We start from the raw sequence: 114,534 nt of genomic DNA, 5'->3' as shown, positions 1-114,534 counted from the left end.
CCCACGTGCGCGTCCACGACCCCGAAGCCCTCGCCAACGCCCGCCTGGTGCACCCCGAACTCGCCTACGCCGCGACCGTCCACGACGTCTGCGACGGCGCCGACATCGTGCTGCACCTGACCGAATGGGACCTGTACCGCGGCCTCGACCCGCGCACCCTGGTCCGCCTGGTCCACGCCCCGATCGTCGTCGACGCCCGCAACACCCTCGACCCGGTCGAATGGCGTGCCGCCGGCTGGACCGTCCGCGCGCTCGGCCGCCAAGCCGCACTCGGCACCCCTGACGCGAACGGAACCGCCGCCGAGCCCGAGGTGTCCGGCAACCCCGTGTTCCGGATCGCCGCCACCGGCCTCGACGACGACGGCGACTTCGGCCCCTTCGGCTTCCGGCACACCGGTCCGCAGCTCCTCGCCGAGATCGAACCCGATGGCTACCGCATCGGCCGCCCCGACGCCGCCGTTCCGGAAGACCGCCGGCAACCGCCGATCGCACCGAGCGAATACTGACCCGCCCCCGGGTGCCGGAGCCCGGCCGTCACTTCTTGACGGCCGGGTTCGACACGCCGATCACCGGCGGCACCGCCAGCGGCTTCCCGTAGTAGTCGACCAGCACCGACGGAGCCACCCCGAGCGCCTTCAGATCGACGCCCTTGCCGTCCACGGCCGGACAGATCGGAACCATCACACCCGCGTCGTTCGGCCCCGACACCACCGGCGCCGGCCCGCCCGCGAGACACGGGTCCACGGCCAAACCCGTCGCCCGGCCGTTCAACAGCTCCTGCTTGTCCGCCGACCGCCACGCATCCAACGCGTCCAACGTGTTCCCGCCCCACGACACCAGGCCGGTCGACGACGTGCCCGTGAAGTAGTTGTTGCCCTGCATCGCCACCGCGTCCGGGCCGTACCCCACATCGGAGACCACCGCCGGCGCGGTCCCGTCCGTGATCAGGATGTTGTTGCGGATCGACGTCCCCGCAAGGCCCTTCCGCAGCCGCAACGCCGGCGCGGGCTGCGCACCCTCGGACGTCATGACGACGGTGTTCTGGTAGATCTGCAGGTCGTGCACCGCCGTGCCGTGCGCCTCGATCCCGGCGTCCCACGGCAACTTCCGCGCATCGTTGCTGCTGATGTTGAACCGCACGATGTCACCGGTCTGCGCCGTGTTGCCGCGGCTCGTGTAGACGAGGAACCCGGGGCCGTCGTTCTGGAACGACAGGTTGTACTGCATCGTCGACGCGGACACGTTCACGTCCATCCCGAACCCGCCGCCGTCGACGTTCGACCCGGTGTGGTTGCGGTAGGACGTGTTGTGCTCGATCAGCATGCCCGTCGAGTCGTACGTCCAGATCCCCTCCGGCCCGAACAGCGAATCCGCCGACGCGTGCGTCCCGTTGTCGTGCGCCGACGACGAACGGATCACCCCGCCGCGCACGCTGCCCAGCACGATCCCGTCACCGGTGTGCCGGTCGCGTGCCGTCGGGTCGCCCGCGCTGTCGTACACCTCGACGCCGGTCACGACCACCTGCTCGTTGCTGTACGCGGGCGCGGCGTCGTCGTACGGCATCCCGTACGTCACCAGCCCCGCCTCGTGATTGCCGTGCAGCACACTGTTCGTCACCTGCACGTCGCGGAAGCCCGACGTCGTCGTCGAGCCCGCCGACACGGCCGTCTTGAAGCTCGACACGTCGACGTGCTGCACCACCGCGTGCTCCAGCTTCACCGCACCCGGCAGATCGGTGAAGAAGCTGATGCCGGTCTGCGACGCGTACGCCGCCGGGTCGCCGACCAGCACGAGGTCGCGGATCACCACACCCGCGGTGTTGTAGACGGAGATCCCGTCCGTCCCGGCGGCGGCGATCGTCGCCCGGCCGCCTTTGCCGTACGACGCCACCACCGTCGGCAGCGTCGGATTGCCCGCCTCGCCCGGCCCCAGCGACAGCGTCCCGGTGAACCGGTCGCCGCCCCGCAGCAGCAGCCAGTCGCCCGCCTTGTACTTGGCCTGGTCGGCCCGCGCCAGCGTTTTCCACGCGTTCTTCGACGACGTGCCGCTGTTCGCGTCGTCGCCGCTCGCACTGACGTAATAGGTGTGCCCCCCCGACGAGTTCTTCGGCGCCGCCGAACCCGAGTTGTGCGGAAGATCCGAACACGCCCCCGTCCCCACCAGCACGCCCGCCGCCACGGCGGCACACCACGCGATCAGACCGCGCCGCCGCCTGCGCGGCCCGCTCGGGTGCCGGCGGTGCGCGGATCCGGATGCGGGCGCGGAGGCGGCCATGGTCAGCTCCTGGGCGCGACGGGGACGGGGATGCGGCTGCGGAACCAGTCGGCGGTCCGCCGCAGCCCGTCGTCGAGCGGAACGCGCGGCGCCCAACCGAGGCGGTCCCGGGCCCGGTCGACGACCGGACGGCGCCGCACGGGGTCGTCGACGGGCAGCGGCGCGTACCGGATCGGCGACGCGGAGCCGGTGACGTCGAGCACGAGCTGCGCCAGCTCGGCGACCGTGCGCTCGTTGGGGTTGCCGAGATTGACCGGCCCGGGCTCGGCGGAGTCGAGCATCGCCACCAGGCCCGCGACCAAGTCGTCGACGTAGCAGAAACTGCGGGTCTGCGAACCGTCGCCGTACACGGTCAACGGCGTGCCGGAAAGCGCCTGGGTGAGGAAGGTGGAGACCACGCGACCGTCGTCGGGGCGCATCCGGGGCCCGTACGTGTTGAAGATCCGGACGATGCCGACGTCCGTGCCGAGAGTGCGGCGGTAGGTGCTGGCGACGGCCTCGGCGTAGCGCTTGCCCTCGTCGTACATGCTCCGCGGCCCGATCGGGTTGACGTGGCCCCAGTAGTCCTCGGCCTGCGGATGGATCTCCGGGTCGCCGTACACCTCGCTGGTGGACGCGAGGACGAACCGCGCCCCGTGCCGGTGCGCGACCCGCAGCCCGTTCTCGGTGCCGTGGCTGCCCGCCGCGAGCGTCTCCAACGGCAGCCGCTGGTAGTCGGGCGGGGAAGCCGGACACGCCAAGTCGGCGACGGCGTCGAGCGGTTCGGTGAAGTCGAAGTGGTCGGTGACGTCGGCGGGGACGAACCGGAAACGCGGAGAACCACGCAGGTGGGCGATGTTCGCCTCGTTGCCGGTGCACAAGTTGTCGACACACACCACCTCGTCGCCGCGTGCGATGAGCACGTCGCACAGATGGGATCCGAGAAAGCCGCCGCCGCCCATGACGAGAACGCGCATGACGTCACCTGGTCGTGTCGCTGTACCGGGCGTGCCGAAAAGACGCCCTTGTTACCAGGGCACACCCGCGGGGCGTGTCGCGCGACTCGGGCACCGCCTACTTGATGCCGACGACCATGCCCTCCGGCCCGTACAGCGGCATCGCGGACGTGCTGCGGAAACCCGTTTCGGTGAGCCAGCGGCGGCAGTCGGCCGCGGTGAAGTCGAAGCCGCCGGGTGTCTCGACGAGCATGTTGAGGCTCATCAGCAGGCCGAATGCGTTCGTGCGGCGGGCGTCGTCGACGAGGGACTCGTACACGATCACCGCGCCGCCTTCGGGCAGCGCGTCGTGCGCCTTGGCGAGCAGCTTGAGCTTCGTGTCCCGGTCCCAGTCGTGCAGGATGTGCCCGAACACCAGGACGTCGGCCGACGGCAGCGGGTCGTGCAGGAAATCACCGGGCACGAACCGCACCCGGTCGGAGATCCGGGCCGCCTTGGTGAACTCCTCGAACGGGCCGCCGACCGGCGGAAGGTCGAACCCGACGCCGGTCAGGTGCGGGAACACCGTCAGCAGGTGCCCGAGCAGGGAGCCCTCCCCGCTGCCGATGTCCGCGACGGACTTGTACCGGTCCCACGGAAACTTCTCCCCGAGCGCGGGGAGCAGCGACCGGGTGAGCCCCGTCATCGCCTGCAGGAACATGCGCAGCCGCACCGGGTCGGCATACCGGGCGTCGAACGCGGGGGTATCGCGGTCGCGGATCTCGTTCTGCGGTCGGCCGGTGCGCAGACCGTCGGTGAGGCGGCCCCAGAAGCCGTACAGCCGCGCGTTCGCCATGGCGAGGAAGCCGCCGAGGTAGCCCGGCGATCCGGGCACCAGGAAACGGGCGGTCTCCGGCGTGTTCGCGTACCGGCCGTCCTCGCCGTCGCCGTCCCGGGCGAGCAGCCCGAGCGCGACCAGGGCGTCGAGGAAGTCGCGAGCCGCCCGCGGATGCAGGCCGATGCGGTCCCGCAGCTCGGCCGCCGTCCGCGGCCCCTCGGACAAGGCGGGGTACAGTCCCAGCTCCACCGCGCTCAACAACGCCTTCGCGGGCCAGAAACCCATGCCGATTTCCATGATCCGGTCGGCGGTGACGGGGCCGCCGCGAGCGGAGGAGGGGGCGGACGGGTCGGCTGCCGGGTCCGGGCCGGGGGTGGCGTGGCGCTCCTGCGGCGGCGTGGGACCGGGTGTGCCGTGCTGCTCGGGCGGGGGCTCGGCGGCGGATTCGGATGCGGACACCGGACTCCCTGGGGCGCGGCCGACGGACCGCCCCAGAATCCCGCGCCCGGCGGAACCGACCCGGTCGGCGCCGCACCCGCATCAACCGATCGGATGACCCGCGATGCGCCGATCGGTTCCGCACCCGACCCGAACGGCCGACCGGAGGCCCGCCGTCGCGGGCGGAAGCTGGAAGCCGGCGGAGCCGTCCGCACGGAACCCGCTGCGCGACGAGCCCGGGGGGATCGGGCACGCGGATCCGGGCGGAGCGGACCGGGACAGGCGAAAGGAGCGGGCAGTGGGCGACCAGCGCGATCGAATCGAGCGGCCCGGGGGTTGCACGCCTGACGACGGACAGGAGCCGCCGGCTGCCGCCCAGGGCCCGCAGGTCGCGGGCTCGTCGGGTCTGCCGGGCTCCGTACCTCACCGGGCACACGCGCGGCGGGCGGCGGGCTCCTCGACATCGCCTGGCTCCGCACCCCACAGGGCGGACCTGCCAAAGGCGGTCGACTCGTCGTCTGCGCCCGGCTCCACTCCGCGTCGTGGGGGCCGTCGTGCCGTGCTCGGCGCTGTCGGGCTGGCCGTCGCCGGGCTGCTGCTGAGCGCCTGTGCGTCGGACGGCGGTGGCTCCGCCGCCGCGCCCGCCACCCCGACCGCGCCGCGTCCCGTGGACGCCGCGGCGCCGACACCCGACGTCTCCGCCCCGGCAGCCCCGGCCCCCGGGGATCCCTCGCCCGGCAGCCCCGCCGCACCCCCGGCCGTCCCCACCCCCGACGGCGAGACCCTCCTTGTCGCCGACTTCGGCGGCAAGACCGTCACCTTTGTCGATCCGGCCCGCGGCGGGCTCGGGTCCGTCGAGGTCGGTACCGCGCCGTACGGCATCGCGCTCGGCTCCGACGGGCGCGCGTGGGTGGCCACCGCGGAAGGTGTCGCGATCGTCGACACCAAGCAGCGCGTCCTGCTCGGCCGCATCCCCTACACCGTCGACACCGGCCGCCCGACCTACGGCGAATACCGCGGCGGCGGCATGGGCATCGCGATCTCCCCGGACGGCTCGCGGGTCTACGTCGGCGTCAACGTCCCCGGCAAGGACGGCGTCCTCCAGGTCGTCGACACCGCCAGGCGGACCGTCGTCGGCTCGGTGCCGACCGGGCGGCGGCCGTTCGACGTCGTCGTCGCCCGAGACGGCTCCGAGGCGTACAGCGTCGACCACGACGCGTACACGGTCACCGCGGTGCGCGCCGACACCCTGTCCGCCCGCCGCATGACCGTCGCCCCCTACGGCACCAAGGGCGGCCTCGGCGGCTGGCTCAAGCCGCACTACGCCGAGGTGCGCGAGGACGGGCGCCTCGTCCTCCCGTTCGAAGGCGAACGCCTGGCCGTCCTCGATCCGCGCACCGGCGACGTCGCCGTGGAACGCATGACGGCGAGCACCCACCAGCACGGCACCGCGCTCACCCCCGACGGCCGGCTCCTCGTCGTCGGCACCGGCAGCGACGGCACCGTGCACGGGCCCGCCTCGCTGACCGTCCGCGACCCGGCCGACGGCGAACGCGTCATCCGCCTCCAAGGCGCCCACGAGGACGTCACCTCGAGCCGCGACGGCAAGACCGCCTACGTCACCGGCGGCTTCACCCGCGACGGTTCCTGGGACGGCATCACGGTCGTCGACCTGACCAGCGGCGACACCCGCCGCCTCCCGGTCGGCGACCGGCCGCTGGGCGTCGTCGTCTTGCCTTAGGGGTGCGAATATCCACCGGACAGGACCCCCTCCGGCCCCTCGTCCCCGAGGCGTGATCCGTGGGACAGTGCCCGGCACACCGCGCCGCACCGCACTGCACCGCGGCGCGGGGGCGGCGGTGTTGCCCCCGCGCCGCTGCCCCCGCACCGTTTCCGGAAGTCCGGTCAGCGCACGGTGTAGTGCGCCATGTCCGGGCCCTTCGTCCAGTTCCAGTAGTCGACGAGGCGCCACGGGCTGGCCGTGTAGATGTCGCCCGCGGCGTTCTTGAACCACGAGTGCTTGATCGCGGGGGAGGACCACACCATCGTCTTGATTTCCGCCAACTGGCGTTCGGTGTACGCCTCTTGGGCTTCCTCGGTGGGCTCCATCGCCCGGTGTCCGTCGGACACCAGCTTGTCCACGCACGCCATCACGTAGCGCATCTGGCATTCCGACTGGAAGATCAGGCTGCCGCCGTGCGCGAGCCCGGTGCCGGGGCCGTACAGGCAGAAGAAGTTCGGGAAGTTCTTCACCGTGATGCCCAGATACGCCGTCGGCTCGTCGCCCCACTGCTCGGACAGCACCGCGCCGTCGCGGCCGACGATCCGCATCGGCCACAGGAACCGGTTGGCCTGGAAGCCCGTCGCGTACACGATGACGTCGGCCTCGTAGCGTGCCCCGGACTCGGTCACCACCGCGTCCTTCTCGATCCGGGCGATGCCCTCGCGCACCAGGTCGACGTTGTCGCGCTTGAGGGCGCGCAGCCAGCTCCCGTTGTCCTGGAGCGTGCGCTTGCCCGTCGCCGGATAGTCCGGCACCACCTTCGCCAGCAGCTCCTCGTCGTCGCCGACCTGGCTCTTGATCCAGTCGGTGAAGAACACCCGGGTCTGGTCGTTGCGCGCGCTCACGGCGCGGTCCTGGTGCGGCCACTCGGGGTCGATCCGGCCGCTCATCAGAGCACCGTCGCTGCCCGGCCAGAAGATCATGAAGCGGTACCAGCGGCCGTAGAACGGCAGGTGCCGCATCGCCCACTGCACGCCCGGTCCCGTCTTGCTGTGGTAGGCCGCGTTGGGGAACATCCACTGCGCGGTCCGCTGGAACACCGTCAGCCGCTCGACGTCCGGTGCCAGCGTCGGCGCTATCTGGAAGCCGCTCGCGCCCGCGCCGATCTGCACGACCTTCTTGCCGCGGTAGTCGACGTCGTGGTCCCACCGCGCCGAGTGGAACGACGGTCCCGCGAACTCGTCCATGCCGTCGATCTCCGGCAGCTTCGGCCGGTTCAGCATGCCGACCGCGGAGATCACCGCCCGCGCGGTCAGCGTCTCGGTCGCGCCGCCCGTGCACACCGCGACCCGCCACACCGCGGCGGCCTCGTCCCACTCCGCCGACAGCACCTCGGTGTTCCACCGCACGTGCTTGTCGACGCCGTGACGCTCCATCACGCCCTGGAAGTAGGCCTGGAGTTCCGGCTGCCGGGCGTAGAACTCGGTCCACTGGTCGACGGGTTCGAAGCTGTAGCAGTAGAAGTGGTTGCCGACGTCCACCCGCGCGCCCGGGTAGGTGTTCTCGTACCAGGTCCCGCCCACGCCCGCGTTCTTCTCCACGATCGTGAACGGAATGCCGGCCTCCTTGAGCCGGATACCCGCCAGCAGACCGGACTGGCCGCAGCCGATGACCAGCACCGGGAAGTCCGCGCACACATCCTGCTCGGCGCGGACCGAGCCGCGGCGCGCGTCGACCCCGTCGAGTTCCATCTCCTCGAACAGCATCGGCACGTATTCCTGCGGAATCTCCTCGCAGGCGACCCAGTTCATCATCTCGTGGAGCAGCTCCGGACCGGGCTGCGCGGGCAACTCGCAGCCGCCGTCGCGGTACGCCTTGATGGCCTCCAAGGCCATTCGGCGCACCTCGGCCTTCTCCTCTTCGGGCATGAAGCCCTGCACTTCGTTGAGCACCAGCATGCGCGGCTTGATCGGGCCGCGGATGTAGGACGGGTCCCCGGTGAGATGGACGAGCGACAGCATCAGCGCCGGGATACTGACGTCTTCGAGCGCGGCGGCGATCGCCGCATCGTCGTCGGCGAACGGTGAACCTGCGTGCGGATTACGGGCGTTCATGGCAGTCCTGTTCCGGGCGCGGGGCTGAGGGATGGGGCTGAGCGACGGGGGCTGGGGGATGGGGCCGGGGGATGGGGCCGAGGGGCAGGGGTGCGGCACCGGCTTGGCTCAGCACAGGCCGCGGGTGATGTGGTCGGCGACGAACCGGCGTACCTGCTCCGGGTCGTCGGGGTCGAAACTGCGGGCGGGCACGAGCACGAGCGAGATGACCGCGCGCACGATCCATTCCGCGGCCTGCGCGGTGTCCAGATCGGCACGCACTTCGCCGCGGTCGCGGGCGTGTTCCACGAGCGGCGACCAGAAGCGCAGCCAGGCGTCGAACACCAGGCCGCCCAGCAGCCGCACCGCGGCGTCCTCCGACTCGCCGTCGCGCTCCGCCAATCCGAGCGCGTACGCCTGCGGAGAGCGGGCGTGCACGCGCACCGCCGCCTCGCCCGCCTGCGCGGCGAGGGTGGCGTGCGCGCGGATATGCGGGGCGATCGCGGCGACGTGCCCGGCGGCATTGCGGGCGAGGACACCGTGGATGAGGTCGTCGCGGTCGGCGAAGTGCACATAGACGGTGCGCCGCGACACGCCCGCTTCGCGCGCGACGTCGTCCATCGTGACCCGTCGCAGCCCGCGCCGCCGCACCTGCGCGGTGGCGGCGGCGAGGATGCGTTCCCGGGTGCCGACGGGCGCGTCGGACCGCGGGTGCGGCAAGGTGCCGGGCATGGGGCCGACCGCTACTGCCCGCCGGCCGCCGTGACGCCGCCGTCCACGGTCAGCGGCACGCCGGAAATGAACGAGGCCTCGTTGCTGAGCAGGAACCGCACCGCGCGGGCGATGTCCTCCGGCTGCGCCAAGCGCCGCATCGGCGTGCGGGCCTCGAGGCGCTCGCGGTAGCCGTCGATGGTCAGCGGCATGGCCATCATCGGCGTTTCGACATATCCCGGGCACACCGCGTTGACGCGGATGCCTTCCGGGCCGAACCGGTGCGCGAGCGACCGGACGAGGCCGAGGAGGCCGTGCTTCGACGCCACGTACGACGGGATCGAACCCTCGCCGATGAGCGCCTCGATCGACGCGATGCCGACGATCGCCGCGCCGGGGCCGGACGCGCGGAGCGCGGGCAGCAGCGCCTGGACAGCGTCGACCTGGGCGCGCAGGTTGACGGTGAGGACGGTGTCCCACGTGTCGGTGCCGAGCGCGTCGGTCTGGTCCGGGCGGACCATGCCCGCGGAGTGCACGAGGCCGCCCACGGTGCCCAGTGCCTCGACGGCCTCGCCGGCGGCGCGGGCGAGGGCGTCGCGGTCGGCGACGTCGACGGCGGCATGGTGGGTGGTGACCCCGTAGCGCTTGGCGCATTCGGCGGCGACCTCCGCGGCCGCGTCCCCGGCGACGTCCCACAGCGACACGGGGCGGCCGACTTCGGCGAGCGCGAGGGCCGTGGCGCGGCCGATGCCGGAGGCGCCGCCGGTGACGACGACGCCGGTGCCCGGCGCGCCGAGCTTGTCGAGCGCGTCCTTGCTGGTGCCGGTGCTCATGTGTACCCCTCCCCGTGGCGGGCCCGAGGGCGCGCCGCTTGGTCGCGTCGGGGTTCACAGATACATGGGGTGTGTGCATATGTAAACGGGGACCGGTGTGCATTTCCGGAGGGCTGTCCGGGGCGGGAGATACTGGCGGGATCTGTCGCATGTCCCTTCAGGAGGAACCGTGGAACCGCGCGTCGTGGACAACCCGGAGCAGTCGCGATTCGAGATCTACGCGGGGGAGTCCGCGGCGGAGCTGGCCGGCTTCGCCGAGTACCACCTGCACGGCGTGGAGATCGCGTTCATCCACACCGAGATCGATCCGCGGTTCGGCGGCCAAGGCCTCGGCGGCAAGCTCGCGCAGGCGGCGCTGGACGAGGTGCGGGCGCGTGGGCTGCGGGTGCTGCCGTACTGCCCGTTCATCCGCGGATGGATCCGCAAGCACCCCGAGTACGTGGACCTGGTGCCGATGGAGCACCGCGAGAAGTTCGAGCTGTAGGCCGGGCCGCAGTCCCGCCACAACCTCGCCGCAGTCCCGCCGCAGCCCCGCTGCGGCCGTGACGGCTCCTTCCGACGCCGTCCGGATGCCCTCCGACCAGGGCGTTCGGGCGGCGTCGGCGTTTTGGTTGAACTTTCAACGAGAGCGCGCTATCGTCGTACTCGCAAGGTTGAAGATTCAACAAACAAGATCGCTCCCCCGATCGCCCCCACCGAAGGACACCGCCATGGGCCTCTTCTCCCGCTCCCGCAAGAACGACGACACCGCCACCGCGGTCACGGCCGTCGCCGAGGCGCCCGCCTCGCTGCAGGACCTGTCCCACCTGTCCGGCAACTACGTCATCGACACGGTGCACTCGGAGATCGGCTTCTCCGTCCGGCACGCGATGGTCACCAACGTCCGCGGCGCCTTCACCGAGTACGAAGGCCTCCTCAAGCTGGACGGCGCCGACCCGGCGGCGTCGAGCGCCGAGATCGCCATCAAGGTCGCCAGCATCGACACCAAGCAGGCCCAGCGCGACGAGCACCTGCGCACCGGCGACTTCTTCGCCGTCGAGGCGCACCCGGAGATCACCTTCCGCAGCACGTCCGCGCAGCGCCGCGGCGACGACACGTTCCGCCTGGTCGGCGACCTGACCATCAAGGGCGTCACCAAGCCGGTCGTCCTCGACCTGACCTACACCGGCAGCGCCAAGGACGCCTACGGCGTCGACCGCGTCGGCTTCGAAGGCGGCACCACGATCGACCGCACCGAGTGGGGCCTCACCTACAACGCCGCACTGGAGACCGGCGGCGTGCTGATCGGCGAGAAGGTCAAGCTCAACTTCGACATCTCCGCGGTCAAGGCGGCCTGAGGCCACCCCGCACCCTCGCAAGGCCGGACACCCTGATGCCCGGGTCCGACGGGAAGACCCCGCCGGCCCGGGCAGGGGCGTTTCCGTCGCACGGAACGCAAGCCCACGGCCTCGGAAAGACGGGCAGGGCCGCGGTTGTCGGCTGCCGTGCCGTGGTTCGCCACTACGGCCATGCGTTTGCGCTTCCCCATTGGTCCAGGACCGCGTCGAGGTCCGTCAGCCGGTCGAGGCCCTGGACCGCGCGGGTCATGCGCGGGTTGCGCTCGAGGAGTTCGCGGTGCCGGTGCAGGAACGCCCAATATCCACCGGTGAACGGGCATGCGTGCGGTCCCAGGCGTTCCGTCGGCCGGAAGGCGCATGACCCGCACAAGTCGCTCATGCGGTGCACGTACGCGCCGCCCGAGGTGTACGGCTTCGTCGTCATCCGGCCGCCGTCGGCGTATTGGGACATCCCGACCACGTTGGGGACCATCACCCAGTCGTAGCCGTCGACGAACAGCCGGTGGAACCAGTCCGTGACCGCCGCGGGATCCCAGCCGCGCTGCAGCGCATGGCTGCCGAGGATCATCAGGCGTGGAATGTGGTGGGTCCAACCCGTGTCGCGGACCTGGCCCAGGACGGACCTCAGGCAGTTTGCCTCGACGGCATCGGCGTCCGCCTCGCGGAACCACCGAGGCAGCGGCGCGGTGTGCGCGAGCACATTGCTTGCGCGGTACCGCTCACCGAAGTGCCAGTAGAGCTGCCACACGTACTCGCGCCAGCCCGCGATCTGCCGGATGAAGCCTTCGACGCTGTTCAACGGGGCGTCGCCGCGGCGCCACGCCGCTTCGGCGGCCTCGACGCACTCGGCCGGGTCGAGCAGTCCCAGGTTCAGCGGAGCCGACAACAGGCTGTGGCTCATGACGGGGTCGGCCGACAAAATGGCGTCCTCGTAGGTGCCGAAATTCGGCAGTCGGTCGGCGACGAACCGTTTCAGTGCCGCGCGGGCCTCACGGCGGGACGCAGGGAACAGCCGCGGTCCGTCACGTCCCACGAAGGCCACGTCTCCGGCGCGTTCCCACGCGTCCAGGTCGTGGCGCACCTCGTCGTCGACGGCGTCCTCGCGGGGGTGGTACGGGGGAGGCACATCCAACTCGCGCACGCCGCGCGGCGGGGAAGCGCGGTTGTCGTGGTCGAAGTTCCATCGACCGCCGGCCGGTTCCGCCCCGTCCATCAGCAGCCCGTGCCCGCGCCGCACCCAGCGGTAGAAGTCCTCTTGGCGCCAATGCCGTTCGCCTCGGTCGCCGACCCACGTACCGAACGCGTCCCGCGTGACCAGGAAGCCACGTGCGGGCAGCACCGTGACCTGGTCGAGCGAGCGTACAAACCGCATCGCGGCATGCGAAGTGGGATGGTGCACCGTCACCTTCGCCTTGCCCACGGCTCTGTCGAGCCCGTCGCGGTACGTATCCGCGCGGACGTACGTCACACGGTCTCCGAGCTCCGCCGCACGCCGCCGCATCGCGGACAGGATCAGGTGGGCTTTCGCCCGGTGGAAGGTGCGGCGCCGGAACACCGAGCGGGCCTCGATCATCACCACGGGCGCGTCCCGGTGCGGGCCGCCGTCCCCGGGGGCGAGGAAGTGAGGACCCAGTTGATCGCCGAACAACCAGTGCGCGTTGGCCATGACGCCCCATGGTGTCCCGCGATCGCCGTCGCAGCGCCCACCCGACTCAAACCCCACCCGAACGGACGCACGATTGGCTTCTTTGGGTGCCGACGGGCCGCTCCGCGCCCGGGCGACCACCCGATCGCCCTGATGCCGAACCGTCGGGGGCGGGTGCAGCCGGGTGCATCCCTGCCCGGCGGCCTCCGATTCCTGCCAGGGGTTCGCTCGCACGAGGAGATGTCTCCTAATCTGCGTGCTGCGGGGCTGCGCGCATTCCCGTAGGTTGCGGTGCCGTGGCCGAGCGGCCCATGGCGATCGGCGTGGGCGAGGTCCCTCCCACGTCGACTGATGGAGACGGAGCGGACCTGCTCCCATCCGTCCGCGGGTTCGAATCCCGTCGGCACCGCAGCCGACCCGGACCCGGGCCGGCACACGGAAGTACTCCGCCAGGCCATGTCCGCAGCAGGTGAGCCAGAACCGGAACCGGTGGACACACCCCTGGAAAAAAGGGCGCGAAGTGGGATTCTTCTACACGGACGCGGAGGCGGCCTCACTGCACGAACACGCGGGGCGGATCGTCGCGGCTGATCCCGCGCGTGCGCAGCGCGGCCGCTTGAACAGCAACGTCGCGGTGCCCGACCCGAAAAGCGGCAAGGAGGTCAACGACCGCACCCCCGTGCCGATGGGAAAACGCCGCCCCATGGTCTGGCGCACGTACCGAGAGCAGGACATCCACGCCGCGGTGGACGCGGCCGGACTCGGCTCCTTCACGGCGACCTACCTGTACGCGCACCCGGAAGGCCTGTTCTCCCTCCAGGAACGCTCGGGAGCCGACCCCCTCCCGCGGTCCGGGCAGCCCTTCGCTCCCCATCTGCCACGCGAATTCGCCGAGTTCTGCCGGCGTATGGACGACGTGGAACTGCCCGGCGGGCGAGACGCGGTGGTGCCGCTCGCCTCGGACAGCATCGCGCATCTACGCACGTACTCCCCGAGCTACTCGGGCCGGCAGCACGCGCCGCGGACCAGCGCCGACTACGCCCACCTCATGGCCTGCGAGCTGGAAGCGGACGTCCACCTGATGCTGGGCCGCGACAACAACCTGGCGAGACTCGTCGGTGTTTCGGCGGAACTCGCCGACCACGCGCGCGGGTACCTGACAGACCTGCCCGATTACCCTCTGAAGCCGACTCACCCTGACATGCACAGCGACAATCTCGGGGTGCGCAACGGCCACTTGTTCGTCTACGACCTCGAGTTGGTCGGCTATCACGACCGGCGCCACGCCGTCGCCTACGCCGCGTTGAACTCAAGGACGACGGAGTTCCACAAAGCCGCGACGGCCGAGGTCGTCAAAACGGTTCCGCGCCCCGACCGGGAGGGCTTCGTCGAAGGACTGCGCGCCTGGCATTGCTTCGCCACCCTCCAGAGCACGGCGACCCGGGTCAACCGCGCCGAGGAGGCGGTGCGGGGGGCGGCGCTGACCGGTGGAGACGTGGAGCGGACGTTGAATCGGTTTGCCCCGTGGCTGGCGGACCGCGTCAACACCGCGGCGCCGTTGTGGAATTCGGCGCGTACGGTCGATGTGACCGAGGTCCGGGCCGCCCTGGCCGAGACTGCCCGACTGCAGGAAGAGCGCCGGCTGTCCCGCGAGGCCGGGCCGCCCGTCGGCACCGCGGCCATCGGGATGGGGGGACCGGTCAGCCGCCGGACACCGCAGTGCCGCGACAACGCGCGGCCCGTCCTCCCCGCCGAGCCTGCCGCTCCGCTCCGACCACGCAGCGCGGACCACGACCGGCGCTGCGCGCGGGAACCGTGACCCCCTGCGCAGATCCGGGCGCGGGTCGCGGCGGCGTTGCGGCGGGTCAAGGCCGCCTGCGGCGGCACCGCACCATCGCAAGGCCGGACACGCTGGTGCCCGGGTCCGACGGGAAGATCCCGCCGGCCCGGGCAGGGGCGTTTCCGTGCGGCGTGCCAGGGCCTGTCGAGGCCCGCGGCGGGCTACCGCGCCCCGGTGGGGTCTAGTACCCCAGGTCCTTCTGCTCGGTGATGAGCCGGCCCGCGATGGAGAGGTTTCCGTCGGAGTCGAGCACGCCGATGATCTTCTTCGTCGAGCCGTGGTACGTCGTGAAGTAGATCTTGTCCGCTTCCTGGCTGGACGAGTTGTTCGAGTTCACCGACAGCTCGATGCTCAGCGGCGAGCTGAGCACCATGTCCTTCTTGCCGGGCGCGCCCGGGTAGACCTGGTTCTGCCGCAACGAGATGCGCGCGTGGGTGTCGCCCTCGTCCCAGTCCGTCGCCACTCCGAGGTCGATGTCGGCCATCAGGCTTCCTCTCCGGGCTCTCGGCGAGCCCTCACGAAAACTGCAGGGAAACTGCATGGAAGAAGTGCATGGAGAAGTGCAAGGCGAAGTGCGTGGAGAAGTGTGCGGCCGGGGCTTCGACTCGCCGCCCAACCGCTTGGGAACCCTACGGCGGCCGGTTCGCGCGGCGGAACAAAAAACCAAAAGATCATCGATTGCGGCCGGGAATGGCTCATTCACGGCGAAGCGGATCGCGCGCGGGCCGAAATAACGCCCGAACTCCCTTGTTGTGCCGCTAAGTTGCCGGATGGCTACGGTACGGAGCGGGTTCGCCGGCGCCGGAGGCGGCCGGCGATGCAGGCGAGGCTGACCGCGTGGCCGGCGAGGGCACAGCCGAGCAGGTACGTCGCGACGGTGTGATCGGGGCCGCCGTCGGGCCGCCCCCCTCGTGCCGGGCGAATTCCGCGTCGGCGTCCACGAGCCAGGCGAGGAAGAGCAGCAGCGGGATGGCCCAGACCGGCACAAGCGCCGCGGCAGTCGGCAGCGTCACCGACCGCCGCGGCCCGTGCCGTCATCCTCGTGTCCCGCACCCGGTGGCTCCGCCGCTGCGTCCGACTCCGTGGAATCCCACCGCAGTTCCCGCACCCCGTTGGTCGTCGTGCGCCCAGCGTGCCGCTGCCGCCGCCGCGCGCGGATCCGTGCGGCTACTCAGCCGGGCCGAGTGCCGTGACGGGGATTTCCCGGCTCAGGTCCGGAACCGCCACGCCGCGTGCGCCTCCCGGGCGGCGATCTGCGCCCGTCGTTCCTCCGGGGTCAGGCGCGGGGAGTCGGGGAGTTCGCGGACCAGGTCGGCGGCCGCGACCACGCGCGCCACCGGCTCCGGGCGGTTGTCCGCCCACGCGCACCGGAAGGTCAGCATGCCTTCCGAACGCCCGCCGGTGTCCAGCCAGTTCGCCACCCCCGGATCGTCCGCGGCCAGCACGACCCGGAACAGCCCGTCCGGATCCAGCGCGATCTGCCGGTGGTTGAGCCCGCCCGTCGCGTGGATCGACTCCACCGGTTCGAACCAGCCCAGCCGGTACAGCTGGTACGACCAGTAGCGGGCGATGGGAGCCTCGCTCTCCACCACCAGCGCCTCGCCCGGCTGCAGGTTGTAGAAGCAGAACGCGTACACCAGCCCCTTGAGCCCCTTCGGCTCGTTCCGCGGCTGGATGAACGTGTTGTCCTCGCCGCGGCCGCGCGCCGCCCGCTGGTACTCGTTCCAGTACTCGACCGAACCGGTGAACTGCGACGCCGCCTCGCCCAGCCCGTCCGCGATCGCGGCAGGGGAGAGGCGCTCGACCGGGGCCGGAACGTCGAGCCTTTCGATGGTGAACACGGCCGGCTCGGCCTCGTGCCAGTCGTAGTAGTACTCCCGGATGTTCACCATCCGCGCACCGTCCGGGATCGGCACCCAGCGCACCGCCGGGTCGGCCGGCTCCGGCCCGCCCACCAGGATCTCGAACGCGTCGCCCGGGCCGATGCCCAGGTCGGTCGCGGTCACCTCGGCGAGCGTCCCGTACTTCTCCTGATGCATGTTCCCGATGCGCAACGCCATCAGGAACTCTTCGCAGGAGTGCATGTTCCCGCGGATGCGGTAGGCGCCCGCCGCATCGATCCGCGCATGCTTGTACAGGTTGTCGACGTTCGGCCCGCCCCACTGCGTGAACAGGTCGTTCTGCCGCATGAACCGCGGATCCCGCGGATCCGCATGCCCCACACCCCAAGTCAGCCAGCATGCCGCCTGCTGCGCCAGGTGGCGGAAGCCCTCGGCGCGGTCCTCGGGCGCGGCCGTGGGGAAGTCGTCCGCGAGGATGCGGTCGCCCGCGGCGCGCAGCGCGTCGCAGAACGCGTTCCAGGCGTCGTGGTCCGGGCGTTCGGTCATGAGTCCTCCACTCTCGTCGGCCTTGCCTGCCGGCGTACGGTCACTGCGTGGCGCGCGGCACGGCGAAATGCGTGCGGTAGCGGTCGAACCGGGCGTCGGCACGGGCCCGGTCGAGGCCGAGGTCGTCGAACGAATAGCTGTGCACGCCGTGCTTGTCCTTCGGACGTCCGGCCAGATACGTGCGCATCCGCTCCTCGGCGGCAGGTGCGAGGGTCATGCCGAGGCCCTCGTAGATCGCCCGGACGGTGTCGAGGGGCGCACGCAGGAAGTCGGCGTACTGCCCGTGCACAATCGCGGTGCTCTGCCCGCTCGCGTCGAAGTCGACGAGCCGGTCCAAGTCGCCCGTATACAAGTCCTCGTGGTACGTGCCGATGGCCGCGAAGTCGACGTCGTCGCTGTGCACCCAACGCAGCGTGGCAATAAGGCTGCTGACCGAGCCGAGCACCGTGATCGGATCACGGTGCGTGACTGCGATCCGCGCGTCGGGGTACGTGCGCAGCAGATCCGGCAGCGTGTGCAGGTGTGCCGGACTCTTCAGCACCCAGCGCCGCCCCCGCGGGAAGCCGCGCTGCAGGATCTGCAGCACGGTCTTGTGGTACTCGTAGGCCGGACCCATGTCGCAACCCAGCAGCCACGCCGTGTAGTTCGGCACGTGATAGCGCGCCGGGAACTCCTGCGAGCGGAACGCGAACGACTGCGCGGACAGGCACTCCTTCGGCAGGCGCGCCCCGTACACGTGGATGGCGTCCAAGGCCCCCGACACCCGGTCGAACACCCGCAGCTCCGCGTCCGCGACCGCGATTCGCGGATCCGCGGCGAACACCTCGGGATCGGGCGACGGCGGCGGCACGGGCAGCAGCAGCTCCCAGCCCTCCGGCACCCGGTGCGCGGGGTCCTGGGCGAGCAGCGCGTGCAGGATCGACGTGCCGGTGCGCGGCGCGCCGACCACGAACAGCGGCTCCTCGATCCGCTCGTCCCGCACCCCCGGATCGCGCTTGACGTACTCGGCGACCAGCAGGCGCTGCCGCAGCAGCCGCAGGAGGTACCGGTGCGTCTGCCAGCGCCCGACCCGGGTCAGCCGTGCGTGGGCTTCCAGGTCGGCGATCAGCAGGTCGAGCGGTTCCAGGAAGTCGTCGGCGCCGAAATCGGCGAGCCCGGTCTGCACACGTGCCTGGTCGAGCAGCGTGTCCCGGCGGAACGGCGCGACGGCGTCCTCGACCAGCGGGTCGACCCGCCCGTCGTTGACCGTGCGCACCCAGTCGGGCCGCGGCGGGAGGCCGCTCGCGGTCATGCGGGCGCCCCGGCGGCGGTGATCTTCGGCATTGCTTCCCCTTTCGCCATGGACACGCTAATACCTTCTTTATAAGTTTCTTCACGAGAAGGAAATAGGGAGGTTGCATGAACGGCGCACACGAGCCCGCCGGCGCGGGCATCCGCGGCCATGTCGTCATCGTGACCGGCGCGTCCCGCGGCATCGGCCGCGGCCTCGCCCGGCACCTCGGGCAGCAGGGCGCGCGGCTGGCCGTCACCGGACGCAAACCGGAACGGCTCGCCGCGCTGTCGGCCGAGCTGGACCAGCTGGGCATCGAGCACCTGGCCGTGCCCGGGAACGTCGCCGACCGCGAAGCCGCCGTCGACCTCGCCCGGCAGGTCCACGAACGCTTCGGACGCATCGACGGCCTTGTCGCCAACGCGCAGTCGTTCCGGCCGGTCATGCCGCTGGAAGACGTCCGCGAGTCCGACATGGACCTGCTCTTCGACACCGGCCCCAAAGGGACACTGTGGGCGATGCAGGCGGTGTTCCCGTACATGAAGGAAGCCGGGCGCGGGCGGATCGTCACCATGGGGTCCGCCGTCGGCATGAGCGGCGGCGCCGGCTACGGCCCGTACAGCGCGTCCAAGGAAGCCGTCCGGTCGCTGACCCGCACCGCGGGGCGCGAGTGGGGCCAGTACGGGATCACCGTGAACTGCGTCTGCCCGGCCTCCGCCGCCCACCGCATGCCCCCGGCCGACGACCCGGAACGGCGCGCGGTGTTCGACGCGATGTACGCCCAGCACCCGATGCGCCGCGACGGAGACCCGGAGCGGGACATCGCACCGCCGGTGCTGTTCCTGCTGTCGGACGCCGCGCAGTACATCACCGGCGAGACCTTCATGGTCGACGGCGGCGGACAGATGCGGGCGTGACCACACCCCCGGCGGACCAGCCCCAGCGCGACACGACCCACGGAAGGCGGCACCCATGACCGACCCCCTCGGCCTCGCCGGCAAAACGGCCATCGTCACCGGTGCCGGATCCGGCATAGGCCGCGCCACCGCCCTGCGCCTCGCCCGCGGTGGCGTCCGGCTCGTCCTCGGCGACCTGCGGCCCGAACGCACCGCCGCCGTCGCCGCCGAGATCCGCGCCGCGGGCGGCGAAGCCGTCACCCACGACGGCGACGTCGCCGAAGACGCCTACATCCGCGCCCTCGTCGCCACCACCGTCGACACCTACGGACGCGTCGACGTCCTCCACAACAACGCCGCTTTCTCCATCGCCGGACGCGTCGGCGACATCACCGACGACGAATGGCGCACCCAGCAGCGCGTCGTCCTCGACAGCGTCTTCTACGGCATCCGCGCCGTCCTCCCGCACATGATCGCCCAAGGCGGCGGCTCCATCGTCACCACCTCATCCGGCGCCGGCGTCGGCGGCGAATACCGCCTCGGCGCCTACGCCGCCCACAAAGCCGCGGTGATCAACCTCACCCAGACCGTCGCCATGGAGTACGCCGAAGAAGGCATCCGCTGCAACGCCATCACCCCCGGTCCGACCGCCACCGAACCCATGCTCGCCTGGCTCGAAAACGTCCCCGGCGGCCCCGAACAGTTCGGCCGCGGCGCTCTCCTGCGCCGGATGAGCCGCCCCGAGGAAGTCGCCGAAATGGTCGCCTGGCTGGCCTCCGACGCCGCCTCCCTGATCTCCGGCGTCGTCCTCCAAGGCAACTACCGCGTGTCCTCGCCACGCCCGTGACCCGCACTTCCCACCCGGCCGCACCGCCGGCGAGCCCTATCCTCGTCCCGGGCACCCGCCCCACCGACACGCACGACCGGCACAACCAGCGGAGGAACACGTGGGCGACGGCGCGGAACCCGGAACCCCGGCGGCGCAGCCGTCCGCCGACTACGCGGACGCCGTCGTCGCCGCCTGGTCCGACGTGCTGCCGGACGTGAGCGCCGCCTCCATCGGCTTCGTCGTCCGCCTCCACCAGGCGATGATCGCGATGGAGGAGTTCGACCGGCGCAGCATCGGCGCCCTCGACCTCACCGCACCCGAGTACATGGTCCTCGCCGCCCTCGCGGCCCGCCCCGACACCACCGGCCTCACCCTGCGGCAACTCCAGCCGCTCGTCATGTACTCCTCCGGCGGCATGACCCACTGCGTCGACCGCCTGGAGAAGAAGGCACTCGTCGAACGCCGCGCCAACCCCGGCGACCGGCGCTCGGTCCTCGTCTGCCTCACCGACCACGGCCGCGAACGCGCCCGCGAAGCGATGCGCACCCGCATCGCCGCGCTCGACGAACTTCTCCAACCCCTCGGCGACACCGACCGCGCCACCGTCGACCGCGGCCTCCGCCTCCTCGGCGCCACCTTCCACCAATGGAACCCGGCCCCCACCCCCGAACCCCCGCGCCGCCGCCGCACCGCCAAATAGCCGGGGGGAGCGCCGCCTGTGCCTTCGCGGGCGGCGCCGGAGAGGCGAGGCGCGTGCGGCGGGCAAGGCAAGCAAGGCAGACGAACCGGATGAAGCAGATGAAGCAGATGAAGCGGGCGAGGGGCGTCTACTCGGACGACGCCTCCGACGCCCGCGCCCGCTTCCGCCGCCACGCCGCGATCCGCCGCCCCACCTCGACCAGCAGCGTGACCGCGAACGCCGCGGCAATCCCCGCGAGCACCGCCTTCAGCGGATCGTCCTTGAACGCCGCCCCGCCCCAATACCCCAGCAGCGCCGCGTACGCCGCCCACGAAAAGCCCGCAATCGCCGCGTAGAAACGGAACTTCGGCCACGGATAGTCGACCGTGCCCGCCGTCAACGACACCGCGGTACGCCCGCCCGGGATGTACCGCGCGACGATGATGATGACCCCGCCGTAGTCCCGCAGCCACCCCTCGGCACGCTCCCGCGCCTTCTTCCCCCGCTCCCCGCTCAGCAGATGCTTCGTCGCGAACGGCTCCGCCCAACGCCCCAGCGCATAAACGGTGTTGTCGCCGAGCCACGCCCCCAGCCCGCCCAGCGCGATCAGCAGGAACAGGTTCGGCGAGAACCCCGTCGCCGTCGCGAATACCCCGCACGCGATCAGCGACGTCTCGCTCGGCACGATCGGAATGATCGCGTCCAGATACGCGAACGTGAACACGATCAGATACGCCCACGGCGAGTTCGCCGCCGTCAGCACCGGATCGAACCATGCCTCCACGCCGCGCCCTCCCCACGTTGCCGTCCCGGCCCCGGATCCGAACCACCCGGAGACAGCACTCCTTACCCGCCGCCGCGCCCCGCGAAGCCGACCGGGTGTCCGAGCCCCGCCGCCCACCCCGCGACAGCCCCTCCGCACTGCGCCGATCCGGTGCCTTCGCACGCCCCCGACCTGCGGGTGATGACGAAGCGTGACCGTTCGACAGGCGCAGCGTGACGACCGGTGCCACAGTGAAAAGGAGTCCAGTCCTGGATTCGTCAAGGAGGAATGCCATCATGGCCAAGCCCAAGGCCAAGCCGCACACGCAGAAGAGCGCGCTCATCGCGAACGACGCCCGTGCGCGCCAGGAAGACCGCAACACCGCCGACCGCGCGCAGGACCGCCAGGACCGCGCGCAGGACCGCGACCGCGACCACGACCGCGACCAGAACGCCGCGGCCACGCTCGTCGCCGACCGGCAGCAGGAGAACAACCGCGACCGGCAGGACCGCCGTCCCGCCAACCGCGACCAGCAGCAGCGTCCGCGCGGCGACTCCGGCCCCCGCGGCCGCAGCTCGCGCTGACACCCGCGGCACACCGCCGAGCCGGACCCGTCCGGCTCGGCGGCACCCGCACCCACCCGGCCCCGGACCCCGTGACTACGGCGGTCCGGGGCCGGGTAGGCGTTGGGGAGGGGTTGTGTCGGATTCCGTGCCGACGTCCCACCCGGCTCGGGGGAGTGATCCCGACCGAACGGTGACTGCGATGACGACCCACGAACGCGCCGTCGAGGTGACGGCGTCCCCGGACGACATCTTCCACCTGCTGTCCGACCCGCTGAATTTGCCCGCGTACGTCGACTTCGTGGAAGACGCCGCGCCTGCCGGCCCGGACACCGTGCGCATCACCACCACCGACCTCGGCGGCGCGAAGCGCACCGGCCTGCTCCGCGCGGTGCCGGACCGCGAGCTGATGCACGTGCTGTGGGAACTCGACAGTCCGCGCTGCCACGGCCAGATCGTCGTCGCCCCCGGGCCCGACGCCGACGGCTGGAACACGTGCATCGTGCGGGCCATGCTCGACGACGAGAACGCGTGGGGCGACGACCCCGACATCCGGCACGTCCGCGGCCCCTTCGAACTCGGCGGCATGCCCGGCCACGAAGGCCTCGCCCTCGGCGAGGTCGGCGTCGGACGCACTGGCCCCGTCGACCCGAAGACCGAGCAACTCCTCGGCCCCGACGAGGTGTTGGAACGGGCGCTGGCCGGACTCCGGGACCGGGTCGCGGTGGCGCGCGGGAAGGTCAAGGCGCACCACTGACGACGCCGGGCCCGGGCCCCGGTTCGGGTCTTACGACGGCTTCGGGTCCTACGACAGGCCCGAGCCGATCGCGACGAAACCGCAGATGAGCACGAAGAGGATCACCAGCAGCGGGAACACGAACCGCAGGTACTGGTTGTAGCCGACCTTCGCCAGCGCGATACCGCCCATGATCACCGCGGTCGTCGGCACCCAGAGGTTCATCCAGCCCGACGCCGCCTGCCACGCCGTCACGACGAGCGCACGGGGCACGTCGGCGAAGTCCGCGAGCGGCGCGAGGATCGGCATGGCGAGCGTGGCGTGCCCGGACGTCGACGGGATGAGGAACGCCAGCGGCAGGTTCACCACGAAGATCATGATCCCGAACACCGCCGACGACGTGCCGGACACGGCACCCTCCATCGAGTGCAGGACCGTGTCCGTGACCTTCGCGTTGTTCATGATCACGGTCACGCCGCGCGCCAGCATGATGATCAGCGCGGGCGAGATGAAGTCGCCCGCCCCCTGGATCAGCGTCGAGGACAGCTTCTCCTCGCCCAGCCCCGCCAGCAGGCCGACCAGCACCGCCGCGACGATGAACAGCGCGGACAGCTCCGAGAACGACCAGTCCAGCTCCCAGACGTACGCCACCGCATTCGCGTCCCCGGTCAGCACCTGCGCCCACGGGATGATCGCGAAGATCATGAAGGCGAAGGTGAGTGTCACCGCCACCAGCACGATCTTGTGGGTGCGCGTCAGCTCCTCCGGCTCGGTGGTCGCGGCCTCGGCGGCCTGCTCGCGGTCCCCGGGGAGGAAGCCGACCAGCGAACGGGACGGATCGGCTTTGACGCGGACCGCGTACCGGACGACGTACGCGATCGTGACCGCCGTGAGCACGACGAGCATCACGAGGCGCAGCACGATGCCGTCGCCGAGCGAGATGTCGGCCGCCGACGACGCGACGCCGGTGGCGAACGGGTTGACCGTCGAACACATGACGCCGACGCCCGCACCCAGGATGATGGTGCCGGTCGCGACCATGCGGTCGTAGCCGAGCGCGAGCATGAGCGGGATGATCAGGCCGTAGAACCCCAGCGTCTCCTCGGCGAAGCCCTCGACGGAGCCGAGTACCGAGAACACCGTCATGATCGCGATGATGAGGACCGCGCCGCGGGTGCGCAGCCGGTGCGCGAGACGGGCGATACCGCGGTCCAGGGCGCCGGTGGCGAAGACCACCGTGATGAACGCGCCGATCGCGATGACGAACAGGAACACGCCCGCGGCGCCGTACAGGTCGCCGGCGTTGTCGGGCGCGACTTGGCCGGTGTCGGCGTCCCGGATGCCGTAGAGGCCGTTGACCGGGGACAGGAACAGGTCGTTCAGCCGCTGGATGAAATCCTCGGGGCTCGGCGTGTGGTGGTAGCTGCCCTGGACGGGCTTGCCGTCCTCGCCGCGCTGGTACTCGCCGGACGGGATCGCGAACGACAGTGCCCACACGGCGATCGTCACGATGGCGAGGACGGTCAGCGCGCTCGGGAAGCGGAAACCGCGCTTGCCCTCGTCCTTCTTGCCGGTGTCGTCCTTCTCGGGCGGTTCGCCGTCGTGGCCGCCTTGGGTCGGGGAATCTGTGGCGTGCTCGGAACTCATGTGAGGGTGATCGGGAAACGCGGCGGCACGGTGTACGGCATTCGGCGGAGATCACCCGAACGGCGGCAGCGATCGGCGGGGCGCGGGGCGTCGGGCGATTAGGTTGGGGGCGGGGCAGGACGCCGGGGGAGCGGCCTTCGGCGTCGCCCGGCGGAAGGAACGCGGACATGGCCTGGGAAGGCGAGTACGAACCGAATCCGCACAATTGGGTCGCCGATCACGTGGCCCGCTACGAGGAGAGCAACGGGAACAAGGGCCGCACGATGAACGGCCGTCCCGTCGTCATCCTCACCACGCGCGGCGCCAAGAGCGGCAAGATCCGCAAGGTGCCGCTGATGCGCGTCAGCGACGGCACGCGCTATGCGGCCGTCGCCTCGCTCGGAGGTGCTCCGAACCACCCGGTCTGGTACTACAACTTGGTCGCTCACCCGGACGAAGTCCGGCTGCAGGACGGGCCGGTGGTCAAGGAGTACCGGGCCCGGCTGGCGGAGGGGGCCGAGCGGGAGGAGTGGTGGGACCGGGCTGTGGAGGCGTACCACGAGTACGCGGATTATCAGAAGAAGACGGACCGGGTGATCCCGCTGTTCGTGCTGGAACCCGTGGACTGACTCTGCTTCCTCTGCTTCCTCTGCTTCTTTCGCACGTCGGGTACGCCGAAGCCCGGCGGCGGCCGTCGGGGGGAAGGGACGCCGCCGGGGGTCTGCGGTCGGCTACTTGGCGTTGAGGGAGGCGACGCCGGCCTGGGCGAACTGCTCGTCCTGGTCGCCGCTGGGGGCGCCGGCGACGCCGATGGCCGCGATCGGGCCGCCCTTGGCGGTGACCGGGGCGCCGCCGCCGAGGAACAGGGTGCCGGGGATGTCCTTCAGGGTCGGGTTCTGCTGGAGGCGCTGGACCAGGGTGGAGGTCGGGGCGTTCCAGGAGACGGCGGTGAAGGCCTTCTTCTGCGCGGCGTCGTAGGACTGCGGGCCGGCGCCGTCGCCGCGGAGGGTGACGATGGTGTTGCCGTTGCGGTCCACGACCGCGACCGACACGCGCTGGTTCGCCTTCTTCGCGGCGTCCAGGGTCGCCTGCGCGGCCTTGGACGCGGCGTCGATCGTCAGGTGATCCGTCTGGAACGTGTCCGGGGTCTTCACATCGGCCTTCGCCGCCGCCGCGGCCGGCTGCGCGGGCTTGCCGCTGTCGGGCGCGGCGGCGGCCACGGCACCGAAGGCACCGGCGCCGACGGCGACGAGGGCGGCGGAGCCGGTGACGATGCGGGCACGCGTGGACAGCGTCTTCATGGTCATCTCCGGGAGAATCGGGCCGCGACCGGGCCACGGCCGACGGCACAGCGAGGAATCGGGGGCGGTGGGCGCGGGCCCTTCCGGGGCTTGCTCCGCGTTTCCGCCGTGCCTCCATCCTGGGTGCGGAACCGGGCCCTGCCGGTCCCCGGAGTGGATGGCTCCGCGCGGCATGATGGATGAACCCCGTATCAACCGATCGGTCGATGGCGGCGCCGGAAACCCGGGTTAGACATCGAGGATGCACGTGGAACAGCAGCGCCCGGCTCTTGGTTCGGCCTTCGCCCCGGCCCGCACCGGGGAGCCCGGGACCGCATTGGTGGACGCCGTCATGTCGGCGTCGTTCGTCGTCTTGCTGGTGGCCGCGATGACGCGGTTCCTGATCCGGCACCCCGGGGCGCCGGACACGCCGTTCGTCATCGCGCTGACGGCGGCGCTCGCGGTGGGCTACGTGCTGCGGCCGCCCGGACCGGCCGTGGGACCGGCACCGCGCTGGACGAAGGTGTGGCTCGCGCTGTTCACCGCCGCGTGGGCGGCGCTCGTGGTCATCGCCCCGAGCTTCGCGTGGAGCGCGGTGCCGATCGTGTACACGGCGCTGCGGCTGCTGGGGGAGCGGGCGGCGCTGACGCTCGTCGCGCTGCTGACCGTGTTCGTGGTCGTGGCGCAGGTGCGGATCAGTGGTGACGATCCGCTGCTGATCCTCGGGCCGCCCGCCGTGGCGGCGTTGGCGTCGTCGGTGTTCGTCTACATGCAGCGGCAGTCGGAGCGGCAGCGGGGGCTGATCGAGGACTTGATCGCCACCCGCGAGGGCCTGGCCGCGAGCGAGCGGCGGGCCGGGACGCTGGAGGAGCGGCAGCGGCTGTCCATGGAAATCCACGACACGCTGGCGCAGGGCTTGTCGAGCCAGCAGATGCTGCTGCAGGCGGCGGAACGGGTGTGGGACGTCGACCCGGGGGCGGCCCGCGGGCACGTCGCGACGGCATCGGGCATCGCGGAACGGAACCTGGCCGAGGCACGGCGGTTCGTCCACGACCTGGCACCGGCGGACCTCGCCGACGGGGGAAGCCTCGAGCAGGCGCTGCGGCTGGTGGCCGAACGCACGACCGAGCAGGGCGTCGTGACACGGTTCCGGACGGACGGGGCGCGGATGATGCTGCCGGCGCGCGTCGAGGCGGCGTTGCTGCGGGTGGCGCAGGGCGCGGTGGCGAACGTACTGGAGCACGCGGGGGCTTCGGAGGCGACGGTGACGCTGACGTACCTCGGCGGCGACGTCGTGCTGGACATCGCGGACAACGGCCGCGGGTTCGACCCGGAGGCGGTGGGGGAGACCCCGGAGGTGGCGGACAGCCGGCGGGGCCACGGGCTTCCGGCGATGGAGGCGCGGCTGCGGCAGTTGGACGGGAGGCTGACGGTGGAATCGGCGGTGGGGGACGGAACGGTGGTCTCGGCGTGGGTGCGGGTGGTGGAGGGGCCGTGATCTGACGCCGCAACATTTGCCCGAACTCACCTTGACCTCACGTCATCCCACCCTCACCCTCACCCGCGCCACACCCTCACTCACGCCCACACCCCCCAGCCCTGCCGCCCGCCGAGGAGCCCGACATGACCAGCCCCGCCACCCCTGCCGACGAATCGGCCGTCCGCGTGCTGCTCTGCGACGACCACACCGTGGTCCGCGCAGGGCTCCTCGCCCTGCTCTCCAGCGCCCCCGGCATCGCCGTCGTCGGGGAAGCGGCGACCGGCGAGGAAGCCCTGGCCGCGGCCGCGAAGCTGCACCCCGACGTCGTCCTCATGGACCTGCACCTCGGCGCGGGCATGGACGGCATCGAAGCAACCCGCCGCCTCATCGCCGACGTTCCGGGCACCCGCGTCCTCGTCCTCACCACTTACGACACGGATGCCGACGTCACCCGCGCCATCGAAGCGGGGGCAACGGGCTACCTCCTGAAGGCCGAACGCCCGGAAGAACTCTTCGCCGCCATCCGCGCCGCCGCAGAGGGCCGCCCTGCCCTGTCCGCGCCGGTGGCCAGCCGCGTCATGCAGCACATGCGCAGCCCCAAAGCCACGCTCACGGACCGGGAGACCGACATCCTCGGCCAACTCGCCCGCGGCCTCGGCAACCGCGAAATCGCCAAGGCCTTGTTCATCAGCGAAGCCACCGTCAAAACCCACCTGGTCCGCATCTACGACAAACTCGGCGTCGACACCCGCGCCGGCGCCGTCGCCGTCGCGAAGGAACAACGCCTGCTGCCGTAGCCCCGACCTGGGGCCGGCGGGTCAGTCGGCCCAGTCCAGCAGGTGGTAGGTGTCGAGTACCACGCCGACAGGCTCCGGAAGGTGCAGCGGCTTGCCGAACGGCCGCGTCACGATGGTGGCGTAGATCCCGTCGTCGGGCTCGCTGTGCACCAGCATTTCGTGGCGCTTGCGGTCGATCAGCAGGTACACCGGGATGCGGACTTCCGCATACGCCCGGGGCTTGTCGGCACGGTCTCGCGCCTCGGTGTCCCAGTCGTTCGAGGTGACCTCCACGACCATGAGCGCGGGACTGGCGTCCGCCCACTCGCCGGCATGGCGAAAGCTCCCCAGCGGGGCGAGAGTGCCGTCAGGCCGGGCGCGGCCGTTGCGGTACGTCTCGACCACCAACCCGCGCTCGGGGTAAAGCCAACGATCGCGGCCCTCCAAGGCGAAGAACTGCATGAGCCAACGCACGATTTCTTCGTGCTCGCCGTCGGGCAACGCCTTCTCCCCCAACTTGCCCCCGATGAACTCGAGGTGCGTCCACTCGGCGGCAAGCTTCGCCATTTGCTCGAACGTTTCGACGGGCATGCCCGTCTCGGCAACGGCGGTCACCGGCGGCCTCCGTTTCTGCGGCTTCTCCGACGTCATCTCTCCATGATTGCCGTCACCCGCACCGAGAGCCATGACCACGGCCGTCCCGTGGCGGCATCGGAAAGTTAGCCGTCGTGACAGTGGCGCGGTGGTCGGATCGTGCACGTTCACCCGTCAGTGAGCGTCAATTTGAAGTTGACGCGGGTGGGGCGTCAACTTACGATTGACGCATGAGTCCACTCGACATCAATCTCGCGGATCTGATTGCCCATCTCGACGAGGAACTGCCGGATGCCGACGAGCTTTCGCGTATCAGTGAGGCGCGGCTTCGGGCGCAGACGTTGGCCGATCTCGGTGACCAGCTCATCGACCACTACGTCAGCAAGGCCAAGCGGAACGGCGCGTCGTGGACCGAGATCGGCGACGCCATCGGGGTGTCCAAGCAGGCCGCGCAGCAGCGCCATGCGCCGAACCCGTTCGCGGGCTTCACCGACCTGAGCCGGCACAGCATCGTGCTGGCGCAGGAGGCCGCGCGCACGTACAAGCACGCGTTCATCGACACCGAGCACATGCTGCTCGGTGTGCTCGGCGAGACGCGGGGGCTGGCGTACGAGGTGCTGGTGGCGAAGGCCGGGTCCGAGCAACGTGTGCGCGACGCGGTGCGGGACGTGATGCCGCCGGCCGGGGAGAAGGCCCTGCGCGGGCACATCGCCTTCCGGTCGGAGAGCAAGGATGCCATCGAGCAGGCGCGTCGGGCGTCGGCCGACCTCGGCCACGACTGGGTCGGTACGGAACACCTGCTGCTGGGGCTGGTCCGCGTCGAGGACAGCCCCGCGGCGCAGATCCTGCGCAGCCTCGGCTTCACCTCGGAAAGCCTGCACGAGACCGTGAAGGCCGAGATCGCGAAGCGGATGAACGGGTGAGGAAGGCATAGCGATCGCTCCGGCGCAATGCCGATCCGGCTGGGGGCGGTGCACGGTGGCCGCCCCATGGGGCGTGTGAAAACCGTGGGTCGCGCCGACGGGAGGACGCCGACGCGTGTTCAAGGTCGAGGCCGCCTGGCGAACGCGGCCTCACCCGGGTGGCCTAACCCCGCAGCTCCTTGACTCGCCGCGGCGGGAGCATGGGCCTTGTGACGGATATCAGGGCCGCGGTGGAGGTGTTGCTGGGGGATCCCGGGGCGGAAGTCGGGGCGGAGCCGCGGGATGCGGGGGAGGCGGCCGAGGCGGTCCGGTTGTTGGACGCGGGGCTGCGGGGCGGGCCCGCGGCGATGCGGGTCGCGGTGGAACGTACCCAGGAGACGGCGGACAGTCTGTCGGCCGATCGGCTGCAGGTGTTCTCGGAGTTGGTGCAGAACGCCGACGATGCGGGGGCGCGGGGGATTCGGTTCGACGTTCGGGAACGCGAACTGGTCGTGACGCACGACGGGCGTCCGGTGCGGCTCGGCGACCTTCTGTTGCTGGCGCTGCCGGGGCTGAGCGGGAAGAGCGGGGACCCGGACAGTACTGGCCGGTTCGGGATCGGACTGGCCACCTTGCGGGCGCTGTCGCGGGTGTGGGAACTGCATTGCGGGCACTACCACGTGCGGTTCGACGGCATCGGGATGAGGGCGGCCGACGCCTACGCCGACGATGGCGGGACTGTTTTCCGAATTCCTTTGGCGGAAAGCGAAATCTGCGAGAGCGAAGTCGCTGCCTGGTTCGCCGGGTGGGACGACGGGGCGTTGCTGTTCCTTCGGAACCTGCGGGAGGTGCGGGTCGACGTAGGCGGTCGGCTGCTCCGCAGGTTGGGGTTGCGCTGGTCGTCGGGGGAATCGTGCGTCCGGATGCGGGTCGGGGGAGTCGACGCCGCGGTGCGGATGCGCCGGGCGGAAGGGGAGAAGGCCGCGTGGCGGGTGTTCGATACGGAACTTCCCTGTCCGGAAGGCGCATTGCGGCGGCACAAGGCGGCGGGGGCGCGGGTCCCCGTTGCGATCGCCTTGCCCACGGAGGCGGGCGTGGCCGGGGTCGTCCATGCGGGGCTGCCGATGGCGGCCTTGGATGTGCCGGTACGCGTCCACACCCAGTTCGATCCGCTGGTCAGCCGAAAGGACTTCGTGGACAGCGCGTGGAACTCGGCGATGGTGGAACGGGTTGCCGATCTGTGGGCCGCGGCGCTCCCGGGCATGCTGGGCGGCGACGCTCCGACGGCGTGGCATCTCGTACCGCGAGACCGCCCAGCGTCCCCACAGCCGAGCACCGCAACGCCTGGGGACAGGACGACCGGCACAACAGCACCCCGCAGCACACTCCTGGCCGAACGCCTCCGCGCCGCGCTCGTCGCGCGGGCGCGCGGCGAGGTCGCCGACCGGCTGCGCCTCGCCTGCCCCGACGGGACACGCCGCGGCTTGACGGAACTGGCCGTGGAGGAAAGGCGGTTGGAGGGTGTCTTGGACGATCGGCTGCTCGCCCGGCAGGGTGGCAGGGAAGCGCTCTTTCCGCGGGCTTCGCGTGATCGGGGCGGTCGGTGGCGGCGTGTCCTGGCCGATTGGCGGGCCGCGGGGGAGGTGCGGCTCCCGGGCGAAGTGACGGTGGTGGACGCCCTCCCGCTGCTGGTGGAGGAGGCCGACGGCGATACCGGAGGAGACGGCCTCGACGCCCCCGCCGCGATCCGCCTGGCTGCTGCCGCTCTGCAAGCGGGGCTTGAGGAACGTCTGCTCTGCCTGCCGTGGGTACGGGCCGCCGATGGACGGCGTTATGTGCCACCGGTGCCTGGCTCCGGCCACGTGTTCGTGCACGGTGCGGCAGGCGACCGGGGGCCCGCGGGGCTGCTGGGGATGGCGCTCGTGCTCGACCCCGCGTTCGCGGCCGAGTCGGCCGCCTCGCGTACCGTCGTCGATTGGCTGGTCGATCGCGATTGTGTGATCGACGGGGACGGGGTCACCGCGGTGGTAGAGCGCGTGGCGTGTGTCGGCGACGCCGGCCGCGTCTTCGTCGCAGATGACGACCAACTCACTCACATGCAAAGCATGTTCGCGGCCATCGGTGAGGCCGGGCGGCGCCACGTCGGTCCCCGGGTCGGCCGAGCCCTGCGGTTCCGCGACCATACGGGTCAGCCGATGCCTCCGGGCACGCTGTACCTGCCCGAGGAACTGGATCCGGCGGGTATCGACGGCTTCGCCGCCGCTGCCGCCGACACCCCCGGACTGCACCGGCTGCACCCCGACTACGCCGCGGTCCTCCCGGCCAGCACCGACGGGCTGAGCCGCGCCGCGTTCCTCCGCGCGCTCGGCGCGGCCGACGCGCCCCGCCTGGTGCGCCCTGGCGGCGACGGCAAAACGTATGCCACCGATCGGTACCCGGGGCCGGGTCTCCCCGCCGATGCCCCCGGCACACCCCAAGCCCGCACCCGGGCACTCGGCCGCTTGGGGGCCGACCACACGCTCGACGACCGGGACAGCCCGGACGCCGTCGCCGTCGCCACGGCGATCGCCGCAGAGCCCGACCCGGAACGCCAACGTGCCCGCGCCGCCAAGCTCGTGCATGCCCTGGCCCGCGCCGCCGGGCGTGCCGGGGGCGGCCGCCGCGGCGCCGCGGGCGGGCTGCTCGGCGTCGACGCGGCCTACGGCTACTACGGCTGGCAGCGCAAAGGCCGCGTCCCTCCGCTGTGGATCTGGCGGCTCAGGGAGATCGCCTGGCTGCCCCGCGCCGACGGCGGCCTGACCCGGCCCGACGCCGGCCACCTGCCCACAGCCGCGTCGCGGGCCCTCTACGGCGCCGACGATCCCGGCTACCTGCACCCCGACGTCGTCAACGCCTTCGACCACCGCGAAGGACGCGGCGAACTCGCTTCCGCACTGGGCCTCACCGGTGACCCCGATGTCCCGACACTCGTCGACCGGCTGCGCGAACTCCGCGGTCGTACACCGGAGAACAGCCCCGCATCCGATGCGGTCACCGGCGACGCCGTGGCCGTGTACCGGGCGTTCGCCGCGCTGCTCGCCGACGGTGGGACGGAGGCCGCCCGGGCGGTGCGCGCCGGGTTCCCGAGCCGGGAGGCCTTGGTGCTCACCGACGCGGGCTGGCGCACCAAGGGTGCGGTACGCCAAGGCCCGTCGATCCTCGGCGGCTACCGCACCTTCGTCTTCCCCGAACCCACCCTGCGACCGCTGTGGGACGCACTCGGCATCCGTGCCCCCGACGCCGCCGAACTCGCCGAGGTCCTCGGCGACGTCGCCCGATGCCGGACGCACGGTCCGGAACTGCGGCTCGGCGTCACCCTGGAGGCGCTGCGGCACCTGGCCGCCCTTGTTGCGGAGTCCAAAGCCGCCGATGAATTCGCGGATGCGCTAAGCAAATTACCGCTCTACACCGGCGACGGCTGGACGACGCAGCGCCCCGTCTACGCCGTCGACAACCGGTACGTCGCCGAGCAACTCGCCGACACCGCAAGGGTCTGGCAACCGGGTGGCGATCTCGACCAATTCGCCGCGCTGCTGGAACCGTTGGGCGTCACCCGCGTGGACGTGCTCGGGGCGCCCGTGCACGGCGTCCGGCGGGCCCGCGGCGACGTGCGGCTGACGGCCGTTTACCGGGCCGCCGTCGTCCGGCTGCACGATCTGCTGGTCCGCGACGCGCCCGGTGCCGCCTCCGCCTGCCGGGACTGGGCGTGGCTCGAGTCGCTCACCGTCCGCGTCGCGCCCGGCCTCGGCATCGAACCGGGGCCGCCGGGGGTGGTCGCCGCCGTCGAGGCGCATGTCGACCCCGCTTCCGGCGTCCTGTACGTGGCTTCGGCCGCGGCCCTCTCCACTGCCCGCGGCGGGGGACAAGCCATTGCCGCCTGCTTCGACCGCGACCGGACCCGCATCGGACACGCCTGGCGCGACGTCTGGGAGAACCCGACCGCACCCGCGGCCCGCCTCGCCTCGGCCGGGCAACGCGACGCGGCCGCGGCCCGCCGGCTCGACCGACTCGTCCGGGCCCGGGAGAACGCAGGTGCGCGGATGCGCGAGGCCGAGCCGGGGGAGACCGCCGAATCCGGCGCCGACGGTCGGCCCGACAGCGCCGTCGACACCGCAACCGAACCCGACCGAAGCCCGAGCCTCACTCCGTCGCCACCCCGCAGGCTCATCGACGTCCGCACGCTCCCGGCCCCGACCACCATCGCTCCACAGCCCGGCAGCCACGCCAACGCGCACCCGCCGACAGCGGAAGCGTCCCCGCACGGCCAGGAAAGGCCCCCGGGTGAACCCCCGTCCCTCCCGCACCCGCACCCCGGCGGCTTCCCCCCGCCTCGCCGGCGCACCGGTGCCCCCGCCTATACCGCGCAGGAGCGCGAGACCGTCGCCTGGCAGTTGCTGCGCATCGTCCTGCGCCGCGACGGCCTCGAACTCCACGACCACCGCACGCAGCCCGGACTCGGCGCCGACGCCGTCGACACCACCGGGCACTTCTACGAGATCAAAGCGCACGGCGGCCCCGAACCCCGCGACGTCGCCCTCACCCTCGCCGAGTACGAACGCGCCCTCGCCGACGGCGACCGCTTCTCCCTCGTGGTCGCCGCCAACCTGGAGGAAGGCGCCGGCGAACCCCGGCTCCGCATCATCCGCGACCCGCTCCGCCATCTCCGCGTGGAACGCACCCAACTGATCCGCGTCACCGGACTGACCGACACCGGGGACGTCGCCGTCGTCCACGAATGGCGCACCCCATGGGCCGCACCCGCCGGTCCGCCGCCGCCGACCGGCACCGCCTCCGCCGCCCAACCGTGACCGCGACGGCCGACCACGCAAACTTGACTCCGCGGTGCTAAGCGCGCAGATTAACCCCCGTGACGGACCAGGACGACGACCAGGGCCACGACCGGGACCACGACCACGAACACGGACGCGAGGAGAAGGGGCGAACCCCACGCCTCGCCACCGGCTTCGCCGACGCCGATCGGAGCGCCGGATTGCTGCTCTGGCAGGTCACGAACCGCTGGCAGGCGGCACAGCGGGCCGCGCTCAAGCCGTACGACCTCACCCACGTGCAGTTCGTGCTCCTCGCGTCGCTGACCTGGCTGCAGTCCGACGGGCCCGTCACGCAGCGGAATCTCGCCGACCACGCGGCGACCGACCCGATGATGACGTCGCAGGTCCTGCGCGTCCTGGAGAGCCGCGGCCTGATCGTCCGCGAACCGCATCCGCACGACCGCCGGGCCCGAGCCCTCGCCGCCACGCCCGACGGCCGAGCGCTCGCCAACCGGGCGATCGTCGCGGTCGAGGCGTGCGACGCGGACTTCTTCGGGGCGCTCGGCGAGGACGTCCCGGCGTTCGCGACCGCGCTACTCCGGCTCCGGAACGCCGCCGACCAAGGACTCCGCGACGCCTGACTCCGCCAACCGGGAATCCGCACCCCGGGGCTCCGTGACCCGGGCCTCGGCGACTACGGAATCGACAACCGGAGAGCCGATGACCGGCGACTCGGCGGCCCCGACCGACAGACGATCGCGCAGCGTTCCCGCCGCGTACTCCTCATAGCCGAACACCCCGGCGAGGACCAGCACCAGCGCCGGCAGCTCGGCCTGCGCCGCGCCCTCGGTGCCCAGCGGGATCGCGAGCAGCACCAGCAGGACGCCGCACGTGCGCGGCAGCAGCGGCTGCCGGCCCACCGTGCGCCGGATCGCCAGATTCGCCGCCAGGAACAGTGCGACGCCGCCCGCCAAGGCGACGGCCTGTGCGGTACCGAGCGCGTCCGTCGGGTGTGCCACCGCCGACTTGGCGCCGGTGGCCGCCAACAGCACGCCGAGCAGCAGCAGATAGTGGCCGAAGTTGTAGATCCGTACGCCCAGGTGATTGCGCCGCGCGTCGTCCAGCCCCGTCATGAATTCCGCGGCGGCTTCGTCGTCGTCGTGGCCGAAGTACGCCCACCACAGCCCGAAGCACACCACCAGGCACAGCAGCGCCGCGGACAGCAGCGGGAACGACAAGTGCGCGTTGCCCGCCCCGACGCCGATCGCGATCACCGACTCGCCGAACGCGACGATCACCACCAGCCCGTGCCGCTCCACGAAATGCCGCGGCTCGATGCGGAACGTCGGCAGGTTCACCAGATACGGATTGGCGAACGTCCACGCGAACGCCGCCACCCACAGCGCCAGCTGCGCCGACGCCGACAGGTAGCCGCCGACCAGGATCAGCCCCGCGCCCGCCAGGTTGAACACGCCCATCCGGGCGACCGAACCCGCCGGTACGCCGGTGGCCGCGAACATGCCCGTGTGCAGGAGCACGACCACCAGATAGGCCCAGCCGAACGCCCACCCGTCGCCTTCGAACGCGTGCGGCACGGTCAAGGCGATCACCAGGAACGCCCCCATGCCCAGCAGATGCAGTCCGCGCCGCGAATGCGTCTTGGGCGGCATGGCGTTCGCCAGCCATATGAATGCGTCGTACATCCACCAGATGATCGCGAGCATGACGACCACCCGCGTCATTCCGCCGGGTGTCAGATGGTGGGCCAAGCTGTCGGTCAACTGGGTGACCGTGAAGACGAAGACCAGGTCGAAGAACAATTCCAGCGGGGTCACCCGCAACTCGTCGGCGCGGTCGGCGGCGCTCTCGGTACTCATGGCCGAGGATTATCGGGCGTCCGCGTGACTGCCGGGCACATTGTCCGCGGACGGCGCCGCAAACGCCGCAAACCCGTGCGGACTGCGGTCAGCTGTCGGGATTCGCGTGTTTCGCGGCCTCTTCCGCGAATTCGTCGAACGTCGCGACGAGTACTGCGCGGCGGCCTTCCTTGAAGCCTTCTTTCGGGCCCAGGTCGTCGATCGTCGCGTCCCACACCCGCAGGTAGGTTTCCTTCCAGGCCGCGGCGACCTCGGGGGAGGGCAGAACCGTGCCGACGTGGTCCTGGCGGGCGATCATCGTGAGCAGTTCGAGGTTGCACGGCACCGCGGCGCCCCAGTACTCGTCCGGCTCCAATTCCACCGGATCGCCTGCCATCGCCGCCTCGACCTCGTCGAGAAGGCGCCGCATCACTTCCCCCAGATGGTCCGCCGCGGTGTCACCATCGAAATTGCCACGGCCCCACACGCCCACGAGGTGTCCTTCCGGTATCCGTGCCCGCACCCGTTCGGGTCCGCTCGCATGCGTACCGGAAGGGATCCGCCTACCTTGGCGGACATGGCAACGGAAGGAAAGCCCGCGATGTCGAACGACGAGCCCTACGAGGACCCCACCCTGGACGCGTCCGAGTCGCTGGTCTCCGACGACCTTGCCAAAGACCCGCTCGACCCGGGCGTCATTCCGCCCGACCGCTACACCGCCGCGGAAAAGTACGGCACCACGGCCGAAGAAGCCGCCCAGGGCGAATCCCTCGACATGCTCCTCGCCGAGGAAGAACCCGACACCGGCCCCGGCGGCGCCGGCGAGACCGACGACGACCCGGTGATAGACGACCGCTGGCCGCACGGCCCCGGCCCGCGCACCGGCCGCCTCACCCTGGACACCGCCGAGGAGGGCTCCGGCGACGCGGTGGCCGACGACGTCGGCATCGACGCGGGCGCGGCGACCGCCGAGGAAGCCGCGATGCACGTGGAAGAGGACGAGCTGCCGTTCGAATAGCGCCGAGGGCGTTTCGCGGGCGTGGGAAATCGGAGCCGGCGCCGGGGCGGCGCGCGTGGATGCCGCCCCGGCCGGCGTTTCGGCGGTCGCGGGGCTTGTCGGCCCTTGCCGCGCCGCGGCCGCGCTGCGTCAGGCGCGCGGCGGCGGCCAGCCCTCGACCAGGCCCAAGTCCTTGCACACCTTTTGGGCGCGGACGATCTCCCCGCAGTACTGGTCCGCGTCGGGCGACGAGGCCAGCCAACCGATGACCGCGCCCGGAACCTCCGCCGGGGCGCTGCGGAAGTGCGCCTCCAGGTGCTTGGCCGAGCCGCGGGCCTTCTGGGCCTCCGTGACGATGTGCCCCGGGTCCACGTTGTAGGCGCGCAGCCCCTGACCGAAGTACTCGGCGTGCAGCACGCCCGCGACCCGGGCGAACGCGGCCTTCGACGCCGCATACGCGACACCCCAGCCGCCCGCGCCCGCCGGACCGGGCGGGTTCATCGACGCGGACCCCGACGTCATGTTGATGACGTACGACCGCTCCTGCTCCAGCAGGTGCGGGACCAGGCGCTGCAACAGCACGATCTGGTGCAGGTAGTTGCCCGTCAGCATGTTCTGTGCGGCCTCGAGCGGCAGGTCCAGGAACCGGTCCATGGCGCCCGGGCCCTGGTAGATCGCGTTGTTGAACAGCACGTCGACCCGGCCCCACGCGTCCAGGGCCGCATCGCACGCGGCCAGGATCGACTCGCGGGACATCAGGTCCATCCGCAGCGGCAGCGCGCGGCGGCCGAGTGCCTCCACCTCGCGCGCGGTCGTCTCCAGACTGCCCGGCACCGTCACGGTGGCCTGCTCGCCCGACGACGTGGTCGGGCCGGTGCGGCCTTCGCCCTCGTGCAGGGTGCGGGCGGTCAGGACGATGTCGTAGCCGGCGCGGGCCAATGCGAGAGCGCCGCAGCGGCCGATACCGCGGCTGGCGCCGGTGACGAAGGCGACGGGATTTGCGGCGGGTCGGTTCATGATCGGACCATCGCAGAAATCCTTGACATTATCAAGCTATGCGGCGGGGCGCGTGGTCTGCCACACGCCGTGCGGGCGCGGGTGCCGGTGACCGGTGCCGTTCCCGGTGTCAGGACGCCGCGTCAGTGCCGGGACGCCGCGATCAGTTCCTCCGCCCGGCCGCGCGCCGCGGCCGCCTCCGCGGCCCGGCCCATCCGGTCCGCCAGGCGGGCGCGCGTGAACCAGTTGTACGGGCTGTCCGGGCGCACGCCCAGCCGCTCGCTCACCAGCGTGCGGGCCAAGTCGTCGCGCCCCGCCCGCAGCGCCGCCTCGACGAGCGTCTTCTGGACCGCGTCGCGCTGGGCGTGGCTGCCGCCGAAGGTGTTCAGACGCGAGCGGATCGGCAGGAGCAGGTCGACCGTCTGGTCGTACCGGCCTTTGACGAAAGCGATCAGCGCGTGGCCGACCGGGACGCCGACCTCTTCCGTCATCGCGTGGTTCGCGACGCCGGGATGCGGTGTCGCCAGCCACAACACCCGGTCGCGTACCAGCTGTTCGGCCTCCGCGAAGCGGCCCGCGCCGAGGTAGGCCATGATCGCGTGCACGTCGTTGAACGCGTAGAACGGCCCGTCGTGGCGCGCCGCCCACGCGTCGGCGAGCGCGCCCCATCGGTCGGGCTGCTCGTCGCGAGCGAGCAGAAGACGCCACAACAGTGCCGAGGCGTCGAGGAGTTCCATCGCCAAGCCCTCGGACTCCGCGGTGTGGACGGACGCGTCGTAGATGGCCAAGGCCCGGTCGGTGTCACCGGCCTCGAGGGCGAACAGTGCGTAGTGCCACCAGTTGTGCACCGACAGGAAGTTGCCCGCCGACCAGGCGTCGGTGCGGGCGTCGAGGAATGCGGTGCCCTCGCCGAAGCGGCCCTGCATTTCATACGTGTGCACGACCGCGTGCACGGCCCACACGTCCTCGGCATTGCGTTCGACCGCGGACACGCCGACTTCCATCGATCGGTCGTAGTGCCCGGCTTCCTCCAGCCCGAACGCGTACATGCCCAGCAGCGGCCCGAAATGCGGATCCGCCGGGTCCCACGCGGACATGACGCCGCCGACCCGGTCCCGTAGCCGGGCCGCGTCCCCGGTCAGGAAATCGGCCTGGTGCCCGACGAACACCGCGAGTGTGTCCCGCGGATGGGCGACCACCAGGTCGCCGAGCAGCCGCCTGGCCCGGTGGATGTCCCCGTCGAGCCACGCGCTCGCCGCGTCGACGTGCACCCGCTCGCGCGGCTCGGCGGCCGCCCGGTCGAAGTCCGCGCGGAAGCGGGCGAACCGCTCGCGTGCGTCGGCGGCGTCGCGTTCCTCCGTCGCCATCACACTCAAATAGGCGGAGAAGGCGTGCGCGATCGGCGACCCGGGCGCCGCGGCGAGCGCGTCCCGCACCGCCGGGGCCACCGCGGGCCGGAAGAACAGCAGCGAGTCGACCGCTTGTTCGAGATGAGCGGCGGCCTCCTCGCCGGTAGCGGTCAACGCCAGGCCGTGCCGGTCCGCAGTCATCCCCGGGGCTCCCATCCGTCCGCACGTCTGCCGGAAACCAACCCCCCGATTGAACCGCTTCGCAGCACGCCAGAGCGGCAGGACTCGGCCGAACGGGGGAAAGAACCGGCAACCCGCCACCGGCGTTTCTTACCGCATCCTGACGGCCGGTCACCTAGCGTCATCGTGTGCCTCATGCGACCTCCGGCGGGCCCAGACCCGTCTCCTTGGTGCGACCGCCCGGTCGGCGCGCGCCGCACCCGGCGGCAGGCCCGGCGCGACGCGGCCCGCGGCTCTCAGGCGCTTCTCATGCGCCGGGCGTTCGCTGTCTCCCACGACCCAAGCGATGCAACGTGAGGTGAGGTACCCCGATGTCCCTGGCGCTTCCCCGGCTACGGACGGCACCGCAGCACGAAACCGCCACCGGAACATCCGCCGGACGGCCCGGACCGGCCCACCATCCGCCGGAGTCCGCACGGCCGGCCCTGCGCGGCACCCGGCGGCGTACCGTCGCGGCCCTGCTCGGATGTGCGGCGGTCGCCGCGTACACCGGCCTGCGCATGCCCAGCGGCTGGACGGCGACCCTCCAAGCGGTGTCCCTGCAGGACGGGTTCCACCGCCGGTTCCTGATCGGCAGCCTGCTGCATCCGATCGCGTCCCGAACCGGCTACCCGTACCTGCTGTTCGCCGCCGTGTCGTTCGCGGTCCTCGCGGGACTCGTCGCGGTGCTGGTGTGCGCGGCGGCGACCACGCGGCATCCCGCGCGGCGCTACCTGGTCATGGCGTTCCTCCTGCTGCCGACCGGCGGCTACCTGTTCCACGAGGTCGGCTACTTCGACCAGGTGCTGTACCTGCTGCTGTTCGGCGCGCTGTGGCTCCTCGCCCGCGGACGCGTCCACGCCGCCGGACTCGTCGTCGCGGCCGCGACGACCGTGCACGAGATCACCGTACTGACCGTGCTGCCATTGTTTTTGCTCGCTGCCGCCCGTACGCTCCCGCCCCGCCGCGCCCTCACCGCGGTCCTCCCGGCGACCGTCGCCGGGCTCGTCGTGCTGCTCGTTCCGGCGTCCTCCGCGGGCGCCACCGGCAGCCTCGGCGGCACACTCGCGGCCGACCACTTCCCGGTGCGGACCGACGCGCTCGACCTGTTCGGCCGTACGCAGACCGATAGTTGGCAGCTCTTCTCGCCGTGGGAAGTGCTGGTCTTCCTGCTCCCGCTCACCGTCGTCCTCGGCGCCGCCGTGCTGTGCTTCGCCCGCGGCACGCGCCTGGGCGGACGGCCGCTCGCCCTCCTGTCGCTCGCCGCGGCACTCGCCCCGGCCGCCCTGGCCTTCGCCGGCTGGGACATGGAACGCTGGGCATTCCTGCTCATCGCGAACTTCTGCGTCGTCACCTGGTTCTGGCTCGGCGAACGCCCGAGCCCCGCACGGCCGTTCCCTTATGCGGCGGCCGCATTCGCGCTGCTGCTCACGGTGCACGTGCCGCTGACCTACTTCGACGGCTACCAGCCGCGCGAACTCACCGGCAAGGCCATGAGCACCTTCGTCGACGACGTCACGTCCGGACGCTTCACGCATACCCCCACCCGGTGAGCCGAAGGTAAAGCCCTGGCCAAGGCTGGGTTTCGCGGTAACCGCAGGGGATTCGTTTGTGCAGGCCCTTTCCCGCACTCCCGCGTCCACGACACGTGCCGCCTGCACGGATTCCGCTCTTCACATCGTTGATGTGGCCTGTTACACAGTCTCCCCGATCCGGAACCGGAGGAATTGGTTCCGGCCCTGGGCCATGCCGTCCCCACGGCCCTACCACCTGTCCGCACTGGGCACTCCGTATTGGGGAGGAAGCGCATGACCGAGACGCTGGACGAATCCCCCGCACCGCCCGAGGAACCCCGCGACGAGAACGTCACGGGCCGATTGGAAGGCGCGTCGAAGCTGCGCATCTTCTCGATCCTCGCGGTGATCGTCCTGTTCTCCGAGGTCGTCCCGCTGCAGTACACGATGGTCTCGACCGCCGTGCAGAAAGTCGGCCAGGACTTCCCGTCCGCCGGCGACAACGTCAGCTGGATGATCATCATCCTGGGCCTGGTCGGCGGCGCGACGACGCCGATCCTCGGCAAACTCGCCGACCTCCTGGGCAAGAAGCTCGTCCTGTTCGCGAGCAGCGTGGCGTTCCTCGCCGGCTCGCTGCTGTGCGCGACCACCCACTCGTGGGCGATGTTCCTCGTCGGCCGCGGCCTGCAGGCCGTCGCGTTCGCGATGGCGGCGATCTCCGCCGGCCTGATCCGCGACCTGATGCCGCGCCGGTACGTTCCCCTGTCGATCGGCGTCATCGCCACCGGTTTCGGGATCTCCGCGCTGGCCGCGCCGTTCCTCACCGGCTGGCTGACCGACCACTGGAGCTGGCGGTCGATCTTCTGGTTCCTCGCGATCTACATGCTGGTCCTGATGCCGGTCTTCTGGCTCGTCGTCCCCGAGACCAAGCTCAAGGTCAAGCAGAACCTCGACTGGCTCGGCTCGGTCCTGGTCGGCGCCGGCGCCGCCCTCGCCCTCGTCTACCTGTCCAACGGGCAGCAGTGGGGCTGGGGCAGGCCGAGCGCGTTCGTGTACCTGCTCGGCGGCATAGCCCTGCTGGCGGCGTTCTACATGTGGGAACTCCGCGCCCCCGAACCGATCATGGACCCGAAGCTGCTGCGCAGCCCCCGGGTGTCGATCGTCCTGGCGATCGGCCTGTTCTCCAACATGATCATCGGCGTGCAGGCGTACGCCGTGGCCTACATGGCGCAGATCGACAAGGCCGAGGTCGACAACGGGACCGTCGCCGGATTCGCGCAGGCCTCCGGCACCCCGGTCGACGTGCTGAAGCAGGCGCTGACCTTCCACGGCGACCTCGGATACGCGATGGGCTTCAGCCTCATGGCGCTCGCCGTCCACATCACCGCGTGGCAGGCCATCCCGGGCATGTTCTCCGGACCGGCGACCGGCGCGTGGGGCAAGCGCGTCGGGCTGCGTATCCCGTACATCATCGCGCTGTCGATCATGACGGCCACGATGGTCTTCTACGCGCTGTGGCACTCGACCTGGCAGCAGATGATGATCGTCAGCATCATCTACGGCATCGCCTTCGGCATGTACTACGGCGCCGCGAACAACCTCGTCGTGGAAGCCGTCCCGCAGGAGCAGCAGGGCATCGGCGCGAGCATGCTCGGCCTGACCCAGTCCTTCGGCAGCGCGGTCGGCACGGCGCTCCTCACCGCGATCATCTCGGCGCACCCGTACCAGGTCGTCGCTCCCTCGGCGACCGGCGGCGCCCCGACGACGATCGACATTCCGCAGGTCTACACGGACGAAGGCTGGACGCTCGGATTCTGGGCGATGGCCGCGGCCGGTCTGGTCTGCGTGATCCTCGCAGTCGTCATGAAGGCAGGCCGGACACCGGCCACCGGCGGGACGCTGCACTGAGTTCACCGGGGTGGTGACGGCCACGGCCGTCCCGGGGCCTTCGGGCCCTGGGACGGCCGCGGTCGTTGTGCGGGCCGCCGTCGAGCCGCGGAACGGACGGAGACGCCGGTGGCCGGCGCCGGGTCAGGAGGCGACGTGGGACGTCAGCCAGGCCGGGAATTCGGTGAGGTCGTGGAGGACGGCGTCGGCGCCGGCGGCGCGGAGGTCGGCGAACGGGATCGGGCCGGTGGCCACGGCGACCGCGACGGCGTCGGCGGCCCGGGCGCCGCGGATGTCGCCGGTGTGGTCGCCGACGTAGACGGACGCGCCGTGCTCGCGCAGGGCCGTCGCCTTGCCGTCGCTCCACAGGCCGCCGACCACGACGTCGACGTCCAGGCCGAGGTCGCGCATGTGCAGCTCGGCGTTGGCCTGCGACTTGGCGGTCACCACGAGCGTCCGGCCGCCGAGCCGGCGGACCGCCGCGAGGGCGTCGTGCGCGCCCGGCATCGCCGTCGTCCCGGCGATCGCTTCCGCGGGGTAGATGCCGCCCCGGTAGCGCTTCGCGAGCCGCTCGACGTCGGCGGCCGGGAACCACACGGCCAGCTCGTCCTCCAGCGGCGGCCCGAGCCGCGACACCACCAGGTCGACGTCGATCGGGACGCCGGTCTCGGCGCTCAGCACCCGCCACGCGGCCCCGATGCCGGGCCGCCCGTCGATCAACGTCATGTCGAGGTCGAAGCCGACGACGAGACCGTTCGCAGCAAGATCGTCCATGGGGCAGGCTAACCCGGGGGCGCAGGGGAGGCGGCACGGGGTGCGGGCGACTCACCCGGCCCCGGAACCGCCACGTGCCCGGGACGCCGACGAGCCCCGGAACCGATCCGCTCCGCGACGAGCCGCCGGTAGCTCGGGCACTGGCCGACGTCCTCATACCCGCAGCGCAGGCCGTTCTCGATCAGCTCCAAGGAGGCCTGGGCCGCCCCGATTCGCGCACGCAGCTCGTCGGCCGCGGGGCGCAGGACCGCGTGCCGGGCCGCGCGGTCGGAGCCGGCGGACAGACTCCTGATCGCGGTCAGGCCCAGGCCGGCCTCCTTGAGGACGAGAATCGTGGCCACGCGGGTGACGTCGTCCGCCTCGTAGCGACGGCGCCCGGCGGTATCCCGTCCGGGGCGCAGCAGACCCATCGACTCCCAGTGCCGCAGGACGTGGGTGGCCAGGCCGAACCGTGCCGCGAGGTCGCCGATGCCCAACGTGCCGGCGACGCCGTCGTCGTTTGACTTCATGCCGACATTAAGTCGCAGCATGACGGCCATGTCCAAGAACCAGGAACGGGCGGGAAAACACCGCGACACCGCGACCCTGCAGGCCGTCCTCGACACCTTCGACCGGATGCCGGACGCCGCTCGGCTGCGCGGCCGCTCCTACGAACTGCTGTCCCTCGTCCCGGGCTCGACCGTCCTCGACGTCGGCTGCGGCGCCGGACGGGCCGTCGCCGAACTGGCCGGACGCGGCGTCCGCGCGGTGGGGGTGGACCCCGACCCGGGGATGCTGGCCGCCGCCCGGGACCGGTGGCCCGAAGCCGAATTCCGGCAGGCGGGCGCGGAGGACCTGCCGTTCGCCGACGGAACCGTGCACGGCTACCGGGCGGACAAGGTCTTCCACGTCCTCCCGGAGCCGGACCGCGCGGTCGCGGAAGCCCGACGCGTCCTCCGCCCGGGTGGCAGGATCGTGCTGCTCGGGCAGGACTGGGACGCCATCGTCATCGACTCCGACGACGCCGCGCTCACCCGCACGATCGTGCACGCCCGCGCCGACCTGCTGGGCGCGCCCCGGGCCGGCCGCCAGTACCGCAGCCTGCTCGCGGCCGGCGGCTTCGCCGAGGTCACCGTCGAGGCGCACACCGGCGTCTTCACCGACGCCGCGATGCTGCCGCTGGTCGAGGGCCTCGCCGAACCCGCCTGCGCGAGCGGCGCCATCAGCCGCGAGCAGGCGGACGGGTGGCTCGCCGAGCAGCGCCGACGCGCCGAGACCGGCCGGTTCCTCGTCGGCGTTCCGTTCTTTGTGGCCGCCGCCACCGCCCGCGCCTGAGTGCCGCCCGGTGGTTCGGCTCCCAAACGCCGCAGCCGCGCCCCCGGGCGCGGCTGCGGTCTACTGCTGGTCGGGATACTGCTCCCACGGGGGCAAGTACGGCTGCGGCTGCGCTGCCGCGCCACCGCCGTAGTACTGGCCGCCGGGCGTGGGCTGCGCCGGGTAGCCGTGACCGTCCGCGCCGCTCGGGTAGGCGGACGGCGGTGCCTGCGGCGGGACGGCCTGCGCCTGGGCGGCCGCCTGGGACGCGGCCTGCTGCGCGTCCGCGAACGACGGGGCACCGAGCTGTCCGCGGGAATTCGCCGACTGGATCCACTGCGCCTCGGTCCAGCCGTCGCTGACGATACGGCCCGCCGTCACCGCCGACGCCTGCTGGAACACGCCGCGCAGCGTCGGATCCGGGATCCGCTCGGTGCCGAACAGCGCGGTGTCGCCGAACTGCGCGCCACCCGGCGCGGCTTGGGCGATGTGCCCGAGCTGCCCGGGGTCGCGAACCTGGTTCCACAGGTAGAACAGCGAGCGGTCGTTGAGCGGTTCGCGCAGCTTGTCGAACCGGGAGAACAGCCAGTACGCGAGCACCGCGCAGCCCGTCGCGCCGATGAGCACCACCGCGAGGTTCGCCACCCACAGCGCCGTGTGGTGCGTCGGCGAACCGGCCAGCGGCTTGACGAACAGACCCGCGGCGGCGACCAGCGGGGCGAGCGCCAGTACCACGCGCGCGCCGCGCAGCCGGGCCGGGCGCGAGGCCGGGTTGAGCAGACCGAGCCCGAACAGCCGGTCGTGCACCGCCCGGACCGCAGGATGCTCGGCAATCGCCGTGCGGGCGCCGGCCACCGTGCCGGACGGCAGCGCGGACTGCACCGCCTGCGCGTAGCCGTCACCGGACGGGTCCTGCCCGGCCGGGGAGATCCGGCCGTCGGCGCCGATGGTCACCGCACCGCGCGCCCACGCGCCCAGCAGGGCCACGTCGGCGGTGCGCGCCGGGCCGCCGGCCAGGAATGCGAGCTGGTACAAATCCAGCGAGCCCGGTTCGGGCGAGCCGTGCCCGCGGGCCTTCCCGGTGCGCATCACCCCGCGCGTATACAGAGCCGCCCCGGCGAACAGCGCCAAGGCCACGATCAGCCACACCACGTGTTCCACCCCCCTCGTCCGCCGGACCCCTTCCGGGCCGGTCGGTGCACCACGATGGCACGGGCGCTCGGACTCCGCCGGAGTCCCCGCCCGGCCCGACGGCATTCGACCGCTATGTCGCGTACGACCGCCTGCCCCGAGAACGAAACGCGCGAAGCGCGCGGCGAGCGGCCGCGCGGACAGCCGAACGCCGCACCCGACACGTCGAATTACCGCACCGGATGTCGGCCGGCTCAGACGTCGAACTCGGCCGGGTCGATGCCGAGCGCGAAGCAGGCCTCGCGGACGACGGCGCGCTCCTGCGGGTCGAAGTTGCCGTCGGCGCCGCCGATGACGATGCCGATCTGGATGACGGCACGCGCCTCGTCGGGCTTCTTCTTCGCCTTGGCCACGTCCTGCATGACCTGGACCTTGCCGACCTGGTAGTCGGCCGACAGCTGGTTCGCGTACGCGTAGAAACGGCGCTCCAGGTCCGCGCGGTCGAAGTTCTGCAGGACATCGTTGGCCGAGATCAGCTGCGCGACCTTCGCCGTCTCCGCCTGGTCGACCGACCCGTCGGCCGCTGCGACGAGCGCGCACATCGCCATGCTCGCGTCCCGGAACGCGCCGCTCTTCAGGTCGTTCTTCTTCGCCGTCAGCTGCGACTGCATCGTCTGCGCCGACTGCTTGAAACGGTCCCACAGGGCCATGTCCGTCACTCCTCGGTCGTACGTCGCCGGATCGGCGGTCGGGGTCGGTGCGACCCGGCCGAACCACCTTATCCCGGCCGCAACCCCAGGATCCGGACCCCTGTGGACAACTCCGGCCTGTGGACGGCGGACTTGGCCGCCGCGCCGAACAGCCGTACCCTCACGGCCCCGACGCGGCGGCACCCGGTCAGCCGAACAGCCGCCCGATCAACTCCGGATAGTCGATCCCGCCGTCATCCAGCAGCATCGTCAGCGCCGCCGGCGGACCCTTCGGCCGCGGGCTCTTCACACTCGGCAGGCTCGCCAGGTCACCCGAGGCGAAACCGGCCCCCGGCGACCCCGGCGGCGTGAACGTGTACGTCCGCCAGATCTGCTGGTCCTGGATCAGCAGCACCAGATGCGGCGCCCGCCACGCGACGAACACCCACTTGCCCTTGCCCTGCGCGCGTACCAGCACCGTCGCGTCGTCCGCCTGGCCGAGCCGGTCCGCGACCCGCGCGGCGATCGGCACCGGGTTGGTGAACGACCCGCTGATCTCCCACAGGCCGTCCTCGTACCCGACACCCCACCCGGCGTCCAGGAACTCTTCCGCGGCCGGCACGAACTTCTCGTCGACGTCCGGGATTTCCCGTTCGGGTTCGTCGTCCTCGTACGTGTATCCGGAGCCGAACCCGGACGACCCGGATCCCGCAACGCCCGCCGCGGACGACGGCGCCGCAGCCGACGCGGCCACCGCAGCGGCCGGGACCGCAGCCGGGGGCGCGGCCACCACGGGCGCCACGGGCGCCACCACAGGCTCGGCAGCCGCCACCGGAGCCGGCGCGGCAACCGGAGCGGAAACCGGTGCCGGAGCGGCAGCCACCGCGGCCCCGCCCCCGCCCGAACCCTCGGCCCCGCCCCCGCCCGAGCCCTCGGCCCCGTACACGTACACGACGTCCGACTCGTCGATGGTCCCGTCGGGCCGCGCGCACGTGGCGCGCAGCAGCGTGCCCGGGCCGCCGTCCCAGCGGAACGCGTGGTCGGTCTGCCCGGACGGGATCGCGCCGACGACCCGCCACGTGCCCGCGGAGCCGTCCGGCGACGCGGCGACGGTGACGTGTCCGTCCAACGCGCCCGCGACGGCGACGCGCAGCGTCTCGCCTTCCGACCGTGCGCCCAGCACCACGACACCGGGCGCGACCGGCGCGGCGGCGGCCGCGGGAGCCGCGGGCAGGTCGACGACCGCGGTGTCGCCCTCGGACAGCACGCCGAGCACGCAGCCCGCGGCGCCGGCCTGCGGGCCGAGCGGAGCCAGTCCCGGCAGTCCGGTCAGCGTCGACCAGCGCGTACCGGTCCGCCACGTCACCACCGTGTCCGCCCCGGCCTGCTCGTCGACCGCGATCCGGGCCGGTGCGGCCCCGAATACCCCTGCCAGAGCGCCGACATCGAACGACGCCGCACCGGGCCTGGCCACCACGGCCACCTGCCGCGGAGCCAGCCGTCCGACGACCGCGCCGACCGCATCGGCGTCGAACGCGCCTGTCCGCACCCGCAGTTCGTCGACGGGGCCGGACGGCAGGTGCCCGATGAGGGTGTCGTCCAGGGTGTGCAGCAGCCGGGCCTCGGGTCCGGTGGTCTCGGGCGCCTCGATGTGCCGCTCGGTCAGCGCGAGCGCCAGCTCGGCGAGGTGCTCCGCGACCCACGGCGCGAGCCGCACGCGGCCGGGCAGCGCGTCGAGCCAGTCGGCGAAGTCCGCGACGACCGCGTGTGACGCGCCGCCTTCGCAGTGCACGACCGTCCACAGGCCGTCGCCGGTCGTGCCCGGGTCACCGGGGCCGACCGCGAGCCGGATCGTGTCCGGGCCCAAAAAAAGCGCGGCCCTTACGCGGAAACCGCCCGCGTAATAAGCCGCGCTGTGCAGGAAATCGCGTCCTGCCGGCCGTGCCGCCGGATACTCCGCAAGTGCGTGTCCGGCGTCCACGACCACTGCCGTTCGTGCTCCGAGTTCCCGGACGGACGGCAGAAGGTCCTTCTCGATGTCCGGTACGTCGGGAGCGAAGCCCACCAGCAGGAATTCGTGCAACGGGATGTGCCGAGGCCACCCGCGCACGAGGTCCGCCGGTGTGGCGGCAACCGTGTGCAAGGTCGCGCTGGGTATGCGTGTGCTGATGGTCGGGCCCCTTCATCCGCAGTCTCGCCCCATCCTAAAAACATTCGGCGGCTTCCCGTCGCGAGGGGCGCCACCCGGTTCGCCACCCGCGCCCGTCGGCCACCCGGCCGACAGGCCGAATCGGGCATATCCGGCCCGCCTGCCGCCTGCCGCCTGCCGCCTGCCGCCTGCCGCCTGCCGCCTGCCGCCTCCCGCCTCCCGCCGCCCCGCGGCACCGCTCACTCGTCCAGGCACACGACCGGAACGCGCTGGACCGCGTTGTTGCCGTATCCGCCGGTGTTCCACTCCGGCCGCAGCGGCTGCGTGTTCCCGTGCGTGTCGGTCGCCCGCACGCTCAACGTGTGCAGGCCCGGTGCGGCCGTCCACACGGTGCGCCACGAGCGCCACGCCCAGTGATGCCGCCCCGGCGCGTCCAGATCGGCCTCGTGCCAGGTGCGGCCGTCGTCCGAACTGATCTCCACGCTCGCCACCGGCGCATGCCCCGACCAGGCGCGCCCCGTCAGGAACACCGGCCCCGAGCGCACCACGCGCGTCCGAGACATGAAGTCCGGGAACCCGGGCGGGACCATGAGCGCCCGCGCCCGGATCCGCGTCAGCGGAGTGCCGGGGTCGTCCTCGGATCGGCGGAACACATACGACGACGTCTGGTGGTAGCCCTCGAACGGCACCGCGGACACCTCGATGGCGCGCAACCACTTCACGCTCGCCATGCCGTACCAGCCGGGCACGATCAGCCGCAGCGGATAGCCGTGCTGCGGGGGGAGCGGACTTCCGTTCATCGCATAGGCGACCAGAACCTCCGGATCGCCCGCCATCGCCGCCGCGATCGGCAGGCTGCGCTGGTAATCCTGCTCCACGCCGCGCTCGACGCCGTGGTCCGCCCCGGTGAACACCACCTCGGCGGCCGCCGGGCGGAGGCCCGCGACGGCCAGGAGGATGTGCAGCGGCACACCCGTCCAGTCGGCCGTGCCCACACCCCCGTCCAGCCACGGCTGGCTGACCGGCCGCGGATCGAGCAGCCCCCGGCCGTTGCCCGCGCATTCCATCGTCACCCGGTGGGTGACCGTCGGGAACGACCGCAAAGCCGCCACGTCGAGGCTCAGCGGCTCCTCGACCAGACCGCCGACGGTCAGCCGCCATGCGTGCGAGTCGCCGGGAGGGATGTCGTAGTGCGTCAGGACGTAGTGCAGTCCCGGCGGAGTGATGTCGTAGCGGAGCGCTTCCAGCGGAAGCCCGTGGTTGCGGCCGGCCAGAGCCGCTTCGTCGGGGCCGAATGCCTCGCCCGGACCCGCGATGCGGGCCGGACCGCTGGCGGCGCCGAGGCCGATGGCGGTACGCGCGTCCATGTGTTCCATGCTGCGCCGCCTGCCGGGCCCGGGCAACGGAAGACCGCATCCGATCGGCGACGACCGCCACACCGCGGAATTTGGGCCAGATATAGAGGTGAAGATGCCGGTTTCGGAGGGCTCGCTTAACGTGAGCAAATGCGCCGTTATCCACCCATTGCCAACCACGGAATCGTCGGCGATCTGCAGACCTGCGCCCTCGTCTCCGACGAGGGCGTCATCGACTGGTTCTGCGCGCCGCGGTTCGACTCCGGCAGTGTTTTCGCCGCGCTCCTCGACGCCGACAAAGGCGGCAGGTTCGCCGTCACGTCGACCCACCCCGAGACGACCGTGCGGCAGCTGTACCTGTCCGACTCGGCCGTCCTGGTGACCCGCTTTCTGACCCCGGACGGCATCGGGGAAGTCGCCGACTTCATGCCGTTGCCCGACGACCCGGCCACGGCCGACGACCGGCACCGGATCATGCGCGTGCTCCGCGTCGTCCGCGGGTCGTTCACCTTCGCCATCGAATGCAGCCCGCGGTTCGACTTCGGCCGCAAGCCGCACCAGCTCCAGGCCGACGGCCCGCTCGCGCACTTCGCCGCCGAGGGCATCGACCTGTACGTCCAGACGCTCGGGGACATCGACCTGGCCGCGGACGGCGACGACCTCCGCGCCCACGTCGAACTGCATGCGGGACAGGTGAGCGCCATCGTCCTCACCGCCGACACGTCCGGAGACCCGGCGCCCGCCCCGTTGGACCGCGGCGACGTCCGCGACGCGCTCTCCGAGACCCGGCATTTCTGGAACGGGTGGGTGCGCAGTTCCCACTACCGCGGCCGCTGGCACGAGATGGTCAACCGGTCCGCCATCACCCTCAAGCTACTCACCTATGCGCCCACCGGGGCGCCGATCGCCGCCGCGACGATGGGCCTGCCCGAGGAAGTGGGCGGCGAGCGCAACTGGGACTACCGCTATACGTGGATCCGCGACGCGTCGCTCACCATGGCCGCGCTCGGCGACCTCGGCTTCACCGACGAGGTGGTGGCGTTCGGACGCTGGGTCGGCGCGCGCATGCGCGAGCGGCGTACGGTCACCGGCGAGCCCTTGCAGATCATGTACCGCGTCGACGGCGATCCGGAGCTGGGCGAGGAGGTCGTCGACGGCTTCTCCGGCTACCAGGACTCCCCGCCGGTCCGCGCCGGGAACGGTGCGGCGGACCAGCTGCAGCTCGACATCTACGGCGAGGCCGTGTTCGCGCTGTTCCAGGCCCCCGTGCTGGCCGACGTGGCCGGCTACGACGGCTGGCAGGCGCTGTCGAGCCTCCTCGACTGGCTCGCGGAGTCGTGGGACCGGCCCGACGAGGGCATCTGGGAGACGCGCGGCGGGCGGCAGAACTTCACGTACAGCCGCATCATGTGCTGGACCGCGTTCGACCGCGGCATCCGGCTCGCCCGCGAGTTCGCGCGGCCCGCGAACATCGTCGGGTGGGTCGCGGCGCGCGATGCGATCTTCCGGCAGGTCATGGAGCAGGGCTGGAGCGACGAGCGCGGCGCGTTCGTGCAGCATTACGGCACGAACGTCCTGGACGCGTCCCTGCTGCTGATGCCCGTGGTGGGCTTCATCTCCGCGCACGACCCGCGGTGGCTGTCCACTCTCGACGCGATGGACACGGAGCTGGTGTCGGACAGCCTGGTGTACCGCTACAACCCCGCCGCCTCCCCGGACGGGCTCCAGGGAGCGGAAGGCACCTTCTCGCTGTGCAGCTTCCTGTACGTGGCCGCGCTCGCGCAGGCCGGGCGTGTCGAGCAAGCGCGGTACGCGTTCGACAAGATGCTCACCTACGCCAACCATGTGGGGCTGTTCGCCGAGGAGATCGGCGCCAGCGGTGAGCAACTCGGGAACTTCCCGCAGGCGTTCACGCACCTGGCACTGATCATGGCGGCGCAGGCCCTCGACGAGGCCCTGGACGCGGAGGAAGCCGCCGGGCACTGACGGAAACGCGCGTGGCCCCCATCCGACGGGCGGATGGGGGCCACACACATGGTGTGCCGGTGGCTCAGGCCGAGAGGCTCAGCGTCTGGCCGGGCAGGATGGCGTGCGGGTTGCCGCCGATGGTCGACTTGTTGGCGTCGTACAGCTTGTGCCAGTCGCCGACGCCGTTCTTGGCCGCGATGGACGACAGGGTGTCGCCGGACTTCACGGTGTAGCCGCCGCTCTTGGGAACGGAGGTGGCGGACTTCGGGGTGCTGTCGGTGAGCTTCGTGCCGCCCTGCGACTGCTTGGCGGAGCCCGCGTCCGACTGGGTCGGCTTGGCGGGCTTGGAGTTCTCGGACAGCTTCGAGGACGACGAGTCCTGCGACTTCGCCGACTGCTTCGGGGTGGACTGCGTGGAGGACGTCGAGGAAGAGCCGCCCGAGGCGGTGGCGTTGGCGTTGCCGCCCGCACCGAGACCGGCCTTGACGGAGCAGACCGGCCAGGCGCCCGGGCCCTGGCCCGCACGCACGCGCTCGGCGACGGCTATCTGCTGGTCCTTGGTGGCCTGGTCGGCGCGGGGGGCGTACTGCCCGCCGCCGAAGGCGTTCCACGTGCTCTGGGTGAACTGGAGGCCCCCGTAGAAGCCGTTGCCCGTGTTGGCGCTCCAGTTGCCGCTGCTCTCACAGGAGGCGACGCCGTCCCAGGTCGACGAAGACGACCCGGCAGCGTTCGCCGTTCCGGCGAAGCCCGCAAGCGGGATCGCCACGCCGAGACCGGCCACGGCCGCAATCCGGGACTTGCGGAAGCGCTTTCCGCCGTTGTCGCCCGAACGCTTGGTGGAGGTGCCGGAGTTGAGAGTGCCGAAACGCATATATGACCTCTGCGACGCCTGCGAGGCGGAGCCTGTCGGATTCGGACGGAGGAATCGCCCGGCCACGCGTGAATTCGCGCGGCTTCACCCCACGAACGCGCCCGCTCTCCGGCGGCGCGCACGGCCTTGCCTTGCTGTCCCCGCTCCTGCCTTCAGTCGCTGATCGACTGCCACTGTCGGACGGAGGCAGGATTCGGCGTGCCGTCCGCAGGTGCCGCTTGTGCGGCCGAGAACGACGTTGGCATGCCCGAGGGGTAGAAAACAAACCAAAGTGGGTAAGGGTGCGAAAGGCCACATTCGGACATTTCTGTAAGAATCCCACCTGACCTGCGAAAATCGGCAAATCAGCTACCCGGCGTAGGCGTATGGCCACCCCGGGGCGGATGCACTTGTCGAACAGGTGATCGTTCCTGCAACAATCACCGCCCATGATGCTGACCCCAGGAATAGCAGCACTATCCGGAGCAGGCATAGGTTCGGTGGCCACCCTCATGGGGGTGTGGGTGGCGCAGGGCTTCAGTTGGCGGCGCGAGCGCACCTTGCGCACGTGGGACAAGCGCGCCGCCGCATACGAGGACATCCTCATCTCCATGGCCCGGCTGCGCGGCGAACGCCGCGAAGCGACCAGCACCGGCGAACTCCGCCTGGCCCGCCTCGCCAACCCGGACTCCGAAGACGGCGCGCGCCTCGCGGCGCAGGCCAACCTGTACGGCTCGCTCGAACTCCGCAAGGCCACCGACGCCGCCTTCCAGGCCCTCACCAAGTGGCTGATGGCGCTCATGGCCTGGCGCTCGTACCACGACACCTACAACTCGCTGCCCGATTCACCGCCGCGCCGTGGCGGGGACGCGCTGTGGGACGCCGTCCTCGACGCCGGAGAGGCCGCCGACAAGGCCGACCTCGCCCTCACCGCGCAGGTCCGCGCCGAGGCGCTCAGCGAGCGGCCGCGCAAGATGCTCCGCGGCCGCTGACCCTCCGAGTAACCCTCCGAGTACCCGCACCGCCCGCACACCCGCGGGGGCGCCGCCCGACGGCGCCCCCGCATCGCACCGCATCACGGAAGCCGCGGCGCGCCCGGTGTCTCGCCCCGGGCGCGCCGGGCGCCGTCCTCGTCCAGCACGAACGCGGGCCGCAGGTCGGCTTCGTCGTAGTAGCGGTGGTAGACGGGCGTCAGTCCGCCGGACACCGGCGGCACGATCCAGCTCCAGTCCGCCGGGCAGACCCGGCCGGCGTCCTCCTCGCGCCGCAAGTGGCGCAGGAACCGCTCGGATTCGACGTGGTGGTCGGTGATCGTCGCCCCGGCCGCGTCGAAGGAGTGCAGGACGGCGCGGTTGAGTTCGACCAGCGCGCGGTCCCGCCACAGGGTGCGCTCGCTGGACATGTCCAGGCCCATCAGGTGGGCGAGCAGCGGCAGGACGTTGTACCGGTCGGCGTCGACGAGGTTCCGGGCGCCGATCTCGGTCTCCAGGTACCAGCCGTTGAACGGCGCGGCGCCGTAGGAGATCCCGCCGATCTCCAGGCGCATGTTGGAGATGGCCGGGACCGCGTGCCAGCGCAGTCCGAGGTCGGCGACCTCCGGGATCTCCGGGTGCCCGATGGCGACTTCGCGGACCGCGTCGGACGGCAGCGGGTACCAGTGCACGCCTTCGTCGGGGCTTTCCACGATGAGCGGCAGGACGTCGAAGCGGCCGCCGCGACCCTGCCAGCCGAGTTCCGTCGCGTAGGTGGTGATGCCGGTGTTGCGGCCGTCGCCGGCGAGGGTGCCGTCCGGGTGGACGTAGCCCGCGTAGCGGATGAGCTGCTCGTTCCAGATGCGGGGGCCGCGGCGGCCGGGGGCGTCCGGGGCGAACACGGTGATGGTCGGGCGGATGCGGCCGCCGCGCCAGGTCGCGCGCAGGTGCTGGAAGCACTCGGCGGCGATGTCGTCGGTGCGGTGCACTTCGCGCCGGTCGCGGACGGCGAGGCTGTTCCAGTACAGGCGCCCGATGCAGCGCGCCGAGTTTCGCCAGGCGACGCGGGCGCCCCAGGTGAGTTCCGCGCCGGTGTGGACGTAGGTGCCGGTGGTGTCGATCTGCCGGGCGATCTCCTGCCAGCGGTCTTCGAGTGCGGCGGCGGCGCCGGTCTCGCGGTGGAAGTCCTCGGTGAACTTCCGGGCTTCGGCGCGGTCGACGGCGGGGGCGTGCGGCGTCCGCGGCGGGTAGGAGGGGCGCGGCGGGTACGCGGGGTGCGGGTCGAGGGCGGTGTGCGCCACCGGGCAGGTCTGCCGGTGGCGCCCGGTGGGCAGGTCCGGGGCACGCTCGGGGGTGTGCTCGGGAGAGCGTCCGGCAGGCAGCGCCGGAGCCTGTTCGGGGGTGCGTCCGGCCGGCAGTGCGGGGGTGTGCTCGGGATTCCGTCCGGCGGGCCGTGCGGGAGTGCGTCCGGCAGGCAGTTCGGTGGTGGTGTCGTGGCTCAAAGCGGTCCTCGGCAGGAGTGCTGGGTGCGGAGACGAAAGAGCGCCGCGCGGAATCCGGCGGTCCGCGGGCGTGGGCAATACGAGCTGGGGGCGGCGCCTTGCGCCGCGGCGGGGGTCAGTGCCCGGCGAACGTCAGGTCGTCCGCGTCGGCCGCGCCCGGCGGACCGAAACCGGGTTGGCCGAATCCCGCGGCGACCGGGTCGTGGTGGATGTGCGAGGACGGCAGGCCGAGTCGTCTGAGGACGCGGGCACTGTCCCGGACCATCTCCGGCGGGCCGCTCAGGTAGGCGTCGCAGTCGTAGCGGGGGCCGTATTCCGAGAGGACTTCGGCGACGGCGCCGCTGATCCCGGCCAGCGTCATGTCGTCGACGGCGGGGCGGACCTTGAACCAGGACATGCGCTGCGACAGGCGGAGGAGTTCGTCGAGGCCGTACAGGCCGCTGTGGGTGCTCGCGCCGTAGAAGAAGTCGACGGCGCGCTGCGAGCCGACGTAGGCGATCTCTTCGATGATCGCCTTGAGCGGCGCGATCCCGGTGCCACCGCCGACGCACAGCACGGGGTGCGGGGCGAAGTGGTCGAGGACCATTTCGCCTTGGGCGGGCCCGAGTTTGATGCGGTCGCCGGGGTGCGCTTTGTGGACGAGCGCGTTGCTGACCCAGCCGGCCGGCACGGCGCGGACGTGGAACGTCAGCAGGCCGTGGTCGCCGGGTGCGTTGGCGATCGAGTACGGCCGCCAGACGCGCGGCCACCACGGTGTTTCAACGGTGGTGTACTGGCCGGCCCGGTACGGGAACGGGTGTTCGGGCCGGACGGTGACCACGGCGATGTCGTCGGCGGGGCGTTCGTGCGCGACGATCTCCGCCATCCAGTGCGGCGGGTTGACGGTCGCGTCGAACTCGGCCGCACCGGACATGATCCGGGCGGCGTTCGTGTACGCGCGCCCCCACGCGTCCGCGGTCGCCCGGTTCCACGCGTCGCCCGAGTAGCGGGCGAGCGCGGCGATGAGGCACTCGCCGACGATGGCGTAGTGCTCGGTGAGGACGTCGTATTTGCGGTGGTCGCGGCCGAGGCGGCCGAGGTAGCCGGACAGCTCGCCGGCGTTGTCCAAGTCGCCGACGATCCGGACGAGCGCCTGCACGAGCCGGTCGCGTTGGGTGTCCATCGCGGGCGGGAACAGGTCCCGCAGTGCCGGCTCGCGCAGGAAGAGCAGTGCGTAGAAGTGCGACGTCAGATCGCCCGCTCGGGGGGCGACCACCTCCAGGTTGTTGCGTATGAGTTCCGCGTCGGTGTCGAACTCGGAATCGTGCTCGGACAAATTCGCCCCATTGCTCCACCCCCAAACGGCAAGCGGCGATGCGCATCGGTAGCCCGTGGCGAGATCGTCGCTTTGGGCTACTGGGCAAACACGATTGTGTGTGATCGCGTGTGCGCGCAAGTTGAGCGACCGGTTCCGGTTCTGTCGGGGTGGAAGTCGGTTTTGGGGCGTACGTGGCGGTTACTCGCGTCGCCTCAAACCCATACGTAAGCGTATGGATATCCGATACGCGCTAGTAAGCAGGCGTAAAGCGGCAATTCGCCCGCGCTTTCCGGATGTCGTCAGGCGGGCGGCAGCGGCCGAGTCGCCGGGCTTTTGCCGAAGGCGAAGCCGGAGAACGCGACGATCATCCACAGCGGGAGGGTGGTGCCCGGCAGACCCGGCACTGACATGATCAGCATTCCGCCAACCGGCACGATCAGCCCGAGTACCGAGACCGCGCCGATCCACCGTGCGACCGAGCGTTCGCGGAACGCCATCCACACCACGGCCATCGCCGCGAACATGACGCCCGTCCAGCCGATGAAGCCGCCGAAGTCGTTGAGGACGTAGTAGACGAACCGGCCCTGCCTGTCGAAGCTGTTGTCCTCGGGGCCGCCGTCGCCGTAGATCGCCATCGCGCCCTTCCATCCGTAGCCGAGCGTCAGCGCGCCCGCGGACGCGGTGAACCCGGTGGCGACGAGCCGCGCGGCGGTGCTGTCCGGCACCCGCGGCTCGACGTGCCGGCGCCACGCGGCCGCGCAGTACAGGAGCAGGCCGACGACCGCATAACCGGCGAGGAACCCGAGCCGGGCCTTCATGATGCTGACGTCGTCGACCATGTCGACGGTCATCCGCTGGTCGCCGTCGTCGCCCGGCACGTGCACGTCGGTGAGGATCGTGGCGAAGAACCCCAGCGCGCCCGCCAAGGTCCCCGCCAGCGCCCACGACGCGAAACGCGGTGTGGCGCCGACGGCGGACGAGGCGGGCGCCGGAGGCGCGGCATCGGTGCGTGTCATGGGGAGCATGCCCTTTCAGACTCGGAGCCTCTCGGGCCCGCGGTCGGGCCGGATGTCCGATGGTCGGGCCGCACCCCCGGTCCGCACATCGGGGCAGGCCCTGAACCGGTCGACGCGCGTTGCGCGGCAGCCTCCCCGACCCGCCGCCGCCCGCGGCGCGCTCATGTGACACACCTTGCGGGTGGAGTTAGGGTCGAATGAAACGCGTGTCGGCGACGACCGCACCTGGAACCACCATGGCAACTCCGCACACCGCCTCGGCGCAGGCCGCCGAGACCTCCGAACGACCCAGCCGCAAAAACCTCGCGCTGCTGGTCATCGCCTCGTGCCAGCTCATGGTGGTTCTCGACATCACGATCGTGAACATCGCCCTGCCGCACATCCAGACCGGCCTGGGCTTCTCCACCACCGGACTGTCGTGGGTCGTCAACGCGTACACCCTGACCTTCGGCGGCCTGCTCCTCCTCGGCGGCCGCACCGGCGACATCCTCGGCCGACGGCGGATGTTCCTCTTCGGTGTCCTGCTGTTCGCCCTCGCATCCCTCCTCGGCGGACTCGCCCAAGAGGAATGGCAGCTCCTCGCCGCCCGGTCCCTGCAAGGCATGGGCGGAGCGATCGCCTCACCGACGGCACTCGCGCTCATCACCACCACCTTCAACGAAGGCCCTGAACGCAACCGGGCGTTCGGGGTCTTCGCGGGCGTCTCGGCAGGCGGCGGCGCCATCGGCCTGCTCGCCGGCGGCATCCTCGTCGAATGGCTGAACTGGCGGTGGGTGTTCTTCGTCAACGTGCCCATCGCCCTCGCGATCGCGCTCGCCGCCCCCCGCGTCATCAACGAGTCGCCGCGCCGCCCCGGCCACTTCGACCTCGCCGGCGCCCTCACCGCCACCTTCGGCGTCGGCCTGCTCGTCTACGGGTTCATCCGAGCCGCCCAGGAAGGCTGGAGCGACCCCCTCACCATCGGCTCCTTCGCGGCCGCCGCCGCACTCCTCGCCACCTTCGTCCTCGTCGAACGCGGCTCCCCGCAGCCCATCACGCCGCTGCACATGTTCGCCGACCGCAACCGCTCCGGCACTTACGTCATCATGCTGTGCCTGGCCGCGGCCATCTTCGGCATGTTCTTCTTCCTCACGCTGTTCGCCCAGGACGTGCTGCACTTCAGCCCGCTGCGCACCGGTCTGGCGTTCCTGCCGGTGAGTGCGGTCATCGCGGTGGCGGCCGCGTTCACGTCCAAGATGCTGCCCCGGTTCGGGCCCAAACCGTTCATGGTCACCGGCGGCATCCTCGTCGCGGGCGGACTGTTCTGGCTCACCCAGATCGACGTGAACAGCACCTACGTCGGCGGGATCCTCGGCCCGATCCTGGTGTTCGCCGGCGGCATGGGCATGGAGTTCGTGTCCCTGACCCTGATGGCACTGTCCAACGTCCCCGAACGGGAGACCGGCGCCGCATCCGGCATGCTCAACGCCTCCCAACAAGTCGGTGGCTCACTCGGACTGTCCATCCTCGTCACCGTCTTCGGCACCTCCAGCCGCAACGCCGGCAAGGACCAAGCCCAGCAATACCTCTCCACCGCCACCCCCGCACAGCGCGCGGAGTTCCAGAGAACGCACCAACTCCCGCAGCAGTACGCGGACAAAGTCCTCACTTCCGGGATCGCCGACGCGTTCGTCGCGGCCGCCTGCATGGGCCTTCTCGCCGCCCTCGTCGCCGCCCTGGTGATCCAGGTCCGAGCCTCCGACCTCGCCCGGCTGCAAGGCGCCACGGAGTCATCGGACACTGACTGAACACCGGCGAACACCTGCCCGGACAGTTGCCGCAACGCTGTCCGAAACACCGTGGCCGACAGCATATGGACAATGCCACGCCACTCCCGGAGACTCTTCGCTCACATCGCGTGTTCCACGTCCGCCACCGCTCACCACCGCGGCCGGCGGACGTCCTCATCCCCCAAGGGAGACGATGAGACCCCCCGTCCGCGCGTGGCGGAAGAACCGGCCCGGCCGCCGTCTTTCGCTGCGCACCCTGCTCGTCATCCTCGCCGTCGTGCCGTCCATGGCCCTGGTCGGACTGTGGGGATTCACCGCCACCCGTCTGTGGTCGGACACCAACGAACTCAAGGACCAGAACGACATCGCCAACCGCGCGGGCATGCCCGCGTACACGGTGATGGTGCAGCTCCAGGAGGAACGCCGGCTCAGCGCCTCCTGGCTCGCCGCACCCGACGAAACGGTCCGCAAGGCGCTCGCCGCCCAGCGCGTCCGCACCGACGGCGCACTCGCCGAATTCACGCGTCTGATGCACGGCTTGCGCGACACCCGGGCCGACGTCGTGGAGCGCGCCGGACGCATCGAAGCCAATCGGCAGGCCCTGCCCAACACGCGCGACCTCGTCGACCGGCGCACCGGGGCACGAGGCGACTTGCTCAAGCCGTACGGGCTGGCCATCGAGAACCAGCTCGAAACGTTCACGACGCTGTCGCACATCGACACCGACGGCCACCTCACGTGGCGGTCGCTGTCCCTCGTCGCGATGTTCCGCGCCACCGAGATGATCGCCCGCGAAGACGCGCTGCTGACCTACGTCGCCGCCGCGAAACGCCTCGACCCCGGCGAATACGTCGAGTTCGCGCAGACCGTCGGCGCACGCCGCGAACTGTACGACAACCAGATCGTCCCCGAACTGGAACCCGAGCACCTCGCGGCATACGAGCAGCTCGCCAAAACCCAGCCGTGGCAGACCATGCTGCGCGTCGAAGACGCGATGCTCGCCGCCCCGCGCGGCACGGCCTCCGCCGGCGGCTACCCCATACCCGTCGAACTCACGGGTTGGCGCGGGGCGATGGAGCAGCTCGTCGAACCGGTGACGAAGTTCAACACCGGCCGCGCCGGCGACATCGTCAACGCCTCCGAAACCCGCGTCGACGACCTCGAAACCACCGTGTGGTTCATCACCGGCAGCGGACTCGGCGTCGTCGTCATCGTCTCCGTCCTCTGCTACGGCGTCACCCGGACCCTGCGCAAACGCCTCCGCGACCTCCAGGACGCCACCACCGAACTCGCCGAAGAACGCCTCCCCGGCGTCATCGACCGGCTCAGCCGCGGCGAACGCGTCGACACCACCGCCGAACTCCCCGCACTCCCGCACAGCCGCGACGAGATCGGCAAAGTCGCCCACGCCTTCGAAACCGCACAACGCGCGGCCATGGACGGCGCCGTCCGCCTCGCCCGCGAACGCGAAGGCCACGCGAAGGTCTTCCACAACGTCGCCCTGCGCACCCAATCCCTCGTCGGGCGCCAGCTCCGCGCCCTCGACGCGATGGAGACCCGCCACCAGGACCCCGACGTCCTCGGCGACCTCTTCGCCCTCGACCACCTCGCGACCCGGCTGCGCCGCTACGAGGAAAACCTCGTCATCCTCAGCGGCCACCAGCCCGGCCGCCGGTGGAGCAAGCCCGTCCGCGTCGTCGACATCGTGCGAAGCGCGGTCGGCGAGGTCGAGGACTACGAGCGCATCGACGTCCACATGTCGTCCGAACTGCTCCTCGAGGGCGCCGCGGTCGGCGCGGTCATCCACCTGCTCGCGGAACTCCTCGAGAACGCCACCACCTTCTCGCCCCCGCGCACACCCGTCGAGGTACGGGGCATGCCGGTGGCCAAGGGCCTGGTCGTCGAGATCGAAGACCGCGGCCTGGGCATGGCCGAGGACGACTACGCGGCACTCAACACGGAACTCGAGCAGCCGCGCGCCTTCGACATGGTCGCGCTGGCCGAGGACGTCCGCCTCGGACTCTTCGTCGTCGCGCGGCTCGCGGAACGGCACGGCATCGGGGTGACGCTGCGCGCCTCGCCGTACGGCGGCACGCTGGCGATCGTGTTCCTGCCCGAGGAACTGATCGTGCGGCCGGGCGAGGAAGGGGCCGGAGGCGGCCGCTCGTCCGACGCGGCCGCGGGGGACGACGCCGCGGACGCGCCCGAGAGCGCCGATGAGGCGGAGACCGCCGAGGCGTCCGCGGCCTCCGAGGAAGAACCGCTCGCGGAGCCGGTGCCGATCACGTCCGCCGTGGGCCGCAAGGTGTCGGCCGGACGCGGGGGAGCCGAGGCGCACGACGCGGAAGCCGGCAAGGACGGCGACGGGGGCACCGAATCCGCGGGTGCGGTCTCGCCGCAAGGCAAGGACCGGCTCCGCCGGTTGTGGTCGCGCGAACGCGCGGCGACGGTGGCGGACGACACGGGAGCCGCACGCGACGACGCCGGGACGGACGCCGCCGCAACGGCCGAGACCGCGGCCGGGGAAACCGAGGCGCGGGAAGCGTCCGAGCCGGATGCGGCCCTGACGCAGTCGGCCGCCGACACCGCGGCGGAGGCCGCAGTTGCCGAGGCCGACACGGACGCCGCGGACGCCGCGAGTTCCACCGGCCCGCTCGGTGCCGCCACGACCGCGGCACGCAACGGTGCCGCCGAGTCCGGCCGCGCGGACGACCCCGGAGCGCCCGCCGACGCCGGCGACACCGCCGACGGGGGACCGGCCCGCGCGACCACACGTACGACGGACGGAGAACGCGTGTCCGCGAGTGAGCACGAAGCCGATACCCGGCCCGGCTCGGGAGCCGGCGCGAACGGCCGCGCACCGCTGCCGTCGCGACGGCGGGTGAACGCCGCGGACGTCAGCCCCACCGGAAACGGCGCCGGAACCAACGGCAACGGGAACGGCAACGGATCGGGTTCCGCCGCCGCGCACCCGGCCTCCGATGCCGCGGACGCGGACGACGCCGCACGCGCCGAAGCCGACCCGGGAGCCCCCGACGGGCCCCGCATCCTCCCGCGCCGCGTCCGCCAAGCCAGCCTCGCGGCGCCGCTGCGCCGGGCGCCGGAGGACGGCGCCGCGGAGGAGGCCGACGCCGCCCCGGCGCGCCGGCCTCCGGCCACGCCGCAGCAAGCCGCCGACACGATCTCGGCGTTCCAGCGCGCCTCGCAGCGCGCCCGCAACGCCGAGCTGCCCACCGAACCACCGACGAGGGACCGCTCATGACGCCGCCGACGATCGCCACCGACACCCGTCTCGACTGGCTGCTGACGGACCTCGTCAAGCGCGTGCCCGGCAGCCGCCACGCGATCGTGCTGTCCCAGGACGGCCTGGTCATGAGCCACTCCGAGACGCTCGGCCGGGACCAGGCCGAGCAGCTCGCCGCGTCCGCGTCCGGGCTGGCCAGCCTGGCGCGCGGCATCGGCCGCTCGTTCGAAGGCGGCTCGGTGCGGCAGACGCTCATCGAGATGGAGGACGCCTACCTGTTCCTCACCTCGGCGGGCCGCGGCGCGCACATGGCCGTGCTCGCGGACGCCCAGGCCGACGTGGGCGTCGTCGCGTTCGAAATGAACACCCTGGTCAAGCAGGTCGGCGAATACCTCGGTACGGCACCGCGCGCCCAGACGGAGGGATCATGAGCGACAGACGCGACCGGCCCGGCAGACGGGCGTCGTCCGACGCGGTGTGGGACGACGACGCGGGCCCGCTGGTCCGCCCGTACACGCTCACGCGCGGCCGCACCCGGGCCGCGCGCGACGACCTCACCCTCATCACGCTGGTGACGACCGTCCAGCCGCTCCCGGAAGACCGCGACGCGAGCGGGCTGCAGCCCGAGCAGCTCGACATCCTGCGGCTGTGCCGGGCCCCGCAGGCCGTCGCCGAGGTCGCCGCGCTGATGCGGCTGCCGGTCAGTGTGGTGAAGGTCCTGGTCGGTGATCTGGTCGACGGCGGCCGGATGACCGCACGCGCGCCGATATCGATGGCGCAGTCCCCGAACGCGGAGCTGCTGAGGAAGGTGAGGGATGGGCTCGGTCGGCTCTGACCACGACGCCCGGAACGCCCGGAACGGAACCGGGCCCGCGGTCCCGGAGACGGCGATGGCCGTGAAGATCCTGATCGCGGGAGGCTTCGGGGTCGGCAAGACCACGATGGTCGGCGCGATCAGCGAAGTGGAGCCGCTGTCCACCGAAGAAGTCATGACCGTCGCCGGCGTCGGCGTCGACGACCTGGACGGCATCGCGGACAAGGGCACCACCACCGTCGCCCTCGACTTCGGCCGGATCACGCTCGACGAAGACCTCGTGCTGTACCTGTTCGGCACGCCCGGACAGGAGCGCTTCTGGTCGATGTGGGACGACCTCGCGGTCGGCGCCCTGGGCGCCGTCGTGCTGGTCGACACCCGGAGGCTGGATGCCAGCTTCGGCAGCATCGACTTCTTCGAACGGCGGCGGATCCCGTTCGTCGTCGGCGTCAACCAGTTCGACGGCGTCATCGAGCACACCGAGGCGGAGATCCGCACGGCGCTCGACCTGGATCCGCACGTGCCCACGGTGATGTGCGACGTCCGGCAGCGCTCGTCGTGCCGCGAAGTCCTGCTCGCGCTGATCGACCACTTGGCCGCGCAGGTGCCGGACGAGCCGCTGGAAGCGGTGCACTGATCCGCTCGACGGCGACCTGACTGGTCGTCAACTCGCTTGGCCTCGGCCGCCCTTGACCCGGGCGGCCGAGGCTTTTCGCCGACCGGGGGTTCCGTTCGATATTACGTAAGATATGGACGCGGGGGTTACGTACGACATATCTTTCGAGCGTGAATCCACGACGCACCACCGCGTCCGGCGGACTCGGGCCGGGCGGCGGACGCTTCTTCGGCCCCGGCGAACTGCGCTGGGCCTTGCTCGCCCTGATCGACGAACGCCCCGGTCACGGATACGAGTTGATGACCCGCCTGGAAGACCGCTTCGCGGGCGCCTACCAGGCGAGCCCGGGCGCGGTCTATCCGACACTGCAGCTCGTCGAGGACGAAGGCCTGGTACGCCTCGAACTCGACGGCGGCCGCAAGGTCTTCCACATCACCGACGCCGGACGCGACGAAGTCCGCGACCACGCACGGGAGATCGACAAGATCTGGGCGCGCGCCGCGGCCCGCGGCGAGTGGGGCATGCTGCGCGACCCGGACGCCTCGGAGATCGTCGGCCCGGCACTGCGGCTGTTCAAAGCCGCGGTGAGCACCATCGTCCGCGCACACGGCGATCCCGTCGTCGTCGACCGGGTCCGCGCGATCCTCGACGCCGCCCGGCACGAGATCAAGCAGGTCAAAGCCGAGACGAAACGCCGCGGCCACCACCATCACCACCGGCGGCGCGACCACGGCCACCACGACGACTGACGAGCCGACCGGCGAGCCGGCACGGCCGGCCGCCGAGGCACGGGAGGGCACCGCCCATGGCGCACACCGAACAGCAAACGGACGGACAGACGGCAACCCCGGCGGACGAACCGCGGCCGAAGACGGAACGGGGCCTCCGCGGCCGCGTCCTCGACCGGTTGTTCGTCTCCGGCCGGATCGCGGAACGGGAACGGATCTCGGCGTGCATGACGCGGATCCGGGTGGAAGGGCCGGGGCTGCGCGCGGTGCGCGGCGAACCCGGGCAGCAGGTACGGGTGCTCGTCGGCGGAACGGGCGCGGATTCGTTCCTCGGGCGTCGCGTCGGAGAGCTGCGGACCTACTCCGTCTGGCAGTTCGACGAGCCGGACACCGACACAGGCGCGCTGGACCTGTGCGTGATGGACCACGCGGGCGACGGGCCGGGCTCCCGCTGGGCGCGGTCGGCCCGGATCGGCGACCTCGTGCGGTTCCGCGGGCCGGAAGGGTCGCTCACGTTGCGGCCGGACGCGCCGTACCACGTGTTCGTGGGGGAGGACACCGCGTCGGTGGCGCTCGGCGCCATGCTGCGCGCGGTATCGGCGGAGGTGCCGGTGTTCGGTGCGGTGGAGACGGCGCGCGAGGAGGACCGGCTGCCGCTGCCGCGCGCCGAGGAACTCGCCCGCCCGCTGCGCGGCGACGCGCCCGCGGCAGACTCGACGACGCTGCTCGACGCGGTGCGGGGGTTGAAGCTGCCGGACGAGCCGGGGACGGCATACGTCGCGGGGGAAGCACGCACGATCCAGCAGGTGCGCAGGCACCTTGTGGAGGAACGCGGCTGGCCGCGGCGGGCGGTGGTGACGAAGCCGTTCTGGACGCCGGGGAAGAAGGGGATGGAGTAGCGGGGGGGCGTGGCATGGTCCCCGGGCGCAGCGGCTTCAGGCCGGCCGAGGCCGGTGGCGGGGGCCCGGGGGAGTCGGCTGCGGCCGCCCCCAGACGCCCCGGCCGTCCGGGCCCGCTTGAAACTGACAGTCCGTCAGCCTAGGGTGCCGTGCGTCATCAGCCGATGATCTCGGGGGACATCGCGCACGCGACCGCAGCCTTCGGGAGGCCGCCTTGTCCCCGTCCGACGCCACCACCGACGTGACCGCGGCCTGGGTACGCGAGTACCTCGCCCGCGACGGCATCCACCCGCACGACGCGGAACTCGACGCGCTCGCCGCAGCGGTCTCCGCCGGCCGCGCTGAGGCCGACCGGCTGCGCCGGACCACGGACGTCGGAGACGGCACCGAAGGCGCCGTGTGGCCGGCGGGCGGCAGCAACGAGATCGCACGCCCGGCGGACGCCGCGGCCGCCACCCCCGCCCCCGCCGACGACCTCGCCACCGTCCTCGGCTGCGCCGCCGCCCTCGCCGCCGGACAGGTCTCCAGCGTCGAACTCGTCACCGAACTCCAGCGCCGCGCCGACGACGTCGACCCGAAGCTCGGCGTCTACCTCGCCCGGTTCGACGACGACGCCCTCAAGGCGGCGCGTGCCGCGGACGCCGAACGGGCCGCCGGGACCGTCCGCGGCCCCCTGCACGGCGTGCCGCTCACCGTCAAAGACCTGATCCTCACCCGCGAGGGCCCCACCACCGGCCACTCCGCCGCACCACCCCGCCACCTCGGCGGCCGCGATGCCGCTTCCGTTGCTCGGCTGCGCGCGGCCGGGGCGATCGTCCTCGGGAAGGTGTCGCTGGCCGAATTCGGGTTCGGCGTGCCCGACGCGGACGCCGGACTGCCGCTACCGCGGAACCCGTGGGACACCGACCGCTGGCCCGGCGGGTCGAGTTCGGGCAGCGCCGCCGGGGTCGCCGCGGGACTGTTCCCCGGCTCGATCGGCACCGACACCGGCGGCAGCATCCGCATCCCGGCCGCACTGTGCGGCGTCACCGGCTTCAAACCCACCTACGGCGCCGTCTCCACCGACGGTGTCCTCCCCGGCGCGCCGACCGTCGACACCGTCGGGCCGATCGCCGCGGACGCCGCCGACTGCCTCGCCCTCTACCAGGCCCTGGCCGGACTGCCCGCCTCCGCGCCCGGCGCCCCCGCAACCGTGCGCGGGCTCCGCATCGCCGTCGACCTGAGCGGCCTCGACCGGCCCGGCGCCGACCCGGCCGCGGGAGACGCCGTCGAGGCCGCGATGCGCGAGCTGGCCGACGCGGGAGCCGTCGTCCACGCATGCGCGATCCCGCACCTCGACGTCCTCGAAGCCGCCTGCCGCATCGTGCAAGGCACCGAAACGTACGGCAGCCACCGCCACGGCCTCGCCGCCCACTGGCCGGCCTACGGCAGCATCACCCGCTTCTTCATGGCCGCGGGCGGCGGCCACGACGCCCGCGACTACCTGCACGCCCAACGCGTCCGCGCGTGGGGCCGCGCCCGCCTTGCCGACTTCTTCGCCGACCACGACATCATCGCCACCCCGACCGTCGGCACCGGAGCACCGGCACTCGACGGCGAACTCCTCGGCCTGCTCCCGCTGTTCTACACCTCGGTCTGGAACGCCACCGGCTTCCCCGCCGTGTCGCTCCCCGGCCCGCCCGACGCCCGCGGCCTCCCGCTCGGCATCCAGCTCGCCGCCGCGCCCGGGGCCGACCACCGGCTGCTCACCGTCGCCCACGCCCTCCAGACGCGAACCGACTGGCACCGGCGCCGGCCCACAGGCGCCACGGCGATCAGTTGAGCGAGCCGCCGAACCCGCTGTAGATCTCGGTGGCCTCGCAGAACGCAAACCCGCGGGCCTCCGCATACGCGAACGCCTCGTCGACCTTCCGCAGGTCGACGGCGAGACCCGCACCCCAGCCGTCGGCCTCCGCGGGCGCCAGCAACTCGGCGCGCCGGGCCGCCAGCAGGGCGCGGGTCTCGCGTACCGCCTCCGGCCGCACCAGACCGCCGACCATGTAGTTCTCGACGATCGTCGGCGCACCGAACCAGCGCAGATCCGGAAACACCCGGGCGAGTGGCGCGAACAGCGGCAGCGGCACGTCGAACGCGCCCGCGTCGACCTCCGCCGCCTCGCACACCCGCGTCGGCCACGAATACCCGCGCGACATCCACCCCGGATCGATCGCCGCCGCGAACTCCAGCACACTGAAAGGCACTTCGCGGCGCATCAGCTCTGCAGGGTCGTGCTCGCGCCCCGTGTCGGGGTCCCGCACGGTCCCGCCGCCCGACCGCAGCGCCTTCCCGCACGCCCGCAGCAGCCGCAGACGCCACGTCAGTTCGGCCTTCAGCGCGGCCTCGCCGGGCAGCGTGCCGTCGGTCGACGGCTTCACCGCGTCCGCGAGCGCGGGGGAGAGCCGGCCGAGCATGTCACGGGCGATCGCCGGAACATCGTCCGCCGTCGCATCGGCGTACCGCATGTACGCCTCGACGACGTCGTCCGGCTCGTCCGCCACGATGAAGAACGGACGCCCCCACACATGAAGCCGCGTGTCGAACGCGGACACGCCCAGCTCGTCGGCGGCGTCGATCGCGCCGAGCGCCCACTGCTTCGCGTCGAACCGCACACGCCGCAGCCGCACCGCGTGGTCCGCCAGATCGTCGAGCGAGCCGTCGTCCCCCTGCCCGGCGATGTACGGAAGGACGCGCTCCTGGACGATGTCGAGGTCGACCGGGTGGAAGCTGGTATCGAATCCCATGGGCGGCGACGATAGCGACCCGGACCGACCACACCCGGCACCCGCCCGGCGGCCACGGAACGCAGACGGCCGGACACGGAGACGGACACAGAGGCGGACACATCCCCGATCCCCGTGCATAGCCCCGCGCCCGCCGGGTACGCGACCAGTACCTCGCCACCCGCCCCGCCGGTCCGGTTGCGGACCCCGCGGGCCACGGGTGTGCTGGAGAAACGCACAGATCGCGACGACGGCAGCAACGCCGCCGCTCGGCGAGAGGACGACACCATGGGCACACCGACGAAGGGCGAGCCGACCGCCCACACGTGGGACATCGAACACATTTCCGAAGACGAGCTGGAACACATCTCCGAGGAGTCCCGCGCCGCGCACGGCGAGGACAGCGGCCTCTCCTGGACCACGATCGCCGTCGTCATCGGCTCCGTGCTGCTCCTGGCCATCCTCGCCGGCCTGGCCATCTGGGCGGGCGCCAGCTTCTCCGGCGGCCAACCCGGCACCACCGCGCCCGCGGGCGGCTGACCGCCGGCCCGAGTACCGCCGCATCCCTGCCGCGTCCGTGAGGGTGCCCCGGACCCCCGGGGCACCCTCACGCTGCGCCGTCTCGCGGCCGACCGCTGTCGTCGCGCGGGTCAGCCGCCCATCGCCTTGGCGACCTCCGCCATGTCGAAGTAGTCCCGCCACAGGGCTATCTTGCCGTCGCGGATCTCGAACAGGCCGGCCACGGCGATGTCCAGCGGGCCGGTCGGGAGGGCGAAGTGGTCGGTGCGTTCGGTGAACACCAGGTCGCCTTCGGCGGCACTGCGGTGCGTCGTCCACTTCACCTCGGTGGCGTGCTCCACCATCGGCCCGAGGATCGACCGCACGCCGTCCGGGCCGAACACCTTGCCCATCGGAACGTTGTCGTACTCGATGTCGTCGGTCACGTAGGTCAGCGCCAAGTCGAGGTCCTTCGCCTCGACCGCGGCGATGAACGCGTCGACGATCTCGGCGGGAGTCTGCGGGGTCATCGGCGGGAAGTCTCCACTTCGGGGTCGGTGGTCACGGGTATCGCAGGAGCATCGAGCAGGACAGGCGTCACGAACGCCTCGACCATCGCACGTTCGTCGTCCGCGTCGCGGCCCGGCATGGTCAGCAGCGACACCACGACGCGCACCAGCCACCGCGCCTTGCCGGCCGCGGCCGCGTCGGCGGGGAGGAACGTGCCGCAGAGCGACGCGATCACATCCGACGCACCCGCCAAGCCCGCGGTCGCCCCGCTGCCTTCCGGGACGAACCAGGCCGCCAGCACCGGCGTTTCGCGGACGATCCGGACCGCCGCGAGCACCGCGCCGGTCAACTGCGCCGACGGCGTCGGAAGGTCCGCGACCTCGGCGAGGACCTGCGCGGCGACCCGGCGGGCCTCGCGGTGCATATAAGCGATCCGCAGCGCCTGACGGTTGTCGAAATAGCGGTAGAGCGTCGCCCGCGAGCAGCCCGCCTCGGCGGCGATGTCCGCCATGTCCGCGGCCGCGACGCCGCGCCGGAGGAACACGCGGCCGGCGGCGTCGAGGATGCGATCGGCGGCCAGCCGCCCGCGGTTCCCGCCCAGCCAGTCGCCAGTCATGCGCGCCCGGCAACGGAAACCGGCTTGCCCGGGGTGAACGGCAGGCTCTGGTGGCGGCGGGTGAAACTCCCGCCCGCGAACGTCCCGCGCTCGGCATCGACCTGGAAGTCCGGGCAATGCAGCAGGAGTTCCTCCAGAACGACGCGCGCTTGCAGCCGCGCCGCCGCGGCGCCCAGGCAGTGGTGCGGGCCGAACCCGAACGCCGCGTGCTGATGCCCGGTGCGGGCGATGTCGAGCACGTCGGCGGTGTCGCCGAACTCGCGCGGGTCACGGTTCGCCGAACCGTACAGCAGCAGGACCCTGCGGCCCGCCGGAACGGTGGCACCGTGCGCCGTCCAATCCTCGGTGACCGTACGCGCGAGCGCCTGCACCGGGGAAGCCAGCCGCAGGAACTCCTCCACCGCACGCGGAATGTCCTCCGGATGCGCGGCGAGATGCGCCCGCGCGTCGGGGTGCGCGGTCAACAACTCGCTCGCCACGCCCAGAAGTCCGGTCGTCGTGTCGTTGCCGCCCGCGACCATCGTGAACGCGAAGCCCAGGATGCGGATCATCGCGGTGATGTCGTCGCCCATGACACCGATCAGATCCGAGATCGTGTCGTCGGCGGGCTCCGCGCGGCGCCGTTCGATCAGCCCCGTGAAATACGCGAACAACCCCGCCACGGCCTCCTCGGCGCCCAGCGGATGCCCGGACGCGTTGGCGGCCACGGTCTGCTCCGTCCAGGCGTCGAACTGCCCGCGGTCGACCTCGTCGACACCCAGGTAATGCCCGACGACGAAGCTCGGCAACGGCTTGTACAGCTCGGCGATGATGTCGACCTCGCCGCCGTCGGCGGCCGCCTCGGCGATCCGCGCCAGGCGGTCGCGGACGAACTCCCGTACCGCCGGCTCGATCGACGCCACCCGGCGCGGCGTGAAGCCCTTGGTGATCAGGCGGCGGAAGTCCGTGTGCTCGGGCGGGTCCAGCATCACCATCGGCGCGGCCTCGTCCAGGCCGATCGCTTCCATGTCGCCGTACGTGAACGTCAAACCCTTGCGGGAGGAGAACAGTTCGGTGTCGCGCAACGCCCGCGACACGTCGGCGTAGCGGGACAGCACCCAGTAGTCGCCGTCCGCCACGTGGTACAGCGGAGCCTCGTCGCGCAGAGCCGCATACATGGCATACGGGTCCCGCCACGACTCGCCGGAACAGGGAACGAAACGTGCCTGAGACATTCTCGGCTGCATGTCGGAACGGTGAGACAAACAGGCGAAGATGTCAATGCCGACTCAACGCCGACCGGGCTCTGGCGCGGCAGGCCGCAGTCCGGCGGCCCGGGCCGCGGTGGCCAGGACGTCGCGGAGCATGGCGGGGGTCAGACGGCCTGTGAAGGTGTTCTGCTGGCTGACGTGGTAGCTGCCGAACAGGGCGAGCGGCGGCTCTCCTGAGGCGGTCGCGGGAATGTCCACACGTACACCGTGGCCGAATTTCGGACGCGGGCGCGGGACTTGCCATCCGGCGGCGCCCAGTGCGGGGAAGAGTGCCTGCCAGCCGAAGGAGCCGAGAACGACGATCGCGCGGACCGTGGGCCGCAGGAGCGTCAACTCCCGGACGAGCCACGGGCGGCAGGTGTCGCGCTCGTCGGGCGTCGGCTTGTTGTCCGGCGGCGCGCAGTGCACCGGGGCGGTGAAGCGGACGCCGTACAGCCGCAGCCCGTCGTCGGCGGCGGTGGACTCGGCCTGGTTGGCCAGACCGAGGTCGTGCAGAGCCGCGACCAGGACGTCGCCCGAGCGGTCCCCGGTGAACATCCGCCCGGTGCGGTTGCCGCCGTGGGCGGCCGGCGCCAGACCGACGAGCAGCAGCGCGGCATCGGGAGGGCCGAAACCGGCGACGGGACGCGCCCAGTAGTCCCAGTCGGCGAAGGACTTGCGCTTGATGCGGCCGGCCTCTTCACGCCACGCGACCAGGCGGGGGCAGGCACGGCAGTGGGAGAGCGCGGAGTCGAGAGTGGGGACGTCGGCGGCCCGGGGTGCGGCGGTGGCGGGGAAGGCAGGGGTGTCGGTGTCGGTGTCGGCGGCGTCGTGGTTGGTGTGGTCGGAATGGTCGGACGGGTCGGACGGGTCGGACAGGTCGGGCGGGTCGGGTGTGGCGGGCATACTCTGCTGATACACCCGGTGTCCGGCGGCTACACCCGTCCTGGCCGCGCCGCCGCCACTCCCGCTCCGCCCGGTCCCTGGCGTTCCCGGCCTACCCGCGCATCAGGGCCAGTGCCGCGCCTGCCGCCACTGCCGCCCCGAGGGCGGCGGCAGACCAGCCGACGACGCGGATCCGAAGGGTCCGGTACCGGTCCTCGTACTCGCCGCGGACTTCCGCGATCCGGTCGGCGACGTGCCGCACCATGCCGCGCGCGCGCTCGGTGTGCGCGGTGGTCAGCGCGTCCACGAGGTCCGCGCGCTGCGCCGACGTGAGCCACGGCAGGAGGTCGGCGGTGCGCTCGGCGTCCCGGCGAGCCTCGGCGAGCCGGGCCTGCCAGTACAGGTAGCCGTCAAGGCGGGAAAGGCCCGCCGCGACGTCGTCGGGACGGCACGTCCCGGCGGGCTCCGCTGCCCACCGGGACCGGTGCCGACGGGCAGGCACTACTCGCGCTCGCCCGACGCCGGCCGCTCGGACTTGCCGGCCGGATTCTCCAGCACGGCGATGTCCGGGTGGTGCAGGTCGAACGCCGGAGACTCCGAGATGATCCGCGGCATCGACGCGAAGTTGTGCCGCGGCGGCGGGCAGGACGTCGCCCATTCGAGGGAACGGCCGAAGCCCCACGGGTCGTCCACGGTCACCTTCTTGCCGTACTTGTGCGTCTTCCACACGTTGTAGAGGAACGGCAGCATCGACAGGCCCAACAGGAACGAGCCGATCGTCGACACCATGTTCAGCGCCGTGAAGCCGTCCGACGCCAGGTAGTCCGCGTAGCGGCGCGGCATGCCTTCGGCGCCCAGCCAGTGCTGGACGAGGAAGGTCATGTGGAAGCCGACGAACAACTGCCAGAAACAGATCTTGCCGAGCCGCTCGTCGAGCATCTTCCCGGTGAACTTCGGCCACCAGAAATGGAATCCGGCGAACATCGCGAACACCACCGTGCCGAAGACGACGTAGTGGAAGTGCGCGACGACGAAGTACGAGTCCGACACGTGGAAGTCGAGCGGCGGCGACGCCAGGATCACGCCCGTCAGACCGCCGAACAGGAACGTCACCAGGAACCCGACGGTCCACAGCATCGGTGTCTCGAACGAGAGCGACCCGTGCCACATCGTGCCGATCCAGTTGAAGAATTTCACTCCGGTCGGCACGGCGATCAGGAACGTCATGAACGAGAAGAACGGCAGCATCACCGCACCCGTGACGAACATGTGGTGCGCCCACACCGTCACCGACAGGCCCGCAATGGCGATCGTCGCGCCGATGAGGCCCTTGTAGCCGAACATCGGCTTACGGGCGAAGACCGGAATGACTTCGGACACGATCCCGAAGAACGGCAACGCGATGATGTACACCTCGGGATGCCCGAAGAACCAGAACAAGTGCTGCCACAGAATCGGCCCGCCGTTCGCCGAATCGAAGATCCGGGCACCGAACTTGCGGTCCGCCTCCAACGCCAGCAGCGCCGCGGCCAGCACCGGGAACGCCATCAGCACGAGAATCGCCGTGAGCAGGATGTTCCAGCAGAAGATCGGCATCCGGAACATCGTCAGCCCCGGCGCACGCATCGCCACAATCGTCGTCACGAAGTTGACCGAACCCAGGATCGTGCCGAACCCGGACAGCGCCAGCCCCATGATCCACATATCGGCGCCGATCCCCGGCGACCGGACCGTGCTGGTCAGCGGCGAATACGCGAACCAGCCGAAGTCCGCCGCGCCCTGCGGCGTCAGGAACCCGGCGACCACGATCAGCGACCCCAGCAGATACAGCCAGTACGCCAACGCGTTCAGCCGCGGGAACGCCACGTCCGGCGCACCCAGCTGCAACGGCATGATCCAGTTCGCGAACCCCGCGAACAGCGGCGTCGCGAACATCAGCAGCATGATCGTGCCGTGGATCGTGAACGCCTGGTTGTACTCCTCGTTCGACAGGAGCTGCGTCCCCGGCCGGGCCAACTCGGCGCGGATCAGCAACGCGAGCACGCCGCCGAACAGGAAGAACACGAACGACGTGACGAGATACAGGCTTCCGATGGTCTTGTGGTCGGTGGTGGTGAGCCACAACACCACCTTCCGGCCGGCCCGCGTCGGACGCGCGGGAGGCGCCGCCTGCGCGGGGACCGTGGAGGTCTGGGCGCTCATATAGGGCAGTCCCTTGGCTGTGGGACCGCGTCGCGAACCGATCCCGGCCGGCGACGGCGGTCCGGAGGCATGTCGGTCGACCGGCACAGCCGGTGCGTACGGCATCCTCCCGCCCGGGAACACTCCGTCACCAAACCGACATGCAACCCAAACGGGGTACTCGGCGGGCATGCGGGTGAAAGGTTCACCGGGGCGGGTGTCCGGCGGGCGTCCGGTCGGCCGTGGTCGGGGTTTCGGCCGGGCTTTCGGTCGGACTTTCGGCCGGGCATTCGGCCGTGCACTCGGTCGGGCCTTCGGCCGGGCTTTCCAGGGGGCTTTCGGGTGACCGTGTGGGTGGGCGCGTGGGTGAGGTGGGGCGGAGGGTGTGCCGGAGGCACGAGGCGTTTGTACGCGGGCGTTTCGGGTGCCGGCGGGCCTTGACTGGCCCCCGCGGGCAGGCGGAGGCTGGAAGCACACGACTGACCCCCGAAGCCGGGAAACCCCCGGCCGACACCTCCCGTGCCAGCGCACGGAAACACGCGGCGTACCGGTGCGGTAGGGAACGCGCTCATCCGAGGGAGGCGTCATGGACAGCGCCGTGCACGCACTTCGCGGTCGAGGCCTGAACCCCACCGACCTGCACATCGCCTTGGCCGGCATCACCTACCCGGCCCGACCGTCCGAACTCGCCGACTACGCACGGCAGCGCAACGCCGACGAGCAGCTCGTGGCCCGCCTCGCCGCCCTGCCGGACATGCCGATCGTGGGACCGAACCAGGTGTGCATGGCGGTCTTCGGGAGGCATGCGCAGATTCAAGGGAATCCGTGACGGTGGTTCGGGGGTCGGCGGGGTTTCCTTTGCCGGGGCTTCTTGCGCCGGGCTTTCCTTCGTAGGGCTTTCTTTCGTGGGCCCTTGGGGCCTTCCTTTGCGAGGCTTGCCGGGTCTTCTTTCGCCTGGTCTTGCGGGCGTTTCTGGCTTTCGCCGTGACTTTCCCCGGTTCCCCGGGTGCCGCGCGGGCCGTGGGGTACTCCGTCCGCCGGAGTCGCGCGCATCAAGCGGGCCGGGAAAGGGCAGCGGAGGACCGGAACAGGCCGGACCCGCGACGGGACCGGCCGCAGCGACCCGGGCGCCCGGAAGGACCGTGATGGACGGCTACGCGCGACTCATCGAGGACAACGACTCCCTGCGCGACCTCATCCAGCGCTGGCGGTCGACCACCGACTCCGCCGCGGAACTCCTCCCCACCGCAGCCCGGACACTCGCCGCCACGGCACGCGCCAAGGACCAGGTCCTTTACCCGGCCATCCGCAACCACGCCCCGGAGCGGGCGGCCCTCGTGGACGAGGCAGAGCGGATCAACGCGCATGTGCTGGGCTTCCTCGGCCAGGCCGTCGAGATCGGGCCCGGGGGATACGCGTTCGTGGAGAACGTCCACGAAGCGATCGGGGCCGCCGACGGGCTGCTCCTGCACGAACGGCGGGACCTGATGCCGGCACTGCGCGAAGCCGACTGGGCGGACGGGGCGGTGGCGGAGTACCTGACGGTGCGGGAGACACTGAGCGCGGAGATGCCGTTGGAGCGGTTGATCGGGGGAGAGGGGGCGGGAGAGGGAGAAGGGGCGGGGAGGGCTTAAGAGGGTTGCTTGGCCCGGTTGCTTGAGCGGGTTGCTTGAGCGGGTTGTGGGGCGCGCTTGGGGGGCTTTGTGGGGTGGGGGTTTCGTTTGCTGCCGTGTGCGCTCGGTTCCGGGCCGGTCGCTTCCGGGCCGGTCGGTTCCGCGGTCCCGCGTTCCGCGGAACCGTCCGGCGGCGTGTTCGGCCGCCGGACGGGTCGCCGGGACGTGAGCCGCGGCCTTGGGCCGGTGCCCGTCAGCCTTTGGGGGCCTGCAGCGTCTTGCTCCACAGGACGGAGGATTCGGCGTCCCGGAGCCGGACGGTGAGGTCGCCCGAGTGGCCGTCGACCTGCATCTCGCCGAAGTGCTGGAAGCCCTCCATCGGGGACGCGTTCGCGCGCGGCGGGGCGTGCACGAACTCGGCCTTCGGGCCGAACGTGCCGTCGAGCGTGTTGGGGCCGAACGCGCCGGCGTTCGCCGGGCCCGACACGAACTCCCAGAACGGGCTGAAGTCGCCGACGGCGGCGCGCGCCGGGTCGTAGTGGTGCGCCGCCGTGTAGTGGACGTCGGCGGTCGCGAACACGATGCCGGTCACGCCGCGGCGGTGCGCGGTACGCAGCACCTCGGCGAACTCCAGCTCGCGGCCGAGCGGGGCGCCGTTGTCGCCCTGCGCGACGCCTTCCTGGGCGGTGGCGCCGTCCGGCACGACCAGGCCGAGCGGCAGGTCGTTCGCGACCACCTTCCACGTGGCGCGGCTCTGGCTCAGGCCGTCGATCAGCCAGCGGCGCTGCCGGTCGCCGAGCATGCCGCGCTTCGGGTCGGCGTAGCGGTTGCCGTCGTTGGGGTCCTTGTAGGTGCGCATGTCGAGGACGAACACGTCGAGGTGGCGGCCGTACGACAGCTTGCGGTAGATGCGGTCGTCGCCGATCGGCACCCACTCCTGGAATGCCTGGCGGGCGCGGGCGGCGAGGACGTCGACGCGCTTCTCGGTGTAGCGGGCGTCGTCGAGGATCTGGCCCGGGTACCAGTTGTTGCGGACCTCGTGGTCGTCCCACTGGTTGATCTGCGGGACCTGCGCGGCCAACGCCCGGTAGTTCGCGTCGAGGAGGCTGTAGGCGAACTGGCCGCGGTACTCGGCCAGCGTCTCGGCGACCTTCGACTTCTCCGGCGTGGTCAGGTTCCGCCACACGCGGCCGTCCGGCAGGGTGACCGATTCGGCCAGTGGTCCGTCGGAGTACACGGTGTCGCCGCTGCACAGGTAGAAGTCCGGGTCGAGGGCGCGCATCCGCTCGAAGATCCGCATGCCGCCGAGGTCGGGGTTGATGCCCCAGCCCTGGCCGACGATGTCGCCCGTCCACACGAACTTCACGTCGGCCTTCTGGTGCGGGTGCGGCGCCGTCGTGAGGCTGCCGGTGACAGCCGCGCCGGCATTGCCGCGGTCGTCCTCGACCGCGACCGAGTAGTACACGCGGCGGCCCGGCTTCAGGTCGCGCAGCCGCACCTTGCCGGTCAGGTCGGTGTCCGGGGTGACCCACGGGCCGCGCACCCGGCGCGCGTCGCGCAGGTCCGGGCGCGTGCCGTACGCGGCGGTCAACCGCCCCGGCCGGTCCGCACGCGCCCACACCACCGCGGAGTCCGCGGTGGCGTCGCCGCTCTGCACGCCGTGGCTCAGCATCGGCCGGTCGCCCCGCACCAACGCGGGCGCGCCCCCGGCGCCGGGCGACGCGAACGCCACCCCGCCGCCTACCAGCGGCACAGCCGCAGCTCCGGCCAACGTTCCGGTACGCAGGAATGCTCGTCTGTCCATGCCCACGTGTGTAGTCACCCCGGACGACGCGTCGGCGAACACGGGTTGGCGCCGGGATCAAGACTCCGTGCCGCACGGGGGAGACCCGGACACCGAGGCCACCTCAGCACAGCCGCGGGGGGTTAGCGCCCGGATGTGGGGACGGACACGTGCTCCCGGCCGGTGTGGCTCCGCTTTGTTCCGCCCAACGACTGGCGCGGAAAAAAGTCACACCCCGTCCCTCACCCGAGTCCCCGCGCCCCGGCAGTGTGTTCGAGAGTCGGCGTTGACCAGGCAATATGCGCCGTTGCCGTTGCCGTTGCCGTTGCCGTTGCCGTTGTCGCACTCGCACTCGCCCTCGCCGTTCGCCGGGCACGCCCGAGCCGACTCGGGCCGAACCGGGCCACCTCAGGCCGACTCGCGCCGACCCAGGCCACCCCGGGCCGCGCAACCTCACCACGCGAACGCCTCCGGCGAAGGCCCCACCGCCGGGAACAACTCCTCCAGCCTTGCCAGCAGTTCCTCCGGCAACGCCAACTCCACGGCCCGTACCGCCGACGGCAAGTGCGCCGCCGTGCGCGGCCCCACAATCGGCGCCGTCACCCCCGGCCGCGTCAGCAGCCACGCCAACGCCACCTCCGCCGGATCCATCCCGAACGCCGCCACCAGATCCTCGTACGCCTCGATCCGCGCCCGAACCTCCGGATCGGCCAACGCCTCCGCCGACCGCCCACTGGCCGACCGCGACCCGGCCCCCTCGCGCGCCTTCCGCAGCGCCCCGCTCAGCAGTCCGCCCCGCAAAGGCGACCATGGGATCACCCCTACCCCGTACTCCCGCGCCGCCGGCAGCACCTCCATTTCCGCGCGCCGCTCCGCCAAGTTGTACAGGCACTGCTCGCTCACCAACCCGAAACGCCCCGTCCGTGCCGCGAGTTCATTCGCCTGGGCGATCTTGTAGCCGGGAAAGTTCGACGACCCCGCATACAGGACCTTCCCCTGCGTGATCAGCACGTCCACGGCCTGCCAGACCTCCTCGAACGGCGTCATCCGATCGATGTGATGGAACTGGTACAGGTCGATGTGGTCGGTCCGCAGCCGTGCCAGGCTGCCCTCCACCGCCCGCCGGATGCTCACCGCCGACAGCCGGTCGTGATTCGGCCACGAAGGCCCGCCGCCGGGCGTCATGTTCCCGTACACCTTGGTCGCCAGCACCACCTTGTCGCGCTGCCCGCCCCGCGCGAACCACTCGCCGACGATTTCCTCGGTGACGCCTTTGTGGTCCGTACCGCCGTACACGTTCGCCGTGTCGAAGAAGTTGATCCCCGCATCCACCGCCGCCGACATCAACCCGAACGCTTCGTCTCGTGATGTCCCCACCCCGAAGTTCATTGTCCCGAGCACCAACCGGCTGACCCGAACCCCACTGCGCCCCAACTGCGTGTACTCCATGCCTCAACCCAACGCCCGCACTCCCAACCGGAGCAAGGACCGCGCCCGGCGGTGCGCCCGCATGGAGCATTGCCGCGGTTGCGGGCGGGTGCCGCCCTCAAGGACGCCGGCTACGACGCCGCCCTGTCCGCACCGACACCGTCGACTCCGCTTCCGGTAGGGCCGTCGGTGCCGCTCCGGTCCGCGGGGTCGATGCCCAGCAGTGCAAGGAACGCCGCGGCGGCCGGCTGCGGTGTCTCCCGGCCCCACACGACGAACTCGGCACGGGTCGGCGCGTCCGCGACCGGGATGGCGACCATCCCGTCGGACCCGACCGTCCCCGCCAACCCGGCCACGTACGAAGGCGGGAGCAAGGCCACGCCCAGGCCCGCGGCGACGAGGCGAGTCAGATAGTCCGCGTTGGTCACCTCGAAAGCCACGTCCCGCGCGAGACCGGCGGCGGCGAACGCCAGATCGGACTGGGCGCGCCCGGCCGTCTTCGCCGGGAGGTCGACGAACACCTCGCCGGACAGCCGCCGAAGGTCGACCGAAGTTTCCCCGGCGAGCGGATGCCCGGCCGCGACGACCGCGACGAGCCGCTCGCGGGTCAACTCGCGGGCCGCCACACCCCGCGGACGCGCCGTCGCCGGGATACCGAGGAACGCGACGTCGATCTCGCCTCGCCTCACCTGCTCCGTCAGCTCGTCGCTCGCCCCCACAGTGAGGCCGACCCGGGCGTGCGGATGACGCCGGTGGAACTCCCCGAGCACCGCCGGGACATCCACCGCGGTCACGGTCGGGATCAGCCCGACGCCGAGCCGGCCACGCACCTCCCCGACCGCCGCGGCGACTCCGGCCGCGGCACGCTCTGCCGCGTGCAGACACTGGCGGGCCTCGGACAGGAAAGCCTCGCCCGCGGCCGTCAGCCGCACCCGGCGGCTGGTCCGCTCGAACAACCGCGCGCCGAGTTCCTTCTCCAGACGCGCGATCTGGTGGCTGAGTGCGGACTGCACCACGTGGCAGCGCTGCGCCGCCCTCGTAAAGCTGTTCGTCTCGGCGACGGCGACGACGTAGCGCAACTGCTGAAGCTCCATACGATCCATCGTCATACGCGATCGATCACGTGACAAGCATGTCTTGGACTCATCGATCGGCCGGAATCCAGACTGGTCGCGGTTGGGACGACCGGTCTCCCTTCCCCATCTCGAGTCCCCGATCTCCGAGAGACGACATGACCCTTCAGCACGAAGAACACCCGTCAGCCACCGCACCGCGGCCGGCATCCCCGGCCCGCGGGTGGCTCGGCGTGGCCGCCATCACGGCCAGCCTGTTCGTCTTCCTCACCACCGAGCTGATGCCGATCGGCCTGCTCACCCCGCTCAGCGAGAGCCTCGACGTGTCGGTCGGCGTCGCGGGTCTCATGGTCACCGCGCAGGGCGTCGCGGCAGGTCTCGGCGTGCCGTTCATCGTCGCCTGGACACGGCACGTCAACCGCCGCCGACTGCTGACCGCCCTCCTGGCCGTACTCGCCGCCGGGAACCTCGTCACCTCGCTGGCCCCGAACTACCCGCTGATCCTCGGCACCCGCCTGCTGATGGGGTTCGCCAGCGGCGTGTTCTGGGCCATCGGCGTCAGCATGGCCATGCGCATCGTCCCCGAACACCACGCCAACCGGGCCGCCGCGGTGGTGATGTCCGGCATCTCGATCGCCACCGTCGTCGGCATACCCCTGGGCACCCTGCTCGAAGGGGCCGGCAACTGGCGGACCACCTTCCTCATCTGGGCCGGCCTCAGCGCCCTGGTCTGGGTCGCCGTCGCCTGCACCCTCCCGTCGCTGCCGTCCACGAACGCGGTCTCGGTCCGCGAGGTCTTCGGGCTGCCGGTCACGAACGCGCCGCTGCGCACCGTCCTCGTGATGGTCGTGTTGTTCGTCCTCGGCCACTTCGGCGCCTACACCTTCATCCGCCCCTACCTCGAGGACCGCGCCTCGGCAGGCGTCGGCTTCGTCACCGTCGCGCTCATCGTGTTCGGCATCGGCGGCACCATCGGCAACTTCATCGGCGGCCAGACCGTCGTCAAGAGCCTGCGCGGCAGCTTCGTCGCGGGCAGCCTCCTGCTCGTCGCCGCCCTGGCCATGCTGCTGGCTCTGGGCACCCACACCGCCGCCGTGATCGCCGCGATGGCCCTGTGGGGCATCGCCTTCGGCGTCGTCCAACTCAGCCAGATCAACACGACCCTAGCCGCCGCACCCGACACCTTCGAAGCGGCCATGTCCCTCAACACCATGGCCTACAACACCTGCATCGCCCTCGGCGCACTCATCGGCGGACTGTTCGCCGACCACACGGGCGTCACCAGCGTCGTCTGGTTCGGCATCGCCCTCGTCGCGCTCGCCGTCACCATCCGCGCCACCACGGGCCGCCGCACACCACCGACGGCGTAAACCCTGGCACCGCCGACCGCCGACCGCCGACCGCCCGTTCCGCCCCGACTCCGACTCGACTCCGACTCGACACGAGGCCAGTGGTCTCTTATGCCGCACCCTGTACGTCGCCGCCAGCGGGCTGCCGAGCCTCGGCTGAGGACGACGCGCCGGCCTCGCGCAGCTCGCCTCACACGGCGGAGTCGGACGGCGGTCGGCGAACTGTGGAGGTCACACCGGGGGGACGCGGCGGTGGAGGAGGCAGAATTCGTTGCCTTCCGGGTCGGCGAGGACGTGCCACGACTCGTCGCCCGTTTGGCCGACGTCGACGGGGGTTGCGCCCCGGGCGAGAAGGCGTCGGAGTTCGGCGTCCTGGTCGCGGTCGGTGGCGTTGACGTCGAAGTGCAGGCGGAGTTTGGTGGGGCGCGGGTCCGTCGTCGGGCTGAGGACGATGGTGGGTTGGGGGCCGCCGAAGCCGGCGTCGGCTGGGCCGATTTCGATGCTTCCGTCGGCTTCGCGGTCGAGTTCGACGTAGTCGAGGACGTCGCACCAGAACCGCGCGAGGCGTTCGGCGTCGGCGGCGTCGATGACCAACTCGGTGATACGGCATGCCATGCGGGCCAGTTTGCCGCACGCCGATGTTCGGCTCCCGGCGTTCGGCGCCCGGCCGCCGACCCCGGGCCCGCGGCTCCGGTGCTCAGCGGCCGGTCAAGTGCACCAACATCTTGCCCATGTTGCCGCCCCGCATCAGGGACTGGAACGCCTCCACGGCGTTGCCGATGCCGTCGACGACGGTTTCGTCGGCCCGCAGGGAACCGTTGCGGAGCCAGCCCGCGGCCTGGCGCACATACAGCGGGCCCATGTCCAAGTGGTCGCCGATGATCATGCCGCGGAGGGTGAGGCGCTTGCCGATGGCCAGGGCGAGGTTGTCCGGGCCCGGGGTGGGCTCGGGCGCGTTGTACTGGGAGATCGCCCCGCAGAGGGCGATACGGCCGTAGCGGTTCATCGCGCCGATGGCCGCCTGGAGGTGGTCGCCGCCGACGTTGTCGAAGTAGACGTCGATGCCGTGCGGTGCCGCCTCCGCGAGCTGCGCCGGGAGGCCGCCGCGCCGGTAGTCGATCGCCGCGTCGAAGCCGTAGCTCTCGACCAGGCGCGCCGCCTTCTCCGGGCCGCCCGTCGACCCGATCACGCGTTCCGCGCCCAGCAGGCGGGCGATCTGCCCCGCGGCCGAGCCCACCGCGCCGGCCGCGCCCGAGACGAACACGATGTCGCCGGGCTTCATCCGGGCGATCTCCATCAGGCCCACGTAGGCGGTCAGGCCCGTCGACCCGAGGACCCCCAAGTAGGTCTGCGGCGGCGCGAGTTCCGTGTCCACGCGCTCGACGGCCGCGGACGGCAGCACCGCATACTCCCGCCATCCGGCGAAATGCCGGACCACCGCGCCCTCCGGCATCGACTCGGCCCGCGACGCGATGACCGTGCCGACGGCACCCCCGTCCATCGGCTCGCCGAGCCGGAACGGGGGAATGTACGACTCGGTGTCGTCCATCCGTCCGCGCATGTACGGGTCGACGGACATCCAGTCGTTCCGCACCAGCACCTGCCCCGGCTCCGGATCGGGCACCTGCGCGACCACGAGCGCGAAGTCCGTCGCCGCCGGTTCCCCGGTGGGACGCGCGATCAGATGCCATTCGCGGCTGGTGAGGGACATACGCGTGCGCTCCGCCTCTCCCCGATACGACGGATCCGCACCACGGGACCGCCTGGGGGAATCGTTCCGGGAACCGCCGTAACGGCGAATCGTCGACGTGTACCCGCGGTGCGGCGGCGCATGCGGGGAGGAACGGACCCGGATCCGCCGGTCGGGTGGCGCGGAACCCGCGGCGTCCTCAGAACCCGCCTCCGCCCCCGTCACCGCCGCCCCAGCCGCCGCCTCCGTCGCCGCCCCAGCCGCCGAACCCGCCCATGCCACCCGCGCCTCCGTCGCCCCAGCCGCCGTACGTGTCGCCGCCGTCCGGCCCCGCGTACGCCGCGGGAGCCGTCGCGGAGCCCAGCATGGTGCCGATCAGCAGGCCGGGGAGGAGGCCGCCGCCGTACCAGCCCATGGCCCACGGCGCATAGGCCGGGCCCGCCTCCCAGTAGGGGCGCCGCCCGGACGGGGTCTCGACCTGGCGGCCTTCCGGCTCCAGGCCGTCCTCCAGCCGCGCCGCGTCGGCGGCGCAGACCGGCACCGTCCGCGGCGTGCCGCCGCTCGGCGTCCACGCCATGTCGCGGACGGACGCGCCGTGCCGGGGATCGAAGAAGCACGGGGGACGGCGCTGCGGCAGCGGTTCGCCCGCGCGCCGGGCGGCCAGGGTGGCGAGCGCGAACCGGCCCGCGTCGAGGGCTTCGCCGACCGTGCGGACATCGTCCGGGCGCCTGGCGTCCCGCATCGCGGTTTTGGCCCGGTCGTAGGCGTCGAGGGCCTGCGTCCAGTCGTCGCGCATCGCGTCGTCGGCGTCCGCGGCGGCCGGGTCGAAGGCGGTGCGGTCGAGGAGTTCGCCGTACGCGGTGATGTCCTCGTCCACGGTCGGCCGTACCTGCGCCAACTCGGCCTGCTCGCGCTCGGTGCGCCGCTGCCGCCCGCGCCGACGCAGCCACAGCGCGCCGCCCACACCGCCGAGGACCACCAGGCCGAAAACGGCGAGGGCGACGGCGGAACCGTGCCGGTTGGAGGACGCGGTCCCGGTGGAACCCGCCGAGCCGCTCGTGCCGTGCGCATTCGCGTCGTGCACGGCGCCGTCGACGAACTGGGTGAACAGTCCCGGACCGTCGCCTTGGTGCGCGGCCAGCGCGTCGCTCTTCAGCGTGGCCAGGCGCGCGTGCGTGAGGACGGAGGCGTCCGATGCGGCGTCGAAGACCCGGCCGACCGCGACCGCGTACACACCCGGACGCCCCACCTGCTGCCGCAGCGCACTCAGGACGTCGGCGCGCGAGGAGGAAGCGAGCGGAGAATCCGCGGGCACGGCGACCACGAACACCGGTTTCCCGGAGTCGTGGATGGTGGCGCGCAGGGCGTTCGCCGTTGCCGCGGGCAGCACGTCGGACGCGGCCGGATCCGCATACACCGGGTCCGCGCGCAGCGACGCGGCGATCTCGCTGACCCCCGCCGCGGCCTGCGCCCGCCCCGCGGACAACGGCAGCATCGCCAGAGCCAGCAGCAGCACAAGCACAAAGACCGAACGCGCGGGCGGAACGAACGGGCGAAATGCCGACTTCGTCACGAATCCAGGCTACGTCGGGACGCGTGTGGCGCCGATGCGTGCCATGCCGGGGTCGCCACGCAGCCTTCACCACGTCGGCCGCGTCCGCTGCGCCGGGACCCGGTCCGCTGTCCGGTCGTCACCAGTTCGGGGGCATCAGTCGTCCGGGAGCCGTCAGCTCGACGGCGTGCAGTGCAGCGCCGAGTTTGCCGTCGACAGCGTCCCGCTCAGGCCCTGCAGGGGCACCTTCAGCGCGTTGACGGTCGTCTGCACGGTCGAGTTGCTGTCGATCCCCTGGATCACGGACTTGACGCTCTCGGACGCCGCCTTCACCGCGGCACCGGTGGCGTTGCCCAGCTCGCCGGACGAGGCCGACACGTTGTCCAAGTCCTGCTTGACCGTATCGACCGCCGCCTGGAGGTCGTTCTTGCTCGTCGTCGCCGGATCCAGGTTCCGCAGGTGATCGGTGTCCTGCTTGAGCTTGTCGAGGTTCTGGCACACCGTCTTCGCCGCCGCACTCGCCGACTTCGACGCCTTCTGCTCCGGCGACTCCGAACTCGAGTCCGAACACGCGGCCCCCGCAGCCAGAACCGCGACCACCACCAACGACGCACACACCGGGCGCTTCAGCACGGACTACTCCCACTCCCACGATGCCGAACAGAGCATCAACGGACAGCACGTCAACAGAAGGTACATCTCCGGACGAAGCTGAACATTTCGTCCAAGCTCACACAGTGTGTCGCACCCGGCAAGCGGAATCATCCGTGCGACACACCGTCCACCGCAGCCGCGAACAGACCCGGGAACCACGCGGCCGCCGGGACGATCCCCCGCGCGAGCAGCGCACTGCGCCGCGCCGCGAGCAGTCCGGTGGTCAGGCGACGGTAGCTGCGGGTCAGGCGACGCCACTCGGTCTCGTAATCGTCCGGCCGCTCCCGCGCCAGGCAGCCCGCCAACGCCTCCGCGCCCGCCAAGGCCAGCGCGACACCTTCACCCGTCAGGGCGTCCACATAGCCGGCCGCGTCGCCCGCCAGCAGCACGCGACCGCACACTCGCCTACGGGCCGACCGGCGCAGCGGGCCCGCGCCGCGCACCGTCGACACCGGACGGGCGTCCGCCAACCACGCCGAAAGGCCCGCGAACCCCGCCAACTGGGTCGCGTACGGGGCCCGTTCGGACGTCAACAGCGCCACGCAGACGAGATCCGGCGCGAGCGGCGTCACGTACGCCTCGGCACGCGAGCCCCAGTGCACCTCGACGAAATCCGGGACGTCGGCCACTTCGTAATGGCGCCGGAGACCGTAGCGCGCAGGACCGGGCGCCGGAACGTCCAACCCCAGCGCGCGCCGGATCGGCGACCGCAAACCGTCGGCGGCCACCAGCCAACGCGCCCGCAGATCCGGGCCCGCGGCCGTCACCCCGTGGGCGTCCTGCGTCACGCCGGTCACCTTCACCGGAAGCACGGGAACACCGGCGTTCTCCGCGGCTTTCGCCAGGGCGGCTTGCAGGTCGGTCCGCCGCACACCCAGCCCCGGGCCCGCGCGGAACACGGCCTCCGCTCGATGCCGATCGCGCACGTACCGAATCCCGGCGAACGCCTGCCCCGGCGGGTCCACGCCCAGCGCGCGCAACGCCCTTACGCCACCCGGCATCACGCCCTCGCCGCACGCCTTGTCCACGGGGGAGGTCCGAGGCTCGGCCACGGCGACCGTCAGCCCGTGCCGGACGGCATGCAACGCGGTCGCGAGACCGGCGGGGCCTCCGCCGACGACCAGGAGGTCGACGTCGGGGGTGGCGGCCGCCTTGCTCGGGCCGGGGAGGCCGCGCACGGGGTGGTCGGCGGCCTTGCGCGTATTCCTGGTGAGTTTCATGCCGCCGGCGCCGTCCGTTGCAGGGCCGCGTTCTCGGTCGGGACACGCGCCGCCATCATCGCGGCGTTCCCGGCCGTGAACAGCACGGCCGTCAGCCAGGCCGAGTGCACGAGCGGCAGCGCGGCGCCTTCGACGGCCACAGCCACGTAGTTCGGGTGCGCGAGCAGCTTGTACGGCCCGCGTCGCACCAGTTCGCTGCCGGGGACGACGATGACGCGGGTATTCCAGTACGGGCCGAGCGTGCCGATGCACCACCAGCGGAGCGCCTGGGCGGCCACGACGAGCGCGAGCATCGACCAGCCGAGAACGGGGGCGAACGGCCTTTCGAGGAGGAGCGGCTCGAACAGGCATCCGAGCAGCAGGCCGGTGTGCAGCGCCACCATCCACGGGTAGTGCGAGCGGCCGTACTCGACCCCGCCGCGCGCGAACGTCCAGGCGGCATTGCGGCGCGCGACGAGGAGTTCGGCGAGTCGTTCGAAGGCGACCAGAGCGATGAGGGCTGTGTACCAGAGCATTTCCGTTGGCTCTCGCGAGTGGGAACGAGTGGGAAAACCGGGGAGTCTTGGGTTTGCTCGACTACCAGCGCAGAAGCACCAGTTCGGAGCAGAACCCGGGGCCGAGGGCGAGCATGATCCCCCACGAGCCGGGTGCCGGGCGGGCGGACTCCTCGACCGACTGCAGAATGTGCAGCACCGACGCCGACGACAGATTCCCGACCGCCGCCAACGACCGCCACGTCGGCTCCAACGCACTCTCCGCCAGCCCGAGCGACTCCCCGACGGCCTCGACCACCTTCGGACCGCCGGGGTGACATACCCACGTGGCGATGTCGCCGAGCACCAGGCCGTGTTCGCCGAGGAAGGCGCACACCTCGTGGCGCAGATGCGCACGTACGAGATCGGGCACGTCGGCGGTCAGCACCACACGGAAGCCGGACGCGCCCACCTCCCAGCCGAGGACGTGCTCGGTTTCGGGGTAGAGGGTGCTGCGGGTGGCGATGATGCGGGGGCCATGGGTTCTTCGGGACCGTTTGTGGGGCGTGGCGGGGGTCGTTGTGGGGGTCGCGGTTCCGGCCGGCGTTCGGCTGCCGGGTCGGTCGGGCGTTGGCTGGGCCTTGGGCTGGGCCTCGGGCTGTGCCTTGGGGTGGGCGGAACCTACCGCCACCACCGCACCGGCGCCGTCGCCGAACAAGGCCCCCGCCACCAGGTTGGCGGCCGAGCCGTCGCCGCGCTGCAGGGTGAGCGAGCACAACTCGACCGCGAGCAGGACCGCGACGCCGGTGGGATGCCCGCGCAGGAAGTCGTGAACCCGAGCCAACCCCGCCGCACCGGCGACACACCCGAGCCCGAACAGCGGCAGGCGCTTCACGTCCTGCCGCATGCCCATGCGCAACGCCAGCCGTGCATCGACGGACGGAACCGCCAGACCGGTGACGGAGACACAGGCCACCAAGTCGACGTCGTCGGGCCGCAGTCCGGCCTGAGCGAGCGCACCGGCCACGGCCTCCTCGCCGAGTTCGACCGCGGCCCCGATCCAGGCGTCGTTCGAGCGACCGAAGTCGTCGAGACGTGCGTACTGCTCGATCGGCAGGGCCAGATGGCGCGCTTGGACCGTCGACGACGCGTGCAGGCGCCGCAAGGCCCGCTGATCCGCACCGGCCGGGAGACACATGTCGGCGATGAGGTCGGTGAGCGTGTCCTGCGGATAGCGGTGCTGGGGGAGGACGGTGTGGATGGCGAGGATCGCGGGGGAGAGAGGGGTGGGGTCGGGGCCGGGTTCGTGTTCGGGGTCGGCGGTGGTGGGTGTGGGGTCGGTTGCGGGGGTGGGGGCGGGGATCGGGGAGAGGGGGTTGAGGGTGGGGGCGGCTTTGGTGGTGTCGGCGGCGGGGCCGGGGGCAGCTGCGGACGGGTGCGCGGTTGGCGGCGCGTCTTCCGCTGTGAGCGGTGCTGCGGTGGCGGCCGGTTCGAGTCGGTGGGCGGCGAGCGGCGGGTCGACGGTCGCGGCCCGGGTCCCCGGATCGCGTGGGTCTGCGGTCGTTGCCTGGGCGGCCGGCTGTGGGGTTCGACGGCCGGCTGCGGGGCGGCCTCCGCTCGGGGCCGGCGCATCGGCTGCAAGTGGTTCACCCGGGCGGGTATCCGCCGGCGCTGTGATGCGGCGGCTGCTTGCGGCCGAGGTGACGGGCCGGGCCGGTTTACCTCGGCGGACCTTCACGGGCGCTGCGCTGTGTCCGCTGCCGGCGGCCAAGGCGTCGGCTGGGACCGGTTCGACGGCACGGGCATCCGTCGGCGCTGCGGTGTGAGCGCTGCGTGCGGCCGTGGCGTTGGCCGCCGCATGGTTGGCCGCGCGGCCGTTGGCTGCTCCGCCGTCGGCTGCTCCGCCGATGGCTGCTCCGCCGATGGCCGGTCTGCCGCTGGTCTCGCCGTCGGGCACTGCCTCGTGGCCGACCGCCGCCCCACAGGCCGTGCCTTCGCCGACGGTCGCTCCGACGTCGGCCGCGCCGGTGGCCTGCGGTGCGGGGGTGGGCGTGGGCCGGTTTGCGCCGCCGGGTGTCCGATTCATCGGGATTCCTCGGGTTTTCCTCTAGATTCGGCTTCGTGAACGGGTACCCGCCTCCCGCCGTCCGACTCCCGGCTATTCGCGCGACAGCCCGGCGCACGGCCCGCGCGTCACGGGCCTTGGCCGGCGCCTGCCATCCGCTGCCCACGGTCGCCGTGACCGCCCTGGTCACGGCCGTTGCCGCGGCTGCGGGACGGGGCGCATCCGGCACAGCGGCGGTCGCGCTCGCGGTCCTCGCCGGGCAGCTGTCCGTCGGATGGGCCAACGACGCGCTCGACGCACGACGCGACGCCGCCGTCGGCCGGGTCGACAAACCGGCGGCCGGCGGCGCACTCGCGCCGCGCGTCGTCGCCGTGGCAGCCGCGACCGCGCTCGTGCTGTGCGTACCGCTGTCGCTGCTGAGCGGTACGCGCGCCGCAGCCGCGCACCTCACGGGCGTGGTCGGCGGCGGCTGGGCCTACAACCTCGGACTCAAAGCCACGTGGTGGTCCCCGCTGCCCTACGCGATCGGGTTCGCGTCGCTTCCCGCGTTCGTCGCGCTCGGCCTGCCCGGGCACCCATGGCCGGCGTGGTGGGCCGTGCTCGGCGCCGCGTTGCTCGGGGTCGGCGCGCACTTGGTCAACGTGCTTCCCGACCTCGCCGACGACCAGGCCACCGGCATCGCAGGCCTCCCGCACCGGATCGGCGCTACGTGGTCACGCCGCTGCGCCGCGATCGTGCTGGCCGCGGCCCTCGCCGTCATCGCGTTCGGGCCGCCGGGATCCCGGGAGTTGAGCTCGGGCACGCAGGTGCTCGTGGTCATGGGGGTGGCCGGAGGCGTCGCGGTGGGCGGCGTTGCGTGGCTCCTTTTGTTCCGCCAACGATCGGGCGGCGAAAACGTCACACCGTCTTCTCGGGCGAGTGACCGATCCGTTCGAACACGCGCGGACATTCGAACGGACGACACCGCGACGGCCTCCGCACACCCGCAGATCCGCACCCCGACAACCCCGAGCCGGCCCGGCCTGGCGACGCCCCGGACCGACACCACGACCACACTGACAGGCTCCACCGTGGCGGCGCCCCGAACCCGCACCGCGACGACCCCGCCACCGGAGGACGTAGCGCCACAAGCCGTCGCCGCCACCACGGCTGCGACGTCGACCCACGCACAGCCCCTCAGCGGGATCACGCCGAGCCCGTCACCCGCGACGCCGCCCCATCCCTCCACGCCCCAAGCCATCGTCGCAGCCCCGCCCGCATCGCCACCGGGAACAGCGAGCGACGCGCCGCAGGAATCCGCGGCACCTCGGGGCAACACCGCCGACGCACAAGGCGGAGCCTCAACCGAGTCTGCGGCCGGGGTCGCGGCGGCGAACCCGGCGACGGGCGCTGCCACCCCGATGACACCGGCCGACTCTGACGCCCCGACGCCGCCGGCGATCCCCGGGGCGCCCCACCTCGGCTCAGCGGCGCAAGACCTCAGGTCCCCGGAGCGGCGACAAGACCCCGCCTCCGCAACACTCACCGAAACAACCCCTCCCGTCCGCCGTGATCAACTCCCTTTCCGCATCGCGATCGCCATCGCAGCGCTGGCCGTCATCCTCCTCATCGCCCACGGAGGCCAGATCGCCTGAGTCCGCGCGGCCGAATCCCGGAGACGTCCGCCCGTCACCACAGACTCGGGCTGCTGGCAACAACGAACGACGACCAGCCCTCCGGCAGACGCTGGGGCCGCGCCCGACCCGCGCCACGTTCGCCACCACCCGCCACCGCGCGAGGACAGCCACGCGGGCTTTGACCCGGTAATCGACGCGGTCAGGGGCAGGGCCCGGGTTGAGGCTGACGGGGAGCAGCATCACGAAACGCGGCACCAGCACCATCCGCAGCCCGAACCCGCGGCCGCCCGGGAGCGCGCGGTACGACGACCTCCCGGACCGTCGCCGCACCGCGCGCGACCCAAGTCCCATCTGCCGAAAGCCGCCGTAACCCCTCCTCGTACCAGGCCACGTCGCCCGCACCCTGCGCGCACCCCGGCACCCCGCCCACGCTCTCGCACCGCCCGCGACCCAGTCGCCTTCCCTCTCCCGAGGACTTCCCCCGCAGCGGCGCCCCGCCCAGATCGCGCAGAGACTGGACCTATGGCCTCTCCACGCGACCCCGCCGACCCCGGCAGGACTCCCGCGTCCGACATCGGCGACTCCACCGCGTCCGACGCCGCCAACCCCCACGCCGCCGGCACCGGCGCTTCCGGCACCGGCAACCCCACCGCCTCGGGCGCAGGCAACCGCGGCGATCCGACAAGCCGCAGAGGACCTGAGAACTCCACCAACCCCAAGAACCCCAGCGACCCCAAAGGCCCCAACAAACCCACCGAGCCGCGAGACCCCCACTCCCACTCCCACCCCCACACCCCCTTGACCGACTGGCCCGAAGACGCCGACTACTCCCCGGACGAGCGGATCGTCGTCAACCTCGGCCCCCAGCACCCCTCCACCCACGGCGTGCTCCGGCTGATCCTGGAACTCGATGCGGAGACCGTCGTCGAATGCCGGCTCGGCGTGGGCTACCTGCACACCGGGATCGAGAAGAACTGCGAGTACCGGACCTGGACGCAAGGCGTCACGTTCGTGACCCGCGCCGACTACCTCATGCCGGTCTTCAACGAACTCGTCTACTGCCTCGGTGTCGAGCGGCTGCTCGGCATCACCGACGACATCCCGCCCCGGGCCAACGTCATCCGGGTCCTGCTCGCCGAGTTGAACCGCATCTCGTCGCACTTGGTCGCCATCGCCACCGGGGGCATGGAAATCGGCGCCCTGACCGTGATGACGTTCGGGTTCCGTGAGCGCGAGCTGATCCTCGACGTGCTCGAACGCATCACCGGGCTGCGCATGAACCACGGCTTCGTCCGGCCCGGCGGGGTCGCCCAGGACCTGCCCGACGATGCCGAGACGCACGTACGCGAACTCGTCGCCACACTCACCCACCGGCTGCGCGACTACGAGCAACTGCTGGACGAGAACACGGTGTTCAAGCGCCGTACGCAAGGCGTCGGCTACCTCGACGTCACCGGCTGCCTCGCGCTCGGCGTCACCGGGCCGATCCTCCGCGCCGCCGGGCTGCCGCACGACCTTCGCAAGACGCAGCCGTGCTGCGGGTACGAGACCTACGAGTTCGCCGTCCCCACCACCGACACATGTGACGCCTACGGCCGTTACCGCGTCCGCGTCGCCGAGATGAAGGAATCGCTGCGCATCGTCGAGCAGTGCCTGGACCGGCTCGAACCCGGCCCCGTCATGGTCGCCGACAAGCGGATCGCGTGGCCCGCGCAGCTTGCGCTCGGTGCGGACGGGCTCGGCAACTCGGCGGACTACATCAAGACGATCATGGGGGAGTCGATGGAAGCCCTCATCCACCACTTCAAGCTGGTCACGGAGGGCTTCCGGGTACCCGTCGGCCAGGTGTACACCGCCGTCGAATCGCCGCGCGGCGAACTCGGCTGCCACCTGGTCAGCGACGGCGGCACCCGGCCGTACCGCGTGCATCTGCGCGACCCGTCGTTCACCAACCTCCAGGCCGTCCCGCTGATGGTCGAAGGCGGGCTCGTCGCCGACGTCATTGCCTCGTTGGCCAGCACGGATCCGGTGCTGGGCGGCGTCGACCGGTAGACGCCGGCTGCCGGAGACCACGACGGGTGCACCGACCCGCGGCGGTGCGAGGATGGAGACGTAACGCAACACAAAACGCCCGAGGGGGCGAAATGTCTGCGATCAAGGAGAGCATCGACATCGCGCGGAGTCCGGAGGACGTGTTCGCGTACCTCGCCGACTGGTCCCACCTGCCCGAATGGCAGGAAAGCGCGGTCGCGGTGCGCCCGGTCGGCACCGAACCGACCGCGGTGGGCTCGCGGATCGTCGTGACCCGCCGCATGGGACGCCGCGAAATGCCGATGACGATGGAGTACACCGAGCTGGACCCGCCGCGGAGCTGGCGCGTCGACGGCATCGACGGGCCCGTCCGCGGACACGTGCGCGGCACCGTCGAACCGATCGGCGACGGGACCCGGTCGCGCGTCACCATGGCGCTCGACTTCGAGGGCCACGGCATGGGCAAGGTCATGCTGCCGCTCGTCGTCCGACCGCACGTCAAGAAGGAACTGCCGCGCAACGAGCAGAAGCTCAAGGACGTCCTGGAACACGAGGTCTGAGCCGACAGCCGCACCCGCCCGGCCCGCGGCACACCCGCGATCGCCCGGCCTGCGACCTACAACACCCGCGACCTCACACCCGCGACCGGACACCCGCCGCCCCGTACCCGCGGCCTCGGACCCCGCAGCCTCACACCGGGGCGCCGTCGGACGGCGGGGCGAACGCGGTCAGGCGTCCCGAATCGTCGCAGACGACGGCCAGGCCGTCGCTCGCGATCACGACAGGGGAGAGGCCGAAGAACTCCGGGGACACGCCCGACCAGCGGACGGCACCGGAAGCCGCTTCGAGGGCGGAGAAGCTCCGGTCGCCCGAGACGTACAGCGTTCCGTCGACCAGGGAGATGCCGCTCCCGGCTTCGGGCAGTTCGTCGCGCCGCCAGACCAGCCGACCCGTGGCCGCGTCCAGGGCGATGACGGTGCCGCTCGCCGTCCCGAAGTAAGCCACGCCGCCGGCGACGGCCACGTTGCTCGGGTACTGCACGGTGCGGTACGCCCAACGGGGAGCGCCGGTTGCCGCGTCCAGAGCGCGAATTCCGTGCACGAGGGCGGATCCCTGGCCGCGGGGAGGAGCGAAGTCGGCCGCGCCGACGTAGACGATGCCGTCGGCGACCGCCACCGGCACGTCGAACGGGCGTCCGAGACCATGTGTCCACAGCCGGCGGCCGGTTGCCGCGTCGAACGCCTGGACCTTCGCGTCGGACGTGGAGACGAAGAGCCGACCGTCCGCCACCGTCGGCGACGTGAGGACGAAGCCGCCGACCGCCGCCCGCCACTGCTCGTCACCGGTCGCCGCATCGAACGCCCGCACCAAGGACTCGCCGAAACCGGCGAACACCCGGCCGCCGGCGTGGACCGGATCACCGAACGCAGGACTCCCGGCCGCCGGGGCTGCTTGCCGCCACCGCGTGTTGCCGGTGGCCGTGTCCAACGCGTAGAGGGACGTGGCCGCGAAGAAGACGGTGCCGGCTGCGCAGGCGGGGGCGGAGACGGGGATCGAGACGGGGTCTTCGGCATCGAACGTCCACAGTGCCCTTCCGGTCGACGCTTGGAGCGCGTAGCCGGCGGCACCGCCCGCGTACAGGACACCGGCGTCGTACGTCGGCGTGAGCGCACCGTCCCCGAACGACTCGAACTGCCAGCGGACCGCGCCCCGAGGGCCGGGCGGGAGACGGGGACCGGGGACGTCGTCCGGCCCTTGGCCCGGACCCGGAGTGTGCCCCTGCCCGCCCTTGCCCGGCCCGCGGGGATGCGACGGGGCGGCCCCACGCGGCTTCGCTCCCTGGCGCAGGGCGGCCGTGGTGCCCACGATCGCGGCCGCGGCCACGGCGCCGCCGAAGAGGACTTGGCGCCGGGAGAAGCGTCTGCGGGGGGCATCCGGGGCTCCGGCTGTGTCGGCGGCCACGGCTGCAACCGCGGCCTCGGCGGGAGCCGCGGGCTCGGCCGGAACCGCTGCGTTGGCCGGATCGCCATGCTCGGCGGGAGCCGCGGGCTCGGCCGGAACAGCCGCCTCGGCCGGATCCCCAGGTTCGGCTGGAACCGTAGGCTCGTCGGGCCCGGTGGACCCCGGCGGCGTCACCACTTCCAGGCCTCCTCGTCTGTGGCGTACCGGGCGCGGTAGGCGTCGGGGGACAGCAAGGCGTCGCGGTCGGGGTCCGGCTCGGCCTGCTCATCGGAGCGGACGGCGGGGCGTTTCCCCGACGCCATGTCCACCCACGGCTCGGCGACGGCGATGCGCCGCAGCCCCGGCATCAGCTCCTTGGCCTGCCGCAACGCCCGCGCCGCGGGTTCCGGCTTTTGGGTGATGCTGTACGCGATCGCGGCCGTGCACAGGGCGTTGGCGGCGGTGATCGGGGAGCGCGAGTGATACGCCGCCCGGTCGGCTGCGAGCGCGGCCGGACCCGGGGAGCCGCCGGTCAGGAGGAAGAGCGCGGAAGCGTCGGTGGTGGGGGAAGGCGGTGCCAGGGTCAAGCCCACGGCCGCCAGCCAGTGCAACTCGTTCACGTGGACCGGGAACGACGGAGGACGGGGAGAGTCCCATCCGAGCTTGGCTTCGCGTGCGTATGCCAACAGGCGCGCCCGATGTTGTGCCGTGCGAGCGCGATCGGGGCCGGACGGCGCGATCGCGAACCACGCGAACCCGGTGTCCGGCCTTATTCGATCCAAGTCGAGCGTGAGCACGGCGAGTTCCGCGTTGTAGGCCTGAGCCGACCAGGACTTCCGGTCGAGTTGCCCGAGTGCCTCCGCTGCGGCGGCTGCATCCCCCACCGCCAACAGATGCGCGATCTTGACCTCCGCCGTCGACCGCTTCACCCGGTCGAACGCCGCACGGTCCGCGAACGGCATCGCGAACAGGAACCAGCCCGGCGTCGACGACACCGGATGCGGCGCGACCACCGTGACGGTGCCCAACGCGATACCCGCCGCGCCCGCCCAACCGTACGGCTCGGGCAACAGCAGCCCGGCCGCCGTTGCCAGCGCCGCGAACGCGACGACCTCGGCCGCGCATCCGAGCCACACCCGCAGCCGGCTCGTGGCCTCGGTGCGCGGGGCGAGATCCACCGACGCTCCCCAGGGCACCGCGCCACGAACCCGGAGCCGGTCGCCGTCGATGCGGGCCTCGAGAGGACGTCCGCTGCCGAGTTTGTCGGCGACGACGCGCATACCGAACACCGGGGCCGACGCCAGCCACCACAGCCGGTGCAGCCCGTTCCGGACCAGGTGCGAGGCGACCACGGCGGCCAGATAGCGCTGCAGGAAGGTGCCGCCGAAGACCGGCGCGCCCGCCGTGACGGCCACCATGCCGACCGTGACCGGCACGGTGCGCGCGAGCGCGGCGAATCGATTCCGCCGAGCCTGCTCGGCGAAGCTGCGGAAGGGAGTCACGTAGCGAGATCATGGCAGCGAGGACCCGCCTCCGACCAGGGGTTTCGCCGGAAATCCCGGAGCGGGCCGGGGAGCACACGAGGAGGCAGGCGTGACCGTACGGGATGCCGGGCAGGTCGACGCCGTGGTCGTCGGCGGCGGCCACAACGGACTGGTGGCGGCCGCGTATCTGGCCGCCGCGGGACGGTCGGTCGTGGTCCTGGAACGCCGCGGCGAGGTCGGCGGCGCGGCCGTGTCGATCCGGCCGTTCGCGGGAGTGGACGTGCGGTTGTCGCGGTACTCGTATCTGGTCAGCCTGTTCCCGCGGAAGATCGCCGACGACCTCGGGCTGCGGATGGAGCTGCGCAGACGGCACATCGGCGCGTACACCCCGTCCGGCGACCGCGGATTCCTGTCCGACTCGTCCGACGCCGCCCGGACCCGCGCCGAACTGACCCGCTTCGCGGGCGCCCACGACGCCGACGCGTGGGAGCGGGTGGGGACAGCACTGGGAGCGATGGCCGCCCGCGTCTTCCCGACACTGACCGAACCCTTGCGCGGCCGTGACGACTTCCGGGCGGTGGTGGGCGACGAGCGGCTTTGGGGCGGGGTGTTCACGCGGCCGCTGAGCGGGCTGATCGAGGAGGAGTTCGGTGACGACGCGGTCCGGGGGACCGTCCTGACGGATGCGCTGATCGGGACGTTCGCTCGTGCGAGTGATGCGTCCTTGCGTCAGAACCGGTGCTTTCTCTACCACGTCATCGGGGGAGGGACGGGGCACTGGGACGTGCCGGTCGGGGGGATGGGCGCGGTCACGGCGGCGCTTGCGGCGGCGGCGCGCGGCGCGGGAGCGGATCTGCGGACGCGGGCCGAAGTCACCGCGGTCACCCCCGACGGCGAAGTCCGGTATCGCAGCGGCGACACCGAGTATCGGGTGACGGGGGAATGGGTGTTGGCAGCGGTGGCGCCGCGGGTGTTGGAGGGGTTGCTGGGGGAGGGCGCGGCTCCGCTGTCTACCGATTCCGGGCGTGTCGGCGGCGGGCCGGAGGGTGCGCAGGTCCAGGCGCATCCGGAAGGTGCGCAGTTCAAGGTGAATATGGTGCTGTCGCGGTTGCCTCGGCTGCGTGATCCGGGCGTCGATCCGCGCGAGGCCTTCGCCGGGACGTTCCACGTACACGAGGGGTATGCGGAACTGGACGCGGCGTTCGCCGCGGCGGAGGCCGGGCGGGTGCCGTCGCCGGTGCCGGGGGAGATGTACTGCCATACGCTGACCGATCCCACGATCCTCGGGCCCGAGTTGCGGGCTTCGGGGGCGCAGACGCTCACGTGGTTCGGCCTTCACACGCCGGCGCGGCTCTTTGCCGCCGACAACGACGGGGCGCGGGATGCCGTGCTGAGGGCCACGTTCGCGTCGTTGAACAGTGTGCTTGCGGAGCCGATCGAGGACTGTTTGATGCGCGACGCCGAGGGACGGTTGTGTGTCGAGGCCCGGACACCGCTGGATCTGGAAGGCGAACTCGGGTTGCCGGCGGGGCACATCTTCCATCGGGATTTGGCTTGGCCGTACGCCGAGGACGACGCGGACGTCGGGACGTGGGGTGTGGAGACGCGGTACAGCCGTCTTCTGCTGTGCGGTGCGGGGGCACGGCGTGGGGGAGGGGTGAGCGGGATTCCGGGGCACAATGCGGCGATGGTGGTGCTGGGGCGGGGGTAGGCGGACGGCTGGACCGACGGGATGATCGGCAGGCGGATGGCTGGACGGGCGGTTGCGCGGATTCGCGGGGGATGGGCGGCGGAACTGCGGAACTGCGGAAGCGCCTGGTGAGGCGGTCGATTCGAACGCCCGTGTGAGCCGGGCTCACTCGGTCGAGAACGCTGTGTGACGTTTCCGCCGTTCAACCGTTGGCGGAACAAAAGGAGCCACGCAACGCCGCCTCGGCCCGGGTCTGCTCAAGTTCACGTCCGGCCCGCAGCCCGATGCCATCGGGGCTGCTCCGGCGGCTGTACTCGGCCCCGCGTCCACCAGACCCGGCCCGGCCCCTGCCACCGGACGCCGCGCCGGACCCGGCCCGACCCGATGCGTCCCCCTGCCACCGGACGCCGCGCCAGCCCCGACCCGACCCGATGCGTCCCCCTGCCCATCGGACGCCGCGCCGGCCCCGACCCGACCCGACCCGACTCGTCCCCGTGCCACCAGACACCGCGCCGTCCCCCGACCCGGCCCCGTCGCCCGGCATCCCGACCCTCCCCCCGCGGCGTAGGGTGGAATGCAAGGCAGCAGCCAGGTGCGCGCACCGCGGCGGCGAAGGTGTCGGGGCGGGCAGGAGGCGCCGAAGGCCGCGTCGAGTGCGAGGGGGTCGTGAACGCCGGGCCCCGAAGGAGGCCGCGCCGTGTTGTTCCAGGACCGCCGGGACGCGGGTCGGCGGCTCGCCGCCGAACTCGGATCGTTCGCCGGGCCCGACGTCGTCGTGCTCGGCATGCCGCGTGGTGGCGTGGTCGTCGCCGCCGAAGTCGCCCGGGAACTCGACGCCCCACTCGACGTCGCCATCGTCCGCAAACTCGGCGTGCCCTACGCGCCCGAGCTGGCGATGGGCGCCATCGGCGAGGGCGGCGCCCGCGTGCTCAACGACGACGTCATCGCGCAAGTGCGAATATCCCCAGGAGAGTTGGCCGCCGTCGAACTCGCCGAGACGGAAGAGCTGGAACGCCGCGCCCGCCGCTACCGAGGCGACCGGCGCCCGGCCGACCTGCGCGGCAAGAACGTCCTGATCGTCGACGACGGCATCGCCACCGGCGCCACCGCCCTCGCCGCCTGCCGGATCGCCCGCACCCGCGGCGCGGCGCACGTCGTGCTGGCGGTGCCCGTCGCCCCGTACGACTGGGCCGACCGGCTCGGCCGCGCGGCCGACGAACTCGTGTGCGTGGCCGCGCCCATCGAGTTCTTCGCGATCGGCCAGTTCTACGCCAACTTCACACAGACGACCGACGAGGAAGTCCTCGAAGCCCTCGGCATTCCGACCGCCCCGCCCGACACCGGCGACCTGGAGATCCCGGTCGCCGGACTGCGCCTCGGCGCCCGGCTCGACATGCCCGACGAGGCCGTCGGCGTCGTCGTCTTCGCGCACGGCAGCGGCAGCAGCCGGCACAGCCCCCGCAACCGCTACGTCGCCCGCGTCCTCAACGACGCCGGCCTCGGCACCCTGCTGTTCGACCTGCTCACCGCCGACGAAGCCGCCGACCGCAGCAACGTCTTCGACACCGAACTCCTCGCCCGCCGCCTCACCGCCGCGACCCGCTGGCTGCGCGGCCACCCCGCCGCGGCCGGTCTGCCGATCGGCTACTTCGGCGCCAGCACCGGCGCCGCCGCCGCACTCTGGGCAGCCGCCGAACCCGACGCCGACATCGCCGCGATCGTGTCCCGCGGCGGCCGCCCCGACCTCGCCTGGCCGCGCCTGGCCGCGGTCACCGCGCCGACCCTGCTCATCGTCGGCGGCGCCGACGACCTGGTCGTCCAGCTCAACGAGCAGGCCAACACGTGGCTGCACGGCGAAAGCCGCGTCATCCTCGTCCCCGGTGCCACACACCTGTTCGAAGAAACCGGAGCCCTCGAACAAGTAGCCGACCTGGCGCAGGACTGGTTCACCAGCCACATGGCCCCGACCCCGGTCGGATAGGCCACCGCCGACGCCCCAGGGCGACGGACCAAGCGGAAAACCGACGCCCGCGGCACGGAGAGAGAGCTCACCGCCGACGTGGGAACGGCGTGCGTCACCCGCGAACGCAACCGGGACGTCGACGCGCCGCCCGAACAGCGTCAAGCCGACCCAACGCCCGGCACCCCAACGCCACCCGGCGGGCGGGACGCCCCGCGGATCGCCGGCCGCACGACCGCCCGGGCACGCCCAAGACGGCCAACGCAAGGGTGCCCATGACGCAGCCCGGCGCGAGGCCGACCCGCCCCCGTGGCCTGTCCGGAGAAGCGTCGGCCCCTCACCCCTCATCCGCGTAGTCCCCGTACACAACCTCCCCGCGTCGCTCATACGTGTTGATCACCACCCCCTTCGGCGTGGTCCGCCAGCCCGCCAGCTCGTAGGCGCCGGGCATGGCCCCCTCGCGGAACAGGCGTTTGCCCGTGCCCAGCACGACCGGGAACGACAGCAGGTTGAGCGTGTCCACCAGGCCGGCGGCCAGCAGCGTCCCGGCGAGGGCGCCGCTGCCGTGGATCTGGAGTTCGCGGCCGGGCTGGTCCTTCAGCGCGGCGACCGCCTTGACCGGGTCGCCGGACAGGATCCGGCTGCCGCTCCAGTCGACGGTGGGGAGGGTCTCGGTCACCACGTACTTCGGCAGGTGGTTCAGGCGCGACGCGATCGGGTCGGCCGGGTCGTCGTGCCGCGGCCAGTAGGAGCGGAAGATCTCGTACGTCCTCCGCCCGAGCAGGAACGCATCGGCGTTCTCGAACACCTCGGCCATGAAGCGGCCGAAATCCTCGTCGCCGTACGGAGCCGACCACCCGCCGTGGGTGAACCCGCCGCTCGGGTCCTCCCCGGGGCCGCCAGGCGCCTGGTAGACGCCGTCGAGAGTCAGGAACGTGGTGAGGGTGAGTCGCATGGCTGGGATGGTCCTTTCCCGGGTCGGGTGAAGTCGGAGCAAGGCCGGTTCGCAGCTGGCTCCAAGCCGCTTCGAAGCCGGTCCGAAGTCCCGGCTCCAAGTCGCTTCGAAGTCGCTTCGAAGCCGGCTCCAAGCCAGCTCCAAGCCGGTTCGAAGCCGTTTCGATGGCCCACCGGGGTAGACCGCCGCTGCCGGCAAAACTCATCGGTCACCGGGGTGTGGTGGAAGCATGGTGAGTATCGCGCGCTTTGTCCGGATTGGAGCGCCCCATGGACCCCGGACCCCACACACCACCCGCCCAGCCCACGCCACCCCCACACCCCACGGGCACCACACGTCCCGGAACCTCCGACATCACCCGTCTGGGGCCGCTCGCCGGGGTCGTGGCGATCGTCCTTCTGGTGATCGCGTTCGCGGTCAGCGGCGAGGTGCCCGGCGTGGGTGCCAGTGGGAACCAGGTCGGCCAGTTCTACGAAGCGCACGAAACCCGCCAGGTGTGGGCCGTCTGGCTCCTCACCCTCGCCGCCGGTTTCCTGGTGTTCTTCGCCGCGCAGCTTGCTCACGCGGTACGCGGCGACCGCCGACGCACCGCCTGGCTCCCGAACGTCGCCTTCGCCGGCGGCCTCGTCACGGCCATCGGCCTGTGGCTGTACGGCGGGATCGCGTTCGCGCTGATCGACGCCGCGGACAAGCCGCGCACGCAGCCCGCCGCCTTGCAGGCCCTCAACGCTCTGGCGCACGACAACTTCGTCATCCCCGTCGCCGGTCTCGGCCTGCTCGCCCTCGGCTCCGGACTCGCGCTGGTCCGCGCCGAGCCCGGCACGACCCCGGTGCCGCAGTGGCTCGGCTGGGTGGCGATCGTCATCGGCATCGCGCTGTTCGTGCCCTACGCGTGGTGGATCGCCCTGTGGCTGGTCGGATTGTGGATCGTCGCCATGAGCGTTCTGCTCACCCTGGGGCGCTACCGCAAGCCCCGCACCCCCGAACCCTGGCAGCCGGGACCCAACCCCGCCCCGTGACAGAGTGATCCCGAAGGCGGACTCGATCCGTCGCGGCCGAATCGGCGAAACCCCCAGGCGGTGGTCGCGGCGGCCACGGCGAAGGAGACGGCACGGACATGGCACACGGCTACATCGGCTCGATGAAGACCAAGCCCGGCAAGCGCGACGAGGTCGTCGCGATCCTGTTGGCCGCGGCCGAGGGGCTGTGGGACCATGGCTGCCGCAGCTATGTCGTAGGACTGGACGTCGGCGACCCGGACATGATCGTGGTCACCGAGGTCTGGGAGTCGAAGGAACGCCACGACGCATCCCTGCAGTTGCCCGAGGCGAAGGAAGCGATCGCGGTCGCCCTGCCGCTGCTGACAGGGGAGTTCACCGGCCGAGAGCTGGACATCGCGGGCGGCCTCGGCGCCTGACCCGGCCCCGGCAGTCGACCGCCGGGCCGCTGTACGGGCCGCTGTGCCGCGGACCGGGCGCCCGCCCCGCCCCGCGCCCGCCCCGCCCCGCGCCCGCCACCCCCGTGCGCCACCCGCCCTCGCCCCCAGCCCGAACCCCCGTACCCACCAACCGAATTGACCACGCCACGTGATCGTTCCGTGCGGTGACACGTGACGATTTCGCTGGTGACACGTGTGACCTGCGCATCTGCGTTCCGTATGTGTTGACTTCGTTGTCCGGACCCACCAGCCTCGGCGCGTGAGCGTGGGCGCGACCCGACAAATCGGCTGATCCGCGCCGATCTTGGGAAACCGTCCGCGACCGTGCGCGTCAGGCTCAGCAGCCACGATCCTCCGTTCCACGCCGCCGCTTTCCGCGGCTCTTCCACCGCAGTCGACCTGCCCCCGGAGGTTTCGCATGTCCGCACCCACCGCGCCGGACCCGGGGTCCGCGCGCAGTGCCGAAGGCTCCACTCCCACCGAAGGGCCCAGCCGCCGCGGGGTGCTCGCGGGCGCCGCCGCGCTTGCCGCGGCCGCCGCGTGGACGCCGCTCGGGCTGGTGTCCGCCGCCCAGGCCGCGACCCCGGCCCCGCCCGGGTTCCCGGCGGGCATCCCGCTCGGTCTTCAGCAGTACAAGAACTGGTCCGGCGAGATCGTCATCGACGACGTCTGGACCGCCGTGCCCGCCACCCCGCAGGACGTCGTCACGATCGCCAACTGGGCGCGTGCCAACGGCTACCGGGTGCGCGCCCGCGGCATGAGCCACAACTGGTCGCCGGTCCTCCAGCCCAAGGGCAGCAGCGTCGCCAAGGTGGTGTTCGTCGACCTCACCAAGAACCTCACCGCGGTCACCGTCAACGCCGGGAACCCGGCCACCGTCACCGCCCAGGCCGGCGCCACCGTCGACAAACTCCTCAACACGCTCGAAGCGGCCGGCCGCGGCCTGATCGCCACCACCGCGCCCGGCGCGCTGAGCATCGGCGGCATCCTCGCGATCGGCGCGCACGGCAGCGGCATCCCCACGTCCGGAGAGACCCGGCCGACCGGCGGCACGTACGGCACGCTCAGCAACCTCGTCCTGTCGCTCACCGCCGTGGTGTGGGACGCGGGCGCCGGCGCGTACGTCCTCAAGACGTTCGCGCGCACCGACCCGGACATCGGCGCGTTCCTCGTCCACCTCGGCCGCGCGTTCGTCACCGAGGTCACCCTGCAGACCAACGCCAACCAGCGGCTGCGCTGCCAGAGCTTCTACCACGACCAGATCGGGACCCTCATGGGCCCGCCCGGAAGCAGCGGCAAGAAGCTCGCCGACTACATCCGGGACACCGGCCGCATCGAACTCATCTGGTTCCCGTTCACCACCGTGCCGTGGCTCAAGGTGTGGTCGGTCGCGCCGTCCAAGCCGTGGGTGTCCACCACGGTCAACGGCCCGTACAACTACACGTTCGCCAACTTCGTCACCGAGGACCAGGCCAACTTCGTCGCCCAGGTCGTCACCGGCAACGTGTCCGGCACCCCCACCTTCACCAACGGCGAGATGGCGGTGGCCGGTTCGGGCCTCATCGCGACCTGGACGTGGGACATCTGGGGCTGGTCGAAGAACACCCAGCTCTTCGTCGAACCCACCACGCTGCGCATCCACGAAGGCGGCTGGGCGGTGCTGTGCCGCCGTACCGACGTCCAGCGTGTGGTCAGCGAGTTCTACACGAAGTACACGCAGCTGATCGGCGCGTTCCAGGGCAACGGCCAGTACCCGTGCAACTCGCCCATCGAGATCCGCGTCACCGGCGTCGACCGCCCGGACGAAGTCGCCGTGGCCGGCGCGGTCGTGCCGCAGCTGTCGGCCGCCCGGCCGCGCCCCGACCACCCGGAATGGGACACCGTCGTCTGGCTGGACGTCGCCACGCTGCCGGGCACGCCCGCGGCCAACGACTTCTACCCGCAGATCGACGCGTGGATCTGGGCCAACTACACCGGCAGCTACGCGTGCGTCCGCCCGGAATGGTCGAAGGGCTGGGCCTACAGCACCTCCGGCCCGTGGACGGACATGGGTGCGGTGACCGGCCGCATCTCCGACGCGTTCCGCACCGGGCAAGCCGTCGGCGACAACTTCGACGCCGCGCGCGCCACCCTCAACCGGTACGACCCGGCCCGGGTGTTCTCCAACCCGTTCCTGGACGTACTGCTGCCCTGACCGGAACCCCCGGCACCGTGCGCGCCCGGACGCGTACGGTGCCGGGCACCAAACCCCGCGGCGCGGCGCCGGGTTACGCCGCGTCGCGGAACAACCTCCGGTAGGCGTGCGGCGTCGCGCCCCGCCGCCGCACGAAATGGTGCCGCAGGGTCGCCGCACTCCCGAAGCCCGTCCGCGTCGCGATGGCCTCCACCGTCAGCGCCGTCTCCTCGAGCAACTCCTGTGCAGCGAGCACGCGTTGCCCGATGAGCCACTCGTACGGGGTGGTCCCGGTGTGCTGCTGGAAGCGCCGCGCGAACGTCCGCGGCGACATGTGCGCGTGCGCCGCCATCTGATCGATCGTCACATCGTCGTGCAGGTTCGCGCGCAGCCAGTCCAGCGTGCCCTGCATCGGATGTGTCTCGGTGTGCGCCAGCGGGCGGGCGATGTACTGCGCCTGGCCGCCGTCCCGGTGCGGCGGGACGACCATGCGGCGCGCGATCGTGTTGGCGACGCGGCTGCCGTTCTCCCGGCGCACGATGTGCAGGCACGCGTCGATCCCGGCGGCGGTCCCGGCGCCGGTCACCACGCCGGAGTCCTCGACGTACAGCATGTCCGGCTCGACGATCGCGTCCGGATAACGGTGTGCGAGGCGTTCCGCGTACATCCAGTGCGTCGTGCACCGCCGCCCGTCCAACAGCCCCGCCTCGCCCAGCACGAACGCCCCCGAGCACACGCTGAGCACGCGCGCCCCGCGTTCCACGGTGTCGCGCAGTGCCTGGAGCAGCTCCGCCGGCAGCGGCCCGTTGCGCGCGTGGTCGCTGGCCGCCGGGACGATGACCAAGTCGGCGTCGGCAAGCCGGTCGAGCCCGTCGGGCACGTCCAACCCGAAGACACCGTTGGTGGGGACTCGGCCGGGTTTCGGTGTGGCGACCGCGAAATCGTACGCAGGCAGTCCGTGTTCACTGCGGTCCATGCCGAACACTTCGCAGGCGACCCCGAGTTCGAACGGGTGGATGCCGGGCAGTGCCACCGCGACCACGTTTTTCAGCATGTTCGACACTGTGCCAGAAGCGCGCCGCTGTTGGCAGTATCTTGTCCGATGATGGCAGTCCTGCCACTCGTGCCCAGGGCGACGCGGCGGCACTCTGGACACATGACGACGACAATCCTCGCCCTCGCAAGCCTGGCCGCGCTGGCCCTCCTCGGCGCCCTCGCCGCCACCGGACACACCGCCGACTCCCGCGACGGACGCGACTGGCACCCGCGCACCCCCGCCGACACCGGCCGCGACCGCAACGACGACGACGGAGGCGGCGGGGACGGGGCAAGAGCTCATGGCAATGGGGGAGTTGCCCGCGTCCTGCACTATGGGACCACCACCGCGTCGGCCACGAGCGCCCGGCGCCCGGCCGAGGAATCAAGCCGCCGAGCCGCGTGACGCGACACGACGCATGAACGAGGGGCGGATCACGGACCCGAGTCCGTGATCCGCCCCTCGACGTACGCAGGCGTGCGCGGGCGAGCCGGGCGCCCCGGTCAGCCGGCCACGACGGCGCGCAGGCTTTCCTTCAGCGAACCCATGGTCGCGAGGACCGCCGTCGGCTCGTAACCGCAGTGCGCCATGCAGTTGTCGCAGCGCGGGTCCTTGCCGCGGCCGAACGCGTCCCAGTCGGTCGTCTCGATGAGTTCCTTGTACGTCGGCACGTAGCCGTCCGCCATCAGGTAGCACGGCTGCTGCCAGCCGAGCAGCGAGTACGACGGGATCGCCCACGGCGTGCACTCGAACTCGCGCTTGCCCTCCAGGAAGTCCAGGAACAGCGCCGAGTGGTTCAGCCGCCACTTCTTGCGGCGGCCCTCGCCGAACGCCTCGCGGAACATCTTGCGGGTCTGCTCGACGCCGAGGAACCGGTTCTGGATCGGTGCCTTCTCGTACGCGTACCCGGGCGAGATCTGCATCCGGTCGACCTTGAGGTCGTCGTTCAGGTAGTCCAGCACCTCGCGCACCGACTCCGGCGAGTCGGTGTTGAAGAACGTGCTGTTCGTGAACACCTGGAAGCCCGCGTCCTTGGCCATCTTGATGGCCGCGACCGCCTCCTTGAACACACCTTCCTTCGCGACCGCCTCGTCGTGCCGCTCCTCGAGGCCGTCGAGGTGCACCATCCACGCGAAGTTCCGGTTCGGCTTGAACTTGTGGAGGTGCTTCGGCAGCAGCACGGCGTTCGTGCACAGGACGACGAACTTCTTGCGGCGCAGCAGCGCCTCGACAATCTTGTCGATGTCCTTGTGCATGAGCGGCTCGCCGCCCGCGAGGGACACCATCGGTGCGCCGCATTCCTCGACGGCGGCGACCACCTGCTCGACGGGCATGCGCTTCTTGAGCACGTCGTGCGGCTGCTGGATCTTTCCGCAGCCGCCGCACTTGAGGTTGCACGCGAACAGCGGCTCGATCTCGACGATCATCGTGAACTTGTCGTTCCGCTTGATCTTCTGCTTGACGAGATGCGTGCCGATCTTCGCGGCCAGGTTCAGCGGCAGACCCATTACGGCCTCGCCCCTCTCTCCCCGTCGGCCGGACATGCGTGTTTGCCCGGGACCCCCGGATACTGTCAAGATCTAACATACAGTCTGTATGTCACGGGAGGGTTGTATGGGGGTCACGCGTCGGGCAGAACACGTCGCCGACACCCGCGACGCCTTGGTCGCGGCCGCCCGCGAGCTGTTCGCGGAGCGCGGGTTCGCGGCCACCGGTACCGAAGAGATCGTTTCCCGCGCCAGGGTTACCCGCGGCGCGCTCTACCATCACTTCCGCGACAAAAAGGACCTCTTCCGGGCGGTCATGGCGTCCGTCGCCGGCGAAGCCGCCGAAGCCCTGGTCACCCACGAGCTGCGTCATGCCCAGGAACAACCCGACGAACCCTGGGATCAACTCCGACACGGCTTCCAATCCTTCCTCGACGTCTGCACGACGGGCGATTTCCAGAGGATTGTCTTGATCGACGGGCCCGCGGTCCTCGGCCCCGGCGCGTGGGACGCACTCGTCGAGGAATACGGGCACGGCCTGCTCGCCGAGTGGCTGCGCCGGGCGATGTCCAACGGCGAGATCGACGAACTGCCCGTCGCACCGCTGGCCGCACTCCTGGCCGCGCTGCTCTCCGAAGCCAGCCTCTACACGGCGCGCGCGGACGACCCCGACACCGCACGGCGCGAAGCCGGACAGGTCGTGGACCGGGTGCTGGCAGGGCTGCGGCGCGGCTGAGCCGGACCCGGGACGGACCGGGGACGACCGCAGGCCGGGACACCGCGGGAGACCCGAAGAACGCGAGGACACGGGGGACGCGTAGACGTCATACGTGTGACCGGCCCGGTTTCCGCCGTCCGGGGCATGTTCCGTACCGTCGTACGCATGACACCTCCGCACGGCGCGCCCACCCCTGCCGCCGCACCCGGCGCAACCCCGGCGCCGCCGACCACCCCGACGGCCGCGCCGGACCCGACCGGCCCGGCGTCGTCCGAGTCGGCCGCGCACGGATGGGGCCGACGGGGACCGCGGACCAACGGGCAGGCCGTGCTGCTGGTGCTGATCGGCGCCGGGTCGATCCAGTTCGGCGCCGCGTTCGCGGCGAAGCTGTTCCCACGGGTCGGACCGGAGGGCGCGGTCACGCTGCGCCTGGTGATCGCGGCCATCGTGATGCTCGCGGTGGTGCGTCCCAAGATCCGCGGACGCTCGCGGGCCGACCTGCTGACGGTCGTCGGGCTCGGCGTGTCGCTCGGCGGGATGAACCTGTGCTTCTACGAGGCGATCGCGAGACTGCCACTCGGTCCCGCGGTGACGCTGGAATTCCTCGGACCGCTCGGACTCGCGGTCGTCCTGTCCCGGCGGCTGCGCGACATGTTCTGGGTGGTGCTGGCCGCGGTCGGCGTCCTGCTGCTCGGCAAGGGCGGGTTCTCCGGGCTCGACGGCGCGGGTGTCGCCTTCGTCCTCGCCGCGGCGGCGTTCTGGGCCGCGTACATCATGGTCGCGACGCGCACCGCGCGCCGCTTCACCGGCGTCGACGGCCTCGCGCTGGCGATGGCGGTCGCGGCAGTGCTCGTCATGCCGTTCGGTATCGCGGGCGCCGGAACGGAACTCGTGCAGCCGGGCACGCTCGGGTTCGGACTGGTGGTCGCGCTGATGTCGTCGGTGGTGCCGTACTCGTGCGAAATGCTCGCGATGAAGCGGCTGTCGGCGGGCACGTTCGGACTGCTGGCAAGCCTGGAACCCGCGGTCGCCGCGGCGGCCGGGTTCGTCGTGCTCGACCAGAGCCTGGCGTGGATCCAGGTCGGCGGCATCGCCCTGGTCGTGGCGGCCAGCGCCGGGGTGACCATCACACAGACGTCGGAACCACCGTTGGACCGGGCGACGCTGGCCGAAGCAACCGGGGGAGTACCACCGCAACCGTGAGACCGCAGGCCGGATGCCGCAGGCAGCTTCGGTTGTTCCGGGTCAGCGGCGCGGCATGTACATGATCAGGGCGACGCCGGCGAGGCAGACGGCCGCGCCGGTGACGTCCCACCGGTCGGGGCGGAACCCGTCGAACACCATGCCCCACACCAGCGAACCCGCCACGAACACCCCGCCGTACGCGGCCAGGATCCGCCCGAAATGCGCGTCCGGCTGCAGCGTCGCCACGAACCCGTACGCCCCCAACGCGACAACCCCGAGCCCGGCCAACCACCACGGCTTGTGCTCGCGCACGGACTGCCACACCAGCCACGCACCCCCGATCTCGGCAAGCGCAGCAAGAACGAACAGAGCGAGCGAACGAGCGACGGACATGGCGGAACGCTACGGCACAGGGGCGGACATCAGCCGTCACGGCGGCGGACAACCGGGCGGCTGTGCACGACTTTCGTACCATCCACGGCTCGCATGCGGAAACGTTGCGCCTACGGACCCCTAGGCCATTGCGCCCCTTCGCACTCCAACCAAGGGGTGCCTCAACAGGGTTTTCGGCCGGGTGATACCTCTCTGCCTGTGAACCACGTCCCCTCATCCCCCTTCCTGCGCCGCGCTCTGCCCGCCGCGCTGGTCGCAGCCGCCCTTGTCACAGGCTGCAGTTCGTCCTCCGACAAGGCCGACACCACGGCCAAGAACGCCACCACCCCCGCGGCCCAGTCCCCGGCCCCGGGCGCAGCCACCCCGTCCCCGCAGGCCCCGCCGCCGGTAGGCGCCGACAACCCCGCGCTCAAGGACTTCTACGCACAGAAGCTCGACTGGGCGCCCTGCAAGGCCGACCCCGCCGCGCGCAAGGCCGACTCCGCCGTAGCGGCCGTCGACCGCAAACTCCAGTGCGCCAAGCTCCGCGTCCCGCTCGACTACGCCACGCCCGGCACGAAGTCGATCGAGGTCGCGGTGTACCGGCTGCCCGCGCAGGGCGGCACGGACCGCCGCCTGGGGTCCCTGGCCACCAACCCGGGCGGCCCCGGCAGCGGGGTGCGCTACACCGTCACCAACCTCGCGGCGTCCCGCCCCGGCCTGGCCGAGCGGTACGACATCATCGGCTTCGACCCGCGCGGCACCGGCGGCAGCGGCCAGGTCGACTGCGCGGACGGCCCGCTGATGGACCGCCTCCAGTCGATCGACCCCACGCCCGACGCCGCCCAGGTGGAGTCCGCCGCCGCCGTGCTCAAGGAGTTCGGACAGGGCTGCGCCGCCCGCATGGGCGACCTGCTCCCGCGCATCGGCACAACCGAGGCAGTCGACGACATGGACGTCCTGCGCGGCGTTGTCGGCGACGAGAAGCTCAACTACGTGGGCACGTCGTACGGCACTTACCTCGGTGCCCGCTACGCCCAGCGACACCCGGGCCGGGTTGGCCGCTTGGTGCTGGACGGCCTGCTCGACCCGGCGTCCGACCGCATGACCTTGGCGCGCGAGCAGGCCGAAGGCTTCGAACTGGCCTTCCGTGCCTTCGCCAAGGACTGCATCGGCAAGGCCGACTGCCCGTTCAAGGGCAGCGTCGACAACGCCACCGCAAGCATGCGCGCCACGTTGGACAAGCTGAGCGCAACCCCTGCCAAGGTCGGCAAGAGGGCCGTCGACGAGGGCATGGCCAGCACGGTCATATGCGCTTACCTGTATAGCCCCCAGGGGTGGCCCAGCTTGCGGGTGATCCTGAAGTCGCTGTACGCGGGCGACGCCCAGTACATGCTCAACGCCTTCGATGCATATGCCGACCGTGCCAAGGACGGCACCTACAAGGAGTCCTCGCTCCCGGGCTACTTCGAGATCAACTGTGCGGACGGCCGCTTTCTGAGCGCCGCCGAAGCCGCCGCGCTCGGACGGGACGTCTCCGCGACCGCGCCGGTCGTCGGCCCGTCCGTGGTGTGGAGCTGGGCCGCGGACTGTGCGGCGCCCGGAGCCGACCGTCCCGCGCGGCTGGACGCCGCCAAGCTGCCCGGCCTGCTTCTGATCAGTACGACGCGCGACCCGGCCACCCCGCACGTCGCGGCGGCACGCTACAAGGAGCAGCTCCCCGGTTCGTCGCTGATCACCTATGACGGCGACGGCCATGTGGCGTTCTACCGCGAAAGCTCGTGTGTCGACCAAGCGGTCGACGGCTACCTGCTGGACGGGAAACTCCCGGGCGACCTCAACTGCGACTAGGCCGGTGTGATGCTCGGACCCGGCGATGCCCGGAATTCGCCGCGGAGGCCGGCCGACAAGCGGTCGGCCTCCGCGGCGCCCCGTGTAATAGGGGTGCCTCCGTGGGCTCAGGGCGGTAGCGTGCGGGGCGTGTCGAGTCCCGAGTCGGACAGGTCGGGGGCTTGCGGTCACGCCGTCAGCCCCCTGAACCCCCGCTGAAACTCCCTGGTTGCCGTCCTGCCGCGTGCTGCGGCCGGGCGCGTGCGGCCCCATGGGGTGCTGACCGCGATGACGAGATGACCTTCCGTCGTTCTCCTCGTCTCGGAGCCACTCGATGCCCCTTCCCTTGTATCTGCTTGCCCTGGCCGTGTGCGCCATGGGCACCTCGGAGTTCATGCTCGCCGGCCTGTTGCCGGACCTCGCCTCGGACCTCGGCGTCACCGTCGGGACGGCGAGCGCGCTCACCTCGGCCTTCGCGATCGGCATGGTCGTCGGAGCGCCGCTCATGGCCGCGCTCGCCCGGCGGTGGCCCGCGCGGTCGAGCCTGCTCGGGTTCGTCCTCGTCTTCGCGGCGGCGCATGCCGTGGGTGCCGTCACGTCGAGCTTTGCGGTCCTGTGTGCGACGCGGGTCGTTGCCGCGCTCGCCAATGCCGGGTTCCTCGCGGTCGCGCTGACGACCGCCACGTCGTTGGTCCCTGCCGACAAGAAGGGGCGTGCGCTGGCGGTGCTCTTGTCGGGGACGACGGTGGCCACCATTGCCGGGGTTCCCGGGGGAGCCGTGCTGGGGACGCTGCTCGGGTGGCGGGCGGTGTTCTGGGCCGTTGCCGCGCTGTGCGTGCCTGCGGCCCTGGGGATTGTGGCGGGAATTCCGGCGCGGCGCGGGCCGGAGAAGCCGACGGGCGGGTCGCCGCTGCGTGCGGAGTTGGGTGTGCTGAAGGCTCCGCGGCTGCTGCTGGTCATGCTGCTTGCCGCGTTGGTGAACGCGGCGACGTTCGCGAGCTTCACGTTCCTCGCTCCGGTCGTGACCGACACGGCCGGGCTGGGCGAGCTGTGGATCTCCGTTGCGTTGGTGCTGTTCGGTGCCGGGTCGTTCGTCGGTGTGACAGCGGCCGGACGTTTGGCCGACCGAAACTCCGGTCCGGTGGTTGCGGTCTGCGGGCCGCTGCTGGTTGTCGGCTGGCTCGCGCTGGCGGTGCTGGCGGAGCGGCCGGTGGCTTTGCTGACACTCGTGTTCGTGCAGGGGGCGCTCTCGTTCGCGTTGGGCGGCACGCTGATCACGCGGGTCTTGTACGAGGCGGCGGGTGCCCCGGCGATGGGCGGTTCCTACGCGACGGCGGCGTTGAATATCGGTGCCGCCGGTGGGCCGCTCATCGCGGCGGCCGGCCTGGGTGGTTCGGTCGGTGACCTTGGGCCGTTGTGGGCGAGCGGAGTTCTCATGGCCGCGGCCGTGGCGGTGGCGTTCCCGGCGCGTGCGGTGCTCGCGGGTGGTCTGGACGTGCGCCGGTGACGCGGGTTCCGTGGAATGCCTCGCGCTCTCGCCGAGTTGCCACCCGGAAAGGCACACGATCGGGAGGCAGTATGGCCGGGAACATGGCCGGGAACAGGGCCGAGAACGGATTCGACGGGGCTGCGGTGCGCGGGCGGATCGGGCTGTGGGAGCGGGTCGACCGGTTCTCGTCGGATCCGGACGTCGGTGCGGCGGCCGCGGAAGCGGAGTCGCTCGGGTATTCGACCGTGTGGATCGGCGGGGCCTTCCCCGGACACCTGTTCGAGAACGCGCGTACGATTCTGGACGCCACCGAACAGCTGCGCGTCGCGTCCGGGATCCTCAACATCCGCGCGTTCACGGCCGCCGACGCCATCGCGGGCGTCGAGGAGCTGGAGAAGGCGCACCCGGGCCGGTTCCTGCTCGGGCTCGGGGTGAGCCACGCCGAGTTCATGCGCCGGGAAGGCATGGAGTTCCTGCCGCCGCTGGCGGCGATGCGGGCGTTCCTCGACGCGCTGGACGCCGCGGGGATCGGGAAGGACCGGCGGGTGCTGGCGGCGCTCGGCCCGAAGATGCTGGAGCTGGCGGGGGAGCGGAGCGTGGGCGCGCACCCATACTTCACGACGCCGGAGCACACCGCGTCGGCCCGGGCCGCGCTCGGCGCCGACGCGTTCCTGGCGCCGGAGCAGAAGGTGCTGCTGGAGACGGACGCGGACAAGGCGCGCGCGATCGCCCGTGACGCGATGGGCATGTACCTGCGGCTGGCCAACTACACCGCGAGCCTGAAGCGGCTCGGCTTCACCGACGCCGACATCGCGGACGGCGGCAGCGACCGGCTGGTCGACGCCATCGTGGCGTGGGGCGACGAGGAGACCGTGGCGGAGCGGGTACGCGCGCACCTGGCGGCGGGGGCGGACGAGGTGACGCTGCACGTGCTGCCGTCGCGCGAGGGCGCGACCGGGCTGCCGCGCGACGAGTGGCGGCGGCTGGCGGGGGCGTTGCTCGGGTGAGCCGAGTGTGAGCCGCAGGGATCCCCACGTCCGGGCTGATGATCACACCGGGCTGGGGGGTCCCCCGGAACACAACGTTTCCGCAGGGCGCGGGTGCCAGGCAAAACCGTTGTCCACAGCCTCGGCAATCGGCACCCCATTACCGTCGCGTCATCCCCAGCCCGCGTCCCACCCAGCGAGCCGCCGCCGACCCGCCCGCCCCCGGCCGTTAAGCTTGCCGAACGTGACGCCCCAGCCTGCGAGCAAGCCCCGCATCCCGAACGTCCTGGCCAACCGCTACGCCTCCGCCGACCTGGCGACCTTGTGGTCGCCCGAGCACAAGGTCGTCCTGGAGCGCCGTCTGTGGCTGGCCGTCCTGCGCGCGCAGGCCGACCTCGGCATCGACGTGCCCGAGTCCGCGATCGCCGACTACGAAGCCGTCGTCGA

General features: G+C 71.7%; 100 protein-coding genes and 1 tRNA gene (2 of these 101 cut by a window edge). 50 read left to right on the top strand and 51 right to left on the bottom strand.

Going from position 1 to position 114,534, the window contains the following annotated elements; translation table 11 throughout:
- Nucleotides 1-506, top strand: partial view of a UDP-glucose dehydrogenase family protein gene (locus ACPA54_RS16480; protein WP_423530368.1) — the final stretch only. Its footprint begins 1,054 nt before the window's first position; 506 of the gene's 1,560 nt are visible here — the last part of the coding sequence; its start codon lies off the left edge, out of view; the stop codon is at nt 504-506.
- 28 nt (nt 507-534) lie between these two features.
- Here ACPA54_RS16480 and ACPA54_RS16475 read toward each other — a convergent pair whose 3' ends face one another.
- The 3 genes from ACPA54_RS16475 to ACPA54_RS16465 all read right to left on the bottom strand — a co-directional run bounded on the left by ACPA54_RS16475 (nt 535) and on the right by ACPA54_RS16465 (nt 4,485).
- A complete protein-coding gene (locus tag ACPA54_RS16475; RefSeq protein WP_423530366.1) occupies nt 535-2,274 on the bottom strand; it encodes a right-handed parallel beta-helix repeat-containing protein in 1,740 nt (579 codons plus the stop codon).
- 2 nt (nt 2,275-2,276) lie between these two features.
- Complete coding sequence (locus ACPA54_RS16470) at nt 2,277-3,230, bottom strand: UDP-glucuronic acid decarboxylase family protein (RefSeq protein WP_423530364.1); 954 nt, start codon at nt 3,228-3,230, stop codon at nt 2,277-2,279.
- 97 nt (nt 3,231-3,327) lie between these two features.
- Nucleotides 3,328-4,485 (bottom strand): methyltransferase, encoded by a 1,158-nt coding sequence (locus tag ACPA54_RS16465; RefSeq protein ID WP_423530362.1) that lies wholly within the window; start codon nt 4,483-4,485, stop codon nt 3,328-3,330.
- Nucleotides 4,486-5,023: 538 nt separating this feature from the next.
- On the opposite strand from ACPA54_RS16465, the gene ACPA54_RS16460 reads away from it, so the two are divergent.
- Nucleotides 5,024-6,205: a YncE family protein gene (locus tag ACPA54_RS16460; RefSeq protein WP_423530360.1), complete on the top strand. Its 1,182-nt coding sequence runs from the start codon at nt 5,024-5,026 to the stop codon at nt 6,203-6,205.
- Between the two features lie 164 nt (nt 6,206-6,369).
- Here ACPA54_RS16460 and ACPA54_RS16455 read toward each other — a convergent pair whose 3' ends face one another.
- The 3 genes from ACPA54_RS16455 to ACPA54_RS16445 form a co-directional block, all read right to left on the bottom strand.
- Entirely contained in the window at nt 6,370-8,301 is a 1,932-nt protein-coding gene (locus tag ACPA54_RS16455; protein ID WP_423530358.1) for a flavin-containing monooxygenase, read from the bottom strand.
- A 108-nt stretch (nt 8,302-8,409) separates the two neighbouring features.
- A complete protein-coding gene (locus ACPA54_RS16450; protein ID WP_423530356.1) occupies nt 8,410-9,012 on the bottom strand; it encodes a TetR/AcrR family transcriptional regulator in 603 nt (200 codons plus the stop codon).
- Nucleotides 9,013-9,023: 11 nt separating this feature from the next.
- Complete coding sequence (locus tag ACPA54_RS16445) at nt 9,024-9,824, bottom strand: SDR family NAD(P)-dependent oxidoreductase (protein WP_423530354.1); 801 nt, start codon at nt 9,822-9,824, stop codon at nt 9,024-9,026.
- 169 nt (nt 9,825-9,993) lie between these two features.
- Between ACPA54_RS16445 and ACPA54_RS16440 the strand changes: the two genes are divergently transcribed.
- Nucleotides 9,994-10,308: a GNAT family N-acetyltransferase gene (locus ACPA54_RS16440; protein WP_423530352.1), complete on the top strand. Its 315-nt coding sequence runs from the start codon at nt 9,994-9,996 to the stop codon at nt 10,306-10,308.
- Nucleotides 10,309-10,534: 226 nt separating this feature from the next.
- Nucleotides 10,535-11,161, top strand: a complete 627-nt coding sequence (locus tag ACPA54_RS16435) for a YceI family protein (RefSeq protein WP_423530350.1) — start codon at nt 10,535-10,537, stop codon at nt 11,159-11,161.
- Between the two features lie 163 nt (nt 11,162-11,324).
- Here ACPA54_RS16435 and ACPA54_RS16430 read toward each other — a convergent pair whose 3' ends face one another.
- A complete protein-coding gene (locus ACPA54_RS16430) occupies nt 11,325-12,827 on the bottom strand; it encodes a cryptochrome/photolyase family protein (protein ID WP_423530348.1) in 1,503 nt (500 codons plus the stop codon).
- Nucleotides 12,828-13,096: 269 nt separating this feature from the next.
- On the opposite strand from ACPA54_RS16430, the gene ACPA54_RS16425 reads away from it, so the two are divergent.
- Together ACPA54_RS16425 and ACPA54_RS16420 are read left to right on the top strand one after the other, a co-directional pair.
- Nucleotides 13,097-13,215, top strand: a tRNA-OTHER gene (locus ACPA54_RS16425).
- A 111-nt stretch (nt 13,216-13,326) separates the two neighbouring features.
- A complete protein-coding gene (locus ACPA54_RS16420) occupies nt 13,327-14,625 on the top strand; it encodes a hypothetical protein (protein ID WP_423530346.1) in 1,299 nt (432 codons plus the stop codon).
- 202 nt (nt 14,626-14,827) lie between these two features.
- Here ACPA54_RS16420 and ACPA54_RS16415 read toward each other — a convergent pair whose 3' ends face one another.
- The 3 genes from ACPA54_RS16415 to ACPA54_RS16405 all read right to left on the bottom strand — a co-directional run bounded on the left by ACPA54_RS16415 (nt 14,828) and on the right by ACPA54_RS16405 (nt 18,324).
- On the bottom strand, nt 14,828-15,130 hold the full coding sequence (locus ACPA54_RS16415; RefSeq protein WP_423530344.1) for a DUF6342 family protein: 303 nt from the start codon (nt 15,128-15,130) through the stop codon (nt 14,828-14,830).
- A gap of 724 nt (nt 15,131-15,854) precedes the next feature.
- Nucleotides 15,855-17,033, bottom strand: coding sequence for a DUF1214 domain-containing protein (locus ACPA54_RS16410; RefSeq protein WP_423530342.1), 1,179 nt, complete (start codon nt 17,031-17,033; stop codon nt 15,855-15,857).
- Between the two features lie 40 nt (nt 17,034-17,073).
- Nucleotides 17,074-18,324, bottom strand: coding sequence for a sulfotransferase family protein (locus ACPA54_RS16405; RefSeq protein WP_423530340.1), 1,251 nt, complete (start codon nt 18,322-18,324; stop codon nt 17,074-17,076).
- Nucleotides 18,325-18,431: 107 nt separating this feature from the next.
- Between ACPA54_RS16405 and ACPA54_RS16400 the strand changes: the two genes are divergently transcribed.
- From ACPA54_RS16400 to ACPA54_RS16390, 3 genes are all read left to right on the top strand, one after another.
- Entirely contained in the window at nt 18,432-19,220 is a 789-nt protein-coding gene (locus ACPA54_RS16400) for an SDR family NAD(P)-dependent oxidoreductase (protein ID WP_423530338.1), read from the top strand.
- Nucleotides 19,221-19,275: 55 nt separating this feature from the next.
- On the top strand, nt 19,276-20,046 hold the full coding sequence (locus ACPA54_RS16395) for an SDR family NAD(P)-dependent oxidoreductase (RefSeq protein WP_423530336.1): 771 nt from the start codon (nt 19,276-19,278) through the stop codon (nt 20,044-20,046).
- Between the two features lie 100 nt (nt 20,047-20,146).
- Nucleotides 20,147-20,728 (top strand): MarR family winged helix-turn-helix transcriptional regulator, encoded by a 582-nt coding sequence (locus ACPA54_RS16390; RefSeq protein WP_423530334.1) that lies wholly within the window; start codon nt 20,147-20,149, stop codon nt 20,726-20,728.
- A 127-nt stretch (nt 20,729-20,855) separates the two neighbouring features.
- On the opposite strand, the gene ACPA54_RS16385 is transcribed toward ACPA54_RS16390, so the two are convergent.
- Nucleotides 20,856-21,491: a DedA family protein gene (locus ACPA54_RS16385; protein ID WP_423530332.1), complete on the bottom strand. Its 636-nt coding sequence runs from the start codon at nt 21,489-21,491 to the stop codon at nt 20,856-20,858.
- A gap of 275 nt (nt 21,492-21,766) precedes the next feature.
- Here ACPA54_RS16385 and ACPA54_RS16380 point away from each other — a divergent pair, with 275 nt between their 5' ends.
- On the top strand, nt 21,767-22,054 hold the full coding sequence (locus tag ACPA54_RS16380; protein WP_423530330.1) for a hypothetical protein: 288 nt from the start codon (nt 21,767-21,769) through the stop codon (nt 22,052-22,054).
- A gap of 181 nt (nt 22,055-22,235) precedes the next feature.
- Complete coding sequence (locus tag ACPA54_RS16375) at nt 22,236-22,790, top strand: SRPBCC family protein (protein ID WP_423530328.1); 555 nt, start codon at nt 22,236-22,238, stop codon at nt 22,788-22,790.
- 48 nt (nt 22,791-22,838) lie between these two features.
- Here ACPA54_RS16375 and ACPA54_RS16370 read toward each other — a convergent pair whose 3' ends face one another.
- Entirely contained in the window at nt 22,839-24,416 is a 1,578-nt protein-coding gene (locus ACPA54_RS16370) for a YfcC family protein (protein WP_423530326.1), read from the bottom strand.
- A gap of 167 nt (nt 24,417-24,583) precedes the next feature.
- On the opposite strand from ACPA54_RS16370, the gene ACPA54_RS16365 reads away from it, so the two are divergent.
- Complete coding sequence (locus ACPA54_RS16365) at nt 24,584-25,024, top strand: nitroreductase family deazaflavin-dependent oxidoreductase (protein WP_423530325.1); 441 nt, start codon at nt 24,584-24,586, stop codon at nt 25,022-25,024.
- Between the two features lie 102 nt (nt 25,025-25,126).
- On the opposite strand, the gene ACPA54_RS16360 is transcribed toward ACPA54_RS16365, so the two are convergent.
- The gene (locus ACPA54_RS16360; RefSeq protein ID WP_423530611.1) at nt 25,127-25,696 is read right to left on the bottom strand and encodes a GlcG/HbpS family heme-binding protein; all 570 of its coding nucleotides are present in this window, start codon (nt 25,694-25,696) and stop codon (nt 25,127-25,129) included.
- Nucleotides 25,697-25,937: 241 nt separating this feature from the next.
- On the opposite strand from ACPA54_RS16360, the gene ACPA54_RS16355 reads away from it, so the two are divergent.
- Nucleotides 25,938-27,173 carry a sensor histidine kinase gene (locus ACPA54_RS16355; RefSeq protein ID WP_423530323.1) on the top strand — a complete coding sequence of 412 codons (1,236 nt, stop codon included), beginning with the start codon at nt 25,938-25,940 and terminating at the stop codon, nt 27,171-27,173.
- A gap of 125 nt (nt 27,174-27,298) precedes the next feature.
- Nucleotides 27,299-27,952 (top strand): response regulator, encoded by a 654-nt coding sequence (locus tag ACPA54_RS16350; protein WP_423530321.1) that lies wholly within the window; start codon nt 27,299-27,301, stop codon nt 27,950-27,952.
- A 21-nt stretch (nt 27,953-27,973) separates the two neighbouring features.
- On the opposite strand, the gene ACPA54_RS16345 is transcribed toward ACPA54_RS16350, so the two are convergent.
- Nucleotides 27,974-28,546: a Uma2 family endonuclease gene (locus ACPA54_RS16345; RefSeq protein ID WP_423530319.1), complete on the bottom strand. Its 573-nt coding sequence runs from the start codon at nt 28,544-28,546 to the stop codon at nt 27,974-27,976.
- Nucleotides 28,547-28,755: 209 nt separating this feature from the next.
- Between ACPA54_RS16345 and ACPA54_RS16340 the strand changes: the two genes are divergently transcribed.
- The 3 genes from ACPA54_RS16340 to ACPA54_RS16330 all read left to right on the top strand — a co-directional run bounded on the left by ACPA54_RS16340 (nt 28,756) and on the right by ACPA54_RS16330 (nt 34,876).
- The gene (locus ACPA54_RS16340; protein ID WP_423530317.1) at nt 28,756-29,448 is read left to right on the top strand and encodes a Clp protease N-terminal domain-containing protein; all 693 of its coding nucleotides are present in this window, start codon (nt 28,756-28,758) and stop codon (nt 29,446-29,448) included.
- 209 nt (nt 29,449-29,657) lie between these two features.
- Nucleotides 29,658-34,274 carry a sacsin N-terminal ATP-binding-like domain-containing protein gene (locus ACPA54_RS16335; RefSeq protein ID WP_423530315.1) on the top strand — a complete coding sequence of 1,539 codons (4,617 nt, stop codon included), beginning with the start codon at nt 29,658-29,660 and terminating at the stop codon, nt 34,272-34,274.
- 59 nt (nt 34,275-34,333) lie between these two features.
- Complete coding sequence (locus tag ACPA54_RS16330; protein ID WP_423530313.1) at nt 34,334-34,876, top strand: MarR family winged helix-turn-helix transcriptional regulator; 543 nt, start codon at nt 34,334-34,336, stop codon at nt 34,874-34,876.
- Here the strand turns inward: ACPA54_RS16330 and ACPA54_RS16325 are convergent.
- Together ACPA54_RS16325 and ACPA54_RS16320 are read right to left on the bottom strand one after the other, a co-directional pair.
- The gene (locus ACPA54_RS16325) at nt 34,829-36,112 is read right to left on the bottom strand and encodes a low temperature requirement protein A (protein WP_423530311.1); all 1,284 of its coding nucleotides are present in this window, start codon (nt 36,110-36,112) and stop codon (nt 34,829-34,831) included. The genes ACPA54_RS16330 and ACPA54_RS16325 overlap by 48 nt on opposite strands.
- Before the next feature lie 88 nt (nt 36,113-36,200).
- Nucleotides 36,201-36,584, bottom strand: coding sequence for a DUF4259 domain-containing protein (locus ACPA54_RS16320; RefSeq protein ID WP_423530309.1), 384 nt, complete (start codon nt 36,582-36,584; stop codon nt 36,201-36,203).
- 84 nt (nt 36,585-36,668) lie between these two features.
- On the opposite strand from ACPA54_RS16320, the gene ACPA54_RS16315 reads away from it, so the two are divergent.
- Entirely contained in the window at nt 36,669-37,109 is a 441-nt protein-coding gene (locus ACPA54_RS16315; protein ID WP_345680310.1) for a DUF5709 domain-containing protein, read from the top strand.
- A gap of 129 nt (nt 37,110-37,238) precedes the next feature.
- Here the strand turns inward: ACPA54_RS16315 and ACPA54_RS16310 are convergent, their stop codons facing one another.
- Complete coding sequence (locus ACPA54_RS16310) at nt 37,239-38,105, bottom strand: SDR family NAD(P)-dependent oxidoreductase (RefSeq protein WP_423530307.1); 867 nt, start codon at nt 38,103-38,105, stop codon at nt 37,239-37,241.
- Nucleotides 38,106-38,227: 122 nt separating this feature from the next.
- Nucleotides 38,228-39,634 (bottom strand): tetratricopeptide repeat protein, encoded by a 1,407-nt coding sequence (locus ACPA54_RS16305; protein WP_423530305.1) that lies wholly within the window; start codon nt 39,632-39,634, stop codon nt 38,228-38,230.
- A gap of 350 nt (nt 39,635-39,984) precedes the next feature.
- On the opposite strand from ACPA54_RS16305, the gene ACPA54_RS16300 reads away from it, so the two are divergent.
- Together ACPA54_RS16300 and ACPA54_RS16295 are read left to right on the top strand one after the other, a co-directional pair.
- A complete protein-coding gene (locus tag ACPA54_RS16300; protein ID WP_423530303.1) occupies nt 39,985-41,205 on the top strand; it encodes a hypothetical protein in 1,221 nt (406 codons plus the stop codon).
- A gap of 255 nt (nt 41,206-41,460) precedes the next feature.
- Entirely contained in the window at nt 41,461-43,074 is a 1,614-nt protein-coding gene (locus tag ACPA54_RS16295; protein ID WP_423530301.1) for an MFS transporter, read from the top strand.
- Nucleotides 43,075-43,197: 123 nt separating this feature from the next.
- Here ACPA54_RS16295 and ACPA54_RS16290 read toward each other — a convergent pair whose 3' ends face one another.
- Both ACPA54_RS16290 and ACPA54_RS16285 read right to left on the bottom strand, forming a co-directional pair.
- Nucleotides 43,198-43,827 (bottom strand): HAD family hydrolase, encoded by a 630-nt coding sequence (locus ACPA54_RS16290; RefSeq protein ID WP_423530299.1) that lies wholly within the window; start codon nt 43,825-43,827, stop codon nt 43,198-43,200.
- An 8-nt stretch (nt 43,828-43,835) separates the two neighbouring features.
- Entirely contained in the window at nt 43,836-44,336 is a 501-nt protein-coding gene (locus tag ACPA54_RS16285) for a MerR family transcriptional regulator (RefSeq protein WP_423530297.1), read from the bottom strand.
- Between the two features lie 28 nt (nt 44,337-44,364).
- Here ACPA54_RS16285 and ACPA54_RS16280 point away from each other — a divergent pair, with 28 nt between their 5' ends.
- Entirely contained in the window at nt 44,365-45,141 is a 777-nt protein-coding gene (locus tag ACPA54_RS16280) for a methyltransferase domain-containing protein (protein ID WP_423530295.1), read from the top strand.
- 60 nt (nt 45,142-45,201) lie between these two features.
- On the opposite strand, the gene ACPA54_RS16275 is transcribed toward ACPA54_RS16280, so the two are convergent.
- From ACPA54_RS16275 to ACPA54_RS16260, 4 genes are all read right to left on the bottom strand, one after another.
- The gene (locus ACPA54_RS16275; RefSeq protein ID WP_423530293.1) at nt 45,202-46,281 is read right to left on the bottom strand and encodes a TIGR04222 domain-containing membrane protein; all 1,080 of its coding nucleotides are present in this window, start codon (nt 46,279-46,281) and stop codon (nt 45,202-45,204) included.
- A gap of 224 nt (nt 46,282-46,505) precedes the next feature.
- Nucleotides 46,506-46,961: a tellurite resistance TerB family protein gene (locus ACPA54_RS16270; protein WP_345680300.1), complete on the bottom strand. Its 456-nt coding sequence runs from the start codon at nt 46,959-46,961 to the stop codon at nt 46,506-46,508.
- Between the two features lie 187 nt (nt 46,962-47,148).
- Complete coding sequence (locus ACPA54_RS16265) at nt 47,149-49,083, bottom strand: hypothetical protein (protein WP_423530291.1); 1,935 nt, start codon at nt 49,081-49,083, stop codon at nt 47,149-47,151.
- Nucleotides 49,084-49,328: 245 nt separating this feature from the next.
- Nucleotides 49,329-50,456, bottom strand: coding sequence for a sulfite oxidase (locus tag ACPA54_RS16260; protein WP_423530289.1), 1,128 nt, complete (start codon nt 50,454-50,456; stop codon nt 49,329-49,331).
- 138 nt (nt 50,457-50,594) lie between these two features.
- Between ACPA54_RS16260 and ACPA54_RS16255 the strand changes: the two genes are divergently transcribed.
- On the top strand, nt 50,595-52,430 hold the full coding sequence (locus ACPA54_RS16255; RefSeq protein ID WP_423530287.1) for a glycoside hydrolase family 15 protein: 1,836 nt from the start codon (nt 50,595-50,597) through the stop codon (nt 52,428-52,430).
- A gap of 64 nt (nt 52,431-52,494) precedes the next feature.
- Here the strand turns inward: ACPA54_RS16255 and ACPA54_RS16250 are convergent, their stop codons facing one another.
- On the bottom strand, nt 52,495-53,283 hold the full coding sequence (locus ACPA54_RS16250) for a transglycosylase family protein (RefSeq protein ID WP_423530285.1): 789 nt from the start codon (nt 53,281-53,283) through the stop codon (nt 52,495-52,497).
- Between the two features lie 479 nt (nt 53,284-53,762).
- Between ACPA54_RS16250 and ACPA54_RS16245 the strand changes: the two genes are divergently transcribed.
- Nucleotides 53,763-54,254: a hypothetical protein gene (locus ACPA54_RS16245; RefSeq protein WP_345680295.1), complete on the top strand. Its 492-nt coding sequence runs from the start codon at nt 53,763-53,765 to the stop codon at nt 54,252-54,254.
- Nucleotides 54,255-54,337: 83 nt separating this feature from the next.
- Here ACPA54_RS16245 and ACPA54_RS16240 read toward each other — a convergent pair whose 3' ends face one another.
- From ACPA54_RS16240 to ACPA54_RS16230, 3 genes are all read right to left on the bottom strand, one after another.
- Entirely contained in the window at nt 54,338-55,534 is a 1,197-nt protein-coding gene (locus ACPA54_RS16240) for a nitric oxide synthase oxygenase (RefSeq protein WP_423530609.1), read from the bottom strand.
- Nucleotides 55,535-55,850: 316 nt separating this feature from the next.
- Nucleotides 55,851-57,050 (bottom strand): globin domain-containing protein, encoded by a 1,200-nt coding sequence (locus ACPA54_RS16235; RefSeq protein WP_423530284.1) that lies wholly within the window; start codon nt 57,048-57,050, stop codon nt 55,851-55,853.
- 281 nt (nt 57,051-57,331) lie between these two features.
- Nucleotides 57,332-58,048 (bottom strand): hypothetical protein, encoded by a 717-nt coding sequence (locus ACPA54_RS16230; RefSeq protein ID WP_423530282.1) that lies wholly within the window; start codon nt 58,046-58,048, stop codon nt 57,332-57,334.
- Between the two features lie 236 nt (nt 58,049-58,284).
- Here ACPA54_RS16230 and ACPA54_RS16225 point away from each other — a divergent pair, with 236 nt between their 5' ends.
- From ACPA54_RS16225 to ACPA54_RS16190, 8 genes are all read left to right on the top strand, one after another.
- Entirely contained in the window at nt 58,285-59,835 is a 1,551-nt protein-coding gene (locus tag ACPA54_RS16225; RefSeq protein ID WP_423530280.1) for an MFS transporter, read from the top strand.
- 175 nt (nt 59,836-60,010) lie between these two features.
- The gene (locus ACPA54_RS16220; RefSeq protein WP_423530278.1) at nt 60,011-63,079 is read left to right on the top strand and encodes a sensor histidine kinase; all 3,069 of its coding nucleotides are present in this window, start codon (nt 60,011-60,013) and stop codon (nt 63,077-63,079) included.
- Nucleotides 63,076-63,492: a roadblock/LC7 domain-containing protein gene (locus tag ACPA54_RS16215; protein WP_423530277.1), complete on the top strand. Its 417-nt coding sequence runs from the start codon at nt 63,076-63,078 to the stop codon at nt 63,490-63,492. The genes ACPA54_RS16220 and ACPA54_RS16215 overlap by 4 nt, the downstream gene beginning before the upstream one ends.
- Nucleotides 63,489-63,896, top strand: coding sequence for a DUF742 domain-containing protein (locus tag ACPA54_RS16210; protein ID WP_345680288.1), 408 nt, complete (start codon nt 63,489-63,491; stop codon nt 63,894-63,896). Before ACPA54_RS16215 ends, ACPA54_RS16210 begins: the two co-directional genes overlap by 4 nt.
- Nucleotides 63,897-63,951: 55 nt before the next feature.
- A complete protein-coding gene (locus ACPA54_RS16205) occupies nt 63,952-64,512 on the top strand; it encodes a GTP-binding protein (protein WP_423530275.1) in 561 nt (186 codons plus the stop codon).
- A 149-nt stretch (nt 64,513-64,661) separates the two neighbouring features.
- Complete coding sequence (locus ACPA54_RS16200) at nt 64,662-65,240, top strand: PadR family transcriptional regulator (protein ID WP_423530273.1); 579 nt, start codon at nt 64,662-64,664, stop codon at nt 65,238-65,240.
- A 56-nt stretch (nt 65,241-65,296) separates the two neighbouring features.
- Nucleotides 65,297-66,118 carry a siderophore-interacting protein gene (locus tag ACPA54_RS16195; protein WP_423530271.1) on the top strand — a complete coding sequence of 274 codons (822 nt, stop codon included), beginning with the start codon at nt 65,297-65,299 and terminating at the stop codon, nt 66,116-66,118.
- Between the two features lie 214 nt (nt 66,119-66,332).
- Nucleotides 66,333-67,940, top strand: a complete 1,608-nt coding sequence (locus tag ACPA54_RS16190; RefSeq protein WP_423530269.1) for an amidase — start codon at nt 66,333-66,335, stop codon at nt 67,938-67,940.
- Here ACPA54_RS16190 and ACPA54_RS16185 read toward each other — a convergent pair.
- Entirely contained in the window at nt 67,933-68,898 is a 966-nt protein-coding gene (locus ACPA54_RS16185; protein ID WP_423530268.1) for a hypothetical protein, read from the bottom strand. The genes ACPA54_RS16190 and ACPA54_RS16185 overlap by 8 nt on opposite strands.
- A 267-nt stretch (nt 68,899-69,165) precedes the next feature.
- Here ACPA54_RS16185 and ACPA54_RS16180 point away from each other — a divergent pair, with 267 nt between their 5' ends.
- Nucleotides 69,166-69,417 carry a hypothetical protein gene (locus tag ACPA54_RS16180; protein WP_345680283.1) on the top strand — a complete coding sequence of 84 codons (252 nt, stop codon included), beginning with the start codon at nt 69,166-69,168 and terminating at the stop codon, nt 69,415-69,417.
- Between the two features lie 110 nt (nt 69,418-69,527).
- On the opposite strand, the gene ACPA54_RS16175 is transcribed toward ACPA54_RS16180, so the two are convergent.
- From ACPA54_RS16175 to ctaD, 6 genes are all read right to left on the bottom strand, one after another.
- On the bottom strand, nt 69,528-69,905 hold the full coding sequence (locus ACPA54_RS16175) for a limonene-1,2-epoxide hydrolase family protein (protein WP_423530266.1): 378 nt from the start codon (nt 69,903-69,905) through the stop codon (nt 69,528-69,530).
- Nucleotides 69,902-70,501 (bottom strand): TetR/AcrR family transcriptional regulator, encoded by a 600-nt coding sequence (locus ACPA54_RS16170; protein WP_423530264.1) that lies wholly within the window; start codon nt 70,499-70,501, stop codon nt 69,902-69,904. The genes ACPA54_RS16175 and ACPA54_RS16170 overlap by 4 nt, the downstream gene beginning before the upstream one ends.
- Nucleotides 70,498-71,658 carry a cytochrome P450 gene (locus ACPA54_RS16165; protein ID WP_423530262.1) on the bottom strand — a complete coding sequence of 387 codons (1,161 nt, stop codon included), beginning with the start codon at nt 71,656-71,658 and terminating at the stop codon, nt 70,498-70,500. The genes ACPA54_RS16170 and ACPA54_RS16165 overlap by 4 nt, the downstream gene beginning before the upstream one ends.
- 111 nt (nt 71,659-71,769) lie before the next feature.
- Complete coding sequence (locus tag ACPA54_RS16160; RefSeq protein WP_423530260.1) at nt 71,770-72,636, bottom strand: uracil-DNA glycosylase; 867 nt, start codon at nt 72,634-72,636, stop codon at nt 71,770-71,772.
- Between the two features lie 91 nt (nt 72,637-72,727).
- Complete coding sequence (locus ACPA54_RS16155) at nt 72,728-73,117, bottom strand: hypothetical protein (protein WP_423530258.1); 390 nt, start codon at nt 73,115-73,117, stop codon at nt 72,728-72,730.
- Entirely contained in the window at nt 73,117-74,817 is a 1,701-nt protein-coding gene (ctaD, locus tag ACPA54_RS16150) for an aa3-type cytochrome oxidase subunit I (RefSeq protein ID WP_345680277.1), read from the bottom strand. Before ctaD ends, ACPA54_RS16155 begins: the two co-directional genes overlap by 1 nt.
- A 565-nt stretch (nt 74,818-75,382) precedes the next feature.
- Here ctaD and ACPA54_RS16145 point away from each other — a divergent pair.
- Nucleotides 75,383-75,625 (top strand): DUF2795 domain-containing protein, encoded by a 243-nt coding sequence (locus ACPA54_RS16145; protein ID WP_423530256.1) that lies wholly within the window; start codon nt 75,383-75,385, stop codon nt 75,623-75,625.
- A gap of 316 nt (nt 75,626-75,941) precedes the next feature.
- The gene (locus ACPA54_RS16140) at nt 75,942-76,430 is read left to right on the top strand and encodes a hypothetical protein (RefSeq protein ID WP_423530254.1); all 489 of its coding nucleotides are present in this window, start codon (nt 75,942-75,944) and stop codon (nt 76,428-76,430) included.
- Between the two features lie 232 nt (nt 76,431-76,662).
- Here ACPA54_RS16140 and ACPA54_RS16135 read toward each other — a convergent pair whose 3' ends face one another.
- The 3 genes from ACPA54_RS16135 to ACPA54_RS16125 all read right to left on the bottom strand — a co-directional run bounded on the left by ACPA54_RS16135 (nt 76,663) and on the right by ACPA54_RS16125 (nt 80,714).
- Nucleotides 76,663-78,213 (bottom strand): alkaline phosphatase D family protein, encoded by a 1,551-nt coding sequence (locus ACPA54_RS16135; RefSeq protein ID WP_423530252.1) that lies wholly within the window; start codon nt 78,211-78,213, stop codon nt 76,663-76,665.
- A 432-nt stretch (nt 78,214-78,645) separates the two neighbouring features.
- On the bottom strand, nt 78,646-79,641 hold the full coding sequence (locus ACPA54_RS16130) for an aldo/keto reductase (RefSeq protein WP_423530250.1): 996 nt from the start codon (nt 79,639-79,641) through the stop codon (nt 78,646-78,648).
- A gap of 110 nt (nt 79,642-79,751) precedes the next feature.
- Nucleotides 79,752-80,714 carry a LysR family transcriptional regulator gene (locus ACPA54_RS16125; RefSeq protein ID WP_423530607.1) on the bottom strand — a complete coding sequence of 321 codons (963 nt, stop codon included), beginning with the start codon at nt 80,712-80,714 and terminating at the stop codon, nt 79,752-79,754.
- A 212-nt stretch (nt 80,715-80,926) separates the two neighbouring features.
- Here ACPA54_RS16125 and ACPA54_RS16120 point away from each other — a divergent pair, with 212 nt between their 5' ends.
- Entirely contained in the window at nt 80,927-82,063 is a 1,137-nt protein-coding gene (locus ACPA54_RS16120) for an MFS transporter (protein ID WP_423530248.1), read from the top strand.
- Nucleotides 82,064-82,273: 210 nt separating this feature from the next.
- On the opposite strand, the gene ACPA54_RS16115 is transcribed toward ACPA54_RS16120, so the two are convergent.
- From ACPA54_RS16115 to ACPA54_RS16085, 7 genes are all read right to left on the bottom strand, one after another.
- The gene (locus tag ACPA54_RS16115) at nt 82,274-82,657 is read right to left on the bottom strand and encodes a VOC family protein (protein WP_423530246.1); all 384 of its coding nucleotides are present in this window, start codon (nt 82,655-82,657) and stop codon (nt 82,274-82,276) included.
- A gap of 82 nt (nt 82,658-82,739) precedes the next feature.
- Nucleotides 82,740-83,753: an NADP-dependent oxidoreductase gene (locus ACPA54_RS16110; RefSeq protein WP_423530244.1), complete on the bottom strand. Its 1,014-nt coding sequence runs from the start codon at nt 83,751-83,753 to the stop codon at nt 82,740-82,742.
- Between the two features lie 178 nt (nt 83,754-83,931).
- On the bottom strand, nt 83,932-85,305 hold the full coding sequence (locus tag ACPA54_RS16105) for a hypothetical protein (protein WP_423530242.1): 1,374 nt from the start codon (nt 85,303-85,305) through the stop codon (nt 83,932-83,934).
- A gap of 153 nt (nt 85,306-85,458) precedes the next feature.
- The gene (locus ACPA54_RS16100) at nt 85,459-85,917 is read right to left on the bottom strand and encodes a hypothetical protein (RefSeq protein ID WP_423530240.1); all 459 of its coding nucleotides are present in this window, start codon (nt 85,915-85,917) and stop codon (nt 85,459-85,461) included.
- Nucleotides 85,918-86,045: 128 nt separating this feature from the next.
- Nucleotides 86,046-87,158, bottom strand: coding sequence for an NAD(P)/FAD-dependent oxidoreductase (locus tag ACPA54_RS16095; RefSeq protein ID WP_423530238.1), 1,113 nt, complete (start codon nt 87,156-87,158; stop codon nt 86,046-86,048).
- Nucleotides 87,155-87,673 (bottom strand): isoprenylcysteine carboxyl methyltransferase family protein, encoded by a 519-nt coding sequence (locus tag ACPA54_RS16090; RefSeq protein WP_423530236.1) that lies wholly within the window; start codon nt 87,671-87,673, stop codon nt 87,155-87,157. Before ACPA54_RS16090 ends, ACPA54_RS16095 begins: the two co-directional genes overlap by 4 nt.
- A gap of 61 nt (nt 87,674-87,734) precedes the next feature.
- Entirely contained in the window at nt 87,735-88,901 is a 1,167-nt protein-coding gene (locus ACPA54_RS16085; RefSeq protein WP_423530605.1) for a type III polyketide synthase, read from the bottom strand.
- Nucleotides 88,902-89,704: 803 nt separating this feature from the next.
- Here ACPA54_RS16085 and ACPA54_RS16080 point away from each other — a divergent pair.
- The 3 genes from ACPA54_RS16080 to ACPA54_RS16070 all read left to right on the top strand — a co-directional run bounded on the left by ACPA54_RS16080 (nt 89,705) and on the right by ACPA54_RS16070 (nt 93,903).
- Nucleotides 89,705-91,330 carry a UbiA family prenyltransferase gene (locus tag ACPA54_RS16080; RefSeq protein ID WP_423530234.1) on the top strand — a complete coding sequence of 542 codons (1,626 nt, stop codon included), beginning with the start codon at nt 89,705-89,707 and terminating at the stop codon, nt 91,328-91,330.
- Nucleotides 91,331-91,834: 504 nt separating this feature from the next.
- Nucleotides 91,835-93,364, top strand: a complete 1,530-nt coding sequence (locus tag ACPA54_RS16075; protein ID WP_423530232.1) for an NADH-quinone oxidoreductase subunit D — start codon at nt 91,835-91,837, stop codon at nt 93,362-93,364.
- 92 nt (nt 93,365-93,456) lie between these two features.
- Entirely contained in the window at nt 93,457-93,903 is a 447-nt protein-coding gene (locus ACPA54_RS16070) for an SRPBCC family protein (RefSeq protein WP_423530230.1), read from the top strand.
- 130 nt (nt 93,904-94,033) lie between these two features.
- Here ACPA54_RS16070 and ACPA54_RS16065 read toward each other — a convergent pair whose 3' ends face one another.
- Both ACPA54_RS16065 and ACPA54_RS16060 read right to left on the bottom strand, forming a co-directional pair.
- On the bottom strand, nt 94,034-95,305 hold the full coding sequence (locus ACPA54_RS16065) for an outer membrane protein assembly factor BamB family protein (RefSeq protein ID WP_423530228.1): 1,272 nt from the start codon (nt 95,303-95,305) through the stop codon (nt 94,034-94,036).
- A 170-nt stretch (nt 95,306-95,475) separates the two neighbouring features.
- A complete protein-coding gene (locus ACPA54_RS16060; RefSeq protein ID WP_423530226.1) occupies nt 95,476-96,786 on the bottom strand; it encodes a hypothetical protein in 1,311 nt (436 codons plus the stop codon).
- A gap of 91 nt (nt 96,787-96,877) precedes the next feature.
- Here ACPA54_RS16060 and ACPA54_RS16055 point away from each other — a divergent pair, with 91 nt between their 5' ends.
- Nucleotides 96,878-98,479 carry a phytoene desaturase family protein gene (locus ACPA54_RS16055; protein WP_423530224.1) on the top strand — a complete coding sequence of 534 codons (1,602 nt, stop codon included), beginning with the start codon at nt 96,878-96,880 and terminating at the stop codon, nt 98,477-98,479.
- 676 nt (nt 98,480-99,155) lie between these two features.
- Nucleotides 99,156-100,439: a phosphoribosyltransferase family protein gene (locus tag ACPA54_RS16050; protein ID WP_423530222.1), complete on the top strand. Its 1,284-nt coding sequence runs from the start codon at nt 99,156-99,158 to the stop codon at nt 100,437-100,439.
- A 316-nt stretch (nt 100,440-100,755) separates the two neighbouring features.
- Here the strand turns inward: ACPA54_RS16050 and ACPA54_RS16045 are convergent, their stop codons facing one another.
- Nucleotides 100,756-101,373, bottom strand: coding sequence for a dihydrofolate reductase family protein (locus tag ACPA54_RS16045; RefSeq protein ID WP_423530220.1), 618 nt, complete (start codon nt 101,371-101,373; stop codon nt 100,756-100,758).
- Between the two features lie 269 nt (nt 101,374-101,642).
- Between ACPA54_RS16045 and ACPA54_RS16040 the strand changes: the two genes are divergently transcribed.
- From ACPA54_RS16040 to ACPA54_RS16030, 3 genes are all read left to right on the top strand, one after another.
- Complete coding sequence (locus tag ACPA54_RS16040; protein ID WP_423530218.1) at nt 101,643-102,392, top strand: hypothetical protein; 750 nt, start codon at nt 101,643-101,645, stop codon at nt 102,390-102,392.
- Nucleotides 102,393-102,490: 98 nt separating this feature from the next.
- Nucleotides 102,491-102,790 (top strand): putative quinol monooxygenase, encoded by a 300-nt coding sequence (locus tag ACPA54_RS16035; RefSeq protein ID WP_423530216.1) that lies wholly within the window; start codon nt 102,491-102,493, stop codon nt 102,788-102,790.
- A gap of 439 nt (nt 102,791-103,229) precedes the next feature.
- Nucleotides 103,230-105,005, top strand: a complete 1,776-nt coding sequence (locus tag ACPA54_RS16030) for a cholesterol oxidase substrate-binding domain-containing protein (protein WP_423530215.1) — start codon at nt 103,230-103,232, stop codon at nt 105,003-105,005.
- 73 nt (nt 105,006-105,078) lie between these two features.
- Here ACPA54_RS16030 and ACPA54_RS16025 read toward each other — a convergent pair whose 3' ends face one another.
- Nucleotides 105,079-106,038: a helix-turn-helix domain-containing protein gene (locus ACPA54_RS16025; RefSeq protein WP_423530213.1), complete on the bottom strand. Its 960-nt coding sequence runs from the start codon at nt 106,036-106,038 to the stop codon at nt 105,079-105,081.
- A gap of 102 nt (nt 106,039-106,140) precedes the next feature.
- On the opposite strand from ACPA54_RS16025, the gene ACPA54_RS16020 reads away from it, so the two are divergent.
- Complete coding sequence (locus ACPA54_RS16020; protein ID WP_423530211.1) at nt 106,141-106,425, top strand: hypothetical protein; 285 nt, start codon at nt 106,141-106,143, stop codon at nt 106,423-106,425.
- 98 nt (nt 106,426-106,523) lie between these two features.
- Here the strand turns inward: ACPA54_RS16020 and hpnH are convergent, their stop codons facing one another.
- Entirely contained in the window at nt 106,524-107,528 is a 1,005-nt protein-coding gene (gene hpnH, locus ACPA54_RS16015; protein WP_345676063.1) for an adenosyl-hopene transferase HpnH, read from the bottom strand.
- Nucleotides 107,529-107,634: 106 nt separating this feature from the next.
- Here hpnH and ACPA54_RS16010 point away from each other — a divergent pair, with 106 nt between their 5' ends.
- Nucleotides 107,635-108,243, top strand: a complete 609-nt coding sequence (locus ACPA54_RS16010) for a TetR/AcrR family transcriptional regulator (protein ID WP_345676064.1) — start codon at nt 107,635-107,637, stop codon at nt 108,241-108,243.
- 147 nt (nt 108,244-108,390) lie between these two features.
- On the top strand, nt 108,391-109,428 hold the full coding sequence (locus ACPA54_RS16005) for an EamA family transporter (protein ID WP_423530208.1): 1,038 nt from the start codon (nt 108,391-108,393) through the stop codon (nt 109,426-109,428).
- Nucleotides 109,429-109,470: 42 nt separating this feature from the next.
- On the opposite strand, the gene ACPA54_RS16000 is transcribed toward ACPA54_RS16005, so the two are convergent.
- Nucleotides 109,471-109,803, bottom strand: coding sequence for a YnfA family protein (locus ACPA54_RS16000; protein ID WP_423530206.1), 333 nt, complete (start codon nt 109,801-109,803; stop codon nt 109,471-109,473).
- A gap of 198 nt (nt 109,804-110,001) precedes the next feature.
- Here ACPA54_RS16000 and ACPA54_RS15995 point away from each other — a divergent pair, with 198 nt between their 5' ends.
- From ACPA54_RS15995 to purB, 4 genes are all read left to right on the top strand, one after another.
- Entirely contained in the window at nt 110,002-111,633 is a 1,632-nt protein-coding gene (locus tag ACPA54_RS15995; protein WP_423530204.1) for an alpha/beta hydrolase, read from the top strand.
- Nucleotides 111,634-111,946: 313 nt separating this feature from the next.
- On the top strand, nt 111,947-113,119 hold the full coding sequence (locus ACPA54_RS15990) for a Cmx/CmrA family chloramphenicol efflux MFS transporter (protein ID WP_423530202.1): 1,173 nt from the start codon (nt 111,947-111,949) through the stop codon (nt 113,117-113,119).
- Nucleotides 113,120-113,202: 83 nt separating this feature from the next.
- Entirely contained in the window at nt 113,203-114,108 is a 906-nt protein-coding gene (locus tag ACPA54_RS15985) for an LLM class F420-dependent oxidoreductase (RefSeq protein WP_423530200.1), read from the top strand.
- Nucleotides 114,109-114,331: 223 nt separating this feature from the next.
- A protein-coding gene (gene purB / locus ACPA54_RS15980; protein WP_423530198.1) for an adenylosuccinate lyase crosses the window boundary here: on the top strand, nt 114,332-114,534 show its 5' end (the start). 1,243 nt of this gene lie beyond the right edge of the window; only the first 203 of its 1,446 coding nucleotides appear in the window; it begins with the start codon at nt 114,332-114,334; its stop codon lies beyond the right edge, outside the window.

This window comes from Uniformispora flossi (assembly GCF_049534875.1).
In the GTDB taxonomy this organism is placed as follows: Bacteria; Actinomycetota; Actinomycetes; order Streptomycetales; family Streptomycetaceae; genus Yinghuangia; species Yinghuangia aomiensis.
Note: the sequence above shows the minus strand (reverse complement) of the source record. Positions and strands in the feature narration are given on the sequence as shown.

Excerpts from the sequence above, each read along its gene's own strand:
- ACPA54_RS16475 (WP_423530366.1), bottom strand. The coding sequence starts at position 2,274 with ATGGCCGCCTCCGCGCCCGCATCCGGATCCGCGCACCGCCGGCACCCG.
- ACPA54_RS16470 (WP_423530364.1), bottom strand. The coding sequence starts at position 3,230 with ATGCGCGTTCTCGTCATGGGCGGCGGCGGCTTTCTCGGATCCCATCTG.
- ACPA54_RS16455 (WP_423530358.1), bottom strand. The coding sequence starts at position 8,301 with ATGAACGCCCGTAATCCGCACGCAGGTTCACCGTTCGCCGACGACGAT.
- ACPA54_RS16450 (WP_423530356.1), bottom strand. The coding sequence starts at position 9,012 with ATGCCCGGCACCTTGCCGCACCCGCGGTCCGACGCGCCCGTCGGCACC.
- ACPA54_RS16445 (WP_423530354.1), bottom strand. The coding sequence starts at position 9,824 with ATGAGCACCGGCACCAGCAAGGACGCGCTCGACAAGCTCGGCGCGCCG.
- ACPA54_RS16435 (WP_423530350.1), top strand. The coding sequence starts at position 10,535 with ATGGGCCTCTTCTCCCGCTCCCGCAAGAACGACGACACCGCCACCGCG.
- ACPA54_RS16430 (WP_423530348.1), bottom strand. The coding sequence starts at position 12,827 with ATGGCCAACGCGCACTGGTTGTTCGGCGATCAACTGGGTCCTCACTTC.
- ACPA54_RS16415 (WP_423530344.1), bottom strand. The coding sequence starts at position 15,130 with ATGGCCGACATCGACCTCGGAGTGGCGACGGACTGGGACGAGGGCGAC.
- ACPA54_RS16410 (WP_423530342.1), bottom strand. The coding sequence starts at position 17,033 with ATGACCGAACGCCCGGACCACGACGCCTGGAACGCGTTCTGCGACGCG.
- ACPA54_RS16405 (WP_423530340.1), bottom strand. The coding sequence starts at position 18,324 with ATGACCGCGAGCGGCCTCCCGCCGCGGCCCGACTGGGTGCGCACGGTC.
- ACPA54_RS16400 (WP_423530338.1), top strand. The coding sequence starts at position 18,432 with ATGAACGGCGCACACGAGCCCGCCGGCGCGGGCATCCGCGGCCATGTC.
- ACPA54_RS16395 (WP_423530336.1), top strand. The coding sequence starts at position 19,276 with ATGACCGACCCCCTCGGCCTCGCCGGCAAAACGGCCATCGTCACCGGT.
- ACPA54_RS16380 (WP_423530330.1), top strand. The coding sequence starts at position 21,767 with ATGGCCAAGCCCAAGGCCAAGCCGCACACGCAGAAGAGCGCGCTCATC.
- ACPA54_RS16375 (WP_423530328.1), top strand. The coding sequence starts at position 22,236 with ATGACGACCCACGAACGCGCCGTCGAGGTGACGGCGTCCCCGGACGAC.
- ACPA54_RS16370 (WP_423530326.1), bottom strand. The coding sequence starts at position 24,416 with ATGAGTTCCGAGCACGCCACAGATTCCCCGACCCAAGGCGGCCACGAC.
- ACPA54_RS16365 (WP_423530325.1), top strand. The coding sequence starts at position 24,584 with ATGGCCTGGGAAGGCGAGTACGAACCGAATCCGCACAATTGGGTCGCC.
- ACPA54_RS16360 (WP_423530611.1), bottom strand. The coding sequence starts at position 25,696 with ATGAAGACGCTGTCCACGCGTGCCCGCATCGTCACCGGCTCCGCCGCC.
- ACPA54_RS16355 (WP_423530323.1), top strand. The coding sequence starts at position 25,938 with ATGCACGTGGAACAGCAGCGCCCGGCTCTTGGTTCGGCCTTCGCCCCG.
- ACPA54_RS16350 (WP_423530321.1), top strand. The coding sequence starts at position 27,299 with ATGACCAGCCCCGCCACCCCTGCCGACGAATCGGCCGTCCGCGTGCTG.
- ACPA54_RS16340 (WP_423530317.1), top strand. The coding sequence starts at position 28,756 with ATGAGTCCACTCGACATCAATCTCGCGGATCTGATTGCCCATCTCGAC.
- ACPA54_RS16325 (WP_423530311.1), bottom strand. The coding sequence starts at position 36,112 with ATGAGTACCGAGAGCGCCGCCGACCGCGCCGACGAGTTGCGGGTGACC.
- ACPA54_RS16315 (WP_345680310.1), top strand. The coding sequence starts at position 36,669 with ATGGCAACGGAAGGAAAGCCCGCGATGTCGAACGACGAGCCCTACGAG.
- ACPA54_RS16310 (WP_423530307.1), bottom strand. The coding sequence starts at position 38,105 with ATGAACCGACCCGCCGCAAATCCCGTCGCCTTCGTCACCGGCGCCAGC.
- ACPA54_RS16305 (WP_423530305.1), bottom strand. The coding sequence starts at position 39,634 with ATGACTGCGGACCGGCACGGCCTGGCGTTGACCGCTACCGGCGAGGAG.
- ACPA54_RS16300 (WP_423530303.1), top strand. The coding sequence starts at position 39,985 with ATGTCCCTGGCGCTTCCCCGGCTACGGACGGCACCGCAGCACGAAACC.
- ACPA54_RS16295 (WP_423530301.1), top strand. The coding sequence starts at position 41,461 with ATGACCGAGACGCTGGACGAATCCCCCGCACCGCCCGAGGAACCCCGC.
- ACPA54_RS16290 (WP_423530299.1), bottom strand. The coding sequence starts at position 43,827 with ATGGACGATCTTGCTGCGAACGGTCTCGTCGTCGGCTTCGACCTCGAC.
- ACPA54_RS16285 (WP_423530297.1), bottom strand. The coding sequence starts at position 44,336 with ATGAAGTCAAACGACGACGGCGTCGCCGGCACGTTGGGCATCGGCGAC.
- ACPA54_RS16280 (WP_423530295.1), top strand. The coding sequence starts at position 44,365 with ATGTCCAAGAACCAGGAACGGGCGGGAAAACACCGCGACACCGCGACC.
- ACPA54_RS16270 (WP_345680300.1), bottom strand. The coding sequence starts at position 46,961 with ATGGCCCTGTGGGACCGTTTCAAGCAGTCGGCGCAGACGATGCAGTCG.
- ACPA54_RS16260 (WP_423530289.1), bottom strand. The coding sequence starts at position 50,456 with ATGGACGCGCGTACCGCCATCGGCCTCGGCGCCGCCAGCGGTCCGGCC.
- ACPA54_RS16255 (WP_423530287.1), top strand. The coding sequence starts at position 50,595 with ATGCGCCGTTATCCACCCATTGCCAACCACGGAATCGTCGGCGATCTG.
- ACPA54_RS16250 (WP_423530285.1), bottom strand. The coding sequence starts at position 53,283 with ATGCGTTTCGGCACTCTCAACTCCGGCACCTCCACCAAGCGTTCGGGC.
- ACPA54_RS16230 (WP_423530282.1), bottom strand. The coding sequence starts at position 58,048 with ATGACACGCACCGATGCCGCGCCTCCGGCGCCCGCCTCGTCCGCCGTC.
- ACPA54_RS16225 (WP_423530280.1), top strand. The coding sequence starts at position 58,285 with ATGGCAACTCCGCACACCGCCTCGGCGCAGGCCGCCGAGACCTCCGAA.
- ACPA54_RS16220 (WP_423530278.1), top strand. The coding sequence starts at position 60,011 with ATGAGACCCCCCGTCCGCGCGTGGCGGAAGAACCGGCCCGGCCGCCGT.
- ACPA54_RS16215 (WP_423530277.1), top strand. The coding sequence starts at position 63,076 with ATGACGCCGCCGACGATCGCCACCGACACCCGTCTCGACTGGCTGCTG.
- ACPA54_RS16210 (WP_345680288.1), top strand. The coding sequence starts at position 63,489 with ATGAGCGACAGACGCGACCGGCCCGGCAGACGGGCGTCGTCCGACGCG.
- ACPA54_RS16205 (WP_423530275.1), top strand. The coding sequence starts at position 63,952 with ATGGCCGTGAAGATCCTGATCGCGGGAGGCTTCGGGGTCGGCAAGACC.
- ACPA54_RS16195 (WP_423530271.1), top strand. The coding sequence starts at position 65,297 with ATGGCGCACACCGAACAGCAAACGGACGGACAGACGGCAACCCCGGCG.
- ACPA54_RS16185 (WP_423530268.1), bottom strand. The coding sequence starts at position 68,898 with ATGGGATTCGATACCAGCTTCCACCCGGTCGACCTCGACATCGTCCAG.
- ACPA54_RS16180 (WP_345680283.1), top strand. The coding sequence starts at position 69,166 with ATGGGCACACCGACGAAGGGCGAGCCGACCGCCCACACGTGGGACATC.
- ACPA54_RS16175 (WP_423530266.1), bottom strand. The coding sequence starts at position 69,905 with ATGACCCCGCAGACTCCCGCCGAGATCGTCGACGCGTTCATCGCCGCG.
- ACPA54_RS16170 (WP_423530264.1), bottom strand. The coding sequence starts at position 70,501 with ATGACTGGCGACTGGCTGGGCGGGAACCGCGGGCGGCTGGCCGCCGAT.
- ACPA54_RS16165 (WP_423530262.1), bottom strand. The coding sequence starts at position 71,658 with ATGTATGCGGCTCTGCGCGACGAGGCTCCGCTGTACCACGTGGCGGAC.
- ACPA54_RS16160 (WP_423530260.1), bottom strand. The coding sequence starts at position 72,636 with ATGCCCGCCACACCCGACCCGCCCGACCTGTCCGACCCGTCCGACCCG.
- ctaD (WP_345680277.1), bottom strand. The coding sequence starts at position 74,817 with ATGAGCGCCCAGACCTCCACGGTCCCCGCGCAGGCGGCGCCTCCCGCG.
- ACPA54_RS16145 (WP_423530256.1), top strand. The coding sequence starts at position 75,383 with ATGGACAGCGCCGTGCACGCACTTCGCGGTCGAGGCCTGAACCCCACC.
- ACPA54_RS16140 (WP_423530254.1), top strand. The coding sequence starts at position 75,942 with ATGGACGGCTACGCGCGACTCATCGAGGACAACGACTCCCTGCGCGAC.
- ACPA54_RS16135 (WP_423530252.1), bottom strand. The coding sequence starts at position 78,213 with ATGGACAGACGAGCATTCCTGCGTACCGGAACGTTGGCCGGAGCTGCG.
- ACPA54_RS16130 (WP_423530250.1), bottom strand. The coding sequence starts at position 79,641 with ATGGAGTACACGCAGTTGGGGCGCAGTGGGGTTCGGGTCAGCCGGTTG.
- ACPA54_RS16125 (WP_423530607.1), bottom strand. The coding sequence starts at position 80,714 with ATGGAGCTTCAGCAGTTGCGCTACGTCGTCGCCGTCGCCGAGACGAAC.
- ACPA54_RS16115 (WP_423530246.1), bottom strand. The coding sequence starts at position 82,657 with ATGGCATGCCGTATCACCGAGTTGGTCATCGACGCCGCCGACGCCGAA.
- ACPA54_RS16110 (WP_423530244.1), bottom strand. The coding sequence starts at position 83,753 with ATGTCCCTCACCAGCCGCGAATGGCATCTGATCGCGCGTCCCACCGGG.
- ACPA54_RS16095 (WP_423530238.1), bottom strand. The coding sequence starts at position 87,158 with ATGAAACTCACCAGGAATACGCGCAAGGCCGCCGACCACCCCGTGCGC.
- ACPA54_RS16090 (WP_423530236.1), bottom strand. The coding sequence starts at position 87,673 with ATGCTCTGGTACACAGCCCTCATCGCTCTGGTCGCCTTCGAACGACTC.
- ACPA54_RS16075 (WP_423530232.1), top strand. The coding sequence starts at position 91,835 with ATGGCCTCTCCACGCGACCCCGCCGACCCCGGCAGGACTCCCGCGTCC.
- ACPA54_RS16070 (WP_423530230.1), top strand. The coding sequence starts at position 93,457 with ATGTCTGCGATCAAGGAGAGCATCGACATCGCGCGGAGTCCGGAGGAC.
- ACPA54_RS16045 (WP_423530220.1), bottom strand. The coding sequence starts at position 101,373 with ATGCGACTCACCCTCACCACGTTCCTGACTCTCGACGGCGTCTACCAG.
- ACPA54_RS16040 (WP_423530218.1), top strand. The coding sequence starts at position 101,643 with ATGGACCCCGGACCCCACACACCACCCGCCCAGCCCACGCCACCCCCA.
- ACPA54_RS16035 (WP_423530216.1), top strand. The coding sequence starts at position 102,491 with ATGGCACACGGCTACATCGGCTCGATGAAGACCAAGCCCGGCAAGCGC.
- ACPA54_RS16030 (WP_423530215.1), top strand. The coding sequence starts at position 103,230 with ATGTCCGCACCCACCGCGCCGGACCCGGGGTCCGCGCGCAGTGCCGAA.
- ACPA54_RS16025 (WP_423530213.1), bottom strand. The coding sequence starts at position 106,038 with ATGCTGAAAAACGTGGTCGCGGTGGCACTGCCCGGCATCCACCCGTTC.
- ACPA54_RS16020 (WP_423530211.1), top strand. The coding sequence starts at position 106,141 with ATGACGACGACAATCCTCGCCCTCGCAAGCCTGGCCGCGCTGGCCCTC.
- hpnH (WP_345676063.1), bottom strand. The coding sequence starts at position 107,528 with ATGGGTCTGCCGCTGAACCTGGCCGCGAAGATCGGCACGCATCTCGTC.
- ACPA54_RS16010 (WP_345676064.1), top strand. The coding sequence starts at position 107,635 with ATGGGGGTCACGCGTCGGGCAGAACACGTCGCCGACACCCGCGACGCC.
- ACPA54_RS16005 (WP_423530208.1), top strand. The coding sequence starts at position 108,391 with ATGACACCTCCGCACGGCGCGCCCACCCCTGCCGCCGCACCCGGCGCA.
- ACPA54_RS16000 (WP_423530206.1), bottom strand. The coding sequence starts at position 109,803 with ATGTCCGTCGCTCGTTCGCTCGCTCTGTTCGTTCTTGCTGCGCTTGCC.
- ACPA54_RS15990 (WP_423530202.1), top strand. The coding sequence starts at position 111,947 with ATGCCCCTTCCCTTGTATCTGCTTGCCCTGGCCGTGTGCGCCATGGGC.
- ACPA54_RS15985 (WP_423530200.1), top strand. The coding sequence starts at position 113,203 with ATGGCCGGGAACAGGGCCGAGAACGGATTCGACGGGGCTGCGGTGCGC.